Origin of the sequence: Quyinboa ferrireducens (genome assembly GCF_042436675.1) — a bacterium.
Classification (GTDB): Bacteria; Bacteroidota; Bacteroidia; order Bacteroidales; family UBA5342; genus JBHJHP01.
Genome location: NZ_JBHMVA010000001.1, coordinates 403,701 through 519,043, shown reverse-complemented (window position 1 = coordinate 519,043; position 115,343 = coordinate 403,701). Strand labels below are relative to the sequence as shown.

General features: G+C 38.5%; 74 protein-coding genes and 1 tRNA gene (2 of these 75 cut by a window edge). 50 read left to right on the top strand and 25 right to left on the bottom strand.

Going from position 1 to position 115,343, the window contains the following annotated elements; translation table 11 throughout:
* From ACE01N_RS01935 to ACE01N_RS01925, 3 genes are all read left to right on the top strand, one after another.
* Positions 1-2,517 carry the 3' portion of a family 43 glycosylhydrolase gene (locus tag ACE01N_RS01935; RefSeq protein WP_380584268.1) on the top strand. The gene continues 1,770 nt to the left of window position 1, outside the view, so only the last 2,517 of its 4,287 coding nucleotides appear in the window; its start codon lies beyond the left edge, outside the window; its stop codon occupies positions 2,515-2,517.
* Positions 2,518-2,600: 83 nt separating this feature from the next.
* On the top strand, positions 2,601-2,771 hold the full coding sequence (locus ACE01N_RS01930) for a Mut7-C RNAse domain-containing protein (RefSeq protein WP_380584266.1): 171 nt from the start codon (positions 2,601-2,603) through the stop codon (positions 2,769-2,771).
* 120 nt (positions 2,772-2,891) lie between these two features.
* Positions 2,892-3,605: a hypothetical protein gene (locus tag ACE01N_RS01925; RefSeq protein ID WP_380584264.1), complete on the top strand. Its 714-nt coding sequence runs from the start codon at positions 2,892-2,894 to the stop codon at positions 3,603-3,605.
* Between the two features lie 53 nt (positions 3,606-3,658).
* Here ACE01N_RS01925 and ACE01N_RS01920 read toward each other — a convergent pair whose 3' ends face one another.
* Genes ACE01N_RS01920 through ACE01N_RS01910 form a run of 3 tightly spaced genes read right to left on the bottom strand, consistent with a single transcriptional unit; the run spans position 3,659 to position 6,126 of the window.
* Positions 3,659-3,772 carry a hypothetical protein gene (locus tag ACE01N_RS01920; protein ID WP_380584851.1) on the bottom strand — a complete coding sequence of 38 codons (114 nt, stop codon included), beginning with the start codon at positions 3,770-3,772 and terminating at the stop codon, positions 3,659-3,661.
* Positions 3,773-3,804: 32 nt separating this feature from the next.
* Positions 3,805-5,892, bottom strand: a complete 2,088-nt coding sequence (gene feoB / locus ACE01N_RS01915) for a ferrous iron transport protein B (RefSeq protein WP_380584262.1) — start codon at positions 5,890-5,892, stop codon at positions 3,805-3,807.
* 3 nt (positions 5,893-5,895) lie between these two features.
* Positions 5,896-6,126 (bottom strand): FeoA family protein, encoded by a 231-nt coding sequence (locus ACE01N_RS01910; RefSeq protein ID WP_380584260.1) that lies wholly within the window; start codon positions 6,124-6,126, stop codon positions 5,896-5,898.
* A 181-nt stretch (positions 6,127-6,307) separates the two neighbouring features.
* Here ACE01N_RS01910 and ACE01N_RS01905 point away from each other — a divergent pair, with 181 nt between their 5' ends.
* The 4 genes from ACE01N_RS01905 to ACE01N_RS01890 all read left to right on the top strand — a co-directional run bounded on the left by ACE01N_RS01905 (position 6,308) and on the right by ACE01N_RS01890 (position 11,964).
* Positions 6,308-8,092 (top strand): tetratricopeptide repeat protein, encoded by a 1,785-nt coding sequence (locus ACE01N_RS01905; RefSeq protein ID WP_380584258.1) that lies wholly within the window; start codon positions 6,308-6,310, stop codon positions 8,090-8,092.
* A 96-nt stretch (positions 8,093-8,188) separates the two neighbouring features.
* Complete coding sequence (locus ACE01N_RS01900) at positions 8,189-9,403, top strand: serine hydrolase domain-containing protein (RefSeq protein ID WP_380584256.1); 1,215 nt, start codon at positions 8,189-8,191, stop codon at positions 9,401-9,403.
* Between the two features lie 848 nt (positions 9,404-10,251).
* Positions 10,252-11,244 (top strand): NAD(P)-dependent alcohol dehydrogenase, encoded by a 993-nt coding sequence (locus ACE01N_RS01895; RefSeq protein ID WP_380584254.1) that lies wholly within the window; start codon positions 10,252-10,254, stop codon positions 11,242-11,244.
* Positions 11,245-11,256: 12 nt separating this feature from the next.
* Complete coding sequence (locus ACE01N_RS01890) at positions 11,257-11,964, top strand: DUF4386 domain-containing protein (protein ID WP_380584252.1); 708 nt, start codon at positions 11,257-11,259, stop codon at positions 11,962-11,964.
* A 54-nt stretch (positions 11,965-12,018) separates the two neighbouring features.
* On the opposite strand, the gene ACE01N_RS01885 is transcribed toward ACE01N_RS01890, so the two are convergent.
* Complete coding sequence (locus ACE01N_RS01885) at positions 12,019-13,443, bottom strand: T9SS type A sorting domain-containing protein (RefSeq protein ID WP_380584250.1); 1,425 nt, start codon at positions 13,441-13,443, stop codon at positions 12,019-12,021.
* Between the two features lie 262 nt (positions 13,444-13,705).
* Between ACE01N_RS01885 and ACE01N_RS01880 the strand changes: the two genes are divergently transcribed.
* Positions 13,706-14,383 carry a DUF554 domain-containing protein gene (locus ACE01N_RS01880; RefSeq protein WP_375719990.1) on the top strand — a complete coding sequence of 226 codons (678 nt, stop codon included), beginning with the start codon at positions 13,706-13,708 and terminating at the stop codon, positions 14,381-14,383.
* An 86-nt stretch (positions 14,384-14,469) separates the two neighbouring features.
* Here ACE01N_RS01880 and ACE01N_RS01875 read toward each other — a convergent pair whose 3' ends face one another.
* Positions 14,470-15,918, bottom strand: a complete 1,449-nt coding sequence (locus ACE01N_RS01875; protein ID WP_380584247.1) for a tryptophanase — start codon at positions 15,916-15,918, stop codon at positions 14,470-14,472.
* A 323-nt stretch (positions 15,919-16,241) separates the two neighbouring features.
* On the opposite strand from ACE01N_RS01875, the gene ACE01N_RS01870 reads away from it, so the two are divergent.
* The 3 genes from ACE01N_RS01870 to ACE01N_RS01860 all read left to right on the top strand — a co-directional run bounded on the left by ACE01N_RS01870 (position 16,242) and on the right by ACE01N_RS01860 (position 19,393).
* Positions 16,242-17,366 (top strand): aminotransferase class V-fold PLP-dependent enzyme, encoded by a 1,125-nt coding sequence (locus tag ACE01N_RS01870; RefSeq protein WP_380584245.1) that lies wholly within the window; start codon positions 16,242-16,244, stop codon positions 17,364-17,366.
* Positions 17,367-17,534: 168 nt separating this feature from the next.
* Positions 17,535-18,662, top strand: a complete 1,128-nt coding sequence (tcmP, locus tag ACE01N_RS01865; protein ID WP_380584243.1) for a three-Cys-motif partner protein TcmP — start codon at positions 17,535-17,537, stop codon at positions 18,660-18,662.
* Between the two features lie 2 nt (positions 18,663-18,664).
* Complete coding sequence (locus ACE01N_RS01860) at positions 18,665-19,393, top strand: DUF5131 family protein (RefSeq protein ID WP_380584241.1); 729 nt, start codon at positions 18,665-18,667, stop codon at positions 19,391-19,393.
* A 153-nt stretch (positions 19,394-19,546) separates the two neighbouring features.
* Here ACE01N_RS01860 and ACE01N_RS01855 read toward each other — a convergent pair whose 3' ends face one another.
* The gene (locus tag ACE01N_RS01855; protein ID WP_380584239.1) at positions 19,547-20,275 is read right to left on the bottom strand and encodes a LytR/AlgR family response regulator transcription factor; all 729 of its coding nucleotides are present in this window, start codon (positions 20,273-20,275) and stop codon (positions 19,547-19,549) included.
* Entirely contained in the window at positions 20,272-21,357 is a 1,086-nt protein-coding gene (locus ACE01N_RS01850) for a sensor histidine kinase (RefSeq protein ID WP_380584237.1), read from the bottom strand. Before ACE01N_RS01850 ends, ACE01N_RS01855 begins: the two co-directional genes overlap by 4 nt.
* Before the next feature lie 376 nt (positions 21,358-21,733).
* Here ACE01N_RS01850 and ACE01N_RS01845 point away from each other — a divergent pair, with 376 nt between their 5' ends.
* From ACE01N_RS01845 to ACE01N_RS01800, 10 genes are all read left to right on the top strand, one after another.
* Positions 21,734-22,111, top strand: coding sequence for a MotA/TolQ/ExbB proton channel family protein (locus ACE01N_RS01845; RefSeq protein WP_380584235.1), 378 nt, complete (start codon positions 21,734-21,736; stop codon positions 22,109-22,111).
* The gene (locus ACE01N_RS01840) at positions 22,104-22,484 is read left to right on the top strand and encodes a hypothetical protein (RefSeq protein WP_380584233.1); all 381 of its coding nucleotides are present in this window, start codon (positions 22,104-22,106) and stop codon (positions 22,482-22,484) included. The genes ACE01N_RS01845 and ACE01N_RS01840 overlap by 8 nt, the downstream gene beginning before the upstream one ends.
* Before the next feature lie 296 nt (positions 22,485-22,780).
* Entirely contained in the window at positions 22,781-23,368 is a 588-nt protein-coding gene (locus ACE01N_RS01835; RefSeq protein WP_380584231.1) for a restriction endonuclease subunit S, read from the top strand.
* Complete coding sequence (locus ACE01N_RS01830) at positions 23,358-24,857, top strand: type I restriction-modification system subunit M (protein ID WP_380584229.1); 1,500 nt, start codon at positions 23,358-23,360, stop codon at positions 24,855-24,857. Before ACE01N_RS01835 ends, ACE01N_RS01830 begins: the two co-directional genes overlap by 11 nt.
* 12 nt (positions 24,858-24,869) lie before the next feature.
* Positions 24,870-26,282: a Fic family protein gene (locus ACE01N_RS01825; protein ID WP_380584227.1), complete on the top strand. Its 1,413-nt coding sequence runs from the start codon at positions 24,870-24,872 to the stop codon at positions 26,280-26,282.
* Positions 26,283-26,316: 34 nt separating this feature from the next.
* Positions 26,317-27,621 (top strand): restriction endonuclease subunit S, encoded by a 1,305-nt coding sequence (locus tag ACE01N_RS01820; protein ID WP_380584225.1) that lies wholly within the window; start codon positions 26,317-26,319, stop codon positions 27,619-27,621.
* A 6-nt stretch (positions 27,622-27,627) separates the two neighbouring features.
* Positions 27,628-29,370, top strand: a complete 1,743-nt coding sequence (locus ACE01N_RS01815) for an ATP-binding protein (protein ID WP_375727876.1) — start codon at positions 27,628-27,630, stop codon at positions 29,368-29,370.
* 377 nt (positions 29,371-29,747) lie between these two features.
* Positions 29,748-33,011: a type I restriction endonuclease subunit R gene (locus ACE01N_RS01810; protein WP_380584222.1), complete on the top strand. Its 3,264-nt coding sequence runs from the start codon at positions 29,748-29,750 to the stop codon at positions 33,009-33,011.
* 1 nt (position 33,012) lies between these two features.
* Entirely contained in the window at positions 33,013-33,720 is a 708-nt protein-coding gene (locus ACE01N_RS01805; RefSeq protein WP_380584220.1) for a M48 family metallopeptidase, read from the top strand.
* 406 nt (positions 33,721-34,126) lie between these two features.
* Positions 34,127-35,257 (top strand): hypothetical protein, encoded by a 1,131-nt coding sequence (locus tag ACE01N_RS01800; RefSeq protein WP_380584218.1) that lies wholly within the window; start codon positions 34,127-34,129, stop codon positions 35,255-35,257.
* Between the two features lie 95 nt (positions 35,258-35,352).
* Here the strand turns inward: ACE01N_RS01800 and ACE01N_RS01795 are convergent.
* The 3 genes from ACE01N_RS01795 to ACE01N_RS01785 form a co-directional block, all read right to left on the bottom strand.
* Positions 35,353-35,426 (bottom strand) — tRNA-Met (locus tag ACE01N_RS01795).
* A 123-nt stretch (positions 35,427-35,549) separates the two neighbouring features.
* On the bottom strand, positions 35,550-36,245 hold the full coding sequence (locus ACE01N_RS01790; protein WP_375727880.1) for a queuosine precursor transporter: 696 nt from the start codon (positions 36,243-36,245) through the stop codon (positions 35,550-35,552).
* Entirely contained in the window at positions 36,242-37,612 is a 1,371-nt protein-coding gene (locus ACE01N_RS01785) for a sodium-dependent transporter (protein WP_380584215.1), read from the bottom strand. Before ACE01N_RS01785 ends, ACE01N_RS01790 begins: the two co-directional genes overlap by 4 nt.
* A gap of 328 nt (positions 37,613-37,940) precedes the next feature.
* Between ACE01N_RS01785 and rseP the strand changes: the two genes are divergently transcribed.
* The 3 genes from rseP to dxs all read left to right on the top strand — a co-directional run bounded on the left by rseP (position 37,941) and on the right by dxs (position 41,495).
* Positions 37,941-39,263 carry an RIP metalloprotease RseP gene (rseP, locus tag ACE01N_RS01780; RefSeq protein ID WP_380584213.1) on the top strand — a complete coding sequence of 441 codons (1,323 nt, stop codon included), beginning with the start codon at positions 37,941-37,943 and terminating at the stop codon, positions 39,261-39,263.
* A gap of 36 nt (positions 39,264-39,299) precedes the next feature.
* Positions 39,300-39,512, top strand: a complete 213-nt coding sequence (locus tag ACE01N_RS01775) for a Sec-independent protein translocase subunit TatA/TatB (RefSeq protein ID WP_375727883.1) — start codon at positions 39,300-39,302, stop codon at positions 39,510-39,512.
* A 72-nt stretch (positions 39,513-39,584) separates the two neighbouring features.
* Positions 39,585-41,495: a 1-deoxy-D-xylulose-5-phosphate synthase gene (dxs, locus tag ACE01N_RS01770; protein WP_380584211.1), complete on the top strand. Its 1,911-nt coding sequence runs from the start codon at positions 39,585-39,587 to the stop codon at positions 41,493-41,495.
* Here dxs and ACE01N_RS01765 read toward each other — a convergent pair.
* From ACE01N_RS01765 to ACE01N_RS01730, 8 genes are all read right to left on the bottom strand, one after another.
* A complete protein-coding gene (locus ACE01N_RS01765; protein WP_380584209.1) occupies positions 41,467-42,693 on the bottom strand; it encodes a PorV/PorQ family protein in 1,227 nt (408 codons plus the stop codon). The genes dxs and ACE01N_RS01765 overlap by 29 nt on opposite strands.
* A 33-nt stretch (positions 42,694-42,726) precedes the next feature.
* Positions 42,727-43,167, bottom strand: coding sequence for a hypothetical protein (locus tag ACE01N_RS01760; protein ID WP_380584207.1), 441 nt, complete (start codon positions 43,165-43,167; stop codon positions 42,727-42,729).
* Positions 43,168-43,245: 78 nt separating this feature from the next.
* On the bottom strand, positions 43,246-46,425 hold the full coding sequence (locus ACE01N_RS01755; RefSeq protein ID WP_380584205.1) for a CHAT domain-containing protein: 3,180 nt from the start codon (positions 46,423-46,425) through the stop codon (positions 43,246-43,248).
* Positions 46,422-47,162, bottom strand: coding sequence for a tetratricopeptide repeat protein (locus ACE01N_RS01750; protein ID WP_380584203.1), 741 nt, complete (start codon positions 47,160-47,162; stop codon positions 46,422-46,424). Before ACE01N_RS01750 ends, ACE01N_RS01755 begins: the two co-directional genes overlap by 4 nt.
* The gene (locus ACE01N_RS01745; protein WP_380584201.1) at positions 47,155-47,694 is read right to left on the bottom strand and encodes an RNA polymerase sigma factor; all 540 of its coding nucleotides are present in this window, start codon (positions 47,692-47,694) and stop codon (positions 47,155-47,157) included. Before ACE01N_RS01745 ends, ACE01N_RS01750 begins: the two co-directional genes overlap by 8 nt.
* A gap of 103 nt (positions 47,695-47,797) precedes the next feature.
* Positions 47,798-48,565: a hypothetical protein gene (locus tag ACE01N_RS01740; RefSeq protein WP_380584199.1), complete on the bottom strand. Its 768-nt coding sequence runs from the start codon at positions 48,563-48,565 to the stop codon at positions 47,798-47,800.
* A gap of 63 nt (positions 48,566-48,628) precedes the next feature.
* On the bottom strand, positions 48,629-49,984 hold the full coding sequence (locus tag ACE01N_RS01735; protein WP_380584197.1) for a sensor histidine kinase: 1,356 nt from the start codon (positions 49,982-49,984) through the stop codon (positions 48,629-48,631).
* Positions 49,974-51,347, bottom strand: coding sequence for a sigma-54-dependent transcriptional regulator (locus ACE01N_RS01730; RefSeq protein ID WP_380584195.1), 1,374 nt, complete (start codon positions 51,345-51,347; stop codon positions 49,974-49,976). The genes ACE01N_RS01735 and ACE01N_RS01730 overlap by 11 nt, the downstream gene beginning before the upstream one ends.
* A 422-nt stretch (positions 51,348-51,769) precedes the next feature.
* Between ACE01N_RS01730 and ACE01N_RS01725 the strand changes: the two genes are divergently transcribed.
* Positions 51,770-52,468 (top strand): ABC transporter ATP-binding protein, encoded by a 699-nt coding sequence (locus ACE01N_RS01725; RefSeq protein WP_375727893.1) that lies wholly within the window; start codon positions 51,770-51,772, stop codon positions 52,466-52,468.
* 61 nt (positions 52,469-52,529) lie between these two features.
* Here the strand turns inward: ACE01N_RS01725 and ACE01N_RS01720 are convergent, their stop codons facing one another.
* Complete coding sequence (locus ACE01N_RS01720; RefSeq protein WP_380584192.1) at positions 52,530-53,693, bottom strand: ATP-binding protein; 1,164 nt, start codon at positions 53,691-53,693, stop codon at positions 52,530-52,532.
* A gap of 136 nt (positions 53,694-53,829) precedes the next feature.
* On the opposite strand from ACE01N_RS01720, the gene ACE01N_RS01715 reads away from it, so the two are divergent.
* The 23 genes from ACE01N_RS01715 to ACE01N_RS01605 all read left to right on the top strand — a co-directional run bounded on the left by ACE01N_RS01715 (position 53,830) and on the right by ACE01N_RS01605 (position 103,043).
* Positions 53,830-54,528, top strand: coding sequence for an ABC transporter ATP-binding protein (locus ACE01N_RS01715; protein WP_380584190.1), 699 nt, complete (start codon positions 53,830-53,832; stop codon positions 54,526-54,528).
* 23 nt (positions 54,529-54,551) lie between these two features.
* Positions 54,552-56,876, top strand: a complete 2,325-nt coding sequence (locus tag ACE01N_RS01710) for an ABC transporter permease (RefSeq protein WP_380584188.1) — start codon at positions 54,552-54,554, stop codon at positions 56,874-56,876.
* Between the two features lie 21 nt (positions 56,877-56,897).
* On the top strand, positions 56,898-59,252 hold the full coding sequence (locus ACE01N_RS01705; protein ID WP_380584186.1) for an ABC transporter permease: 2,355 nt from the start codon (positions 56,898-56,900) through the stop codon (positions 59,250-59,252).
* Positions 59,253-59,283: 31 nt separating this feature from the next.
* Complete coding sequence (locus ACE01N_RS01700) at positions 59,284-61,620, top strand: ABC transporter permease (RefSeq protein WP_380584184.1); 2,337 nt, start codon at positions 59,284-59,286, stop codon at positions 61,618-61,620.
* A gap of 124 nt (positions 61,621-61,744) precedes the next feature.
* Positions 61,745-64,096, top strand: coding sequence for an ABC transporter permease (locus ACE01N_RS01695; RefSeq protein WP_380584182.1), 2,352 nt, complete (start codon positions 61,745-61,747; stop codon positions 64,094-64,096).
* Between the two features lie 28 nt (positions 64,097-64,124).
* Positions 64,125-65,627: a DUF4933 domain-containing protein gene (locus ACE01N_RS01690; RefSeq protein ID WP_380584180.1), complete on the top strand. Its 1,503-nt coding sequence runs from the start codon at positions 64,125-64,127 to the stop codon at positions 65,625-65,627.
* A 2-nt stretch (positions 65,628-65,629) separates the two neighbouring features.
* Positions 65,630-67,165: a DUF4933 domain-containing protein gene (locus tag ACE01N_RS01685; protein ID WP_380584178.1), complete on the top strand. Its 1,536-nt coding sequence runs from the start codon at positions 65,630-65,632 to the stop codon at positions 67,163-67,165.
* Positions 67,166-67,192: 27 nt separating this feature from the next.
* A complete protein-coding gene (locus tag ACE01N_RS01680; protein WP_380584176.1) occupies positions 67,193-69,598 on the top strand; it encodes an ABC transporter permease in 2,406 nt (801 codons plus the stop codon).
* A 205-nt stretch (positions 69,599-69,803) separates the two neighbouring features.
* On the top strand, positions 69,804-72,269 hold the full coding sequence (locus ACE01N_RS01675; protein ID WP_380584174.1) for an ABC transporter permease: 2,466 nt from the start codon (positions 69,804-69,806) through the stop codon (positions 72,267-72,269).
* A gap of 76 nt (positions 72,270-72,345) precedes the next feature.
* On the top strand, positions 72,346-74,658 hold the full coding sequence (locus tag ACE01N_RS01670) for an ABC transporter permease (protein WP_380584172.1): 2,313 nt from the start codon (positions 72,346-72,348) through the stop codon (positions 74,656-74,658).
* Between the two features lie 111 nt (positions 74,659-74,769).
* Entirely contained in the window at positions 74,770-75,417 is a 648-nt protein-coding gene (locus tag ACE01N_RS01665; protein WP_380584170.1) for a hypothetical protein, read from the top strand.
* A 198-nt stretch (positions 75,418-75,615) separates the two neighbouring features.
* Positions 75,616-77,985, top strand: a complete 2,370-nt coding sequence (locus tag ACE01N_RS01660) for an ABC transporter permease (RefSeq protein ID WP_380584168.1) — start codon at positions 75,616-75,618, stop codon at positions 77,983-77,985.
* Positions 77,986-78,343: 358 nt separating this feature from the next.
* Positions 78,344-80,668 carry an ABC transporter permease gene (locus tag ACE01N_RS01655; protein WP_380584166.1) on the top strand — a complete coding sequence of 775 codons (2,325 nt, stop codon included), beginning with the start codon at positions 78,344-78,346 and terminating at the stop codon, positions 80,666-80,668.
* Positions 80,669-80,682: 14 nt separating this feature from the next.
* On the top strand, positions 80,683-83,079 hold the full coding sequence (locus ACE01N_RS01650; protein ID WP_380584164.1) for an ABC transporter permease: 2,397 nt from the start codon (positions 80,683-80,685) through the stop codon (positions 83,077-83,079).
* A 39-nt stretch (positions 83,080-83,118) separates the two neighbouring features.
* Positions 83,119-83,538, top strand: coding sequence for an endonuclease domain-containing protein (locus ACE01N_RS01645; protein WP_380584162.1), 420 nt, complete (start codon positions 83,119-83,121; stop codon positions 83,536-83,538).
* Positions 83,539-83,624: 86 nt separating this feature from the next.
* Positions 83,625-86,000, top strand: coding sequence for an ABC transporter permease (locus ACE01N_RS01640; protein WP_380584160.1), 2,376 nt, complete (start codon positions 83,625-83,627; stop codon positions 85,998-86,000).
* Positions 86,001-86,105: 105 nt separating this feature from the next.
* On the top strand, positions 86,106-88,478 hold the full coding sequence (locus ACE01N_RS01635; RefSeq protein ID WP_380584158.1) for an ABC transporter permease: 2,373 nt from the start codon (positions 86,106-86,108) through the stop codon (positions 88,476-88,478).
* Between the two features lie 28 nt (positions 88,479-88,506).
* Positions 88,507-90,861, top strand: a complete 2,355-nt coding sequence (locus tag ACE01N_RS01630) for an ABC transporter permease (protein ID WP_380584156.1) — start codon at positions 88,507-88,509, stop codon at positions 90,859-90,861.
* A gap of 74 nt (positions 90,862-90,935) precedes the next feature.
* Complete coding sequence (locus ACE01N_RS01625) at positions 90,936-93,293, top strand: ABC transporter permease (RefSeq protein ID WP_380584154.1); 2,358 nt, start codon at positions 90,936-90,938, stop codon at positions 93,291-93,293.
* Positions 93,294-93,311: 18 nt separating this feature from the next.
* Positions 93,312-95,714, top strand: a complete 2,403-nt coding sequence (locus ACE01N_RS01620; RefSeq protein ID WP_380584152.1) for an ABC transporter permease — start codon at positions 93,312-93,314, stop codon at positions 95,712-95,714.
* 127 nt (positions 95,715-95,841) lie between these two features.
* Entirely contained in the window at positions 95,842-98,208 is a 2,367-nt protein-coding gene (locus ACE01N_RS01615) for an ABC transporter permease (RefSeq protein ID WP_380584150.1), read from the top strand.
* A 59-nt stretch (positions 98,209-98,267) separates the two neighbouring features.
* Positions 98,268-100,604 (top strand): ABC transporter permease, encoded by a 2,337-nt coding sequence (locus tag ACE01N_RS01610; protein ID WP_380584148.1) that lies wholly within the window; start codon positions 98,268-98,270, stop codon positions 100,602-100,604.
* Between the two features lie 78 nt (positions 100,605-100,682).
* Positions 100,683-103,043: an ABC transporter permease gene (locus ACE01N_RS01605; RefSeq protein ID WP_380584146.1), complete on the top strand. Its 2,361-nt coding sequence runs from the start codon at positions 100,683-100,685 to the stop codon at positions 103,041-103,043.
* A 211-nt stretch (positions 103,044-103,254) separates the two neighbouring features.
* Here the strand turns inward: ACE01N_RS01605 and ACE01N_RS01600 are convergent, their stop codons facing one another.
* Positions 103,255-104,610, bottom strand: coding sequence for a serine hydrolase (locus tag ACE01N_RS01600; RefSeq protein WP_380584144.1), 1,356 nt, complete (start codon positions 104,608-104,610; stop codon positions 103,255-103,257).
* 215 nt (positions 104,611-104,825) lie between these two features.
* Between ACE01N_RS01600 and ACE01N_RS01595 the strand changes: the two genes are divergently transcribed.
* The gene (locus tag ACE01N_RS01595; RefSeq protein WP_380584142.1) at positions 104,826-105,866 is read left to right on the top strand and encodes a sensor histidine kinase; all 1,041 of its coding nucleotides are present in this window, start codon (positions 104,826-104,828) and stop codon (positions 105,864-105,866) included.
* The gene (locus ACE01N_RS01590; protein ID WP_380584140.1) at positions 105,866-106,576 is read left to right on the top strand and encodes a LytR/AlgR family response regulator transcription factor; all 711 of its coding nucleotides are present in this window, start codon (positions 105,866-105,868) and stop codon (positions 106,574-106,576) included. Before ACE01N_RS01595 ends, ACE01N_RS01590 begins: the two co-directional genes overlap by 1 nt.
* A 57-nt stretch (positions 106,577-106,633) precedes the next feature.
* Here ACE01N_RS01590 and dcp read toward each other — a convergent pair whose 3' ends face one another.
* The 5 genes from dcp to ACE01N_RS01565 all read right to left on the bottom strand — a co-directional run.
* Positions 106,634-108,760 carry a peptidyl-dipeptidase Dcp gene (gene dcp / locus ACE01N_RS01585; protein WP_380584138.1) on the bottom strand — a complete coding sequence of 709 codons (2,127 nt, stop codon included), beginning with the start codon at positions 108,758-108,760 and terminating at the stop codon, positions 106,634-106,636.
* Between the two features lie 280 nt (positions 108,761-109,040).
* Positions 109,041-109,784: a LytR/AlgR family response regulator transcription factor gene (locus tag ACE01N_RS01580; protein WP_375720055.1), complete on the bottom strand. Its 744-nt coding sequence runs from the start codon at positions 109,782-109,784 to the stop codon at positions 109,041-109,043.
* Between the two features lie 16 nt (positions 109,785-109,800).
* Positions 109,801-112,728: a sensor histidine kinase gene (locus ACE01N_RS01575; protein WP_380584136.1), complete on the bottom strand. Its 2,928-nt coding sequence runs from the start codon at positions 112,726-112,728 to the stop codon at positions 109,801-109,803.
* Between the two features lie 196 nt (positions 112,729-112,924).
* On the bottom strand, positions 112,925-114,160 hold the full coding sequence (locus ACE01N_RS01570) for a hypothetical protein (protein WP_380584134.1): 1,236 nt from the start codon (positions 114,158-114,160) through the stop codon (positions 112,925-112,927).
* 107 nt (positions 114,161-114,267) lie between these two features.
* On the bottom strand, positions 114,268-115,343 hold the 3' portion of the coding sequence (locus ACE01N_RS01565; RefSeq protein ID WP_380584132.1) for a TolC family protein. Its footprint extends 409 nt past the window's final position; the window shows 1,076 of its 1,485 coding nt (coding positions 410-1,485); the start codon falls outside the window, past its right edge — the gene reads right to left on this strand; it ends in the stop codon at positions 114,268-114,270.

Genomic DNA, 115,343 nt, shown 5'->3' with positions numbered 1-115,343 from the left:
CCTTATAGAACAGATGAAGGATCAAAAGTCAGCTGGAGTACAGACGCTCCTGATTTCATCAATACATCGGGTCGTGTACTTAAGCCGTCACCACTGGGACAAGGTAAAAAACAGGTTACAATGACTGCAACTGTGACGAAAGGCGATGTGACCAAAACAAAAGATTTTACCATTTATATAGCAGAAAAAGAGGACCGTTCGGCCTATTTGTTTACCTATTTTACCGGTAATGCCCAGTCGCAGGAACAGATCCATTTTGCCTTAAGCAACGATGGGTTTAATTATACGGCTTTAAACAATGGGAATCCGGTAATTAATTCAGCTGATATTGCACTGAAAAAAGCTGTTCGTGACCCGCATATCCTGCGTTGCGAAGATGGCAAAACATTCTATATGGTGGTTACCGATATGAAATCCAGCGAAGGATGGAGCAGCAACCGTGGTATTGTGTTACTTAAATCAACTGACCTGGTTAACTGGACCAGTGCGACAGTTAATTTTCCTACACGCTGGCCGGATCAGTGGGCTAATGTGTTGCGTGTATGGGCACCACAAACCGTTTACGATCCCGATGCCGGGAAATACATGGTTTATTTCTCATTGCTGACCAGTGACGGAAAAGTAACTTACGATAAGGTATTTTACTGCTACGCCAATGCAGACTTCACCGACCTGGAAGGTGAACCGCAGTATCTGTTTGACAGAGGTTCGGCTACCATAGACGGTGATATCATTTTCAGCGATGTGGATAAGCTTTACCATATGTTCTTCAAAAATGAAGGCATAGGAGGCATCAGCGAGGTCACTGCAGAAACGCTTACCCCACAGGATGGTGAAACGCCCGGATCGCAATGGAGTACACCTCTTGACAATGTGGATCAGACGGATGAAGCCGTTGAGGGAGCCGGTGTTTTCAGGTTAATTGATCGGGATAAATGGATTCTGATGTATGACTGCTATGGTGCGGGACATTATCAGTTCTGTGAGACACCCGATCTGAAAAACTTCAGTTATGTGATGGATAACTATTCCATGGATGCGCGGCACGGAACATCCATAGCCATTTCTGAAGCTGAAGTAAACAGACTGATAGAAGCTTTCCCATCTACTGCGCTGAATACAATTTCCGGCATTGGCGCACGGAACAAGAATATACGGGATGCAGGTATTGACATAAACAGCACAAGTAAGAACATTCATATTCCGGTATACTATGGTGTTGATCTTTCATCGTTTGATCCGGAATTATATGCCACCCCCGGAACAACGATAACACCTGCAGGCAATCAGGATTTTACAAACGGTAGTGTTGCATATACACTTACACTGAACGGAAATTCAGTTACCTATAATGTCACAACTGAGATATGGGCTAACCCGGTAATACCGGATTTTCATGCTGACCCGGAAGTGCTCTATTCTGAGCAGACCGGTCTCTTCTATATCTATCCTACCACAGATGGTTATCCCGGATGGGGCGGCTATTATTTTGATGTTTATTCATCGCCGGACCTTGTAAACTGGACTAACCAGGGAACCTTTCTTGATCTCAGCACCGACCAGGTCAGCTGGGCAACGGGAAATGCATGGGCACCTTGTATCATAGAAAAGAAGATTGCTGATAATCAGTACCGGTATTACTTTTACTTCAGCGGTGAAAGCGGAGGAAAGAAAACCGGTGTGGCTGTATCGGATTATCCAACCGGGCCGTTTGTGGATTCCGGTTCACCCATGATCAGCTCCAATCCTGATGGTGTAGGCGGGCAAATCATCGACAGTGACGTATTCGAAGATCCCGTATCAGGTAAAACTTATATTTACTGGGGAAACGGCTACATGGCTGTGGCCGAACTGAATGATGATATGACGTCCATTAAAGAGGAAACCATTAAGGTAATTACCCCTCAGGGAGGTACACTGGCTACATATGCTTTCAGGGAAGGAACTTACGTGTTTTACAGAAACGGGCTTTACTACTTCCTCTGGTCGGTTGATGATACCGGTTCACCCAATTACCATGTGGCTTATGGTACATCTGATTCGCCAACCGGACCGATCAATGTAGCCAGTCAGCCCATCGTGATGCAGCAGGATCCGGATAATGAGATCTACGGAACGGCTCACAATTCCATTATACAAATTCCCGGACGCGACGAATGGTACATTGTCTATCACCGGATCAACAAAAACTATCTGAACGACGGACCGGGTTATCACCGTGAGGTTTGCATTGACAGGCTCTATTTTAACGAAGACGGCACCATTAAGCCGGTCACACCCACACACAGGGGAATTGATCCGGTAGATGTAAACAGTAACTTTAATACCAGTACATCTCAGTTTTTTTTTAACCGGGAGTCAACAAAAGGTGCAGTAATTCAACAGGAATTATACACTGTATCGGGTCAGCATTTAAGGGCATATGACCTGAATTCATATACCGGAATAATAATTGCTGTAAACCGCTATGAAGATGGAAGTACAGATACAGAGAAGATGGTAGTACTGAAGCACTAAAAAAGAATCTATCATACAGCATACGAAGGCATCTCCTCCTATTCAATAAATCTTTAGAATTAATTTTATTATCTCTAAATTAGTTGAAACCGAACTGCGAATGTGTTGGTTTGATAAAGCCTGAAACATTTGATGAATTCTTTTATTGTCAGAACTGCCAACTGGTTTACTGGAAAGGTACACACAATGAACGAATAGTTCTTTATTCAAAGGTTCAGTATATGATCATGAAAAGCATGGGGTTGAGGTTATAGAGTTTAAACCATAAAAACCGACAATACTTATTTTGTATATGCCAAATAAATACCTAAATTGAAAAAATTATTTATCCTTCTATCAATGTAGTATTTTATTAATCTAATTAACAGACTATTATGAGGCATAACTCAATTCTATTTCTTGTCGTTGCAATTTTAATTGCAACATTTTCGTGTAAGAAAGCTGATGACAACAGTGGTTTTAGTGACGATATTAAAAATTTTGTGCCAGACAGTACCATTCAAGCCATTCGGGATATGGGTATGGAAATTAATGAAGGGAAAAATCCACCGGATATTGAAGGTTACTATTTTGCTCAGCCCCTTGTAATGTTGGAAAGCACAGTCCCAAATGAAACATATACCTCAGAATCTACATGGTTCGATTATCTGTACTACTTCTACAATCAGGATAATGAAAATCTGACCGTAGATATTGAAGAAAACGGTTATAACTCTAATTCTGAACAGGTAACCCATTCTGTAGGAGAAGGAACATTTTTATCCGGGAATGGAAATGTTTTCTCAAGTTTTACAATTCAAAATGGATATACCTTATTAAATGGAAATCAGGATACAGCGTTTAGTCAAACACTAATCGTAATTTCAGGAACAATGAGTGGGTCAGGTATTGAAAATTTCCAGGAAGTCATTCTGATGTTAGATGATTATGGTGATCCATATAACAAATACATTCCTGTAAATACAGGCAGGTTATTTATTGATGGTGACAGCCTTGCAGCAAGGACAACAGCTGATTTAAAAGCTATTAAAATGTCTTCAAAATCGGACTTTAAAGATTCAAATAACAAATCCTTAATTAGCAAATAATACCTTAGTAATATAAGCAGTGACTTCCCGTGAAGACACTGCTTTCATTTTATTTAATGGCAGTTACAATTCACTTCACCGCAGGAGGATTTTGAATGTTTCTTTTTCTTAAAGAAAACTCTTTTAATGATGAAGCCCACCGTGGCAGCTAATATGATATATACCATTATAGTCTGAAAATCAATCATATTCAAAATTTTTAAATTAATAACTGATAGGCCGACATGGATGCCAGGTATGCAAAACCTGTCATAAAAAACAGTTGTATAAGGGGCCACTTCCAGCTGTTTGTTTCTTTTTTCACAATTGCGAGCGTACTCATACATTGCAACGCAAACGCATAAAACAAAAGAAGTGAAATGCCTGTAGCAAAATTAAATACCTTTTTGCCGGTAACCGGATCAACCTCCATCGTCATTCTGTTCTTTATGGTCGATTCCTCCTCGCTGCCTACACTGTAAACCGTAGCCAGGGTGCCTACAAAAACCTCGCGTGCTGCAAATGAACTTAGCAGCGCAATGCCAATTTTCCAGTCGTAACCCAATGGACGAATAACAGGCTCAATGGCATGACCAAACTTACCAATGTAAGAGTGCTGCAATTTATAAGCGGCTACAGCGGTGACAATTTCCTTTTCACTTTGACCAGAATTGGCAAGATCAGAACGAACAATTTCATCTGCATTTTTAAAATCCTTTCCAGGTCCATTTGATGCCAGAAACCAAAGGACAATAGAGATGGCCAGAATAATTTTTCCTGCAACAAAGACAAAACTCCTGGTTTTTTCAAGTACCGTCAATGCCACATTCTTGGCCAACGGCATTTTATAAGCCGGCATTTCAGCAATAAAAAACGACCGGGATTTCATTTTTAATACTTTATTCAGAACCAATGCCGATAAAAAGGCCATAACAAAACCAAGCACATATAATCCCATAAGGGTCAAACCCTGCAAATTCAGTCCCATTACGGTCTGATCCGGAATAACCAGTGCAATAATGATCAGATAAACCGGCAACCGGGCAGAGCATGTGATAAATGGCGTGATCAGGATGGTGATCAGGCGCTCCTTCCAGTCGTCTATGCTTCGGGTCGCCATAATAGCCGGAATGGCACAGGCAGTTCCGGAAATCAATGGAACCACGCTTTTCCCGTTAAGCCCGAACCGTCGCATTATCCTATCCATTAAAAACACCACACGGCTCATATAGCCGCTTTCTTCCAGCAACGATATAAACAAAAATAAAAAAGCAATCTGAGGGACAAAGATCACTATACCACCAATTCCCGGTATAATTCCTTCAGAAAACAGGTTTGTAAGTGCACCTGGTGGCATGGTATTACTGACCCATTCGGCAAGGTTTGTAAACAGTTTGTCGATCAGGTCCATGGGATAACTGCTCCAGTTGTATATGCCCTGAAAGACCAGTAACAGGATCATAAAAAAAATGATGTATCCGAATACCTTATGTGTTAAAATTCTGTCCAGCCTGCTTCGCCAGTCCCTTGCTTTTGAAAGATCTTTCTGGTATGCAAGTTTAAGAACCTTATTGATAAAATGATACCGTAAAATGGTTTCTTTCTGCTGCAAGCGTTTCAGTTCTGAAATCCGCCTTCCATGAATTGTGTCTTCAGTATTTTCGCCCTGATATTCTGAAACTTCCCTGTTAATTTTTAACCAGTGTTTATAGCTGTCCGAAAATGTGCTGTTCTTTTCGAATGAAGTAAAATACTCCGGATCAATATCAGTAAATGTTACGCAGGATTGTAATGACAACTGATCATAATTCTGAATGTGTTGTTTCAGGTTCTCAATACCTGAGCCCCTTCTGGCACTGACCAATGCAATTTTAGTGCGTAATTCCCTTTCCAGTAAATCAATATCAATGCTGATTCCTTTTCTGTCCATGACATCAGCCATGTTAATGACAAAAATGGTTGGAATATTCAGATCCTTGATTTGCGTGTAAAGCAACAGGTTTCGTTTAAGATTTTCAATATCTGCAACTACAACCGCTACATCAGGATAATCTTCGCTTTTTTGATTCAGCAGAACATCAGTGGCAACCTTTTCGTCGGGAGAAGTTGAGTTGAGGCTGTAAGTCCCCGGAAGGTCTACAATGCGAGCCTTTGATCCATCCGGCAACCGGCATACGCCTTCCTTCTTTTCAACTGTAACACCCGGATAGTTACCGACTTTCTGATTCAGACCTGTAAGTTGATTAAATACCGATGTTTTACCGGTGTTTGGATTTCCGATTAATGCAACATTAAGCTGATTCCCCATTTGTTACTCCATTCTCCTTATCTCAATTAATGCAGCGGTCTCTTTACGAATGGCAAAATGGCTGTCGTTGATAATTAAATATACCAGATCGTTAAAAGGTGAAAACTGAAACAACTGTACTTCATTACCCGGAAGGCATCCCACTTCCTGAAATTTTACGGGAATATCTTCTGTAGAGAATTGTTCGATAATGCCTCTTTCTCCACGTTTTAATTGTGCTATTGTATGTTTCATTTTGCAGCCACTCCTTAAATTGAGTCGCAATATTAATACTTTACTTAATGTGTGTCAATCATTATTTGTTATGATTTTAAATAACAAAAGGAGCCTGTTTTATACAGCATGTATTTAATTTTATTCACCAATTAAGCAAAACAGGACTTTTTTGTGTTAGTATATTAAATCCGTTTATAGTATGAACACCAATACCATAGCTGTCCTGCCTTTTATGAATATGAGTTCAGATCCCGAGAACGAGTTCTTCAGCGATGGTATAACGGAAGAGATCATCAATGCCCTGGCAAAAATCAACACCCTTAAGGTTATCTCGAGGACTTCTTCGTTCTTTTTTAAAAACAAGAATATTCCGATAGGCGACATAGCATCACAATTGAATGTTGCTACAGTTCTGGAAGGAAGTGTGCGAAAGTCAGGCAATATGATCCGGATCACGGCACAGTTAATTGAGGCCGAAACGGATGTGCACTTCTGGTCCGAAACCTGGGACCGGAAATTTGAAAATATCTTTGAAATTCAGGATGAGATCAGCCTTATTATTGCGGAGAAACTCAGGGAACATACCGGGCATTTTGAGATTGGCGATCACCTGGTACAAAAACAAACTGATAATGCCGATGCCTATGTGCTTGCATTAAAAGCCAACTACTATTTTAACAAATGGAATCCTGCGGATGTAAAAACGGCCATCGGACTTTACGAAAAAGCTCTTGAGTTGGACCCGAACCATACCGAATCGCATGTTGGCCTGGCCGATGCCTATGGGTTTATGGCAACAACTGAATTTATGCCGGGAGCTGAGGCCTGGATGAAAGCAGCGGAACATACACAAACAGCATATAAGCTGGATCCTGAAAATGCCGGCGTGCATTACCAGTTGGCGAACCTGTCATTTTTTACCGATTGCAGCTATGCCGATGCATTCCGGCACGGATGTAAAGCAATTGCATTAAAACCAAATTACCCCGAAGCACAGCAGTATATGGCTTTTCTGTATATCCTGGCCGGTAATATGGAAAAAGCCCGGCAGCACCTTCAACTGGCATTATCGATTGACCCGTTAAACCAGGAAACACTATTTTATAAAGCCTACTACCTTTACAGAACCGGCGATTCAGGAGCTGCACTGGAGATTTATGATGATCTGCTGAGTCGGAACCCGAAAAATATTCCTGCCTTTACGGTTCGGATCTACATCCTGCTTATGCTGGACAGACCTGATGATGCGCGCAAAACACTTGACAACATGCCTGAAGAGATCATCATACCGGACGATTACCTTGGGATGTCGTGTCTGGTGGATATTATAGCCGGAAATCAGGAAAAAATGACCGAAAAGTTAGAGAAGCTACAAATCAGAGCTCAGGATCCGATGGCTTTTCAGGCACATTCATACTTGTTTCTGGCCTATGCTAATCTTGGGAAATTTGATGAAGCCTTTAAACTTCTTGAAGCATCGTTGAAGCTAAAATCCCCGATATTTTTGTTGAGTTTTTCCGATCCGCTGGTTAAAGGCTTAACAAATGAACCCGGATATAAGGTTTTTCACCAACAACTCTACCCGGAGGTTGAGCTTGAAGATCCGTTAACGGAAAAGAAAGCGCCCTTACTGAATAATGAAACAAGTGAGGCCTATTTAAAATTATTGCTTGAATATATTCAGGATCGTGAGCCATATCTTGATCCGGAACTTACATTGCGCTCGCTGGCTGAACAGATCAACATTCATCCGAATCATCTGTCATGGTTGCTGAATGAAAGATTGGGCAAAAATTTCAATGAATTCATCAACCATTACCGGGTGGATCATTTTAAAATACTGGCAAGCGATAAGGCCAATGCACATATCTCACTAATCGGACTGGCCTATGAAAGCGGGTTTAATTCAAAAACAGTTTTCAATACGTTTTTTAAAAAAGAGACAGGCCTCACACCAAGCGCCTTTTTAAAACAGAATTCTTGACCTTCTCTGATCAATATGTTCCATATTATAATGCAGAACTTCTGTCCGCAGGATTGATTTTACATTTGCTACATGAATAAATCTAAAATTATCTCCATGAAAAAGGCAATTAAAATAATTCTTCTGACTCCACTGGCACTCATATTACTTTTCCTCATCGTTTTGTCGGTTAAATATTCGCCGGTTTATGTTTACCGTTTAATCACACAGAATGTAGCCGATGTGTACGACTATAAACTATATGAAAACAGAGTTATTAAAGGTTCGGACAGTACGTTTCAGTTTTATAAAAATCCACAGGAGGAATATGTGGCGTCCTTATTCCAGGACAGGATAAAACAATCCGGGTTTACATCACTGGATGAGTGGGCTCAAAAATCACAAACAACGGCCTTGATTTTTATTCGAAAAGACACTATTCTGTATGAAAAATATTTCAACGGCTTTAGCAGGGATTCCTATTTCCATTCGCAATCCATGGCCAAGTCGTTTATTTCCTTTTTAATTGGTGCAGCCATCGATGATGGTTATATTAAGGACGTTAATGATCCGATGACAAACTATATTCCCGAACTGAAAGAGCGAAATAAGAATTTTGAAAAAATAACCATTGAAAATTTGCTGGAAATGCGGTCCGGACTGAAATACTTTGAAGGTTATTTCCCCGGCACTTATATTCATCTTCCCTGGCATGATGAAGCCATTGGATATTACCATCCAAACGTGCGCAAACTCTTGCTTGAAAAAGTGGATATCTCCTCAGAACCAGGTAAGAAATTTCAGTACTGTAACTACAACACAAGTTATTTGGGGCTGATTATTGAAAGGGCTACACATAAAACGGTATCCGAATATTTACAGGAAAAGCTCTGGTCCAACACAATGGCATACGATGCGCTTTTTTCGATAGACAGTAAAAAATCCGGCTTTGAATATATGCCCAGCAGACTCATAGCCCGTGCTATTGATTATGCCCGGTTTGGGCGACTTTACCTTAAGAACGGAAACTGGGAAGGGAAACAAATCATATCCGAAAATTGGGTTCGCAAATCCACACTTGAAAATAATTCCATTCCGCGTGATGTGTATCCTGACTGGTTCCGGGGAAGCGATTGTAAACACATGTACTATTCCCGGCAGTGGTGGGGAAACACCAATTGCGATTCCACATTTCAGTATTCAGCCAGCGGCAACCTAGGACAGAACATCTATGTTATTCCTGACAAGGATGTGATCATAGTACATTGCGGAAAATCATTTGAACACTACAACATGGATGACCTGTGGCATGTGGCAGAACTCATGAAATAAACCAGGTGTACATTAGCACGACTTCCCGGATCCATAAAAAACAAACAACTATAAAACTTACTTTGCGTGCTTTGTGCAATTCTTCGTGTCCTTTGTGGTTAAATAAAACCACGGAGAAACACAAAGGGAATCACTAAGATCATAAAGCTACATGCGAAAATGTGAAACTCCTGAATTACTTAATAAAAAAAGGACATCATGATTTTGCATTACAAAATATCAATTGAACACTACAACATGATGATCTGCGGCATGTTGCAGAACTGATAGCATAAACCAGGTGTACATTAGCACGACTTCTCGGATTCTAAAAAAACATCCAATCGTAAATCCTGCTTTGTGTCCTTGTGCAATTCTTAGTGCCCTTTGTGGTTAAATAAAACCACGGAGAAACACAAAGGGAATCACTAAGATCACAAAGCTACATGCGATAATGTGAAACTCCTGAATTATCTAATAAAAAACGGACATCATGATTTTGCATTACAAAATATCAATTGACACTACAACATGATGATCTGCGGCATGTTGCAGAACTGATAACATAAACCATGTGTACACTAGCACGACTTCCCCGATTCATGAATAACATCCAACTATAAAACTTACTTTGCGTGCTTTGTGCAATTCTTCGTGTCCTTTGTGGTTAAATAAACCACGGAGAAACAAAACGATAAATCACTAAGGTCGCTAACTTACCGGCTAAACCTTAAATTCTTAATCCAATTCCCAATTTTAAGTACAGCATTATAATTCCGAACTCCTTCAGTGTTTTTCAGAACGCAGGGAAGCTTACGTTGCCGTTAATTTGCATCATAATCATTCGTGATCAATTAAATACAAAAGATATGAAAACAACTAATATGAAAGCAATCGTGGCAACAGGATACGGATCTCCTGCAGTACTGCAACTGCAAAATGTGGCAAAACCGTTTGCAGGAAACAATGAGGTGTTGGTTAAAATTTATGCAACAACAGCTACAACCGCCGACGGGATGATGCGTACAGGGAAACCCTATTTTGGTCGCTTAATGACAGGATTATTAAAGCCCAAACATCCCATTCCGGGAACAGGATTTTCCGGTGTGATTGAAGCTACAGGAGATCAGGTGACTTCCTTTAAAACAGGTGACCGTGTGTTTGGTGAAACAACACTTGGGTTCAGTACAAACGCGGAATATGTTTCGGTTCCTGAAACAGGCGTTATTCTAACAATGCCGGATAACATGAGCTTTGCTGAAGCCGCTGCGTATTGCGACGGACATCTGACATCGCTCAATTTCCTTAAAGAAGTGGCAAAAATCAAACCAGGACAATCGGTGCTGATTAACGGAGCTTCGGGAAGTTTGGGAACTGCTGCGGTGCAACTGGCCAAATACCTCGGTGCCGAAGTGATTGGGGTGACCAGCACAAAAAATACCGGTCTTGTAAAATCCCTGGGAGCAGACATGGTGCTGGATTATACCAAAGTAGCCTTTACCGAAATTCGCCGGAAATTTGATGTGGTTTTTGACACCGTTGGTAAGAGCTCGTTTAAAAAGTCGCGTAAGGTTTTAAAAGAAAATGGCGTTTATGTATCTCCGGTATTAAAGTTCTCTCTGCTACTACAAATGCTTAAAACCAGCGTCAGTGGCAAACAAAAAGCCAAATTTTCTGCTTCAGGCATGAAAAAGGATCATGAGCTCAAAACAATGTTATCAGAACTTACAGAAATATTCAGGGACGGAAAATTAAAAACGGTTATCGATCGCCAGTTTCCGCTTGAGAAAGTGGCCATGGCTCACGAATATATTGCCAAAGGACACAAAAAAGGAAACGTCATCATAATGGTTCAATCTTAACATTATAAAATCATGAAAACAACAGACAGAAAGTACACATTAACAGCAGGAATTTCAATCATTATAATGGCTATAGCTGCAGCGATAGCATACGGATATATTTATTCTAATTTAGTCGTGAATGATCATCCGGATCTTACATTTCAGAATATATCGTTAGCCGTTTCCATGTTTAAACAGGGAATAGCCGGGTGGATCATTATTCTTATGACAGATGTGTTGGTGGCATGGTCTCTCTATCGCTATCTGAAGCAGGTAAATCAAAAACTTGCATTTACAACAGCGACAATCAGAATGGTTTATGCAGGAATTCTGGCTGTTGCCATTTATCACCTGATCGCCATATTACCACTCACGTCAACTACCGGAACAACAGACTCAATAGCACTAATGAACTCCCATCTCGAATCGTTTAAAGGTACCTGGTCATTCGGGTTGATCCTGTTCGGTCTGCATCTGATCGGTTTGGGAATGTTGGTTTATTTGTCGGATTTTATTCCACGGATATGGGCTGTCCTGCTGATCTTTTCAGGTCTTAGTTATTTTGGCATTCATGCCGCTAAATTTTTATTCCCTGAATACATCGGACAGGTTGAACAGATTGAAATGATCCTTAGCGCTCCAATGGCCATTGGGGAAGTTGGTTTTGCTGTCTGGCTGCTGATCCGTGGAGGCAAACCGCTTAGAACAAAAACTTCTGTAAAAGCTGTTGCGGTTTAGTCTGACACTAAAACAGAGGCTGTCCAAAAAGACAAATAAAAATATTTTGAACTATTACTGAACCTGGATTTTTCGGTAAACCTCAGTATTTTCAGTTTTAATATGAACCACATAGATTCCTGATGTTACACCTCTCAAATCTATCGATTTAATATTCTGTCCCGATAACATAACCCGTCCGCTAAGATCAAGGATATCGATCTGCCATCTCTGAGCCTTTACATCTACATTCACATAATTGGTAGCAGGATTAGGATATACTTTTATGTCCTCTGCCTTATGCTCCTGAAGTGCCGTAATTAACTCAAAGTGCGCCCGGAAATCCAAACTTAATGTGTCTGTTGTCAGAGAGATATTTTTTTCTGTGCTATAGACATCCGTTGAATTGACCAGCGTCCAGTTTACAAACCGGTATCCGTTAACCGGTGAGGCCGTTAACGCAACAGTTGTACCTTTTGAATATACACCGTAGCCTGTCACCCTCCCTTTCATATAGGGATCAGCCATGGCATTAATCCTGACAGCCGGAACAAGATTCGATGTGAGGCTCTGAATCTCACTGAAAGCAGTCACTTGTTTTAAATCAGCAACCAAAACCTTGCATAATTGAAAGGCTCCGTTCTGTTGCAGGTGTGTACCGTCTGAATTTCCATCGGGATAATTTTGCCAGACTCCGGATTTGAGGTTATTAAAAATGCTGTCTGTGGCATATGATTTCCCCTTAGAATTTAAAAAAACCATGGTGCTGGCTTCCATGTCAATAAACGGTGCCTCCAGTTCTGCTGCCACTTCTTTCATCGCCTGCGTGTATGCCGCATGAGCCTGCTTTATCTGGGAGCCACTCCAGTTATTTCTGGGAATAGAAGAGATGAAAACCGGATACGCCCCTTTTTCTTTCGCCCCGTTTCCAAAAATCTTCAGATAGTCCCTGAAAGTCGTCGCAGGATCTGTATATCGGGTCGGGTCCGTTGTCTTTTCATCGTTGTGTGCAAACTGAATCAGGACATAATCGCCGGCTTTCAGCATGTTATATACTGTGTTCCATTTCCCTTCGTCATAAAAACTTTTGGAACTTCTTCCGGATGCAGCCTGATCATTCACCACAACATTATCTGAATTAAAAAAGGGTTGTAATACCTGTGCCCATCCGGTTCGCGGATAAAGATCTGAACCATAAACGGATGCCGTACTGTCACCGATTACAAATACCGTTACTTTTCCGGTTGTGACATTCACACTATATGATTTTGTTTCAACAGTTCCATCATTCATGGATACCAGCACAGTATATATACCACTCTGTGCCGCAATAATTTGTTGCGAATCCTGCGATTCGACAAGCTGTCCGTTATAAAGCCACTGGTACGAATTTCCTTCCGGCGCTGTGAGATGAACCTGTTCCGAACAGGGACGGGCTGTCAATGTAAACGAAAAACAGATTATAAAAATAAAGATAGAGACGTAATGTAAATATTTCATCAGTTGAAAACTATAAACCGGGTTTAAATCAATGCCGCTAAATTAAAGAAATTACCCATTCTTCCCTGACCTTTTTAAAATTAACCTTTGAAATTAAACCCTTACTTCAATCCTTTCTTGTGTTACACATAGACGTAAATCCAACAAATATGATATTGGGATCCTTATAAATTACTACTTTTATGCACAATCACAGGTTTACTTTTGTCCAGCTCATGTTCCGGTTAGGATCAGGACATAAACAACAAAACAACTTATTATTATGCTGGGAACACTCATCAATGCCGGTGCGATTATTATTGGCAGTATCATCGGTCTTTTAATTCATTCCAGAATGCCGAAAAATATAACCCGGATTGTTTTTCAGGGCATCGGATTGTTTACCCTTTTCCTGGGAATTCACATGGCCGCCAAAACCGGCAACTTTCTGGTTCTGATTTTCAGCATTGTACTGGGCGCCATAGCAGGCGAGCTTTTGCGTTTAGACCTATTAATTAACCGGTTCAGTGAATGGTTAAAAAAGCGTGTAAAATCGAAAAATGAAAATTTCTCCAATGGGTTTGTCACTTCATTTCTGCTGTATTGCATGGGGTCGATGGCCATACTGGGTGCGTTTGAGGAAGGACTGGGTGGCGATCCAAACCTGTTGCTGGCGAAGTCTGTCCTCGACGGGTTTTCGTCCATTGCATTGGCGGCTTCACTGGGCATCGGCGTGATTTTTTCTGCTATTCCACTGATCATTTATCAGGGTAGTCTGACACTTTTTGCCGGTTCCTTACAGAACTTCTTTACGGACCCAATCATCAACGAACTGACTGCAGTGGGTGGTTTGCTGCTGATAGGCCTTGGTATCAATATTCTGGAGATTAAAAACCTTAAGATTATCAACATGATCCCCAGCCTTATTTTTGCCGTGATCCTGTCCTACTTTTTTCTGTAATCTCTTTTTATAATCCGCTTTATTGATAAAAAAAATCCGGAAATCGACGATTCCCGGATTCTATCCTAATTAAATTTATTCAGGTACTAAAGGCTGTCGCCAAAGTCTACTTTAAACTTGGCTACCAGTTTTTCCTGCCAGTCTGAGGTTGGTTTTAATTTACCAAAGAAGAAACGCAATACTTTTGGTTCTTCGTAAAATTCCAGACCACCGATGAGTTTTCTGTTCTCATACAACCATGCTAAGCGGTCAACAGTGTACTTAACCTGCGACAGGGTAAACACGCGGCGCGGCAGTGCCAGTCTCAAAAGTTCAACGGCTGCAAAATGATCACTGCCATCCTCTTCGCGTTCTTCGGAAATGGTTCCACGCTCCATACCTCTTACACCACTTACCAGGTACATGGCAGCTGCCAGCGAACCTGCACGGTATTCTTTCTGCGGCACGTGTGATAGAAATGCCATGGCATCGATGTGTGCTCCAAGTCCTCCTGAAGGCGTAATTACCGGAATTCCCAGCTTAACCAGTTCATCAACCATAAATTTGATGAATATCGGTCCCTGGTTGATCATCTCTTCATCCATGGTTTCATCCAGACCAATGGTCATGGCTTCCATTTCGCGGGTTGACATACCACCATACGTAGAGAATCCCTCATATAACGGCAGCATTTCAAGCAGTTTTTTATACACAGCTTCATCGTTTGTAATAATACCTCCACCACGTACATGTCCCAGTTTACGGGCTGAGAAATAAATGATATCTGCCGTATCCGACAAAATTTTTGTTATCTCACGGATCGAATGATTTTTGTACTTCTCTTCTCTGGTTTTAATGAAATGTAAGTTATCAGCAAGCAAACTGGCATCTATAACAAACGGAATGTTGTATTTCTTTGCAAGTTTACTGGTTGCAATAAAATTTTCCAGTGCAACCGGCTGACCGCCAATAAGGTTGGTTCCGGCTTCAATACGGATAAATGAAATTTTTTCAGCCCCTTCCTTGTCAATTAACTTCTGCAGATCATCCAGATTCAGGTTTCCCTTGAACTGTTCAGAACTCACCGGATTTAATGCTTCGGGCATGTGCAATTCCAGCACCTTACCGCCATTGACCATAATATGAGCTTTGGTTGTAGTAAAGTGATAGTTCATAGGAACATAAGTGTCTTTTCTTACAAAAGCCAGCGATAATAGGTTTTCGCATGCACGTCCCTGGTGAACCGGGAGAAAATACTTCTTACCGAAAATTTCATTCAGCTTATCCTTTAGGCGGGTGTAGGTTGCTGATCCTGCGTAACTGTCATCCACTACAAGCATGGATGCCGTTTGTTTATCGCTCATGGCGTTTACACCACTGTCGGTTAACATATCCAGATAAATATCTTTGTTGTACAGTAAGAAGGTGTTGTTGCCAGCCTCTTCAATTGCTTTCAGCCTGCGATCGATAGGAACCAGATCGAGGCGTTGCACCATTCTTACCTTGTGCATTTCCAATGGAATTTCTTCTCCTAAATAAAATTTAATATTAGCCATTTTTAAAAAGTTAGATATTGTAAATAATTGTTGAATTAATGTAGTTTCCCGGGTTAACCGGCTGTAGCAAATATAATTAATAATCTCACTTGAGCTATTTGCCTATACGTTTGAAGATAATAAATGATAAAAAAACCGGAACTTATTAAGATGCGCTAAATACTCAATCCTGATTTATTACATTAAAGGTCAACTGATTATGAAAGCACACAGAATTTCAGTTTATTTGCTTACAATATCATATTTTATAATGATTATAATTTATAAACTGCAGGTTTTTCCTCTAAAAATGTATTAATTGCATATTCTTAAAGAAAGAGACTATGGATATTTGGAAAGAAGTCAGAAAGGAATTCCCCGTTTGCAAAGAGTTTGTGTATCTGAATCCCGCTGGTGGCTCACCCCTTTCGGCAAGTGCTGCTCAACAGGCAAAGCAATTCTATGATGAGATGCTGGCCCAGGGCGATAATTTATATGAAGAATGGCTGGAACGAACCGAAGTAACCCGCCAGATGGTGGCCGAATACATTGGTGCCGATGCCAGCGAGATCGCCTTTACCACCAACACCTCTCATGGAATGAACCTGGTAGCCCAGATGAATAAGAACAAGGGCAAAGTACTCACCATGCATGACGAATTTCCTTCATCCACCTTTCCATGGCTTAATCAGGGTGTTGCCTTAAAAATGGTTGAACCGGAGGACGGATTCCGCTATCCAATTGAAAAAATTGAAGCAAGTCTCGATCCGGATGTAAAAATCCTGATGACCAGCTATGTGCAATACTGCACCGGGTTCCGGCAGGACCTGGAAGCCCTGGGAGAATTATGCAAGCGAAAAAACCTGATTTTTGTGGTTAACGCCACTCAGGCTATTCCGGTATTTCCTGTGGATGTTAAAAAATGGAACATCGATTTCCTGGTCTTTACCGGTCTGAAGTGGGCTACGGCAGGATATGGTATTGGCGGACTTTATATCAGTAAAAAATGGCTTACCGGAGGGAAACTTCCGTTTGCAGGCTGGCTCAGCATTGAAGATCCGGAACAAATGGATAACCTGAAATTTGAGCCGGAAGCGCGTGCCTCCGTGGTTGAATCCGGATGTCCGCATTTTGCGCCTGTATTTGCACTGAAAGGAGCCCTGGAATTGTTTAAACGCATCGGTAAAGAGCAAGTCACCTCTCATGTGCTTGGGCTTACCACTTACCTCCAAAAAAAACTGAAAGCACTTGGAGCTAAACTGTCCAGTCCGGAAGATGAAAAACATATGTCCGGGATTACCATTATAAAAACCACGCAGGCAACCGAGCTTGTTTCAGAACTCCGGGACAAAAACATCATCGTCAGTCCACGTGGACAAGGCGTACGGGTATCTGTTAATATTTTCAATAACAAAGAAGATATTGATGTGCTGATTGAGGCTTTGGAACAACTAAGAGATCTGTTTTGAAACCTCTATTTTTGCTTTTATTAAATTATAAATATTTATCTATTTGAAATTAATTCCTTGGTTCAACCACAACCTTCTGTTTGTTAAATACATACGTTATTTGTATCTTTACTCACATATAAAACCCTAGAATTTGCTAATCAAAAGTAACCTCAAAGAATTATACCTATGCGCCCTAAAGATGTTAAAAAAAATTTATTAAGTCATTCTGAAGCAAAAGTCAATTTATTAAGTGAATATTTAAACAGATATCTAAACATTATTTGTAATGATAAATATACATCTCAAATTAATATTTATGATCTCTTTTGCGGGGAAGGTATCTATGAAAATGGTGGAGAAGGAAGCCCAATTGTAATAATGAAAGCAGTAAAAAATGTATTCTATAAAAACGTAGCTCGTATCGACATAAAAACTAAAATTAACTGCAATTTTAATGATCTAAATGCTGCTAAAGTTGCAAAAACAGAGAAGTCAATATATCAGCGAAAACTTTATTATCCTGAATTCGGAACAATAAAGTTTACATCTGAAGATTACAAAGAATACTTAATAGAATTAACGAAGAAACTAAACAGCTTAAATGCTAAAAGTCAAGAAAAATATTTTGTCTTTATAGATCCATACGAATACAAACATATAAAAATAAGTCATATTGTTGAATTAATTTCAAATCAAAAAACAGAGGTGTTATTATGGCTTCCAACTCAGTTTATGTACCGATTTGAAAAAAACGGAACTCCAACAGCGCTTAAAGATTTCATAGAAGAATTAAGGCCTTTTGAACACTGGAACACTTCCAAAAATGTGTGGAACTTTATTAATGAGTTAAAAGATTCATTCCAGAAGATAATTGGTGATAATTTTTTTGTAGACAACTTCACAATTCAGAAAGACAACAATACTGTATTCTGTCTCTTTTTCTTTACTTCACATATAAAAGGTTTTGAAAAAATGCTGGAATCGAAATGGAAGATAGACTCAGAACAGGGTAAAGGTTGGCACTACACAATAAATGAACCAAGCCTTTTTGAGGATGAAAAAACAAATCCCTTGGCTGAAAAATTAGAATTATACTTAAAACAAAAAGAAAGAACTAACGGGGATATTTATGTGTTTACAGTAAGAAATGGATTTCTTCCTAAACACACAACAGAAGTGCTCACATATTTGCAAAAATATGATAAAATCGCAGTCTTTTTACAAGATGGTAAGATTGCAAGGATGAGATCATTTTACATTTCTTATAGAAATTATAAAAATGAATATTCCAAAGTAACTATAAAACCAAAATAGCAATGGCTAACTCAAGAATTGAATGGACTGGATCAACATGGAATCCAGCTACGGGCTGTACTAAAGTATCAGCAGGTTGTACAAATTGTTATGCAGAAAAGATGGCATTACGATTGAAAAGTATGAAAGTAGAAAAATACAGTAATGGTTTTAATTTCACAGTTCATGAAGAAGCATTGAAAGAACCTTACGGATGGAAGAAACCTAAAATGGTTTTTGTAAATTCCATGAGTGACCTATTTCATGAAAAAATGCCATTTAATTTTTTGAAAAAAGTCTTCAATGTTATGAATGAAAACCAAATACATACCTTTCAGTTACTTACAAAGAGAGCTAACTCCTTGGCCATTTATAGTGAGACATTAAAATGGACTAATAATATTTGGATGGGTGTAAGTATTGAGGATTTCACACAACTTGAGAGATTAAATTTATTAAAAAGTACACAAGCAAAAATAAAATTTCTTTCTATTGAACCTCTGTTAACAGAATTACCAGAAATTGATTTGTCCGGTATCGATTGGGTTATTGTAGGTGGTGAATCTGGGCCAAATGCTAGACCAATAAAGGAAGAGTGGGTATTAAAAATAAAAGATAACTGTAGAAAATATGATGTACCATTTTTTTTCAAACAATGGGGAGGCAAGAACAAGAAAAAGTCTGGACGTCTGTTAAATGGTAAAACATACGACGAAATGCCAGTTCCTAAAATTAAATCTAGCACTTATTAGTTATCATAAATATATTGGCCTATAATTATTTATATAATTACCCGATAACTATATTAATAACTCTAATTTTATTACCGTAATGCATTAATAAAGGTTTCGTTCTATACGAATACATATTATAAACATCTACTTATCAATAAAATAACCTTCTTACTACATCAATCCCATTTGCTCCAGCTGTTCCATCACCTCTTTTTTATAACTTCTGCTGATTGGGATGGAATTTCTACCGATCTCTAAGGATTCTTTGGTATAGGAATCAATATACTTTGGCGCCACAATATAGGATCTGTGAACTCTCAAAAAACGGCCCTGCGGTAGTACAGCTTCAATATTGGAAAGGGTTTCACGCGTAACAATTACGACTTCGGTTGTGTGAATTTTAAGGTAATCGCTCAGACTTTCAATAAAAACGATATCTGAAAAGTTAATTTTTATCATTTTACGGTCGGAACGCACGAACATAAAATCATTCTTCTCTTTACCTGCTTCATCCTTATGTGTTTCTGCAATAACATGCTGTTCATCAAAATACTTCTGCACGGATTGCAGGAGGCGTTCAAATGAAATTGGTTTGAGCAGGTAATCCACAGCTTTCAGGTCAAACCCATCCACAGCATATTCACGGTAAGCCGTCGTAAAAATTATTTTCACATCCCTGCTAACCGTTTTGGCCAGCGACAATCCTGATATCTCCGGCATATTGATGTCCAAAAACATCAGATCGACTGATTGATGCTGAAGAATATTAAATGCTTCCAGGGCATTTTTACAAATTCCGGTAATCTCTACCGAACTGATTTTGGAAAGGTGATTCTCCAGTACATCCCTGGCGATGGCTTCATCATCTACGATCAGGCACTTTATAGACTTTGGGCTCATTGTTGCATTTGGTTAATATTCTCTATGATTAAAATTGTGGTATACAGGTCACTTTCTGTAAACTGATCAAGGTGATAAGCTCCCTTATAGTTTAACTCCAGCCGCTTTTTAATGTTCTCTATCCCTATTCCGCCATTTACTGTTGTCTGATGATCCGGCTTAAAAGAATTGTCAACCCGAAAATACAAGGCGTTATCTTCCATTTTCACGGTTATACTAATCCGGAGTTTATTGCGTATCACCGATCCGTGTTTGAAGGCGTTTTCAACGAATGGGATGAGCATCATCGGTGCTATTTCAGTGTCTTCTGATATCTTACTGGTTTCAAAGCTGACCTCCAATACATCAGAAAACCTGATTTCCTCCAGTTCGATATATTCTCTTATATGTTCTATTTCGTCTTTTAATCTGACAGCCGGCTTATTTACCTGGTATAAGATATAATCCAAAAGGTTGGACAACTTTAAAATGATATCCGGTGTTTGCGTGGATTGTTTAATAGCAAACCCATAAATCGTGTTCAGCGTATTAAATAAGAAATGGGGTTGAATTTGTTGTTTCAGATAGCTCAGCTCCTGCTCCTTCAGCTGCAGCTGTGTATTCAGAATCTTATTCTCCAGTTCTTTATTAAGAGCCGCCATTTTGCTGTTTCTGCTGACAATATTGGCAGATGCTACCAGGCCTGTAACAAGATAAACCAGGATGAGCACAAAGGTAAAATTCTTGCTCATCGGAGGCATGTTGGTCACATTAAACTTCAGGATTAGGATCAGACAGGCATAAATAATCAGCACGATTGCGTAGGACGTAAAAATAAGCAGGTAAAAAGAATAAAGTGCAAATTTGCCATATCTCTTCTTCAGTAAATACTCCGGTATCAACTTAAAAATGGTTAGGTAAGTGGTGATCATAGTAACCGGAAGCAAGCCACTGGAGAACCAGGTAACATACACTTCATCGGTAGAGTTGTAGCTGAAAAAATATGCGTAAAAGAACCATATTACCACCCAGAAAAGCAGATGAAAAGGTAATGTCTTACCACTTTTTAATTCACTTAAATCAAAGAGGTCTATCCTACTCATAACTAATATTCCTGAACAATATTAACGAAAAAGTATCAGAATTGAAGGAATTATCGGTGTTCAACCGTTTTACGCCCTTTTTCTGTTTGCTGTTTAGTTTAAAGTCCTTATTGTGCTAAACAAACCCGTAAATCCGTCACTGGTCGCATTTTGTAAAATTGAATATTTTTAATTCATACATTTGAATCGTTATTGTTCGGAGAACATAACATCTTGTCCCTACAGGACAATTTTATTAACGGTATATTACTTTTACCGATGTCTTGTCCCTCCGGGACTTTATATAGGTAAAATTAATAGTCTGAAAAATTGAAGTCCCTTAAGGGACGCAATAAAAAAGGATAAAAATACATTTGAATCGTAAAACCTCATTATCATGACACTATTTGAAAAACTACAGGATGCAGGACTATTCATCAGCTATCCGATTTTAATCATATTGATTATAGAAATTGTTCTCTTTGTGCGGGCTATGCCCCAACAAAACAAATACGACCGCACCATAAAACTGTTGATTTCGTTGGGATGGTTCGCCATAGCCTGGGGCTATCTTGGACGTACATTAGGATTAATTGAAGCCTTTGATAACGTAGCTGCCTCAGGTGAAATTACACCCAGCATGCTGTCGGGCGGACTCAAAAAAGCCTTACTTGGTCCTTTAATGGGTATTATAACGTTTATTATCGCACGCGCAGGAATTCTGGTACTACATTTCATAAGTACGAAATCCGAAAACATAAAGACTGTTGATTAAGAAAATTATAACTATATCAGGTATTGCAGGCGCTTTGCTTTTAGTAATCCGCCTGCTTGGAATATTTATCACGCTACCTTATGAGGACATCTTCCTTATTGCCGGCCTGGTGCTGCTGTTTGTGGTTTGCTTACCCTTGGTTATGGTTGAGAAAAATACACCTTACAGATCTAAACAGAGCGTAAATCAATCTTCATCATCGCCTGATCATAAGAATGAAGACAGCAAAACAGATGACAGGGACACCTATACAGGCTGGGGAATGAATGACTCCCCATTCAGATCCCGTAAATCCGGTTTAAGTTGGGGCGGTGGCAATATTAAAGCCTCCAATGCCCAAAGAGAAACACGACGACGATTTCTGAAAAAATAAAGGTACATTTTGATCAAAATAAAGGTACATTTTTGTTGAAAAGAAGGTATGTTTTAAGCTAGCCCGGTAATATTTTGAATAAAAGCTTATTACAGTCGTGCAAAAACAAGCCTTTAGCGAATTAAAAAATTACTTTAAAACCTCTGAAAATATTCAAATACTCCTCTTTTATTATCAACTCCATTTTACATCTTTTCTAATTTTCGAAATACGCTACTAAGAAATAAATTTGTTTCTTAACATTTATATTTTGATATTTGTATACGCAATTAGAAATAGCGTACTAAAATAAAAATATGAGATGTCAGTTAAATGATATTGCACAAATATATTACGGCCCTTATGAAAAGGCCAAAATAAAAGGAAACATAAAATATCTCGTTTCCAGCCACTTTGACGAACTTCTGGAGCCTTCACTATTCAAAGAATCATTTGTGGATACCATAAAAGATGCTGAAAAATACATTTTGCAGACAAATGATGTCATTGTTACAGGTAAAGGACAGCGGCTGTTTGCCTGGGCATATAAAGAAGAATTTGGTAAGACAATTCCATCTTCGCTCTTTTATATTATCCGGCTAAAGAATTCCACAGGGATCATCAGTGAGTTTCTGTCCATTACCTTGAATTCTGAAAGAATAATACACAAATTGAAGGCATTAAGTGGAGGCACTTCCATCCCATCCATACAAAAAAAGGAACTGGAACAATTGATCATCAATATCCCAACTTTAGAAAAACAAAAACAGGTCATTGAATTATCAAAACTCCTTGGAAAAGACGTGGATCTGGCAAATCAATTATTAGAAAAAAAGAAAGCCATAAAGACAGGTTTGCTTAATATTGCAATTAACCAGGAAATAAATGAATTAAATGAGCAATAAATTATCACAATCAACCATTAATGCTACAGTATGGAGAGCATGCGATACCTTTAGAGGGACCCTTGATCCGGCTCAATACAAAGACTATATTTTAACCATGCTCTTTGTAAAATACATTTCCGATGTACACAAAGAGAAAAAGGAAGATTACGAAAAGAAATACAACGGCGATGAAATTCGTATTGAACGCGCATTAAAATATGAACGGTTTAAAATGCATGAAGAAAGTTCATTCGATTATCTGTACGAACAACGAAATGCCGACAACTTAGGGGAACTCATTAATGTAGCACTGGAAAACATTGAGGATGCTAACAGGGAAAAACTTGAAAAGGTATTCCGGAACATCGACTTTAATTCGGAACCTAACCTGGGACAATCCAAAGATCGTAACCGCCGTTTAAAAAACCTGCTAATGGATTTTGCAGTTTTGGACCTGCGCCCGTCCAATCTGGAAGACAACGATGTGATTGGTGATGCCTACGAATTTTTAATATCCCGCTTTGCCTCCGACGCCGGTAAAAAAGCCGGTGAGTTTTACACTCCTCCCGGGGTTTCCACTCTGTTGGCTAAGCTGGTTGAACCTAAAGAAGAAGATCGCATTTATGATCCGACGTGCGGATCAGGTTCGCTACTTTTAAAAGCAGCAAGAGAAGTTGGCAGCCCTAATTTCTCGTTGAGCGGACAGGAAGTAAATGGAAGTACCTGGGCACTTGCCCGCATGAACATGTTCCTGCATGGAAGGGACAATGCTACCATCGAATGGGGTGATACTTTAAATAATCCCTTGCATAAAGAAAATGATACAATAAAGAAATTTGACATCGTTGTTGCGAATCCTCCGTTCTCACTGGATAAGTGGGGAGCCGATATGGCTGCTAGTGACCAGTACGGACGTTTCTGGCGTGGCGTGCCACCCAAAAGCAAAGGCGACTATGCCTTTATTTCCCACATGGTGGAATCTTTAAACGAACATGGACGTGCTGGCGTGGTATTACCGCATGGTGTATTGTTTCGTGGAAGTTCCGAAGGGAAAATCCGTAAAGCGTTAATTGAAGAAAATAAATTGAAGGCAGTGATAGGCCTGCCGGCCAACCTGTTTTTTGGAACCGGTATTCCGGCCTGTATTCTCATTTTTGACAAAAGCCGATCAACAGATAAGGGACAGGATAAAAATGTGTTATTTATTGATGCCAGCAGAGAATTTGAAAACGGAAAAAACCAAAACTTCTTACGAGAAGAAGATATTGACAAAATATACCAAACATATAAAAACAGGAAAAGTATTGACAAATACAGCTATGTAGCAACGTTGGACGAAATTCGGGAAAACGACTACAATCTCAACATTCCACGGTATGTGGATACATTTGAAGAGGAAGAACCGATTGACATTGCAGCCACCCAAAAGGAAATTGAGTCAATAAAAAACGAGATGACAGCCGTGGAGGAGCAAATGGCTGCTTACTTAAAAGAATTAGGGTACTAAAACATTTGAAAAATGCCGTATAAAGAAAACTTGTTGCGAGCCGTTGAATTAAAAAAAGAACTGGATGCCTTTCGGCCCTTAACAAAAGAAGTGGAACTGCGCATCATACAAAAATTCAGGCTCGACTGGAATTATCATTCTTCCAATATTGAGGGCAATAAACTAAACTATGGAGAAACCAAAGCCCTTTTGTTATTTGGCGTAACGGCTCAGGCGAAACCTTTGCATGACCATCTTGAAATGCAGGGTCACGACGAGGCCATAAAATGGCTGGAAGAACTGATTGCAGAAAAAAGACCTTTAAACGAAACTTTTATCTGCCAGTTGCATGAATTGATCCTGAAAGAGCCGTATGAAATGCCTGCTCAGACTCCTGATGGAAAGCCAACAAAAAGAATGATCACCCTGGGTAAATACAAAATAGTACCCAACCACGTATTGACCCAAACAGGTGAAATGTTCTATTTTGCAACGCCGGAGGAAACACCGTCCAAAATGGCGGACCTGATGGAATGGTACAAAAACGAATCTGCAAAATCAGATATGAATCCGGTTCTCCTGGCTATTGAATTTCATTACCGGTTCATTCGCATCCATCCTTTTGACGATGGTAACGGACGTCTGGCCAGACTGCTGATGAATTTTATTTTAATGAAACATGGTTATCCGCCGGCTATTGTAAAAACGGAAGACAAGGAGAACTACTTTGCAGCGCTTCAACAAGCTGATGCCGGTAACCTGGGTTTCTTTTTCGATTATGTCACCGCTCTGGTGAATCATTCCCTTGAACTGATGTTAAAAGGAGCCAGAGGAGAGAATATTGACGAAGACGATGATCTGGATAAACAACTGGCCTTGTTAAAACAGGAAGTTGATGCCGAAGATGAGGATAACGAAATAAAACTGGAATTAACCGAAACCGTGTTTGGACAGTGCATGGAAAGCTGGTGTTTTACTTTGTTTGAAAAACTGGCAGCCGTAACGGTAAAGTTTAATGATTTCTATAGTAAACCCAGCCATTCCGTAAGTTTTATGCTGGAAGGGAAGGGACCATTTCGTACTTTTTCAGAGTCACTCCGCTTAAATGCTTTACAACAAATATATACCGTGCATAAAAACGATAAGGTTCTTTCAGAAGCTGAAGCCAGCTTTGAAGCAGCTTTTGGAGCCTATAAAAAAGGAGGATTAAACCCGTTTGGATGTCTGTACCGGTTAACCGTTGATTTCGATAAATACAATTACAAACTATCCTATCCGGTTTTCAGCCCGGACATGAAGCTACAAAAAAACATAGAAATACAGCGGTTGCTGCATAAACCGGTAAGCGACGAAGAAATTAACATGATTGTTAAGGCCTGGGGACAAACCTTATATGAGCATCTGCAATACAACAGAAAAAACCTGAACAAAAAAACGGACCAGTAAACAAAATCCCTTGGGTTTGAAACGAATGCCATCTATGGAAAAAAGCACAGAAAATAAGAGCCAACCGATAAATGAGCCTATCAAAGACAGGGAAGGAATGTCTGTCAAAAAAGTTGTGAAGGAGGGATATAAAAAGACCAAGATAGGTTGGATTCCAGAGGATTGGAGATACTGTCCTATAAAAAGCTTCGCAAAGGTAAGTACAGGAAGTACTCCAAAAACAAGCGAGAATGAGAATTATGGAGATGAATATTTATTTGCAAGTCCTGCGGATTTAGGTATCACTAAAGACATAATCGATACAAATAAAAAGCTTTCTAAGATTGGTTTTTCGAAATCACGAAATTTCCCCAAAGGAAGTGTACTGTTTACTTGCATTGGTTCTACAATTGGAAAAACAGGTATTGCAACAGTTGATTTAACTTCAAACCAACAAATTAATGCAATACAACCAAGTAATAAACATGATAATGAATATCTGTATTATATTTTATCACATATCTCATCAAAAATAAAGATATTAGCAGGGGAACAAGCTGTTCCAATCATTAATAAATCTGAATTTGAATCACAATTTGTTACTCTCCCTCCACTCCCTGAGCAACGCAAAATAGCAGAAATACTATCCACCTGGGATAAAGCCATCGAACACACCCAAAAGCTGATTGCGCAACTTAAACTGCGTAGAAAAGGTTTAATGCAACAGTTGCTTTCAGGCAAAACAAGGTTAAAGGAATTTAGTGGAGAATGGAAGGAAGTTCAATTGAAAGATATTGCAAATAGGCTAACAACAAAGAATGGAGAACTCAATGACAATGTCGTAACCATTTCAGCACAAAGAGGATTTGTAAAGCAGGAAGACTTCTTTAAAAAACGTGTAGCCAGCGATACTCTTTCAGGTTATTACCTGATTAAGAGAGGACAATTTGCCTATAATAAAAGCTACTCAAATGGTTATCCAATGGGTGCATTTAAAAGGCTTGATAATCTTGACAAAGCAGTTGTAACAACATTATATATTTGCTTTAATTTAAAAAACAACGTTGACTCAGATTTCTTAGTAAATTTTTTCGAGGCAGGTTTAATGGTCCGTAACTTAATGAAAATTGCACAGGAAGGAGGAAGGGCTCATGGTTTATTAAATATAGCCCTTAATGATTTCTTTTCACTGAAGATGACAATACCTGAAATTGAAGAACAACAGGCCATTGCCAAAGTATTAACTACTGCCGATAATGAAATAAAAAAACAGGAAGCTTACCTGGCACAATTGCAGGCACAAAAAAAAGGTTTAATGCAAAAGCTGTTAACCGGAGAAGTCAGAGTGAAAGTAAATTGATTAACCATGAATATAACCGAAATCATTCATTTAAAAGAGTCAGAAGACAGGGTGGAATTTAAAGAAGCCAAAGGCGGAAATTTTTCATACAACGGCGGCAGCAAACCCGAACCTAAAAAACGCAGAAGATGTATATTAGGTTACGTTACTGCCCTGGCAAATGAAGGTGGCGGATGCCTTGTGTTTGGGATAAAAGAAAATACTCCACACGAAGTTGTTGGAACACAACAAAGTCTGGATTCACTGGGTAATCTGGAAAGCAGTATCTACAATGATACTGCTATTCGCGTTTCAACTGAAGAATTATTTGATGAAGACGGAAAACGTGTTGTGGTGCTAAAGGTACCTTCACGACCTGCAGGAAAAGTTTTTAAGTTCGAAGATGTTGCCTTAATGCGTGTCGGTGAAGAATTAAAACCGATGTCGGACCAACAATATCTTAAAATACTACAGGAACAAGAACCAGACTTTTCACAAAAAATTTGCGATGGAATAACCATTAATGATCTGGACAATGAGGCAATAAATCGATTACGGGAGGCATATGCAAAAAAGCAAAATAATCCGCAGTTTCTGACATTAAGCAAAGAGCAAATGCTTAACGATCTTGATTTAGTGGCAGACGGGAAAGTCACAAATGCTGCAGTCATTCTGGTTGGGAAGAAAGAAATTATTAAAAATAAGATTCCCCAGTCTGCCATCCGTTTAGAATACAGAAAAGATGAATCGAAAATTGTTTTTGACCAACGGCATATATTTTCCGGCCCGTATTTCTTAGAAACAGATCAGCTCTGGGATACAATTAATTTACGTAACGGTTCAATCCCTATTCAGGATGGCCCCTTTATTTTCGATATCCCCTATTTTAACAAAGAAGTAATTAGAGAGGCAATTAACAATGCGGTTGCACACCGTAACTATGGGTTATCGAGTGAAACGATAATTAAACAATATCCCTCACGATTAGATATTGTAAGCCCGGGTGGATTCCCATTAGGCGTTTCACTTCAAAACTTACTTACAATTTCCAGCACCCCAAGAAACAGATTATTAACAGATGTATTGCAAAAAACAGGTATTGTTGAACGTTCAGGACAAGGAGTAGATAAAATATTTTACCAAACACTAAAGGAAGGCAAGGGCGATCCGGACTATTCTAAATCTGATGATTTTCAGGTTGAACTTCATCTTTTCTCAACAATAGAAGACAAAGCATTTGCACTGTTTATTGAGTCTATACAGGCTGAGCTGAATGACGATAAAAAGCTATCTGTTCAGGAAGTTATTCATCTGAGTCAAATAAAAAAAGGTAACAAGAACTTCCCATTTGACAAGAATGTGATCACCAAATTACTTGAAAGAGATTTAATAGAAAAAAGAGGTCGAACAAGTGGTACATATTATGTTTTGTCGAAAACTTATTACGAATTCGCTGATGAAAAAGGTAAATACAGCAAAACAGACTGGGATAATAATCAGGCTTTTATGTTGATCCTACAGCATCTTAGAAAATTTGAAGACGCAAAAATGCAGGATTTTGTGGATTTATTCCAGGGTCGCTTATCACGAAAACAAGTGCGGATTCTGGTAAAAAAACTGGTAGAAAACAATCAGTTAAGTCAACATGGACAAGGTAAAGGAACCTACTATAAAATTGGTGAAAACTACCTGAAAGGAATGGAGTTATTATCAAAAGCACTTGATATTGGGATGAAACAATTACATGACAATGGGGAATTTGAAGATTAAAGGGCCAAAAAAGGGCCAGAAAAAGGGCCAGAAAACGATGTTTTTTATAAAAATCAAACGAAAAACTGTTAATAACCCTTTGCAAATTGTTGATAACTACTGTTTTGAGAAAGTAATGAAAAGGACCAAAAATATTTTTAAAAGTTGTGTAAAAATTTTTACACGCCCTGGTGATTATTTAATCACAATAAATTTTGAGTTCTAATTAAAACGCAAAGCCCGGTACATATCGTGATGCATCGAGCCTCGAAACTCTGTTCTCCTAATATGGAAGAATGAGCGTGACAAATATACAACATTTGCAATGCAAAGGAAAGAAATTTAAAGAAATTTACACCTATCGGTATTCTGAACAACCAATAAAACAGTGAATTACTATGACAACCCCATCGTTTCTCGAAGATCATATTTCTCAGATTCCGGCACTTCAGTTGCTCATCAATATGGGTTATGAATATGTCACTCCACATCAGGCCATGAAATGGCGTAAGGGCAAAAACTCGGTGGTGATATTTGAAGAAGTACTGTTTACTCAACTGCAAAAAATAAACAGTTTTACCCGCAAAGGGAAGGAATACGAATTCTCTGAAGCCAATATCAACTCAGCGATACTTGCCGTAAAAGAGTTACCGGTTCATGAGGGCATCATGACGGCCAATGCAGCTTTTTATGATTTAATCACACTGGGAAAGGCATTTGAGCAAACGGTAGATGGAGACAAGAAAAGTCATTCCTTGCAATACATCGACTGGCAAAACCCTGAGAACAATGCCTTTCATGTTACCGAAGAATTCAGTGTGGTTCGTGACGGCAGAACCGATACCTATCGTCCCGATCTGGTGCTGTTTGTGAACGGGATCCCCATGTGTATTGTTGAATGCAAAAGCCCTTCTTTAACCGGTACCAAAACCCCGGTAGAACTGGCCATTGAACAACACACACGAAATTTTAGTAAAAACGGCATACGTTCACTTTATGTTTACTCCGGTCTGGTATTAAGCCTGGCAACCAATGATGCCAGCTATGCAACTACCGGAACAAGTAAGGAGTTCTGGTCAAAATGGAAAGAATTGTTTTCTTCAAAAACCGCCGAAGCAAACTATTGGAATACACTGAACAGACTAAAAAACACACCACTTACCGAAGAAAATAAAAACAAATTGTTTTCAGACAGATTCAGGTATGTCCGTCAATATTTTGACCGTATTGATGAGCAATCGATCGACGAACCCCGTAAATGTACCAAACAGGACGAATTGCTTTACAGCCTGTGTACACCTGTAAGAATGCTCGATCTGATCCGCAACTTTACCGTGTACGATGATGGAGTAAAAAAAATAGCCCGGTATCAGCAGTATTTTGTGGTGAATGAAACCATTAAAAGAGTTTCCCGGTTTAATAACGCAGGAAAACGTACAGGTGGTGTCATCTGGCATACCCAGGGTAGCGGGAAATCCTTAACCATGGTAATGCTGGCACAGTTACTTGCATCCAACAAGCACATTTTAAACCCCAAAATATTATTGGTGACTGACCGTATTGATTTGGACGACCAGCTTTCTGATACATTTAAAAAATGTCAGAAAGAAGTTCGCCAGGCCAAAACAGGAACACATCTGTCAGGGTTAATCAGCGAAAATGATGATGCCATTATAACTACCATTATAAACAAGTTTGAGGCAGCCGTAAAACAATGTAAAGAACCTTTTGCGTCACCAGATATATTTATTCTGATCGACGAAGGCCACCGCACACAATATGGCAGCTTTAGTGTGAGTATGCAAAGGGTATTCCCAAATGCCTGTTTTATAGCATTTACCGGCACGCCTTTAATGAAAAAAGAAAAAAACACTGCCAGAAAATTCGGCGGATATATTGGTAAACCCTACACCGTAACTGATGCTATTGAAGACAGTGCGGTTGTTCCCCTGTTGTACGAAGGCCGGCACAACCTGATGTCCATCAATGAAAAACCGTTGAACACATTTTTCGATAAAGTATCTGAACCCTTGAGCGATTACGGTAAAGCTGCGCTAAAACGCAAATTCAATACTATAAACGAGCTTAACAAGGCTGATCAGATCATTTATGCACGAGCCTGGGATATCAGCGAGCATTATACCGGTTTCTTCCAGTCAAGCGATACAGCATACAAACCCAAAGGACAATTGGTGGCACCTTCCATAAAAACAGCCTTGTTGTATAAGCACTATCTCGACGAAATCGGGAAGATTTCTTCCGAAGTGGTAGTGACACGCTCTGATCAGCGGGAGGGAATGGAAGATTCATACTATGACGACAACGAAGAAAAACAGAGAGAAGATACCTATTTCAAAGCCATGGAAGATAAATATGGCGATCTGAAAACCTTTGAAAAAAGTATTATTAATCAGTTTAAAAAACGTGACCATCCTGAAATATTAATTGTGGTTGCGAAACTTCTAACCGGTTTTGATGCACCTAACAATACGGTTTTATATCTGTGCCGCAGCCTTAAAGAACATACCCTTTTGCAGGCAATTGCCAGGGTAAACCGTGTATATCCGGGGAAAGATTATGGCTACATCATAGACTATTACGGCAATCTGGAAAATCTTGATAACGCATTAGATACATATTCCGGTCTTGAAGGATTTGACAAAGAAGATCTGGCGGGAACCTTAACCAGTATTGATGATGAAATTAAAAAGTTACCCCAGGCGCATGCCGAGATTTGGGATATCTTCAAAAGCCTGAAAGGGAAAAATCTGGAAGCCACGGCATACGAAGAACTACTTTCTGCGGAGGATATTAGAAATAAGTTTTATGATAAACTTTCTGTTTTTGCACGAATGCTTAAACTGGCACTTTCATCCGTTCATTTTGTTAATAGTACAGAAGAAGTTAAAATTAAAAACTACAAGCAGGATGCAAAGTTCTTTTTAAAGCTTCGGGTTGATGTTAAACGAAGGTACAACGATGATATATCCTACAGGGAATATGAGCCACAGGTGCAAAAGTTAATCAACAAACATCTTTCAACGGATGGGGAAATTTTAAAAATAACCGATCTTGTTGATATCTTTAATAAGGAAGAACGGGAAGCTGAAGTAGAAAAGATAATTGGTAAAGCAGCACAGGCTGATCATATTGCCAGCCGGACAATTAAAGCCATCAACGTTAAAATGCAGGATGATCCGATTTTTTATACCCGGTTCGCAGACCTCATCAAACAGACCATTGAAGCATACCATCAAAAAAGAATTAGTGAAGCCGAATATTTAAAAAGAGCACAAAAATTTGAAGATGATTTTTTAAAAGGACGTCGGGAAGATGCACCGGAACAACTAGAAAAAAATGAGGTGGCTTTAGCTTTTTACAATTACAGTAAATCTGTTTACAACAATTTGGAACTTTTAAAAACACCTTTTCATATTGAAATGGGGTTAGCCATTGACCGGGTCGTTAAAAACAATATTTACCTCAATAACAAAAAGATTGTTGACTTTCACAGAAATGTTGATATAAGAGGAAAGATCAATATTGAGCTAAGTGACGTGATTTACGATCTCCTTCAAAAATATGATATTGGCCCCAATTGGGATGAAATCGATCATCTGATTGAAGAGTGTATGAAAATTGCCATACATAAATACAAGTAGTATGTTTAAGGAACAGATTAAATACGGTAATTCTACTATCGAATACTATTTAGACTTTGCTAATCGTAAAACTTTAGGCATAAAAGTATATCCTGATAAATCTGTTCATGTAATTGCACCAAATGGCACAAGTAAAAACAAAGTTTCCGGGAAAGTTTACAACAAGGCTGCCTGGATATTAAAACAGCAGGACTTTTTTTTATCATTTCACCCAATAACACCTCCCAGAAAATTCGTAAGTGGCGAAACACATTTGTATCTAGGCAAGCAATACCGTTTGAAACTCATAAGTGAAAACAAAGAGTCTGTTAAACTTCATGGCGGTAGCATAATTGTTTATACAAAGGATAAAGAAAATAAAGTGCATGTTGAAACTATATTAAAGGCATGGTTTAAATCTAAAGCGGAACAGCATTTTAATAAATTATTTGATGAACTTGTGCCACTTTCAAAATCTTTTTTTAAAGGAACACCGACTTTAAGACACAGATGGATGGATAAACGCTGGGGAAGTTGCAGCCCCAAAGGTGAAATTCTTTTAAATACTGAGTTGATCAAAGCTCCAAAAAAATGTATTGAATATGTGATTATTCATGAATTATGCCATTTAGCACATCTCAATCACAGTGCAGCATTTTATGAGCTCCTGAATAAACTATCTCCCAATTGGAGAAAAACGAAAGATGAGCTGGAAAAACTGATGGTGTAATCTAAACCAAACTTTGTATTGATACTGTAATTCTATATTTTTGTAATCAGTCATAACGATGATTTCTACATATCTTTGTTCTTTTAGTGAGTCTGAAAATTCTTCCACCCTGGGCGGAATTAATTTCATTATTAATTTCTATTATATGTGCTTTTAGAAGCATTGGGAAACTATATATTAACCTTAAAATAAATTGGAAAACTATGAAGACAATTATAAAAATAATTATAACTAAGGCTAAGCCGGTGTGGAACGTGGGTGGGCTAAAACAGACAAACAGGATTGAGCAAAGAAAACCTTTATAGGAGAATACGTTCCACCCGCCAAAAAACATTTTACTAACATAAATTATGAGGCTGTCCAAAAAGGCGGCCTCTTTTATTTTACCATAACTTTAAACTAAAAAATGAAACAAATTGAATTTACTCGAGAAGAACTTTACACAAAAGTCTGGGAGGAGCCCATTAATAAGTTTGCTAATAGGTTAAATATTTCGGATTACATAATTCGTAAACGTTGCAAAGAATTTGATATCCCTTTACCTCCCGTTGGTTATTGGTCAAAAATAAAACATGGCTATTGTGTAACAAAGACAAAATTATCAACAAGAACTTTTGATAAACCTATTATACTGGGTCTGAAAGAAGGGAATAAAGTATATTCCAATGAAACATCCATGATCAAAAAGAAGATAAAACAAGAATTAATTGATAAGTTATCAAGTTATATTAAGGTGTCATCAAAACTAACTAATCCTCACCCCCGGATTTTAAGCTCTAAAGCTTCTTTGGGTCAATGTTATTTATATAAAGGCATGTATGAATCAGGTAATAATGAATTTAATGTACGCGTCTCTAAGAAAAATATAAACAGAGCTTATGTACTATTTAATGCTCTACTTAAAATTCTTTTAAAAAGAAATCATGAGATCATTAGTCAGTACAACAATGTATTTATCCGTATGTATGGAGAAGACATTAAGTTATCCATAAAAGAAAAAATGAAAATAGTATACAATGATCCAAATGATTATCCGAGTAGAGAATTTATCCCTGCAGGAAAATTAGCTGTCATTTTAGGCAATTACTATACTCAAAAAGAATGGATTGACGGAAAAATTCTCCTGGAAGATAGAATCTTAGATATTGTTACATATCTTGAATATAAAACCTTAAAAGAAAAAGAGGAACGTATCCAAAGAGAGATTCAACGAAAGAAATATGAAGAAATCAGGAAACAAGAAGAGGAATTAAAACAATCAAGGACCCTGGAAATTTTGCGTTTCAAAGGTTTTATTAATCAGGTAATTTGCTGGAAAATTTCAATAACTATGCGGGAATATAGCAAAATGCACAAGTTGAATGTAAGCCCTCCAAATGAGGAAAATGATTTTTCGATTTGGGTAGAAAATAAGATAAACTGGTTTGATCCATTAATCAAAGCACCTGATGATTTACTTCGCGATGAAGAAAGAAATGAACTTTATAAAACATTAACTGAACACGAACAAAAGAGTGTAAATAAGGTCTTTTGGTAAAAATTCAAAACAAATAAATAATATGAATTGTATGTATCCTGTATGTATAAATAAAAAGCAGTTACAACTTATTATTGTAACTGCATCCTTTTCAGTAGCGAGACCGAGGGTTGAACTCGGGACCTCATGATTATGAATCATGCGCTCTAACCAACTGAGCTATCTCGCCATTACATTTTGCGCTCTAACCTCCCGATGGTTCGGGAGAGCTATCTCGCCATAATTTTGCGGGGCAAAAATAGTATAAATGTTTTTAATACAAAACCCTTTTAATTAAAAATAACGCCTGCGTTTAATTCCTTGTTGGTTTTAACCTGTAACTAAAGTAAAGAAAAGGTGTATCAAGCGCTGCCACAATCAGTTTGATGATATAGGTGAACAGCACATTCTGCCAGAAAATATCGGGAGTTATCACACCACCGAACGGTAAAAATGAGAATGCTGTTAGGCCAACTGAAGTAAAGATCAGAGTGTCGATAAGCTGTGACAACATGGTTGAACCGTTGTTACGGATAAACAGGTATTTCCCTTTGGTCAGTTCCTTTAGTTTCTTGTAAAAAAAGATATCCAGACGCTGTGCAATAAAATAGGCCAGCAGCGATCCGGCTAAAATACGCGGTGTAACAGCAAAAAGCGTTCTGACACTTTCATCGGCGTAGTCAAAACTGTTCGGTTCAAACAATATTAAAACCTGTGTAAACAGTACAAACAGCAGCATCACGCCAAACCCGATTTTCACCGATTTTACCGCCTGCTTTTCCCCATGATGTTCTGATAGCAGGTCTGTCAGTAAAAAGATGGCACCGTATAACGCATTCCCCCCGGTAACAGCCAGACCAAACAGGTTAAACTGTTTCACCACAAAAATATTCATCATAAGGGTGTAAACCGCAATCAGAATATACATGTAAGTAATACCCTTGCGAAACGCATACAGGTTCACGCCCATTAAAATAAGGACAAAACCGAAAAACAGCAGTTCGTTCATGCATTCAACTTTAACAATCCAATCTCATGCAGAAATACCATGGCGATGGCGATTGGGGCTATAAATTTAATGATCACGAGGAAAACCCGGAACAGTCGTAGTTTAATGGTTCCTCCGTTGGAAAGCTCTTCGTAGGTATCGTTACGCTTAATCTGCCAACCCAGAAAAAGGGCAATCAGCATACCACCAAGAGGCAATAACACATTTGATGCGGTAAAATTAAGCAAACCAAAAAAGTTTTGACCAAAGATGTGTATATCACTTCCGGCACCCAGAGATAACGAACACAATGCACCCAGGAATGAAACAATAATGGTTCCGGTTATCGTGGCAGTTTTACGTTTTATCTTAAATTCCTCTGACAAATAAGCTACAATAACCTCCAGCAACGAAATGGTTGAGGTCAACGCCGCAACAGCCAGCAGGACAAAGAACAGAATGCCCCAGAAGTAGCCGCCACTCATCTGTTCAAAAATGCTGGGAAGCGCCACAAAAACAAGTCCCTCTCCGAATGATGGCTCAATGCCGAATGCAAATACGGCAGGAAAAATAGCCACACCGGCAAGAACCGCAATCAGAGTATCTACAAAGGTCACCTGAAGTGCCGTACGGGTCAGATTTGATCGCCCGTCAACGTATGAACCGTAAGTGATGATAGCGCCCATTCCCAGACTTAGTGAGAAAAAGGCCTGTCCCAAAGCTTCAATCAGCACAGATGAGTTTATCTTATCAAACTGAAATGAGAACAGAAACTTCAGCCCATCTCCACCGCCCGGCAGCGATAAGGATTTGATGCCCATCACAATAATGATGATCAACAGTAAAGGCATCAGTATTTTAGTATATTTTTCTATCCCGTTTTTAACACCTCCCAAAATGATGCCACCCGTCAGCAACATAAAAATCACCTGCCATATTATAGGGCGTACCGGATTAGTCATAAAGGCATTAAAGTTGTCTGTGAGTTGTTGCGTTGACTGCCCGTCAAACGAATTGGTTATGGCCTCCTTAATATACTCCAGAGTCCAGCCGGCTACCACACCATAAAACGCCAGAATCATAAATGCAGCTGCCACGCCCATCCATCCTACCACAAACCATGGTTTCCCGGGAGCCAGCTTCTTAAATGCACCAGCAGCGTTGGCCCTGGATTTCCGGCCGATCACAAATTCCGAAATCATAATCGGTAATCCTATGGCCAGTATAAATCCGATATAGACCAGTAAAAATGCGCCACCTCCGTTTTGTCCGGCTTCGTACGGAAATTTCCAGATGTTACCTAAACCGACAGCAGAACCTGCTGCCGCAGCAATCACACCCAGTTTACTTCCGAATAAATCACGTGGGGACTTCCCTTTGTCAGACATGTTATATGAAATTTATTTTACCTTACGTTCCGGTTGCAAAATTGCATAATTATCTTAAAACATCATATTTATCGCTCAATTTTAAGGGTATTCTTTATATTTTGACCCTGTTTTATTGAACGAACCCCATAAAAACCAAATAATGTTGCACTCAATACACTTATTTTCTTAAAAAAATACCACATATTAAATCTCAAAAACTGAAACAAATATGAACGGTTTTCAATCAGGTAATGAACATGTTAATAATTGTTTGGTTTTATTGGGTAAAAACTGATATTAAATAAAATGTCTTACATTTGTCTGATTTTTAAAATTTGAACACTAAATGACGATATTAATTCAAGCTCTCCAACTCATTGCCAGTCTTTCTATTTTGGTTATGATTCACGAATTTGGCCATTTCCTGTTCGCACGGATTTTTAAAACCCGTGTGGAAAAATTCCGTTTGTTTTTTGATCCATGGTTCGCCATCTGGAAAAAGAAAATAGGGGAAACTGAATATGGTATTGGATGGCTTCCTTTGGGTGGTTATGTGAAAATAGCAGGGATGATAGATGAATCCATGGATAAGGAACAGATGAAACAACCACCACAACCCTATGAATTCAGGAGCAAACCTTCGTGGCAGAGACTTCTGATCATGATTGGCGGTGTACTTTTTAATGTACTGCTGGCATTCTTTATTTACACCATGGTGCTCTGGACCTGGGGCGAGCAATACCTGCCTACACAGAATATGAAGTATGGTGTTGCAGTGAACCAGACTGCCTATGATATGGGCTTTCGTGATGGTGATAAAATCGTTAATGTTGATGGTGAAGAAGTACCAAGCTTCAGCAAAATTGTTCCGACTATAATTTTGGATCATGCCAAATATGTAACGGTGGACCGTGACGGTAAAACCGTTAAAGTTCCTATCAGCGATGAGAATTTCGCCAAACTTATCGGTGAAGATAAAACACCACTGTTCGACCTGCGCACACCATTCGTAATCGCAAAATTTGTGGATGATGCACCGGCAGAAAAGGCCGGACTGAAAGAAGAGGACAAACTGGTGGCTTTTAACGGACACCCACTGGAATTCTACGATATGTTCACAGATTCCCTGTCGAAATATGCCGGAAAGACCGTTGGCATTACTGTTGACAGGGATGGAGTTCAAAAAACATTTAATGTAACACTGACTGATGAAGGGAAACTGGGCATTTATGCGCATCATCCAAGTGAATTTTATGATTTTTCCACCGAAAAATTTACATTTCTGGAATCAATTCCGGCAGGTATTAATAAAGGTGTGCAGTCCATAACTGATTATCTGAAACAGTTTAAACTGATCTTTGCGCCGGAAACAAAAGCCTACAAGCAACTTGGCGGATTTATTAAAATAGGATCCATATTCCCCCCTGTATGGGACTGGTATTCATTCTGGACTTTGACAGCTTTTCTGTCTATCATATTGGCCATAATGAATTTATTGCCGATCCCTGCACTTGACGGCGGACATGTAGTGATTTTGCTTTACGAAATGGTTACAGGAAGAACGCCAAGTGAGAAGTTCCTGGAGTATGCTCAGATTGCCGGAATGGTGATTATATTCTCCCTGCTTATTTATGCAAATATGAACGATGTCATAGGGCTGTTTAAATAAATTGGTTAAATTTGTTTGATTAAACTCATAATTCATATGAATACTTCTATGTTTCTTATATCCACACCCGGAATACCTGAAATCCTGCTGATCGCAGTTGTTTTGTTACTGCTTTTCGGAGGACGAAAAATTCCGGAACTTATGCGTGGACTGGGCAAAGGAATGAACGAATTCAAAAAGGCTAAATCCGAAATGGATTCAGAAATGAATAAAGAGGATGGAAAGCCCGAAGAAAAAGAAAAAAAGTAATCTATTAACCAAATAATACTCCCTTTTGGGAAACCTTTTCCTGATTCTTAACCGGTCAGGAAATTTTTTTAATTGAAACGTATAATGACCGGAGGCTACAGGCATTTGAAGAAGATCAACTTTCCATCCGATTTAAGGAAGATGGATAAGGCAGATTTACCTGAGGTGTGTGATGAACTCCGTCAGTACATCATTGATGTTGTTTCGTGTAACCCCGGCCACTTCGGTGCCAGCCTTGGGACTGTAGAACTTACCGTTGCCCTTCATTATGTGTTTAATACGCCTGACGACCGTATTGTCTGGGACGTGGGACATCAGGCTTACGGACATAAAATATTAACCGGCAGAAGAGAACAATTTCATACCAACCGCAAGCTTGGCGGCATTAGTGGCTTCCCTAATATTTTTGAGAGTGAATACGATACCTTTGGTGTTGGCCACTCCTCCACGTCCATTTCTGCTGCCCTGGGAATGGCTATTGCATCGGGGAAGAAAGGCGATAAACGACAGGTAATTGCTGTAATTGGTGATGGTGCGCTTACCGGTGGCATGGCTTACGAAGCACTCAATAATGCTACCGTGAACCCCAACAACCTGCTCATTATTCTTAACGATAATGAGATGGCTATTTCGCCTAACGTTGGCGGAATAACCGAATATCTACTGGATATCTCCACCTCAAAAACCTACAATAAAATGCGTTCAGAAATGCTGAAGGCGCTTTCAAAAATGAACGTTGTAGGTGATGAAGGACGCAAAATTATTGTCAGAGTCAATAATACCATAAAAGCCCTTCTGGCACGCCAGGGAAACATATTCGAAGGGTTTAACATCCGATATTTTGGACCGGTAGATGGTCACGATGTGCTGCACCTGGAAGAAGTACTCAGAGACCTGAAAAATATTAGAGGTCCTAAAGTTCTTCATATCAAAACGAAAAAAGGCAAGGGATTTGAACCGGCTGAAAATTCTCAGACTGAATGGCATGCACCGGGAATGTTCGATAAAAATACCGGCCTGCGCATTGTAGATTCAAATGAAGGTCTGCCTCCGAAGTTTCAGGATGTATTCGGGAAAACCATCCTTGAACTTGCACGGGAGGATAAACGAATTGTGGGAATAACACCTGCCATGACCACCGGATCATCGCTGGACATTATGATGAAAGAAATGCCCAACCGGGTTTTTGATGTGGGCATAGCAGAACAACATGCTGTAACCTTTTCTGCCGGAATGGCAAAAGAAGGCTTTGTGCCGTTTTGCAATATATACTCCACCTTTATGCAGCGTGCTTACGACCAGCTGATTCACGATGTAGCGTTGCAAAAACTGCATGTGGTCTTTTGTTTGGATCGCGGAGGTTTGGTTGGCGAAGACGGCGCAACACACCACGGAGTGTTTGATCTGGCTTATTTGAGGTGTGTCCCGAATCTCATCGTTTCATCTCCACTGGATGAGATGGAACTGCGTAATCTGATGTTTACAGCCTTGAATCATGAAGGTCCCTTTGCCATACGTTATCCACGTGGTAAAGGTATAAATGCGGACTGGGAAAAACCCATGAAGGCTATTAAGATTGGTACAGGTGAATGCATCAAAAAAGGACATGATGTTGCCATACTATCCATGGGCCCGCTTGGCATAAAGGCCAAATTCCTGGCTGAAAAACTTGAAAAAGAAGGTATTTCAGTTGCCGTGTATAACATGAGATTTGTAAAACCACTGGACGAGAAACTGCTGCATGAAATTATGCAGAACTTCAATAAAGTTATCACACTCGAAGATGGTACGATAACAGGTGGTTTCGGTTCAGCCATACTGGAGTTTAATGCCAGAAACGGCTATGCCCCCAGGATCAAACTGCTTGGGGTTCCCGATAAATTTATTGAACATGGTTCTGTTGCCGAGCTTCATCATATTTGTGGCTACGATACAAAAGGTATTAAGAAAGCCATTAAGGAGTTGACAGCAAATCCGCTGTAGGCTTATTCACCCACGTTAGTTTGACGCCAAAGGAAAACAGAAAGTTATTCTTTGAAAATATTGCCGGTACGGTAGTGGTTGTACCCAATTCATTTAAAACCCTGAACGTTACAAAATCTATATCTGCATTTACCGGAACTTTTTGTTTTGTTAATTCACACACCGGAACTTTAAATCCATATCCTAAGGTCAGGCCTCTTTTGTCATCTGTCATCCAGTAGCCGCCTCCTTCTGCAGGCCCCTGATCGGGACGTGTTTCGTAAAAGTATCCAAGCCTGAACGCAAAGAAATCCATAAACAAAGCTTCTGCTCCCAGACCAATGGATGTATTGCTTTCATAATTTCCGTTGACCACTGTTTTTTTGGGTCCACGTAGTGTTTCCCTGAACTGCACATGAAAACTGAGATCGACTGTTTCGGGCATGTCGTTAAAGAAGTCGGTAAATCCCTTCAGAAATGAATAATCAAAAGGCAGAGTTCCATTATACGATGAACCCAAAGTCAAGTGAATGGGCATGTCCCTGTAATGCAGGTAATCCTGATACCGTTCTTCGATACGGTTTTTCATAAGCAAATTGACAAAACTCAGTGCAAAGCGAATGCGTTGATTGCTAAGCTGTTCATGCCTGATCCAATCCGTCTCCATATCGTATATTGAACCAACGGATATAATAAACACCTTGTTCGTGGTGACATCTGTAACCGACTTTCCGATCAGCCAGTTGCCTGAAGCACCCACCTGAAGGTTTTCATACGGTGAATAAGAACCACTAAGTGTATACATGGCCTGGGTTCTTTTTTCCTGAGAATCCTCATACCAACCTATAATGGTGGTCCAGGGAGAATTTTTTTCCACGTACCTCATCCGGCTGAAACCCGCTACGATTTTGTCATTGATTCTGTAAGCAAGCCCTTCAAAACGGTTGCTTGAACCAATTCTTACCTGGTTTCCTTTTGCATAACTGTAGTATAATTCTATGCGTTTTTGGATCACCCCAAGGGATGCCGGATTATATACCACATTTTCTACACCACCCTGAGTTATGGTAGTCAATCCCATTGCTGTTGCCCTGGTACTGGTGGGTTGACCGTAAAAGATACCGTTGTAGTCGGTGGGTATATAATATTTGTACTGCGCCACGGATTCCGGTAAAACGCATAACATGAACAGTATTCCCGTAAGTAACCTGTTAACCATAAATGTTTATTTTAAATGATTACACCTTGTGACTTATTCATAAATCACTTTTATACTCAGTGCTTTGTAGTTAACTTTTGCTTTATCCAGAAGCTTCTGGAAGTCAGCAACCATCTCATCTTTTTTTGCTTCATTAACACCTAAACCAATGGTTATGCTTCCAATAAGTACAGCGTAGTATAGGTCTCCATCTTTTTTCACAAGTTGATCAGCTGTTCTGTAAAACGGATCGCCGGAAGTTCCATCCTGCCTTATAATACGCAGCTCATATTTTAAGGCGTCATCCTGCGCTTCAAATCCCGCCTGAAAGCTGGGATTGGAAACATTATATGTGCCATCTCCATTATCAATAACCGGAATCACTTCTTCAAAAGGAACTGTAAATTCATTGCTTTCTTTGGGATCTACTTTTGTACAAGCAATCATTGTGGCAAATACAGATAACATTGTAAGAATTTTCACTGCTCTTTTCATCTCTCCTGGGTTTTATTTATATATCCATCGGATGAGATTCAAAATGTCATCAGAAAAAAGTGTGGTTCACTATTAATTTTATTTATGCCGGTACCAGATAAGAAGAATAAGTAAAATAGCAAATGCACTGCCAAATACTCCCCAAAGCAACTGATGATACGATTTTAATCCGGCAACAGGTTCAGAATTACCTATAATTACCATACCTGCCCAGTATTGCGGTGAAAGTGTTCTGTTATTCGTTTTTTCAAGGTATTTTAGTTTGGCTTCTCTCAAAGCCCTGTCTTTCGGTAATCCTTTTGCCAGGCTTTTAACAAAGTAATCCGTTATATCCATACCTGTTTTTTCATCCTGGTTCCAGAGACTGATCAACAGACTCTCCGACCCGGCATAGAGAAAAGCATGTGCCAAAGAGACCATCCCTTCTCCGGGTTTGTATTGTGGTTTGCCTGTTTCACAGGCAGTAAGAAGCGTTAGGTTGGAATTCATGTCGGTACCGTAAATCTCATATGCAAACAGGGAATTTTCCTGTAGACCCGGATCTTTATCCTTTGCAAAGATCAGGCGCGAATAAACAGGGCTGACATTATTTGATTCAGCATGTGTACCGATATGAATAATCTTGTTACCGGAGGCTTTCTCCCTGAATTCCCTAACGGTGGACTGTTCATAGGGAAAACTGTTCCCGTCGAACAATTTACTGATCTTGCCGGATAATGCCACCGTAAAAGGTTGTGGTAACAGATGCAGGTAAGCCCTATCAATCTTTGTGGAATCGGTCACAGACGTCATATAATCTTCTTTCATCTGATCCGAAAATCCGGGCACAAAACCGGCATAGCTGGATTTAAACTTTTTGGAACCGTGATAATTTGAAAACCACAGACTATAGTGATAAGACAAATAATAGTTTGACAACAGGCTCATCGTCCGGTACTGAGTGAAATCGGTTATTGGTTGTCGTGTCAGCAAATCAAAACTGAGATTATATAAAATACCGTCAGGAATTATTATCACACTACCGTGATTCAGCAGACTGTCGAAAGGTTGCCATAGCTGTTGATATAACGTATATGAAATTCTACCGCTCTCAAACCGATCATTCCAGACCTGAGCAAGTTCAGTAACAAGTCCCGGTTCGAAATTCAACTCAAAAACCGACTTTTCCCCATCATGAAAAACGATGGCCAGCAATGTGGAATCAACAAACATATACCTGACCACCTGACCTGATACAGCAGGTTGCAATTCATCTTCAGTGATTCCTGCATACCGCAATCTGTAATACTCAGGATACCTTTTTTTAAGCATATTCCGGAATGCATCCCATTTATCCATTGCTGTGAGGTATTCCGTCAGGTTGCCATCATTGTTAACCAGATCATTAATCGCTGTTTTTAGTTTACGCTCCTGTTCCAAAACAGAATCAGGCACACCATAGAACGCGATACCTGCAAGCTGATTTAAATGTGCCCTGATTTTGGTGTAAACGGTTTCCTCCTGCAACTTCAGCAGTTGATTAATATAGTTTTCATCTCCCGTTTTTTCATATAACTCCAGCAGGATTTTTTTGATGAATTCTATGGTTTCCTCGTTCTGAGAAAGCATGACCTGAACATTATCCGGATCAGAATACACTGTTTTTCGCTTTTCAAGAATTAAAAGTGCACGATTCAGTTCCTGCAGCATACTGTCCAGAAATGCGACTGTCCTGTTCTGTGCCAGCTGATACACCGATTTTTCTTTAAGTACTATTGCTCCGGGTTTATCCAGATCAATCTTTACCGAATCTAAACCTGATTCAGCATTCACCCTTAATTTATCAAGGATAGCAAGACTCTGTTCTGCTGTTTCTTTAGCTTTACTGTATTCATTGATATTGAAATATACAGTCCCTAAATTCAACATTTGCCGGAAACCAATCAGCGAAGTTTTACCATAGGCTTTCGAAACATAATTCAGTCCTTTTTGAGACAATTCCACTGCCAGCTCCTGATCATCATGAAGCGCGTAAAACTCGGTAGCATTTTTCAAAAAGTTCAGATAAACAAAATCAAACTTTTCGCCGTAAGTTTCATTATAATATCCTTCGGCCAGCCTGTAATACTTTTTCGCATCAGGAAAGTTTTTTTCTGCCTCGTGAATCAGTGCCAGTGTGCTGTACGCATCAGCCAGATTTTTATGATAGGTATCGCCGTATTTTTTATACCCGTTTATCCCATTCATCAGCCACGTTCCCGCCTCCGAAAAACGGTGTAACGCGTAATACGAAATGCCAATCTGTATGGCCGTAAAAAATATTTCGGGGTGATCCGGCGGATAATATCCGATCTTTTCATTGTAAATAAATTCATGCAATTTCAGCGATCCCGCATAATTCCCGACACCGTAGTACACCGTTGCCAGATTATTGGCAGAGTAGAGCAGCGATAAGAGTGCGCGGTTCCATCTCGGATCATCTTTTGCGTGAACTGTAAAATACTGAATATCATCAATGGAACGTTTTGCAATGTTGATGCTTTCCTGCGTTTTTCCCATCACATCGTATAACGCCGACAGGTTCCCCTCCAACATCGACTTGTAGTAATACTGGTTGGTAAGAGACGGCGACATGCTGTCGATAAATGCCAAAGCCCTTAACCAGTAATACGCCACGGAATCGTATTGCGCTTCGTACCAGTATGTGGCCCCCAGACTGTTCAGTATATTCAGTTGGTCGGACTCATCTGTTTTCGGATCCTTTTCAAAATCATTTGCGGCCTTTAATATATGAGACTTAGCCAGCGAAAGCTGGTTCATTTCAGAGGCAATAACACCAAGATTCTGTTCAATCATAGCCAACTCCCGGGGTTCAATATCCTCTATCCGTCTGCTAATCTCAAGTGCTTTTGCATTCGCATCATAAGCTTCCTGTAGCTTCCCTTTATTTCTGTAGTATGTATGTATTTCGAGCCACGCCTGTCTTTTATCGCGCTGGTTTTCGGAATGATCCAGGATAAAATCCCGCATGTTTTCTACGGTTTTTCGCCCGTCTTCCTTAAAATAATCGGCTATATATCCGGCATAGGAAATAAAATAACTCAGATCAAGAAAATTTTGCTCTGCAATTAACGCACTTGTATCTTCCTGAAACAACTGACGGGCGGTGTGGTAATCCTTGTCCGATACCGCTTTTTGCAATCCAGACAACTGTCCATCAACATTGCAAAAAACCGCTGTTGAGATCAGTAAAAAGGATATTACCGCAAGGTATTTCATTCATTCCCGATTTTTCGTAACAATTCATCTTTTCGGGGGTGACTGGTCTGTTTGAGTATTTCTTTTGCTTTATTATTCTCATCATTCAACAGGTAAGCCAGGGCCAGGTACCAGTTGGCATCATTTCTGAAATCACTTTTCGGGTTTTGTGCAACTTTCTTAAACTTTGGAATTGCAGAAGCAGCATCGTTTTCTGCCAGATATGCCGAACCTATAAAATAATTCAGCGTATCGCTTTCGGGTCTGCTCTCTAAAAGTGGTTGCCATCGCTTAATGGCAGCCTTATAATTGCCAATTTTAAAATCAACCATCGCACGGTCGAATTCATAATCAGAACTGCTGCTCATTGCTGTTACCAAACCCGGATCAGGCTGATAAAAACCGGCATACAAGCGTTGGTTCCTGTCAGGCCTCATGAACAGATAAACCGAAATGACCAGCACAATTATAACTGAAGCTGCTACCGCAAATGCCCTGCTGAACAAAAATAATTTTTTCGTCCTGCCGTTCTTTTGATTCCTTTCAATTTCCTGATGAAACTGATCCATTTTTTCCCGGAGTTCTGCCTCTTCAATGCCTTCCATCAACTGCATGATTTCTGTATATTTCTCCATTAAAACCGGGTCATGCTGTAATTCTGCTTCCAGTTTTGTTTTTTCATCCTGCTCCATCCGGTTCAGGATATAACTTTCCAGTCTTTCAAATTCTGCTTGTGATATGTTATGGGGCTTATTCATCTTCTATTCCATTCAAATTTTCTCTCAGCTGCTGAATGCAGCGGTACTTATTATTCCGGGCAGAGGCTTCTGTCCATCCAAAAGCATCGGCTATATCAGCCATACTCTGCTTTCTGAAATAAAACCGGCTTAAAATGTCCCTGCATTTTTCCCCCAGTTTTTTTAATCCCTGCTCCACCATCCTGAACTTATGTTCATTATCGGCTGCTGTCTCCTCTGTCACATCGTGCTGGTTTTCAAGGATCGTTCTCTTCTTATATTCTGCTGACCGCAAATAATCCAGCCATTTATTTTTCGCTATGCGGTACAGATATCCGTTTATCTCAGAGATGTTTTGCGGGACAAACGTATCTTCCCTGATATTTCTCCACAACACTACAAACGCTTCCTGAAATACGTCCTTCGCCTGATCCCTGTTCCCGTTATTTGACAGAACAAACCGTTCCAGTTTTACATACTGACTCCTGTAAATTCTGTTTAACGTGTGGGTCTCATTATTTTTAAATCCTTCTATTAATTCCCGGGAAGACATTGCAGATAACTTTCTGTTTATAAACCATTAAACAGATATGTCATCGCAATTGTTTTTCCCAATCTTAAATCATTCTAAATTATTCCTTGTCTATAACCTCCAACTACTGCCGTTTAGGATCGAACGGAAAATTATCATTCTGGTCAACAACACCGTCCCCGTCAGAATCAACAAATTCCTTATCTGTCACAAATAACTGCCAGTGTATCGGCAGGAATGTTGACATAACCACCGTCTCATATTCCCCTATTGGCGCAAAACTCACCTGTGCATGATAGAACGATGTATTGAGATCAGATGCATAGGTAACATTTGCTGTAAACTGAGCTGTCATATCGCCAACCTGAATCAGCCTGCTCTCGAAACCTGTAAACATACTTGATGTGATTGGCTGTGTTTTTGGACCGTTGGTGCAGTCAATCTGTATCTGATCAGCGCTGAAACCGAAACCATTTAAAAAGTTATTGATCTCTGCCCTTAATACATCAGTTGTCGTTAGCTGACCCGAAAATATATCGTTGTAATACCGCCATACCACAAGGTTATCGTTTCGGATCACATCTACACCTATCAGATTTGGATTTCCGTCCCCGAGCTTTTCAGCCCTGTAGCCAACCGGAAATTCAACGCTCAGTAAGGGCCATTCGGTATACGTAAATCTGTTTGGATCGGGATTCTCAATGACCGGCACACCACCGGGAATATCACCGCGAGCTACGCCATTGGATAAGTCCCAGTATAACCCTTTCACACCGGTAATATCTTCGCATGTGGACTTAACACTTTTAAAAGCATCCAGCTCACTCTGCTGTTTTTTGCAGGAGAACAACATGCCGATCAAAATAAACAAACCAATGTGTTTCAATCTCATATTCGTGTTCTTTACCCGTACATCGAACAGATATCAAAATGTCATCAGGTAAAAAGGAATATTTTAGCGTTCCGGAATAACCATCGTAAACCTGGTGCCGGTTTCGGGTGAGGAACTTACTTTTAATGTTCCGCCATGTAATCGCATAATTTGGCGCGAAAGGCTTAAGCCAATACCGGATCCGTTTTCTTTGGTCGTAAAAAACGGAATGAATATTTCGTCCAGAATATCTTCTGGAATACCGACTCCGTTGTCCGAAACGGAAATTTCTATGGCATTATTTGTTTTTTCACAAGCTATTTCTATCACAGGATCGGGAATGGATCCAAGGGCTTCTATGGCGTTTTTTACAAGGTTGATAACTACCTGTACAACCATCTGCTCATCGGCAATAAAGGTAAACTCTTCATGTTGGGTGTTATATCTGATCTCACCTTTAAAATCCTCCTTCAAAGGAGAGATCAGTATCTTGATGCGGTCAGAAAAGCTGTTTATTTCTACCTGTGCAAGTTTGGGTTGGGGAGCTTTTGTAAGGATCCGGTACGATTGGACAAAACGGATCAGTGCCTCGCCCCTTTCACCTATCACATCTAATCCGCCAATGGTGCTCTCAATATCGTCGTCCTTTGAAAACGATGCATCAGTTTTTATCTTTTCCTTCCAGATACCTTTCAGGGTTTGTGCAATGGATGTAACCGGTGCCAGCGTATTCATAATTTCGTGACTCAATACGCGTATCAGCTTCACCCAGGAATCAATTTCCTTCCGTTCCAGTTCACCGCGAATATCCTGAATCGTGATCAGCTTAATATTCTCATGTTTTAAATTAATCACCGAACAACGTGCAATGACCTGAGTCTTATCATTTTTCCCGTTTAATGTCAGCACCTGTTTCTGATGGTTATCAAGCTGATCAATTTCGGATTTGAACTTCGGATCAACCCGGCTTAACTGAGACATATGAGTCAGGGTTTGGAGCCCCAGTAGTTCGAGTATGGCTGTGTTGACCTCGGTAATAAAACCTCTTTCGTTAATCACCATCACCCCTGTGGCTATATTTTGCAGGATTTCGCTGAAATAGCGCTCTTTGATCCGACTCTCCTGTTTCGTTTGCTGAAGAATTATGTTGAGTTCATTCAGTGTTTCGTGTAATTCATTAATAATTTTATTCCCTGTTTCGGGAGGAAACCTTAGCGTGGTATCATCATTTTTTACGGCCTGAATAAAATAACTGATTTGCTTATTGGTTGTGTTGAGAAACCGGATCAAAGCCAAAACACTAATTATGTCCAGCAATAACAGCGCAGTAGTGGTCATCCATGACAATCCCGCTCCAATAGTATATCCGGTTGCAGCCGTTAAAAGGATCAAAATTAATATTCGTAAGTTCAGAATCAGGTTGAACCGCTTATAAGCCATACCGTTTAATTTTGTTATACAGCGTTTGCCGTGTTATTCCCAACTGACCGGCCACGGCAGTCATATTACCGTTCTGTGTATCTATGGCACGTTGAATGAGGGTCCTTTCCATCTCTTCCAGTGTTCCTTCATAATCCACACTCCGGTTCAGTTCCTCTGATTTAAACATGAAATCGCCGGGTTCAATTTCTGGTTTTTCACACAGAATGACGGCCCGTTCAACAGCATGCTGCAATTCCCTTACATTCCCCGGCCATGAATACCTTATCAGTTTGTCTGTAGCCGCCAATGTCAGGCGAAGTTCCGGCTTATTGTATTTGCGGACATATTTTGACAAAAAGAATTCTGCAAGCAGCGGAATATCTGTTAAACGTTCCCGGAGTGGTGGTAATTCTATTTGTATGGTATTGATCCGATACAAAAGATCTTCCCTGAACATTCCATCAATAACCATCTGGCTCGGGTTGCAGTTGGTGGCACAAATCAAGCGGATATCTATTTCAACCGGTTTATTGTCACCTATTTTTGTCACCTTTCTGTTCTGTAGCACAGACAATAATTTGGCCTGCATGGCAACCGGGAGATTGCCAATTTCATCAAGGAACAGCGTTCCTTCATTTGCCGTTTCAATTTTACCTGTCCTGTCTGCATGGGCATCTGTAAACGATCCTTTTTTGTGTCCGAAAAGCTCGCTCTCAAAGAGTGTCTCGGGTACCGATCCCATGTCTACCGTAACCATAATCTTATCCCTGCGGCTGGATAACCGATGAATTTCCCGGGCTATTAATTCTTTTCCCGTACCGTTTTCTCCTGTGATCAGCACATTGGCGCTTGTTCCGGCTACCTTTTCAACCAGGGTGAGGATTTTTTGCCAGGCCGTAGAACTGCCAATAAGCTCCTTGCGACTTTTATTCAGTTCCTCCACCAACTGATCCTGTCTCCTGGTCAGCTTGCTGATCTCATTTTTTGACTGGTTTAGCTTATACGCAGACTCAACCGTAGCCAGCATTTTTTCATTTTCCCAGGGTTTAAGGACAAAATCAGTTGCCCCCATCCGGATGGCTTTTACAGCAAGTTCTACATCTCCATAAGCCGTAATCATAACTACACTGATGGCCGGATTGATTTCCAAAACCCGTTGTAACCAGTAAATGCCTTCGTTACCGGTGTTAATCCCTGCTGTAAAATTCATATCCAGCAGCAAAACATCATAGGATTGCCGTTGCAGTTCACTCAGTAGAAGGTTTGGCGATGTAAGTGAAGTTACCTGGTTACACTGCCCTTTGAGTAACAGTTCAATTGCACGCAGAATACTTTTGTTATCGTCAACAATTAATATGTTTGCTTTTTTTAAAGTGGTCATAATTCTTAAGCGGTTAATACTGCTGCAAATGCTAAAATCACTCCAAAACTAAACGGCTTCATAAAACTCATTATATCAGGATCTTAAAATTACATTTTATTTTTCATGTGTAAAAATAATTTACACGCATGTCTAAATATTATACATAAATTATTGCCTGCTTATCGTCTTCAGATGATGTTTTCGGATGTTCAGATGTAAAAATTATTGGCACAACCTGTAAATTATTTTGACAGAACTTTTAAAATTATTTTTATAATACGCTATTTATGTGCAACTTAGTACAATGGCATAGCTTTGGCAAAGGAATATGCAATTCACAATACCTGCGTTGCATTAATGCCGGCATTAAAATGAAATTATTAAACAATACAGGAACAAATAAACAACATCATATTTATAAAAGCCCAAACAAAAAAGACATGATCAAAACGAAAAACCTTTCAAAAATATTCAGGACCGAAGATATTGAAACCCTGGCACTGAATGAAGTAAATTTTCACGTGGACAAGGGAGAATTTGTTGCCGTGATGGGTCCGTCCGGATGTGGAAAATCAACCTTATTGAACATCATCGGTCTGCTGGATAACCCAAGCGAAGGAGAATATTTTTTCGATGGAGAAGAAGTTGGTAAGCTGAAAGAACGTAACCGGACACAGTTGCGAAAGGGGAATATCGGGTTTGTATTTCAGAGTTTTAACCTGATTGACGAACTTAATGTGTATGAAAATGTGGAACTACCCCTTATTTACCTGAAACTTAAGGTTCGGGAACGCAAAGAAATGGTGGAGAAAGTGCTGGAACGGATGAAAATCTCGCACCGGGCCAAACATTTTCCGCAACAGTTATCCGGTGGTCAGCAACAACGTGTGGCCATTGCCCGTGCAGTGGTCGCAAACCCAAAATTAATCCTTGCTGATGAGCCTACCGGTAACCTCGACTCTAAAAACGGACTGGAAGTAATGAACCTGCTCACTGAACTTAACAGGGAAGGTACAACCATAGTCATGGTTACGCACTCGCTGCACGATTCTGAATTTGCCCACCGCGTAGTAAACCTGTTCGACGGACAAATCATTACCGAAGAAGTTAAAAAACAACTGGGCGATGTGTTGCTGTAGTACAGACTACAATACAAGCACTCAGGGCCTCACTTTAAGTGAGACACTGAATAACAAATGGTTAAAATTTTGATAAATAATTATAAATAAAATCATTAAGGGAACATACCCTGATACGTTCTTTGATAAGATAATCATCAGAAGATGGTGTAATAACAAAATTCATTGGAGATTTCAGGTCCTCAAAGGCCTGAAAATTGCCTTTAGTCAGTTTCGGTGAATTTGAATACTTGATTTCTGCTGTTGCTATTACAGCAAGCCCACGTGTAAAAACCAAATCAACTTCTGTGCCCTGATGAGTACGATAAAAATAAATACTTGAACCATCTGGTCTAACAGCATATACCTGATTAAATACAAAGGCTTCCCAGGAATTACCTATTACAGGATTTCCTGATAATGAAAAGAAATCTTTTATTCCCAATAAATGGTGCAGTATTCCTGTATCGGTTAAATAAACCTTGGGGGTTTTTACCAGACGCTTAGAAATATTCCAATGAAAGGGTTGGAGACTTTTTAGTAAAAAAGCATCTTCCAGAAAGTCTATATATCGCTTTACTGTTGGCGTTGTTATCCCAAGCGATTTTCCGATTGTTGTCGCATTTAGTAACTGACCATTGAGATGAGCCATCATTGTCCACAAATCGCGGATTACCCTTGGGGAAGCACTAAGTCCAAGTTGCAGCAAATCCCGATTAAGGTAGGTTTCAATAAAGTTTTCCATCCATCGCTGACTCAGTTCTGGTTTTGAAGGGAAAAGCGCATTTGGAAATCCTCCTTTAATCCACAGATCGTTTTGACTGACGGATTCTGCAACTTCGGTTAAATCAAAAGGGAACAGGCGATGATAAGCAATGCGACCGGCCAGAGACTCGGATGAATGCCGAATCAGTTCAGGCGAAGCAGACCCAAGTAAAAGAAAACGTGCCGGTTTGCGTTCCTGATCTACCAGGCCTCTAATCAACGGATAAAGCTCCTTTTTATGCTGGACTTCATCTATGACGACAAGATGGGTGGAATGATTGGATAAGAATAACTCCGGATCATTCAGTTTAAACAAATCAGACTGAATTTCCAGATCAAGATAGATAACTGGTTTTTCAATTTGATCCATAAGCTGCTTTGCCAGAGTAGTTTTTCCAACCTGCCGCGGACCAATAATTGAAACAACCGGGAAATAACTCAACGAATCCAGTATTTCATCCAGTATTCTTCTGTTTATCATATCCTTAAAAGTGTAATATTGATAAAATCGCAATAGTAATTTTTAAATTTTCATGGTAAATATACTAATTTTTTCCATGAAATTCTAAAATTTAATTTTAAATTTTCATGGACACATAGAAATTAACTTTAATAAAATGATACAACTTAACAAGCTTTACAAGTACTACGACAACAAGTTTCAACGCACGTTTGTGTTGAAAGACGTCTCATTGACCATTAACGAAGGTGAATTTTTAACCATTATGGGCCCCAGTGGAGCAGGTAAATCGACACTGTTAAATATAATCGGCATGCTGGATGAACCCAACGAGGGCGAGTATTTCTTTCTGGATCAACCGGCACATACCCTGAAAGAAAAAAAGAAAGTGGAATTTCACCGGAATTATGTGGGCTTCATTTTTCAGGCCTTTCACCTGATTGACGAGATGACCGTTTACGAAAACATTGAAACACCCCTTATCTATAAGGGTGTGAAGGCCAAAGAGCGGAAGGCCATGGTAGCCGATATGCTGGACCGGTTCAACATGGTGGCTAAAAAAGATCTGTTTCCACAACAACTTTCAGGTGGACAGCAACAACTGGTAGGCATTGCACGTGCCATTGTTGGAAAGCCCAAACTGCTTCTTGCCGATGAACCGACAGGAAATCTGCATTCCGAACAGGGAAGACAGATTATGGAATTGCTGAAAAAACTGAACGAAGAAGATGGCATAACCATCATCCAGGTTACCCATAACGAAGACTTTGCTAACTATGGGAAACGCATTATCAGAATTGCTGACGGGATGGTACAAAGCGATGAGGAAGTGTCTGCCGATGTTATGCAGAATTAAAAAGTCACGCAAACCTATCAGGAATGAACAACCTAATAAAACTGGTCATACGATCCCTTTTAAGGCAAAAACGCTTTATGGTATTTTCTGTCGTCAGCCTGTCGCTATGTCTGGCCCTGGTGATTCTGACATCGGCATATTATGCCTATGAACAAAGTTCTGATAAATATCAGACAAACTATGACCGAATTTACCGGCTGGTCAATACACCTAAAAAGCAGGTCAGGCTCGATGATCAGTATTATAACACCCTTGGTACAACAGTAAGCGGCGTTGATAAAGCCTGCCGGGTTAACATTTTTGGGTCTATGCTATCAACAGAAGATGGTGTTGTTCAACGTATTCGTCACCTGGTTATCGCGGATTCAACTTTTTTTGATCTGTTCGATTATAATATCGTGGCGGGGACAACTCAAAATTTGATTGATGCTCCCAATAAAATTGTCTTATCCGAATCACTGGCTGAAAAACTGTTTGGAGAGGAAAATCCACTGGGGAAGCCGGTCAGGCTAAATATGGTTACAACGGCTTATGTTTCCGGAGTTTTTGAGGATATTAAAGCAAAATCGCATTTTAAATCAGATGCCATAGTATCACTTTATACAGATAAATTGCCCTGGAGCGGAGGAAATTTTGGCAACCAGAACGGAAGCTGGAAGGTTAAACTCTTCAGTTATTATGTTTTACTGAACAAAAATGCAGATCCTTCCAGTGTGACCGCTCAGATAAAATCAACTTACCGGTTTCCATGGTACAGTTTTACGCCCAATATTGAGATGCAACCCCTCGCCGATATTTTTTCCAACACTGATTTCAGGGATGAACACTTCAACCATTTTAATCACCCTCTTTTTAGCCTGTTGTTATCCATTACGTTAATCGTAATACTTATCGCTGGTATAAACTATGTCAATCTGAGCTTGTCGAATCTGAATGCTGAATCGAAAATGGTGAGCATTCTTAAAGTAAACGGAGCACACCGAAAAAACATGTTCAGATATTACACTGTTTCTGGTAGTTTGGTGATCAGCTTATCTTTTGGCATTGCCATTGTTTTATCGCTTATACTGCTGCCATTTTTTAACCAGCTCGTTGGTTCTGAAATACAACTGAACATCCTGACGCACGTATCGTATATGCTTCCTTTTATGGGTGTATTATTGGTTCTGTTTTTTACGATTGGGTTATACCCGGCCTGGTTATTTTCAGGTATTAATCCTGTCAGCCTGTTACAGAAAAAGCTGTCCGGCAGAATGCGCTTAAGCTCGTTTTCAAGAATTTTGTTAGTGTTTCAGTTTGCAGCAGCAATTGCCCTCATTGCTTCTGTCTCGATGATTTTCAAACAAATAAATTTCATGAAAAATAAAAATCCGGGGTTCGAGACCAGCTATCTTATCAAACAGAATTTGCACTATTCCATAGATAATCCACAAACGATAAAAACGTACGCGGCTGAATTGCAACGCATCCCGGGAGTTGAGAATCTGACATTATCGGATGGCGTTCCAATGGGAATTCATTCTTACAGCGACCAGGAAATTAATGGCCATGATGTAAAATACAATGACATTGATTGCGATACATCCTTTTTTACAGTATTAGATCTGAAACTGATTGCCGGCAGAAATTTTTTACATGGTGACAAAAAGGTTTGTATTGTAACCGAAAAACTTGCCAGAGAATGCGGTTACGAGAACCCAATTCATAAAAAGATTCACGATTATGAAATCGTAGGGCTCATTGCTGATTTCAACAGTCAGTCGATGCATCAGGAGATTGACGGTGTAAAATTCAGTCCGTTGGGTAATTATATTTCAAATGCTTCCCTTAGGATTGACGGTACAAATATTCCACAAACCATTGCTTCAATTGAAAAAACATGGAAGAAATTTTTCCCGGCATACCCTTTTAATTACCAGTTTTATGACGATATAATTGCGCAGCAGTACAACAAAGAACAAAAGCTGGCAGATTCCATCAGTATCATAGCCGGTCTGGCCCTGTTTTTATGTTGCCTTGGTTTGCTGGGACTGGTTTTAAATATGGTAGAAAACCGGATAAAGGAAATTGGTATCCGTAAAGTAAACGGTGCTAAAATTTCAGAGATACTGGCTATGCTTAACAAAGACTTTGTAAAATGGGTGGTTATTGCCTTTGTCATTGCCACACCCATTGCATGGTACGTCATGAATAAGTGGCTCGAGAATTTTGCTTATAAAACCACTTTAAGCTGGTGGATATTTGCCCTGGCCGGATTACTGGCACTGGGAATTGCATTGATCACGGTAAGCTGGCAAAGTTGGAAAGCAGCGACAAGAAATCCGGTCGAAGCACTCAGGTATGAATAACAAATTTTAAAACCAAATAATATGTTTTGGACCCAATTTAAACTAATGTTTCGCAACTTATGGAATAATAAGCTCCAATCCTTAATTAATATATTTGGCCTGGCAATTGCAGTTACAGTTGTACTTATACTATCCTCATACGTTTCAAACGAAACTTCTGTTGACTCTTTTCACAGAAACAAAGACAGGATATACAGGGTACATGGCGACAATATTGAAACTTTTGGTCCGCCATTTGGACAATACATTTTAAATAATGTACCCGAAGCAGAAGCATATACCAGGGTATATTCGGTAAACGGAATAATTAATTATGACGGTCGAAAACTTGAAAGTGGCAATTGCCTGTTAGTTGACTCTGCATTTTTTACTATGTTTTCATTCCCGGTTTTGGCAGGTGAACCAGACAGACTATTAGCTGCAAATGAAAACGTTGTACTTTCCAAAAGCTTTGCAAAAAAAGTTTTTGGAGATAAAAACCCCATTGGAGAAAACCTTGAATTTAGTGGAAACAGCTTTATTGTATCCGGGATCTTCGAAGATTTCAAAGACAATACTCATTTTGTAAAACCTAATATGTTAATGAATTTTTCGATGCTGCCCAGAATATGGGGCCGCAGAGATGAAAAAGGGATACAGCAATTTTTGCAGAGTTATGGCAACAGTTCTTTTGGGCTTTACGTAATGGCTCATAAAAATAGTGATATTAAAGCACGTGAAGCAGAGCTACTGTCCAAAATACAAAAGTTCTACTGGGTTTATCAGAATAACAGGAATAATGAAATCTCCTTCATGCCACTTGAAGATGTTTACTTTGAGCGGTCGGCTCTCAGCTATATCGGGACAAGGCAAGGAAATAAGAAATTCCTTAGTGTGCTTTCTATAATTGCCCTGGCTATCGTTTTTATCGCAGCTGTAAATTACATAAACCTGAGTATTACTCAATCTGTCAAAAGGGCACGAGAAGTCGGAATTAAAAAGATTATAGGGTCATTTCGCTGGAGTATCATTAACCAGTTCTTAATGGAATCGACCATTATCAGCTTTATTTCAACCTTAATAGCTGTTGTTTTAACCGCTATTATACTGCCGGTATTTAATCAATTGGTAAATACAGACTTTAGATTTTCGGATGTATTCAACCAGGGATTTTTACTGCGCAGTATCATTGTGGTTTTTGCAATAGGGTTTATTGCGGGGCTTATTCCATCGCTTATTCTCTCTGGTTACAAATCAGTAGAAATAGTTAAAGGGGTACCATCGCGCCTTAAAAGCAATTTCAGCCAAAAGGCAATGGTTGTCTTTCAATATGCCATATCTATAGTTTTAATTATTGTTGTTATACTCATAATCAAGCAGAACAACTTTATGAAAAACTATAACCTTGGTTTTGATAAAGATCATACTTTTTATGTGAAAATGAATACTGAAATCAATAAACAAATCGCTACATTCCGAAACGAATTGATGAAAATACCCGGAGTAGAAGCTGTATCGTTTTGCAGTGATTTTCCGGGAGGCCCTATTAATAACTATTCATTCGTTTACAACGACAAACCGTTTAGTTTTGACCAGTTCAGAGTGGATACTGCATTTTTTTCTGCATTGGGAATCCCATTAGAAAAAAGAATTTCATTAACAAATAATACAGGAAACCAGAATTATGCCGTTTTGCTAAACAGAACAGCAGTTAGCGAATTAGAACTCGAACCTCCTTATAACGAGTTCGAATTTCAAAATAATAAAATAACTATAAACCAAATAGTTAACGACATGAACTTCAGGTCATTGTACCAGGAGCCTCGTCCTACTGTTTTTATGGTATCAGATATTAATTGGGCATCCTATGCCCTGATAAGAGGAAATGGCAATAATTTAGGTTCAATTGTAAACCAAACAAAAAAGATTTTTAAAGATATTGCCCCCACTGAGCCATTGATCCTTAATTTTATCAACGATGCTTTAAATACAGCTTATCAAAAAGAAGAACGAACAGCAAAAATAGTTGGCTACTTTGCCATTTTTGCCATATTGATATCATCACTAGGAATATTTGCTTTGGCAAGCTACACCACGCAATATCGTAAAAAGGAAGTTGGATTGCGTAAAGTTAATGGTGCTAATATCACAGAGATACTAAAGTTGCTCAATAAAGATTTTATTAAATGGGTAGTTTTTGCTTTTATAATTGCTATTCCAATAGCATGGTATTCTTCACAAAAATGGCTGGAAAACTTTGCATACAAAACCGCATTGAGTTGGTGGATATTTGCCCTGGCCGGAATACTGGCCTTTGGAATTGCGCTGATCACGGTAAGCTGGCAAAGTTGGAAAGCTGCAACTAGGAATCCGGTAGAGGCACTACGGTATGAATAACTAATAATTTATCAAGTCCAAACTAAAAGTTATGATCATAAAAACCAATTTCAACCTTATTATTCGTAACTGGAAAAGAAATAAGATTTATTCAACTATTTCTATTATTAGCCTTACAATCGGACTTGCCTGTATTAATTTATTTATAGCTTTCATAATTAATGAATGGCAAATTTCTCTTGGAAGTACTGATAACGATCGTATTTTCTTAATCAAAAGTGATAACCCTGTAAATATTAATAGCGATGAAAAAACGCTATTTACAAGGTCTGAACTTCCCCAAACTTTTAAAGAGCGTTTTCCGGAAATTGAAAATTATTGCCGTTTTCAAACTATATATGGAACCAATGTTTTTAAAGCCGGAGAGATCCAGTTGACAGACATGCAATTTGTTGGTGCAGATACAAGCATTGCTGACTTTTTCCCGATTCCATTGATTGCCGGAAATATTCATCGCACTCTATCTTCGCCAAATGAAGCGGCAATTTCAGTTCAAACTGCAATAAAAGTATTTGGCAGAACGGATGTATTAGGCCAGTCATTTTCAGTTTCCAATTCACAAGGGGAGTCGAATAATTATATAATTACCTCAGTAATTGACAATTCAACAACTGCATCATTCCTTAAATATGACATTTTACTCCCAATCAATACTAAAACCTACCGGGGTGGCGTAACCTTCGTTAAGCTCGACGATGAAAACTCATTAGTAACACTCCTTTCAAAAATGAAAGCAGATAGAGATTTATTACCCCGCTTGTCTGAAGAATCTCAATATTACCTGCAACCAATCTCTAAGGTTTACTACGATAAATCAGAGATAATGCAAGCATGGAAATTCATTGTCCATCGCGATAAATCATTTATAAACATAGGTATTCTTGCAGCCATATGTATTCTTCTCATATCATGCTTTAATTACGTCAATATGTACCTGGCTAAGTTATTAAAAAATGAAAAAAATATAGGCATCCAATCTCTGTTAGGTGCAGACAAAACACAGTTACGTTTTCATTTATTTTTTGAAACCTGCATAACCATCCTGATTGGATTTTTATTCTCCTTTGGCCTTGTAATACTAATGATTCCAACATTTAATTCAATATTTGGAGCACACATTACGGCAACCTTTTTATTTAGCAAATGGGTTCTCTTATACTATTTTATTTTATTGGTTCTACTTACAATTGTTCCATCTGCATATTTATTCTTTAGGTTAGGTAATCGACCACTAACCCTTTTAAGTAAACGTTCTATTCCATCTCGAAAAATACAATTCACAAATGGGATGGTAGTTATCCAATCTATCATATCCATTATTTTAATTATAGGAACAATTGTTTATTCCAAGCAACTAAGCTATATCACCAAAACTGCAAACATAAATAAAAACCTTATTGAAATTAATGCGTCTTACCTTCCATTTCATAAACTAAAAGCTTTTAAAGATGAAATCGTCTCGCAGCCAGATATCGCTGATGGAACAATTTCTTGTGGAAGCTATCTATATGCCATTGAAAGAGAACATGAAGATCACATGACAGAAACATTTTATACCGTCGATAGGGACTTCATTAAAACTCATAACTTATCTTTAATAAATGGAGAAAATTTCACCTCTGATTTTAACTTGAATAAAAATAAAGCAATCGTCAACGAAACATTCGTTAAAAGTAATGGGATTGCTGATCCAATTGGCAAACCTCTATCAAAGTATGAGCCCTATATAACTATTTCAGGTGTGGTTGCTGACTTCTATACAAGACCATTTAACCACAAGGTTAAACCAATAATTATTTATCAGAACAACCAATATTCATACTACGACGGTGCTCAAGTACTACAGATAAAGCTTGAACCCAATAACATTTCACAAACAGTTAATCAGATTCAAAATAAATGGCATACCTTTTTCCCGAATAAGCCGTTTGATTATGATTTTATTATAGACAAGTTCAGTTTGCTTCACGTTAAATATGCAAAAACTGCAATAATGATTCGATTCTTTTCATTCATCAGTATTTTCCTTACTGCTTTTGGATTACTGGGATTAACAATATATTCAACAAGAAACCGAACCAAGGAAATAGGTATCCGTAAAGTAAACGGTGCTAAAATTTCAGAGATACTGGCTATGCTTAACAAAGATTACGTCAAATGGGTAGCCGTTGCTTTTATTGTCGCTGTGCCAATCGCGTACTATGCCATGCATAAATGGCTGGAAAACTTTGCATACAAAACCACATTGAGTTGGTGGATTTTTGCCCTGGCCGGAATACTGGCCTTTGGAATTGCGCTGATCACGGTAAGCTGGCAGAGCTGGCGGGCAGCTACAAGGAACCCGGTGGAAGCGTTGAGGTATGAATAAACAGTCTTTATTTACCCGGCTGACTCTCCACCGACTGGCGGAAGAAACAGAATAAAGGATCAAAGAGAATGAAAATTATATAGAATAATTAAAATATAATAACGCCGTAAATTGCATCATAGTCATGAAAAGCATTAAACTGGCACTGCGCACATTACTTCACAATAAAACGCTTGCAATTATTAACATTGCCGGATTATCTGTTGCGTTTACGGTTTCCGTTTTAATCCTTCTGTTTGTGAATCACCACTATTCTTTTGATAAAAATGTGAAGCACAGTGACCGGAGTTACAGAATTATTACGGGCCTCAACGAGGGTTCAATTTGGGCATGTACTTTTGCGACATTCGATAAGGTATTACACGAAAATCCTGCAGTTGAGAGGTCAACTGTATTTTATAAAAATGATGAGGAATTTGATGTCGTTGCAGAGAAAAAAACTTTCAGAATATCCAATCCGGTTTATGCGGATACAGGTTTCATTTCTTATTTTCAGATTCCGGTAAAAGAGGGTAACACTGCGGATCTGGCACTTCCCAATACTGTTTTAATTAATGAATTAACCGCAGAGGCTCTGTTTGGCAGCGCAGATGCTATAGGCAAAACAATAGACATCACCTATCTTAATGGTAGAACAACTGAGAACAGAACAGCCACCATCGTTGGCATTCTGGATAAAAACAGTCAAAACTCACATTTACAGTATGATCTGATCCACTCTAAAAAAGGATTTTACGAACAGGCCATTTCCCGCCTTGAACAATCGAAAGTATATGGTGCATATGCCTATCTGACACTGGTTCCTGGTGTATCTGCCACTGAGTTTGAACGTCAATTACCTGAAATGGTAACTCCCCTCCTGAAAGATGCCCACGGACCACCTGTTGAGGCATTTTCGATGCAGCTTCAGCCGCTTGGTGACATTCATTTTAATCCTGAACTGATACGGGACATATCACCTGCTGTAAAACAATCTCAGCTTAACACACTTCTGATTGTCGGAATACTTTTATTCATAACAGTGGTCCTTAATTTTCTTATCACGAATATTGCCCGCTCTCAATTCAGGGAAAAGCGAACTCAAATTTTACATTTTCTGGGTAGCGGCAGATTATCGCAAATAAAGAGCCTGCTGTCGGAAGTTCTGCTACTGGTCACTCCTGCTGTTGTGATCACTTTATCAGTTATTCAACTCTTCAAATCAGAAATCGGTCATCACTACTTCGATGGCTGGGTACCTCATACCTTTACAGCGACATTCTGGATATTTTTACTTCTGCTGGCACTTCTGGTCATTTTGGTTTCAATATTTACGACTTCAGGCAGACCTGTGCGACAACGTAAAAACGGAGCCAATAAAAAGGTAATCCCACTTATTGTATTTCAGTTTATTGTGGTCATCGGAATAGCCGGATTTGGAATGCTCCTGAACAAACAGATCAATTTCATTCATACAAAAGATCTGGGTTATTCTCCTGAAAATGTCATGATTTTCAGGGCTCCGGTTGGAACGACTACCAATATTCGTGTATTTAAAGAAAAGGCAAAGTCAGTATCCGGTATTCTGGCTGTTGGAAGTGCCATGCATTATCCGGGTTTTCGGCTGCAGGATACCAATCTCGGAACATCTGAAGATAATTATTCTGTGAAATTTGCAATGATAAATCCGGATGCACTACCTGTCCTTGGCATCAAAACAATTGATACATTTAATGTAAGTACCGGTACAAATTTCTTTATTAACAGAACACTGTATAATAAACTGGCAAAAAGTTATACCCAAGATGAGATCGAGGCAGGGAGTTTTAAAAAAGACGAAGAACCTAATGAATCAAAAGTTCCCTTTCATATTAATGGGATCATTAACGATATTAACTATGAGTCGCTTTACAACCCGGTTGGTAATTTTGCATTTTTTGTGAATTCGGATGAAGCGACCAATTACCGGTTTTTACTGGTCAGGTATAATCAGAAGAACACCGCAACTGTCGCATCGCAACTAAAGAGCATTTCAAAATCTGTTTACCATACCAGTATTGATCCGGTATTCCTGGACAAAGAATTAAATGCCGCCTATCAGTCAGAAGAACAGCTTCTCTCGGTTTCCAAACTGTTTATTGTGCTAACCATCATTATTGCAATTATGGGACTGTTTGCATTTTCGCTCTATTCCATTCAACAACGCACCAAAGAAATTGGCATCCGCAAAGTTAATGGAGCAAAAATTACTGAAGTGATGATTCTGCTCAATAAAAAGTACATCAAATGGATTTCGATTGCATTTATCATCGCCATTCCAATTCTATGGTTTATCATGCATAAATGGCTAGAGAGTTTTGCATACAAAACAGACCTCAGCTGGTGGATTTTTGCTCTGTCCGGTTTACTGGCCCTGGGTATTGCATTACTGACGGTATCATTTCAATCATGGAAGGCAGCAACCAGAAATCCGGTTGATAGTTTGAGATATGAGTAAAAAAGAAGCCAAATAAAATATCCTGATTATGAAAAGATATTGGTATACGGTTATGCAGAATTTATCAAGCCTTTTGCTGATTATAATGGTTCTGAGTATAACGGTCTCCTGTAACCGGAATAAACTAAAAACAGATGAAAAATCACTGGTACAAACTATCCGTACCGAAGAGGAACAACTGGCTTACGAACAGCAACAAAGAGAAGAACAAGAAAAACAATTGGCTGATTCTTTAGCTAAACTTCCCAAAGGGTTTCGGTTTAAAGAAGACCGAAATGTTGAACAGGGGAACATGCCCAAAATAATCAATATAGCAAAAAAACCAACCGACACTGTAAGTCTTGTCCTTTCAGATGTGGTAAAAAGCGTCGAATACATCCGGCTGGATCCTATCCCTGATTCTACAAATCTTAGAAATGGGACCTTTTCAGCCAAATTAACATCTAAATATATTATTGTTTATGGTGTTTCGGGCATTTATCTGTACAACAGGGACGGGAAATTTTTAAAACCCATCATTCAAAATGAAATTAAAAATATGGGAATTGAAAATATGTACAGAGGCGTACGAACCTCCTGGTCATCCGGAAATCTTTTTTATCGCGGCCAGGTTGGAGAAGTTTGGGTTTTGGGAGACAATTTGTATTATACAACGGTTGATTTCGAAAAACAGAAATACAGTTACAGACAATACAATTTAGAAACTCCGGGCTCAACTATAACTCTCCCAACATCAGTTGAGAGAATTCCTCCCGAATTACCGGGTAAAGAAATTGCCCGGCTCACGAAAGGACAGGCCGGAAGTTTTCAAAATCGGTTTACTTCAGTTGCTACAACCATTCCTTTAGGAGAGCATATATTTATTAACGTTCCTTCGGCGTGGAGCACGGCATCCAAAGGAACGAATCTTGTGATGTACGGCCCCGGAAATGATACAATCTGTAAATTTAGTAATAACAATACCGTTCAAAATTATCCACACACCCTTATAAGCCGGGGAGACACGCGAAACAGGAGATATTTCTTCAACGGACAATTGTTTATTTACCCAATGTTTTCGGATACTGTTTTTAAGGTTATACTTCCCAATAAACTGATACCTGAATATGTTTTCGATTTTGGGGAATATAAGCCTACACCAAATGAATACTTCTCCCCGGGGGAACTGTCCGGTAAAATTTATCTCAGTAGTGATATTGTTGAAACTTCCAACAAAATATTTTTTGAGTATTTTGATATTGATGGTATAGAAAAATTCGGGATTTATCGAAAACAGACCGGAGAGTTTATTACTGTAAGCAACTGCAAACACGGATTACCTGATGATAGTGATGGCTTTCTTTCTTACTGGCCAAAAACGTTAAACAGCCAAAACGAGGAGTGTAAGATTCTTCTTGCATCATCATTGAAATATCTGATACAAAATCCACTATTAGAACATCCTGAGGCATCCCGTAAACAGGAAACTAAACGATTCATAGAACAACTGGACGAAAATGATCATGTAGCAATCATATATAAATTGAAATAGTTATGCAGGTCAAGTCAATCATCATAATATTTTGTTTAGGAATTCTATTCTATGGTTGCAATCGCAACAAACTAAAAACCGATGAAAAATCACTGGTGCAAACTATCCGTACCGAAGAAGAACAACTGGCTTACGAGCAGCAACAAAGAGAAGAAAAAGAAAAACAATTGGCCGATTCTTTAGCTAAACTTCCCAAAGGATTTCGGTTAAAAGAAGACCGAAGTGTTGATCCTGAACATCCCCCCGTAATTATTGATTTTACAAAACAGATTCCGGTTAAAACCTTTAAATTAAGTGAATTTGCAAAAGACATAAAATACATTCGGCTTAGCGTACCTGACGATTCACTGTATTTTTCACCGCACATGGGAGGAAATGTTGGTTTCACCAAAGATGATATTATTCTTTATAACAATTTTGGGGTGCATCGTTTTTCAAAGACCGGAGCATACATCGAACCCATTGCCAATAGTAATATAGGATCACGCGAATTAAGCGGTCAAAAACTTTTCGGATATTTCAACAAAGAAAGCTATCGTGGCATATGGGGAAATCATGTGTCTGTTGCAGGTAACAGGGTGTTTTACAAATTCACTGATTACCCGAATGAAAAAGTCACCCTTTTTAGTTATGAGTTAAGGAATGCAAGCCCAACACTTCAATTTCCTAAAGATGAAGAGAGTACAGATGACGGTTCATTCACTAAAGGCGAGACCATTGCTATGGGCAAAGAAGGTTATCGAAGTGGTACTCCAGGATTATCTTCCACTCAGATTTTGGGAATTTCATCTAATTTTTATGCCGGGGTAAATTCCCATCTTAGTGCATCCGAGAATGGTTGTATGCTGGCAACCTTTAATTTGCAGGGAGATACCTTGTGCAAATTTACTCAGTTCAACAAGCTGGAACGCCCGATAACAAATTCCGTAATCCGATCGGTTTCGTCAATCATAAACTGGAAGTATAATGGAATGTTTTCGTTCAAGAAGAGTTTTAGTGACACCATTTTCCGGCTTATTCCACTTAACCGCCTGGTACCGGTTTATGTATTTAATTTGGGTGAATATAAAATTACCGATGAAGACTGGTATCAAACCAATCTTGGATTAAAGAATAAAATTATGATTAAATCTATTATAGAGACTGAAAAATATTTATTCCTAAGTTATACATATTATGATCAGAATGGTGAGCACGAAAACTATAAAGCTATTTATAATAAAAAAACTAAAGAATTAACACAATTGGCACTCACCGAAGAAACTGTTACTAAAAAAAATCAGGGAGCCGCCCCGCCCAATCAGGCAAATAAGACAACCCTTCTGCTGCAAAATGATATTGATAGAGGTCTTCCGTTTTGGCCCTCTTTTACAACTCCGCAGAGTGACATGGGAATGCTTGTATATCCTGAGTATTTTAAAAGTTATCTGGAAAAAACTGAAATAGATGAAACAAATGAAAAAGTTGTAAAACTAAAACAGTTTGTAAAAACTTTAAGGTCAGATACGAATGAACGAATAATAATGCTTGTGAGGTGAAAAATTTTAAAAGTAAGTACTAATCCTATGAAACAACTAAAAATAGCATTCCGCAATTTTAAAAAGAAACCAGCTTTTACCATCATTACGTTTAGTGGTTTTATGGTGGGAATTATGGCCAGTCTGCTTATTTATCTCTGGGTTCATAACGAACTGAGCTACGATAAATTTCATGACGATTACAGCCGCATCTATCGGGTATTGACCCTGACCAAAAAGGCAGACAAAATTGTAAAAACTCCGGGAAGCTATCGTGCATTAGCCCAAACTTTTAAAAAAGATTATCCTCAAATTGAGTATGCCACTTATATCTCTTACAGTTCTGAAACATCACCTTTGCAATTAGAAGGAAGTGATCATAAAATTGAAGCAGAAATGAGCTGGTCGGGTGGCGATTTCTTTAAAATATTTACCGGTTTCAGTTTTATAGAAGGAAATGCCGAAACGGCTTTTTCCGATCCGGCGAACATTGTTATTTCAGAAACCATTGCTCATAAATTGTTCGGGAGAGAAACGGCTTTGGGTAAGACGATCGTTTCCGATAAATATGGAAAAAGAATCTATAAAATCGGTGGAGTTGTAAACATTCCATCCAACAGTACATTAAGCTTTGATTATATGCTCTCCGATAAAAATTCTAACGTATCATATACTGCTAATATGTGGAACTTCTGGAGCGATAAACCTTATAACCGAACATATATTAAGTTAGCTGAGAATGCTGTTATTGATGAGCCTTTTTTAACGCGAATATCCAATCAGGTGAGCAGGTATTCACGGCTAACAGATAAACTCATGTTCCAACCGCTGGCCGATATCCACCTGTATTCTGATTATGACAGGAATAGATTAGACCAAAATATGAGCAGCATTAAATATGTATGGCTATTTTCAGGACTGTCATTATTAATACTGTTTATGGCCATATTTAATTTTTCCGTGCTGTCTGTTGCAAGAGCTTCTGAACGTACCACTGAAATCGGCATTAAAAAAGTAAATGGAGCCGGAAAAGCTCATTTTATACAACAGTTCATAGGCGAATCAGTATTACAGACCTTTGCGGCTACAGTTTTGGGGTTTATATTACTTTGGTTATTGCTCCCTGCGTTTAACCAGTTTACAGGGAAAAACATTCACCTTATTTTTTCTTACCAACTGGTTTTTAACTTATTATTGCTCATTCTGGGAACGGGCATTCTTGCAGGTCTCTATCCTTCATTTGTCCTTTCGTCTTTAAACCCAAACCGTATTTTACAAAAAGGGAGTGTAACAGGATCACCTAAACGGATCCTGAAAATATTGGTAACCACACAGTTTGTTCTTGCTATTGCTTTTGTCTCTGCCACTACCGTTTTCATCAAGCAAATTAATTTCATTCAGAAACGTGATACAGGGATAAATCACGATAACATTGTTGTGGTTCCAACAGGATTGTGGTACGGTAACGGAGCATTTAAAGATGAGTTGATGCGTAACCCAAATATTCTTGGTGTGAGTGCAAGTGTATATGCACCAATTGATTTCAAGTGGCTGTCTTCCTTTCCGTTGAACCAGATGGGCAGAACCGACAGTCTTCATGCTTCCCTGTTCTGGGTGGATGAAGATTTTGCCAAAACTTACAACCTGCAGATTGTAAAAGGACATTTTCTGGATATGGACTTTAGTGCTTACTGGAAAGAATGGCAAAAATCCAATTCAAACAAAAATAACAATGATGCACCAACTGTATCTTTTCCTGTTGTTATTAACGAGAAGGCTGAAGAAGCTTTAGGTATTGATGATCCTATCGGGCAACGCCTTGGGAATTACGTCATTGTAGGAGTAGTGAAAGATTTCAACTTCCGAACAGCTTATCATTCCATCGAGCCCATCATCCTCACTAATGATCCTCAAAATATTATGACGATGAACATTAAAATATCGCCGTATAATAAAGCTGAAACCTTAAAATATATTCGGGACACTTACCGGAAATATAAAGGAAACAGGGAGTTCAGCTATCAGTTTTTCGATGATATGCTTACCGAAGAATATCAACAGGAAATTTTCATGAAAAATATAAGCATGTTGTTTACGATTCTGGCTATCGTAATCTCAGCACTTGGAATTTTGGGCATTTCGATGTTTTCTATAGAACGCAGAACCAAAGAAATCGGTATCAGGAAGGTTAATGGTGCCACAATATCGGAAGTACTTATCTTGCTGAATACGGGTTTTATAAAATGGATAGCCGTAGCCTTTCTGGTCGCCACTCCAATCGCCTGGTATGCTATGCATAAATGGCTTGTAAACTTTGCTTATCAAACACCTGTAAGCTGGTGGATTTTTGCTCTGGCCGGTTTACTGGCCCTGGGTATTGCATTACTGACGGTATCATTTCAATCATGGAAAGCAGCAACGAAAAATCCTATCGAAAGTCTGAGATATGAATAAAGGCAACAATAATCTATTAGCGTTAAAGTTCCCTTTCCGCGTGTCGCCGAAGCTATAGCGGAGGCACAAGGGGATTTAGGGGTGAAGATAGCTGAAGTTTAAACATCGGGGATTTAGGGTAACATAACACGGAACAAGACAATAATCCGGGCCACACTAAAAGTGAGACTCGGAATAAAATAAAGTCAAATATATTATTACAGATATGAAGCTTTACTTTTTAGCAGTTTTACGCCGTTTTAAACAGAACAAACTAACACCGGGAATTTCAATCCTTGGTCTGACCATCGGATTTACGGTGTTTCTGTTTATTTTTTCCTGGATAGAATCAGAAAAAAGCTATGACCGCTTCTGGGAAGACGCCGGTAATATGTATCATGTGGAACTGATACAAAAGTCAAACGGAGATATTATTCAAAATACTGCTCGAAACTACAATGGTGTGGGTCCGGTATTAATGAATGCCCTCCCTGAAATTGCGGCAGCAACACATCTTGATAAGGATATCATCACGGTTTTTACACCGGAAGCCAACGTGCAAAATATCAACATGTTTTTTACGGACTCCATGTTTTTTAAAGTCTTTCCGCGCCATTTAACAGGGGAGAATACCGATCAGCTTTTTAACGATATTCATTATGCAGCCATTAGCCGATCGCTGGCGAGCCGTTTGTTTGGCAATCAGGATCCGGTTAATAAAACATTCAAACTGAATGAAGGCTGGGAGTTTATTGTTAATTCTGTTTTTGATGATGTGCCGGAAAACAGCCATATAAAATTCGACCTGATCCTTCAAAGAAAAGCGCTGCTGTATTACATGCGAAACTTCGATTACGCAACCGGTCAGCTCGATAACGGCAATATCGCTTCATTTGCCGACCGTGATCCGTATTCAAGGGGCCAGTGGAACGGACGAAGAGGCTATACCTATATTCGTTTGAAAAACGGCAGTATGATACAATCTGTGGAAGATAAATATGCTAAAGCCATCTCTCCCTGCATCAGTCATTTCGCAGAAAATAATGAGGAAGTAACGTTTGAGTTCAAACCGGTAAAAAGCATTCATCTGGACTCAAAAAAAGAAAACGAAATGTTTGCCAACGGAAGCCATATCAAAGTCATTGCCTTTCTTTTAATTGCAATTTTGCTCATCGTTACATCTGTACTGAATTACATCAACCTGTCAGTGGCTTCGTCCATAAATATGAGAAGCTCCCAAAATATCCATTCCATATTGGGTGCAAAAAAGCTTCACTTTTTTTACGGGTCAGCCATTGAATCCTTTATGATTTTTGTGTTGGCCGGAATCGTAAGTTTTACATTCAGCTTTTTGATCCTGAGAAACGGGAACAATATTTTCGGTTTTGACATTCTTCCGACCAACTGGTTGATATTGCTAAAATGGTGTACGTTGCTAACTGTTTCCGGCACATTGCTGTCATCCGTCTATCCGCTTATCTTTTCAGGAAAAAGGACCGCCACTATAATCAGGGGCACAAAGCAATCCAACAACAAAAAGTCCCCACTCTCCATAACAACGCTGGTGGTATTCCAGTTTATCGTTTCCATATTCCTGATTATCGGAACCCTTACCATTTACCGCCAACTTCTGTTTATGCAGCAAAGCGAAACCGGGATGAAAATGGAACAAACACTGGTATCATTCAGCCCCATGACAATGATCAAGAAACCTAATGAGCGCATCAACCTTGAAACCTTCCGAAACGAAGTGCAGAAGATACAGGGTGTTACGGATTTTACAACGGCTGAGATCAAGGCGGGCGAAGACTACAAACGATCCAGTAATAATATTTACCTGAGCGGACAGGATCAACATAAAAAACAATTTGCGGTTGCGCACATCGATTATGATTATCTTGATTTCTTCGCTGTCCCACTTCTGGAGGGCAAAATGTACAGTACCACTTTTCAGGTAGATGGTGATGAGGTGATTCTGAATGAAACGGCATGTAAACAGCTTGGTCTGAAACCATCTGAAGCCATCAATAAAATATTGTTTGCTGAAAACCGTAACAACCGGATTATCGGCGTGGTAAAAGATCATCATCACCTGTCTTTAAAAGATGCCATTCAACCGGTGGTTTTCTTTAACAGCATTCGGTGGAGCCGGACAGTTGGTTATTATTTCATTAAGATTTCACCGCAGGATATGCCCGAAACCATTGCCGGCATTACTGCATTGTGGGAGCAATTATACCCTGAAGAAAAATTCCATTATGCGTTTCTTAATGATACCTTCAATGCAGCCTACACCGCAGACAACAATTTTGGAAAAGTGTATTTGTTTCTTTCGCTGCTCACTATTGCCGTTGCAGCCATGGGTTTATTTGCTCTGGCTTTGTTTGCGTCAAAACAACGGATTAAGGAGATTGGAATCCGCAAAGTAAACGGTGCTAAAGTGTACGAAATATTAGCCATGCTAAATAAAGACTTTGTGAAATGGGTCATCGTTGCCTTTATCGTGGCTTCGCCAATTGCATGGTATACCATGCATTCGTGGCTCGAAAACTTTGCCTACAAAACAGAGCTTAGCTGGTGGATTTTTGCACTGGCAGGTATCCTGGCGCTCGGAATTGCAATACTGACTGTGTCGTTTCAGTCGTGGAGAGCTGCTACCAAAAATCCTGTTGAGGCACTCAGGTATGAATAAAAATAAAGGCGCAGAATAACAAATACAATGCATTTTTATACAAAAACAGCATATTCGAATCTAAATATTTAAAACAATGCTAAACTTAAAATTTACCTTACGAAGGTTACGATACAATAAGACATTCTCCTTACTGAATATCCTTGGTCTGGGCATTGGTTTATCTTTTACCATAATAGTATTTTTATACGTTGATTACGAAATAAGTTTTGACAGATTCTATGTAGATGCAGACCAGATCTACATAGGAGTCAAAGAATCAAAAGATTTGGGTTCAGTTTTTCCTTTGCCTTTTTCTGAGTCAATTCAAAATGAAATTCCTGAAGTAGAAACTGCAGCCAATATTCTTCCCTGGCAAGTTGATAAAATTCTTACAACACCTAATGGTGAGTTTAAAGAAAATTGCAGCTTTATGGATGAAGAAATTTTCAGCATTTTTAGTTTTAAAATCATACTCAGAATTCAGGAGAAAATCTTTCCTGACGCAAACTCTTTGGCAATATCAAAGCAATTGGCAACTAAAATTTTTGGCTCTGCCGATATGGCCTTAGGTAAGACAATTCTTTTGGATAAAAAATATAACGGAACCGTTTCGGCTATATTCAGTGATATTCCGAACAATTCATCCATTCGCTTTGATTTAGCCGCTCCAATACAAAAAGCTGTTCAGGATTACGGGATTACGGAATCCTGGAATGACAGCTATGTACGTTCATTTATTAAATTGAATGGGACATTGGGACAGGCAGAACCCAGTATAGAAGCCTATGCAGGAAAACAAAGTTATTCATTTATGCTTTTCCCGCTTAAAGAATTGCACCTTAACCAAAAAGATAGCGAACAGAAGAAGATGCTTACCGTAGCTATCATTGCAGCTTTGTTTATTATGCTTTTAGCATGCATCAATTTTATCAATTTGTCTACCGCGAATACATTTAAGCGGGCAAAGGAAGCGGGCATTCATAAACTATTAGGTTCATCGGGATCAGGGATACTCAGTAATTTTCTTTTGGAGACGCTTCTACTAACCTTTATGGCTTTTATTATTGCACTTATAATATCACTAGTTATTTTACCATATATTAATCAGCTGATTGGATCAGAATTATCATTTTCACAGCTAAATATATTTAAACTTATTCTTTTGTTTGTATTTGTATGTGGTGTTTCACTAATTACAGCCCTGATTCCGTCCTCCTTATTTACAAAAACACAACCAATCCAAATATTGAATAAACAAATCGACAAAAAGAATTCTATTATCTATTTACGAAAAGGTCTTCTGATATTACAATTAACATTAACAATAATCATCCTTACCTCCACTTTATTTATTTCAAAGCAAATAAGGTTTATTGATAAAAGCAATCTTGGCTTTGATAAAGAGAGTATGTTGTTTATTGAGCCAGGTGAAATGATGGAAATGGCCCGGAAGAGTGCGTTGCTGAAAGAAAAACTTTTACAAAGCCCCTACATAAATTCCGTTTGTATGGTGGATTCTAAACCTGGTATTATCGGTTCTTCAACAACAGGTTTAAGCTGGCCCGGGAAAAACGCTGAAAATCTTGTTAATTGTTTTATATATCGTGTTGGCGATGACTTTATTAACACATTTAAAATCAAATTGATTGACGGAAAAGGATTCAGTAAAGAACAGACAAACAGTAATAAAGCTATCATTAATAAAACATTTGCTCAACTTATAGCTGAAGATGATATTTCAAAAATCCAAACAATATATTTTGGAAAACATCCTGTTGAGGTGGTAGGTATTATTGATGATTTTCTTTTTAATTCAATAAAAGAAAAACAGAAGCCAAGTGTCATATTATATGATTCGTCACGAGGATTTTACCCCAGTATAAGATATTCCGGGAACCAACACTTGCCGGATATATTGACTCAAATTAATAAAAGTATGAACGAGTTATTCCCTGAAATGTCATATAATACCAATTTTACAAATGATTTTATTTTAAAAGAATTTATGGCTCGGGACATCAGATTATCTAAATTTTTTACCCTGTTTACAATTTTAGGACTTCTTGTTTGCAGTATAGGATTGTTGGGACTCGCTCTGTATGAAAGTCAAAAGTACACAAAGGAGATCGGCATCCGCAAAGTAAACGGTGCTAAAGTGTACGAAATATTAGCCATGCTAAATAAAGACTTTGTGAAATGGGTCATCGTTGCCTTTATCGTGGCTTCGCCAATTGCATGGTATACCATGCATTCGTGGCTCGAAAACTTTGCCTACAAAACAGAGCTTAGCTGGTGGATTTTTACACTGGCAGGTATCCTGGCGCTCGGAATTGCAATACTGACTGTGTCGTTTCAATCGTGGAGAGCTGCTACCAAAAATCCTGTTGAGGCACTCAGGTATGAGTGATCCCCCAAAAATCGGGCCGATAGCGAAGCACATCGGGACACAAAACAAACAATCGGGATGGAAACAGTAAAATGTAAATTAAGAAACTAAAAAGAACTAAAACATAGTACCATGAAAACTAAAACGTATTTTCTTCTATTTGCTGCTCATCTTACATTGTCAATTTCAATGTACGCTCAGGATGTTTTAAAACCTGATTTATCAAAACTATCAGACTCGAAGAGTTGGACCATATTTAACCTTGAAGCAACGTTTGATACGGATGTTTATCTTAACGCGAATGCAGGTGATGGTCTGCTATACCTGAAGGATGTTGAATTTAAGAACGGAAAAATTGAGGTTGACATTAAGGGGAAGAATAATCCGGGCAGAAGCTTTGTTGGCGTGGCTTTTCACGGGTTGAATAATAAAACCTTTGATGCCGTTTATTTTCGTCCGTTTAATTTTGAGAATCCGCAACGTAACAGTCATTCCGTGCAGTACATTTCCATGCCGGGAAATGACTGGAGTAAATTGCGACAGGAACATCCGGGAAAATATGAAAACATCATCTCTCCGGTTCCTGATCCGGATGCATGGTTCCATGCAACAATTCTTATCCGTTTTCCCCTGGTAAAGGTTTTTGTTAACAATGCTAACGAACCTTCGCTTGTAGTAAATCAAATATCCGACAGGGAAACAGGATGGGTTGGTTTTTGGGTTGGAAACGGATCGGATGGAAATTTCAGAAATCTGACAATAACTTTTGAACCTGAATAAGGTCATAATAATTGTGGTAATGTGTCACTTCCTTTTCATGGATCACTGACAAATATTTGGACAATCCACGTCAAATTACTTGACGGTTTTAAAAAAACAAAACAGACTAACATCCTATAATTATGACAATTACATAAAGGGCATTCTTTTTGGTTTACAAAACATATCAATACTAACCAATAATAAAACCCTGATCAGATGTTTAAAAATGAATTCATCATTACGATACGCAGTTTATGGAAATACAAGCGTTATTCCCTGATCAATATTCTGGGGCTTGCTATTGGCCTGGCCTGCTTTCTGATCATCAGCATGTGGGTGCAGGATGAACTTTCTTTCGACACATTTCACAAAAATGCGGATCAGATTTATATTGTATTCCGGAAAGATAATAAAGGCCTGAGTGGCGCCACATCACAGCGTTTGGCTACCGGCACAAAAAGTGAGTTTCCGGAAGTGATCAATGCTACTTCTTATTCTCCGCTTCCTGAGTCGTTAAAACCCTTGTTAAAGTATCAGAATAATGGATATTCGGAGCACATTGCGTTAACCGATCCTGAGTTTTTTAAAATTTTCTCATTCCCGTTTATCGAAGGTGACCCGGAACATGTTTTTGATGATCCGAATTCAATTATTCTGACTCAACGCATGTGTCAGAAATATTTTGGAGATCAGGACCCATTGGGGAAAAGCATTGAATTAACGTTTTTGGGTCAGAAGAGCTTGATGCGTGTAAGCGGGATTTTAAAGAATATTCCTGCAAACACCAGTTTTAAGAGAGAATTCTTTATCCCAATCGATTTTATAAAAACGTATGGCGTAAATTGGGATAACTGGAAAAACCAGTCTCCTGAAACGTATATTCAGGTGCAGGGAAAGATAGATGAGACCGAACTGGCCTCCAAAATTACTGCATACAAGCAGGCTAATTACAAGGAGGAGGGAGTGAGCTATTCTCTGCTTCCGTTAAAGAAAATTCACCTCCGCACCTCACATGTTAGTTTCTTTAATTCTACAGGCGATATAAAATACGTGTACATTTTCAGTATCATAGCAGCAATCATTTTATTAATGGCCTGCATGAATTATATCAACCTTTCCAACGCACTTTCGTTAAAGCGGGCGAAAGAGATCGGGATAAAGAAAGTAGCAGGCGCCGGACGCAAACGCCTGGTAATTAAATACTTTGGCGAAACACTGATTCTTACATTCGTTGCATTGGGCATCGCTTTGATTCTGGTAAAACTGATGTTGCCGACACTCAACAGTGTTGCAGCCAAATCACTGATCATAAGTGTAACAAACTCCGGTTTTTTGCTCACAATAGTCTCTGCAGTTTTAATTACCGGTATCATCTCTGGTTTGTACCCTGCGGTGTTCATGTCTTCTTTTCAGCCGGTAAAAATATTAAAGGGCAAGTTTGATGGAGGAACCAAAAGTCTGAGTTTGCGAAAAGCTTTGATCATTTTTCAGTTCACTTTATCCATCATCATTATTATCAGCACTATTACTGTGCTAAGCCAGTTAAAATTTATACAAAATGCAAAACTTGGTTTCGATAAAGAAAATATAGCATGTATAAAAATTAAGGGTGATATCCAGAAGAACTATGAGGCTTTTAAAAACACATTGCTTCAGAATACCGAAATTCAAAGCATATGCAGATCCGAACCACTCAATGCAGCCGCATTAGGAAAAACAGAAGGAATAGACTGGCCTGGGAAGGAGGGAAAATTCAGTGTTTGGGTTCTGAACGTAGATAATGATTTTCAGTCGACCTACAAGATTGACATGGCAGCCGGTCGCTTTTTTTCTGACCAGCATCCGTCGGATCAAACTGCAGCTTATGTATTAAATGAAACTGCAGTACATCAAATGGGATTGGAAAATCCCTTGGGAACTGAAATAACATTCTGGGGTCGTAAGGGAAAAATTATTGGAATCGCACATGATTTTAACTTTAATTCATTGCACCATGCCATTGAACCAACCGTAATGCGCATTCCTTCAGGCAAAGAAGCAGGCATATATTTCAGATCTGTTTCCATAAGACTGAAACCTAATTCATTACCTCAAAGTATGACCTTTGTAAAAGAGACCTGGAGGAGGTTTTATCCCAATGAACCCATGGAGTATTATTTCTTTGATCAGGACCTAAACTCCAGCTATATCAGTGAATTTCGTATGGGTTCGCTCTTTAAATACTTCTCCTTTCTGGCCATATTCATTGCCTGCCTTGGATTGTATGGACTTACGGCCTTCTCCATTGAACAGCACTTTAAAGAAATAGGCGTCCATAAAGTTTTGGGAGCCACCATGTCAAATATCGTTTTAGTTTTTTCCAGAAACTATCTAAAATGGATTCTTGTGGCTAATATCATTGCATGGCCACTGGCATATTATGCCATGAAGCAATGGTTACAGAATTTTGCATACCGCATTTCCCCCGGCATATGGCCTTTTATATTTTCGGGAGCCATCGTTTTTACGGTTGCACTCATTACCATTGGCTGGCTGGCTATGCGGGCAGCAACAAAAAATCCTGTTGAGGCGTTGCGATACGAATAGTGAGATTTTACCCCAAACCCCTAAAGGGGCTTATGGCATTGAGTATTGAACAGGATTTGTGAAGAACGTGATTGTTAATTACAAATAGGCAGTAAGCGAACCATAGATAAGATAAATCCCCTTCAGGGCCACCAAGCTTAGGGGTAGGGGTCGAAAACTGACAAAAGTTTAGAAATTGGAAAAATAGTCAGGGCCTCTCTTAAAGGGAGACCCTGACTTGACAAATAATCATACACCTTTTGTTAATAATTTTGACATTCCGGATTATTATTAAATTTGTATACACCTGGTATAATGCCACTTAAGCAAAAGGCACGTTGTTTGAGTTTTAAAAAACAACATTTTAAAAGAAGAGCTTATGTTACGCTTTAAAATAAAACTGGCCTTCAGAAATCTCCTGAAAAACAAATTATACTCCATATTGATCATTGGTGGGTTTTCCATTGGATTTACCGTCTGTATCCTTATCGGTTTATACTACAATGCCGAACACAATGTGAACGCAAATTTTCCAGGCTATAAAAACATCTACCGCGTATACGACGTAAATCGTAATAGGTTTAATCTGGACTATAAGCTTTACCCTACTCTGGCACAACATTATTCCCAGGTGGAGGCCGTATGTCCAATGGAATATTCATCCGGCTTTCCTATTACCATTCAGGATGCTGAAAGCAATGCATATACACGTGTGGATCAAATTATTAGTACTTCGAACAGCTTTTTCAGTATATTCTCCATCGATATATTGCAGCGCTCATCCGATCTGCCCTTTAATACAATCAATTCGTTGGCAATCTCAGAATCTGTGGCTAAAAGAATGTATGGAGACCAGAACCCACTCGGAAGAACCATAAAACATGAAAGGTTCACCGGTGTGATTTCTGCTGTTATAAAAGATTTACCTGAGAATTCAAGTTTTAAGGCCGAACTGCTTCTGAACTGTGAAAATAAGGCTTTTCAAATTTCACAGGAATGTGCAGATGGGAAATGTATCTATCCGACCAACCTGATTGTTAAGTTAAATCCAACAGCTGATGCGGATGAATTTACTCAAACCTTAAATAGTACTATTGATGACTATAATGCCAATACGGACAGCCTGTCTCTTCAGAATTTATCTGACATCTATTTGTCTCCTCTGAGCGCTAAAGATGCACACAGCAAAGGAAATTCCAGGATGCTGATCGTATTTCTTTCCATTGCTATACTGATACTGATCCTGTCAAGCATTAATTATCTGAATTATACCATCTCCGTGCAGTATGCTAAGTTCAGGGAGATTGGAATTAATAAAACAAGCGGAGCAGGCCGGAAAGAACTTTTGCTGGACTCTCTGATTGAAGTTTCTATGGGAATAATTATTTCATTGGCATTGGCCTTATTGTTTACCATTCTTTTAATGCCTTATACAAAAGTAATTTTTGGCCGGGAAATACTTCCTTCAGATATTAACTTCTCCCAGATAATTCCTGTTTTTATGGGCTTGCTGGCAGGCATTGTGGTCATAAACAGTCTTGCCCCAATTTACGTCATTTCCCGTTTCAGTATAACCGAATTCTTATCCGGATCACGCAAAAGAACCGGAAAAATGTTTGGGAAACAGGTTATGCTGACCTTCCAGTTAGCTGTATCAATAGCATTGATAACAGGCGTGATAATGATCTTTAAGCAGCTCAACTATGTAAAAAATTACGACCTGGGATTCAATGAAAAACATCTCGTCAGGCTTGAATTACCCTACCAATACGAACATCAGGATTTGATTCGGGAATCAATGATAAAGCTCCCGTTTGTTACCGATGCCACCCTGAGTGACGGGCATCCGGGCTGGATAAAACTCAGAATGGGAAGTGGGGATGACCAAAAACCTTTTATAATGAATTGCGTCCACGTTTCCAACGACTTTCTTAAAACGATGGATATCCATTTAAAGGAAGGCAGAAACTTCCTTCCCGGGGATAAAAAGAAGGCGTGCATAATGAATGAAGCCGCTATAAAAGCATACGGTTGGGAAAACATAGAGAATAAAAAATACAACAATGGAGATGGGTATGATGTCGTCGGTGTGGTTGATAATTTTAATGTGGCATCGCTTTACGCTGCAGTTCAACCCCTAATGTTAATTTACGCCCCGGATTACAGATTCGGTTCGCTCTCGTTAAGACTGGTTCCGGGAAATACAGGCCAGCAAATGGCGCAGATAAAACAGGTTTGGAACACGCTTTTAAAGGACGTTCCAATGGAATTTTCATTTTACGATCTACAGTTTGAAGCGATGTATAAAAAAGATGATAAACTGGCTCAATCTGTAACGTTTTTTTCTCTGGTGGCCATTATCCTAACCTGCATGGGAATCTTGGGCCAGATTTTCCTAATCAGCCTGAACCGGACCAAAGAAATCGGGGTGAGAAAAGTAAACGGCGCCAAAATTTCTGAAATAATGATCCTCCTGAATAAAGACCTATTACTATGGGTAACACTGGCATTTGTTATTGCAAGTCCAATAGCGTGGTATTTTATCCACAAATGGCTTGAAAACTTTGCATACAAAACCACATTGAGTTGGTGGATTTTTGCACTCTCCGGAATTTTGGCATTGGGAATTGCTTTGCTGACTGTGAGCTGGCAAAGCTGGAAAGCAGCTACGCGAAACCCGGTGGAAGCGCTGAGATACGAATAGCTGAAATAACATAAATGATGATTCATCTTTTCGATATAAAACAGGTAGTCAGGTCGCTTTTCAGGAAAAAGCTACTAACGACGATCAACGTACTTGGCTTAGGAATTGGGTTGGGAAGTGTCATCCTGCTTACAACTTTTTTGATCCACGAATTTTCATACGATCGTTTTAATTCGAAATCAGACCGGATTTACAGGGTGGTTGTTGATAAAAGTTGCGGTACCTATTATGCCATGGGAGAAGCATTAGCCCAAGAAGTTCCCGGGATTGACAAAGTTTGCCGCATTACCAATCTTTCCAATGTCTACACGGTAATTCTAAAACAAAACAATGAAACGTTACCAATCAATTCTTTCATGTCAGTGGATCCAACGCTGTTCGATATGCTTGACATTGATTTTGTACAGGGAAAATCAAACATTGACACATTTGAACCCGGTACCGTTCTGATATCGGACCGGGCGGCGAAAAAATTCTTTGGAAATGATAACGTAGTCGGGAAAAACCTTGAATTTTACATTGCCAACGAAAAGCAGTTTTTACAAGTCGCGGGAGTCTTCAAACACTTGCCGGACTATTCTTCGTTTCAAGCTGATTTTATATGCGACAGTAAGATTGCCATGACTCAGTTTCGTGACCTAGCATACTCACTAGGACTGCGTAAGGAAAAACAAGCATACGATTTTTATAATGACTGGAGTCGTCATTCCGACTTTACAACATTTCTTCTTTTACACAAGAATGCCGATGTGGCTTCCATCGAAAGGAAATGTTCAGAAATCTACAGTAAACACCGGGATGACTTAAAGAATGGGGGGATTTACCTTCAGCCTTATCAGAATATGTATCTTCACTCAGCAGGACTTGAGAATATAAAAACTTTGGAAGTTAGCAAGTTTGCTTCACTGAGAATATTTCTGTCGATAGGAATCCTGATCCTCTTGGTCGCTTGCCTGAACTACATCCTTATTTCAAGTGTCGATCAAGAGCAATCACTTAAACAGATCGCTTGCCGAAAAGTAAACGGAGCCTCCGCCAGGCAGGTAGTAACCACTGTTATGTTGAAGTCGTTCATTGTATCTTTTGTGAGTCTGGTTCCTGCATTTTTATTTGCCAGGTTATCATTGCCTTTATTCAATACCTATTTTGGAAAAGAACTCAGTTTTTTACTCTTTTTTAGAGGTCAATATCTGATTTCGTTGGTCACAATTACTACTATAACAGCACTTTTGTCAGGTGCTTATTTAAGCTTAATGGCTGTCAAAACAAATCCTTCCAACTTGCTACAGAAGAATCTGTTTTCGTTAAAACATTCAAAATATTTGAACCAGGCTTTAATTGTTGCTCAATTCTTTGTTTTTATCGTGTTGTTGAGTTGTATGCTGGTCATGAAAAAGCAGATGAACTTCTCATTGAAAGAGGACATGGGGTTTAATCCCAAAAACACAATGGTCATCAATCTGGGGACGCAGAAAGTGAAGAATCAGTATAGCACCATCATGAGCGAGGTGAAGAATTTGCCCCACGTTTTGGAATGTCAACCAGCAACGTATTTTCTTCCACCAAACGATAATGTTTTGATGGTATCATTTGAAGATGAGACCACAGGGAAAGCCGTTGAACAAGAGGCTATTTTTGTTGCTCCGGGAAATATTGATTTGCTGGGCGTCAAGGTTGTAGATGGAACTGCCTTTACTGAATCGAACGCAAAAAATAAAAAAAATATCCTGATTAACGAGACGGCCGCAAAAAAGTATAATGTGAAGGCCGGTGACGAGCTTTATCAATTACAGGTACTGGGTATTCTGAAAGATTTTCATGATAAATCAATACACGAAGCCATACGGCCACTTTTCATTTTTCCTCAAACCAAAGGGTTTACCAATTTGGTAATTAAAACGGATGGATATAATAGCTCGGTTGCAAGCCATATACAAAATATCATTCAACAAATAGAGCCGGGTTACTATTTTGAAAATGAGTTGCTTTCTGATCGGATTAATGATTTTTATAAAGATGATATACAGCAAACCCGTATCATCAGTTTCTTTTCGATAGTCGCACTTGCGTTGGCGTTTATGGGGTTGTTTGGGTTTGTAATGCTTAGCCTGGCGAAAAGGATCAAGGAAATCGGTGTTCGAAAAGTGAACGGTGCTAAAATATCCGAGATATTAGCAATGCTCAATAAGGACTTTTTAAAATGGGTAGCAATTGCCTTTGTCATGGCAGCACCTATTGCGTATTACGCAATGACTAAATGGCTCGAAAACTTTGCCTACAAAACCACACTCAGCTGGTGGATATTTGCTCTGGCTGGTTTACTGGCTCTGGGCATTGCTTTGCTGACGGTAAGCTGGCAAAGTTGGAGAGCGGCAACACGGAATCCTGTTGAGGCTTTAAGGTATGAATAATTTACCCCAAACCCCTGAAGGGGCTTAAAATAAAAGAAGATGAGCATAAGCGATAACGTTTCAATGTTTTATGATGCAAAGCCTAATATTTTTGAAAAAGCAAAAATGCTAAGAAAGAATATGACAGGTGCAGAAGAATTACTATGGGAGCAACTAAAAGGAAAGAATATATTGGAATTACGGTTTCGACCGCAACACCCGATTGATATTTTTATCGCTGATTTTTATTGTCATCCTCTAAGGCTTGTGATAGAAGTTGATGGAGGAATACATAAATCGAAAGAACAAAAGGAATATGATATTGAGAGAACCGGTGAATTAAATAATTGGGGAATTGAGGTAGTTCGATTCACAAATGAAGAGATTGAAAATGATATTCTTAAAGTAGTTGATATGATTAAACAGATATGTCTAACTCGCCAATTGGAGATACAAAAAAGTCCCCTTCAGGGGATTTAGGGGTGAAGATAAGCTGTCAATCCTGGAAAGCAGCTACGAGAAATCCTGTCGAAGCACTTCGATATGAATAGATAAACTAACTGAAAATGCAAAACTTAAAAATTATCATCCGACGTTTATTAAGACAGAGATTATATACAATACTCAATCTCTTAGGGCTAACAATTGGCTTAGTGTCTGTTTTTATTATACTTATCTGGATATTCAACGAAACAGGCTACGACAAGTTTAATGCAAACTATGCCGATATCTACCAGATTAATTTCAAAAATCAGGCAGGTGAGATGTCGATGGCAGGAACACCCAATCCACTTGCGCCGGTAATTGAAGACAAGATTTCAAACATTAAACTGGCTACCCGGCTAAGGAACTCCCCTGAATTTGCGTTCAAGTACAAAGAAAATATGTATTTCGAGGGTAAAGGGATTACTGCAGATCCTCAGCTATTTAAAATGTTTAGCTTCCAGACATTATATGGCGACGCCGTTAAAGCATTGGATCAGATCAATGGAATCGTTATCACCGAGTCGTTTGCCAGGCGCTATTTTGGAAATGAAGACCCATTGGAAAAAGAGATTCAGGTTGAAGGAAAAGAGTTTGTAATCGTAAAGGCAGTTATTAAAGACTTACCGGCACAGTCTCATATTCAATTCGATTTTGTACTATCACAAAAACTGGTGGAGCAGGAACGTTTCTGCGGATTAGGATGGGGAGATCCTAACTTTCGCACTTATATTTTGTTAACTCAGGGTAGCGATCCGGCAATTGCTGAACAAGAAATTACAAGTGTCGCAAAGTCAAATGGAATGCCTCAACTGCAATCGGGTGAAATTTCTGCTAAACTTCGACCATTAGGAAGTATCTATCTCGACTATACAGTTAATAACCGTTTGGGAGAAACCGGAGACTATCGCTATTTATATATTTTTGGTTCAGTTGCTTTACTAATCTTGGTACTTGCCTGCATAAACTTCGTGAATCTTACCGTTTCATTATATGCAAAAAGACAGAAAGATACTTCGGTTGCAAAAATCTGTGGAGCGAGTCGTAAAACAGTTTTTCTAAGTCATATTTTTGAAAATGCCGTGCTGATAATTGTTTCGTTTATATTAGCATTAGCAGTTTTGAAATTCATTAGCCAGCCCTTTCAGGCAATGATTGGAAAGACTTTTGGAGAACACATATTTAATGCTGAATTAGAAGGAACTATAGCGATCATTCTGCTTTTTACACTGATACTTTGCACCGTTTATCCTGCAGTTCTGTTTTCAGGCGTAAAAGCCGTCGAATTGATGAACCGTTACAATAAGCAAAAATCCGGTATTTTGAAAAGTATGGTGGTGTTCCAGAATGTTATCGCTGTTTTGCTAATTATAGCAGCCATTGTTGTAAACAAACAGATGCAGTATATCAACCATAAGAAACTGGGATTCGAAACCGACCAAATTGCATACACTTATTTAAGGGGTAAAATAAATGAAAAGATTCCGGTGTTCAAACAGTTGTTGGCTGAGAATTCACATATTTCCGAAATCAGTTTAAAAGATTGTCCTCCTTTCGAGCAGGTGAACGGAACTGTTGGTATTTCCTGGAAACAAAACGGAGAATGGCAAAACCAAAATACCCCGCATCCGGTGGGCATGGAAACAACCCAAATTGATGACAACTATATGGAGATGATGGATATTAAATTTGCTGCCGGGCGTAATTTTTCAGAAGAAATCTCCAGTGACAAACAAAATTATATAGTAAACGAAGAGGCTGTTCGGTTAATGGGATTGGAAAATCCTATAGGCACTGAATTTTCACTTTACGGAAATGCAGGAATAATTGTAGGTGTGATTAAGGATACTTATTTTAAGTCGCTTCATCAAAAAGTAAATCCTCAGGTGTTTCATTTGTTTAACAATGATGCATCAGAATATTATTTCAGCGCACTGTTTTTCAAAATTAGCAGTAATATTCCGGCAACAATTGAATATGTTAAAAACATCTGGATCGAAAACAATCCCGGGATACCATTTGAGTATCATTTTCTTAATCAAGACTATGAAGTATTATACAAAAAGGATAATCAGATTGCCGGAATTCTGAATTTCTTTACGATGCTGGCCGTGTTTATCGCCTGTTTAGGACTTTTCGGACAAGCTGCAATTTCAATTGAAAATAAAATCAAAGAAATCGGCATCCGCAAAATTAACGGCGCCAAAATCTCCGAGATATTGACTATGCTCAACAAAGACTTTGTAAAGTGGGTAATCATTGCTTTTGTTATCGCCACACCAGTTGCATACTACGCCATGAACAAATGGCTCGAAAACTTCGCCTACAAAACCAGTTTGAGCTGGTGGATATTTGCACTGGCCGGTTTACTGGCGTTGGGAATTGCATTGCTGACTGTTAGCTGGCAAAGCTGGCGGGCTGCAACCAGGAATCCTGTTGAGGCGCTGAGGTATGAGTGACCTCTGAATAATAGGGGCCGATAGCGAAGCGTATCGGGATCAAAGCACTGAGGTACGAATTAAATGATTATCATGTAGCAATTGAAAACAGAAAAACGAACAATTATGCTTAAATATTTTTTTAAACTCACATTTCGAAATATCCGTAACAACAAAATCTATACGGTGATAAATGTATTGGGATTAAGCCTTGGATTGATTACTGCTCTTCTCATCGGGTTGTGGGTGCAAAATGAATTAAGTTATGATACGTTCCATTATAATGCTTCTGATTTGTATAAGGCAGCATCGTGTTACGAACCTCAGGATCAACATAGTTATTATTTACCCACCCCGGTTGGCAAATATTTGAAAGAGAATTACCCGGATGTTGAAAATGCAACTGTATTTTTAAAACAGTCGAAAAACAAGATCATCTATAACAAAAATAGGTTTTTAACAAAAGGGGCTTTTGTTAACTCTTCCTTTTTTTCGATGTTCAGTTTTCCTTTTATTATTGGTTCTCCATCCGATGCATTTCCTACGCCTAATTCAATAGTTATTACCAAGTCGTTGGCTACAAATTTATTCGGGAATAAAAATCCTGTCGGCAAAACGATAGAATTAGATATGGATGGGTTAGAAGAATTTACTGTTTCAGGGGTATTAGAGGACTGCCCGACTAATTCAGATTTGAAATTTGAGTATCTGGTTCCGTTTGAATTGATTTCAGAATATATGAATAGCTGGGATTATAAGGTATTGGAGACTTATGTGCAACTTAAAAAAGGAACCGATTATCAATCATTCAACACCAAAATTAAAGGTGTTATAAGTAAGTTTAAACCCGACTGGAACAATCGTTTGTATATCACTCCATTAACCCGGTGTCATTTATATAACCTTGAAGGAAGCGGACGGATACAAAGCGTATACATCTTTTCATTTGTTGCAATTCTGATTTTGGTAATTGCAATCTTTAACTTTATTAACCTTGCCATGGCAAGGTCCGATAAACGACTAAAAGAAATCGGGGTTAATAAAATTCTGGGATCCCGTAAAAAACATCTCATTCTTCAGTATCTGCTTGAAACTCAAATGCTGGCTTTGGTATCCTTAGTCTTATCCCTTGTTCTTCTGGAATTAATCCTGCCTGCCGTTAATCTGCTTCTGAATCTTAACCTCAACTTTAACTATAATTTTTATACTATTGCCGTTTTACTGGGAATCACTGTAAGTATTGGACTATCATCAGGTTTATATCCGGCTTTTTCCCTTTCATCGGCTAAACCGATCAACGTTCTCAGAAATAAAACCGGCATATTAATACGCTCTCAAAAGCATAATAATAATTCCGGTTCATCACAAAAAATTCAATTCAGAAGTGCCTTGGTTGTTTTTCAATTTGCTTTAACCATTATTTTAATAACCGGTATTATAGTTATTCGCCATCAACTTCAGTATGTACAGGAAAAAGATCTGGGTTTTGATAAAGAAAATATTCTGGTGGTCAACATGGAAGCTGATTTGAAAAGCGATTATGCAACCGCAAAACAGCAGTTATTACAAATGTCTGAGGTCTCCAGCGTAGCCATCTCTCAAAACCCTATAACCACCTGGATTGCTTCATGCAGCCCGGATTGGGAAGGTAAAAGCTCAGACAATATTTTTGACATGGGGGTAAATTATGTTGATTATGATTTTGCTAAAACACTGGGCATTAAATTACTTGAAGGAAGGTTCTTTTCGAAAGAGTTCTCCAGTGATGCCACCAACGGGTTTGTAATTAATGAAGCAGCGGTTAAAGCTATGGGCCTGAATAATCCGGTTGGAACAAATATGTCTGTATTTCAGGATACACCCTACGAACGAAAGGGAAAAATAATCGGCGTAATTAAAAATATACATACTGAATCTTTATATTCCAGCATAAAACCGTTTGTATATACCTATGCGCCTTCAGGTTCTTACATGTACATCAAAACAAATGCATCTTCCGGTTCTGCTACTGTGAAAACTATTAGCAAAAAAATAAAATCCATTGTACCTGACGACCTGTCAACCATAAGCTTTCTCGATAATGATTTAAATCAATTGTATATATCGGAACAAACTACTGAAAAATTAATGGAGGGCAGTTCATTAATTGCAATCGTTATTTCCTGTCTGGGCTTGTTTGGCTTAAGTTTTTATGGTACAAAACTCAGGATAAAAGAAATTGGCATACGAAAAGTAAATGGAGCTAAGGTTTCAGAGGTTTTAACCATGCTTAATAAAGACTTTGTAAAGTGGGTATTTATAGCATTTATAATTGCAACTCCTGTGGCTTGGTATGCCATGCATAAATGGCTTGATAGTTTCGCCTATAAAACCACATTGAGTTGGTGGATCTTTGCACTCTCCGGAATTTTGGCATTGGGAATTGCTTTGCTGACTGTGAGCTGGCAAAGCTGGCGGGCTGCAACCAGGAATCCGGTAGAGGCACTGAGATACGAATGAAATTTGTTTTTATTGAAAACCCACTATCATGAAAAATAATATTAATAAACTTTGGCGTAGTTTTTTTAATAAAAAAAACTATAATATCATAAATATCCTCGGATTGTCTTTGGGAATATTGAGTATGTTGGTCGCCATGCTTTGGGTTCAAGATGAATTGTCATTTGATACGTTTAACAAAAATGCAGACCAAATATACAGGATACTTGCCGAAGAATCGCACATGGATGGTTTTTCTAATTCGGCAACCACTATGCCCCCGCTTGCCGAAGCTTTAAAAAACAAACTCCCCGAAGTAGAAAAAGCAGCAAATTTTGAAATGGACTGGCGCGTAGTTGTTAAAGCCGGTGATAATTATTTGAATGAAGAGGGAATGGCTATGGTTAGCAGCGACTTTTTTGACATGTTTTCTTTTCCGTTTATCGAAGGTTCTCCCCGGAGTTTCAAATCGAAGAAAGATGTGGCGATAGTCTCTGAAAAAGCTGCAAAAAAATATTTTGGAGAAGAAGACCCGCTTGAAAAATACATTGAGATAAACAGGCACGCGGTAAAAATAGTAGCTGTAATAAAAGACATCGATTATAATTCTCATATCAGTTTCGACCTTGCGATTCCCGAAGAACTCGGGAACGATATATTTCACAGGCAAAAGGGAAACTGGAATAACCAGTGTTTGTATACTTATATTGAGGTTGCAAAAAATGTAAACCCCAAGCAGCTTGCTTCAAAGATACACACCTTTATCCCCGACAACATTGACAAAGAGAGCCAGTACCGGTTACTAATTCAGCCACTGAGAGAAATCCATTTTCAGAAAAACATTGCCGACGAAGATTATACAAGGCTTGGCGATAAACGTTACGTGTATATATTCACTTTTATCGGCTTATTTATTTTACTGCTGGCTTGTATCAACTTTATAAATCTTTCAACTGCCGTTTCGGAAAATGATTTAAAGATTTATAGCCTCAAAAAAATATTAGGAGCAGAAAAATCGGGACTGATTTTTACCATTATAAAAAAATCTTTATTTGTTTCTTCTCTCGCGACGTTTATTGCGTTACTGGTTCTGTATCTTATTCTTCCGGCCATCAATAGTTTCTCAGGAAAGAGCCTTTCCTTTGATTTTCTAAATCTTGCTCACATTGCTGTTTTGGGTTCAATTATAATTCTCACAACCATTCTTTCAGGCATTTATCCCGCATTTTATCTTGCTTCTTTCACGCCTGTAAATGTCCTCAAAAAGAATGTTTTGCTCTTTCGTCGTAGTTTTTTACGAAATGGATTGGTCGTTGCCCAGTTCTCAATATCTATTATTTTAATAGCTGCAACCATTATCAGTTCAAAACAATTAAATTTTATCCAGAATGTTAACCTCGGATTCGACAAACAAAAAATTGTTTACCTGCCGCTGAAAACAGGAGGCAGTACAAAATACCAGGCGTTGAAAGAAAAGCTTTTACAGTTGCCTGGAATTACGTCGGTTGCTGGGAAAAATTATTTTTCATCAACTGTATTGTTCACAGCGGAGGTTGATTGGCAGGGTAGAGACAAAAATAACCCTGCAATTTTTTCGCTAAATCAAGTTGACAATGATTTTATCCCGCTCCTGAAGTTAAAGATGCTGGAGGGACGAAATTTTTCAGATGAAATTGAAAGTGATAAGGAAATGGCTGTTATTATTAACAAACAAGCAGAAGGGCTAATCGGGAGGAACCCTATAGGAATGACACTAAAAACCATGGACCGCGAACTTAAAATAATAGGCGTAACCGACAATGCCCATTTTAAATCTGTCAACGAAAAAATACAACCTGAATTTTATATTTACTCAGGAAAACCCAGCTATGTCTTTCTAAAATACGACGATACGAAAATTGGAGTTAGCCAGTTAATCGGAGAGGTTAGAAACACCATTAAATCGTTCTATCCCGAAGCTCCATTTGAATATTACTTTTTGGACTCGACGTATGCAAAGCTTTATGAAAACGATAGACGTGTTAAAACAATATTTGCTTTTCTGGCTGCTATTGCAATTGTTATTTCGTGTATGGGGCTTTGGGGCTTAATTTCTTTTAGTTGTGAAAAGCGAACTAAGGAAATCGGCATCCGAAAAGTAAACGGTGCTAAAATTTTGGAGGTGATGAATATGCTAAATACTGATTTTTTAAAATGGGTGGCTATTGCTTTTATTATAGCCATACCCGTCGCCTGGTACGCCATGCACAAATGGCTCGAAAGTTTTGCTTATAAAACCAACCTGAGTTGGTGGATTTTTGCCTTGGCCGGAATATTAGCATTGGGAATTGCTTTGCTGACTGTGAGCTGGCAAAGCTGGCGGGCTGCAACCAGAAATCCTGTCGAAGCACTTCGATATGAGTAACGAAATCCCGACAGCATCGTCGGGGTGGAAGCATTAAGATACGAATAATTATAATGCCTTTATAAACACAAACGATGAATATAGTACAATTAAAATTATTGCTCAGAAACCTTAAACGGAACAAATTACATTCTCTAATAAACGTTATTGGGTTTGCTTTGGGAATCGCCGCTTTTATTGTGATCGTACTATTTGCTAATTCTCAGTTTAGTTTCGATGGATTTCATTCTAACCAAAACAAAATCTATAAGCTTTACCTGGGAAATTCGGGCGGAATTCCTGCCCCGGTTATAAATCAACTTAAGGACAAGTTTCCTGACATTGAAGACGGGCTTCGCTATACCGATTGGTATGGTGGTGGTGAAGACGGGTACATTACTACAAACAACACTTTGTTTAAATGTACCGACCTTCTTTTTGCCGATGAAAGTTTTTTCGACTTTTTCGATTTCAAATCCCTGGAGGGAGATGTAAAAACGGCTTTGCAACACCCTAATTCTATTTTGCTCTCAGAAAGTATGGCAAAAAAACTATTTGGAGATAATAATCCAGTTGGCCAACCAATAGCCTACAAAAGTAAAGGACAAAATATTGAGTATTCGTTAACTGTTACCGGTGTCATCAAGGACGCTCCGTTCAATTCATCCATTCAGTATAACGGGATTGTTTCAATGAATACCATAGTTGCAAACAATATTCGAAGAGGCAGGCTTGAATCAGACTGGGGAAACTGGGGTTTTAACACTTTCATAAAAGCTACGAATTTAGAATCAATAAAAAGTGATATTGAAGACTTTTGGGCACAATCGGTTAAAGAAAGGTTGGACATTGATATTAATTCGGAAGTAGGAAAAGAATATCAGTTAAGTTTTGTCCCATTAAAGCAAATCCATTTTCACAACACCAACAAACGCTCATTGTTATATGTGCTGCTTTTTATTGGATTTGTGATTCTTGCCATTGCTATTGTTAATTATGTGAACCTGTCAATTACTCTGTTTAATTCAAGAGTTAAAGAAGTAGGAGTAAAAAAAATAGTTGGTTCTGGTCGTTCAGGTTTATTTTGGCTCTTCATCAATGAATCTGTATTAATCACCCTGATTTCCTCACTGTTGGCCGTGCTACTGATTTTTGTACTTCACCCTGTTTTCTCCCATATTTCCGGCATGGAAAACATTCTGGATCATAAAGTGACCATTCCCATCATTATGTTTTTCCTTTTGGGAATAATATTCATTGGAACTATTTCGGGTATCTATCCTGCCGTTTATCTTACCTCGTTAAAGCCAATGAGCGCTTTCAGGAATGAGGTATGGAAGAGCAAAAGAAGAGTTGGCGTGAAGTATTCTTTGGTCGTTTTTCAGTTTGCTGTATCTATTGCTTTGATTGTCAGTGTACTTGTTATTTCAGGCCAGCTCAAATTTATGCAATCCCAAAAGCTTGGCTTCTCTCCTGAACAAATTATCTATTTTACTCAAAGCAACGAAATAAACAAACATTACGATTCTTTTAAGCAAGCCCTAACCAGCAACCCCGGAATTGAAAGTGTTTGCAGAACAAATCACCACATGGGAATGGAGTTAAATATGACTACCAGATACAAAATAAACGGTAAGTACAAAACGTATTACGCAACCACTATCGATCCTGATTTTATCAAAACAATGGGAATAGAGTTATTGAGCGGCAGAAATATTTCATGGAAAAATCAGGCCGACAGGGAGCGAATTCTGATTAACGAAAAATTTGCAAAGGACTTTGAATTGGATAACCCCATTGGAACTAAAATTGACTTTTTCGATCATGATATGGAAATTGTTGGAGTAATAAAAAATTTTCATAACAACTCATTGCAGCACGAAATTAAACCATGCATTTATTGCAATTTAGACTGGAATTCGTGTATTAATGTTAGAGTAAGTACACAAAATATCGAAGGATCAATTACCGCCATTAAAAAAACATGGCAGCAGTTCTCCCCCGGAATTCCTTTCGAGTATAGCTTTTTGAATAAAACTTTCGATAAACTATATCGATCGGAAAAAGAATTTGGAATCTTGATGAAAGCTTTCTCCATTCTGGCCATTTGTATTGCCTGTTTGGGTTTGTTTGGTTTGATTTCATATTCAACGCTTCAACGGAGTAAAGAAATCGGTATCCGCAAAGTTAACGGAGCAAAAATCACTGAAGTAATGACTATGCTCAACAAAGATGTTGTAAAATGGGTAGCATTGGCCTTTCTTATTGCCACACCAGTTGCATATTACGCCATGAATAAATGGCTTGAAAACTTTGCCTACAAAACAAACCTGAGTTGGTGGATTTTTGCCCTGTCCGGTTTTCTGGCATTGGGCATAGCGTTACTGACAGTTTCCTTTCAATCCTGGAAAGCTGCTACGAGAAACCCTGTCGAAGCATTGAGATATGAATAACTTAAAACTAAATGAATTATGTTTAAATTTATCCTAAAATACTCCTTTCGAAGCTTACTTAAAAATAGAGTAATATCAGTATTCAATATCATTGGACTGACACTGGCTTTGTCATCCCTGTTATTCATTTTTTCTCATATAAGGCATGAATTATCTTTTGACCGGTTTCACGATAATTATCAACGAATCTATAACGTGTATATTGATGAAACCGATGAAGGTGTAAGGGATCAATATATTCAAACTCCATATGGACTAGGTACATATATGGCTGAAGATTATCCTGACGTGGAGACCATGGCCAGAACATGTAAATATGAGGAGAGTATTGTAAAAAAAGTTGATGGAGAAGAATTTAAAGATAATCTTTTGCTTGTCGATCCTGATTTTTTCAGTTTGTTTAAGGTTGACTTTCTAAATGGATTTAAACAATCCATACTCCAATCTCCTAATCAGGTTTGTATTAGTCAGAAATGTGCATTCAAGTATTTTGCAAATGAAGATCCGTTAGGTAAGACACTTAAAATAAACAGTAAGGAATATGAAGTAAAAGCCGTTTTTAAAGATTATCCTGAAAATTCACATTTACAGTTTGATTTGATAGGATCGCTTTCGACCATTTCCGGTAATCGTGATAAATATGATCTGGATGGATACATGTTTACCACGTATATAAAGCTGAGAAAGGGGGCAGACTCACAAAATTTCGAGCACAAAATGCAATCTTTTATCACCAACAGGCTCACTCCATTTGTTGAAAAAGCTTACCAGTTGGATGTTCAGGAATGGTTTAGCAGGGGTAATTCAATCAACCTGAAACTAATGCCTGTTTCAAAAATTCATTTGTATGCAAGCCATATTGCCGGTTTTGAAGAACAGGCCAATATTAGTAATGTAATCTTGATTTCACTGATTTCAGCTTTATTGGTGTTTATTGCATGCTTCAATTTTATCAATTTCAATGTTAGTGCGTTTCGAAGAAGAAGTGTTTCTGTTGGGATTAAGAAAATTTGCGGATCAAATAAATTCGTAATTTCTTTTCAGTCTTTTATCGAGTCGTTTTTAGTTTATTCTGTTTCAGCTATAATAGCATTAATAATTTATAAAGTTTTTTCAACTGGTATTAATGAAACATTTAAGTATGGTAATAGCAACATAGGCTTGGTGTTGTATCTTTTATTGCTGGTTGGCGGAATGTTAATTGCATTCATATGCGGATTCCTACCGACCTATTTAAATATAAAGAGAATACCATATTCAATATTAAAAAGTACTGTAAACATTAAGGAGCATAAGATATTAGGAAACAGACTGTTCGTTGGGCTTCAGTTTATGGTCGCGATAATCATATTAATATTTTTTATCGTAATTAATAATCAGGTTGATTTAATCACAACACATTATTTAGGATTTGATAAAGAAAATGTGATGATTATTCACCGAACAAACAGAGACAGGGCAAAAGCTTTCGTATTGGCAGATCAATTAAGAAAACTTCCCGGAATTAAAGCAGTCTCGGTAGCGAATGCATATCCGGGAACTGCCCTACCCACAAAAGATTTACAGCTTAAAGACTCACCGGATGGTTTTTCATATTCCCCACAATACTATAACTGCGATTCAGAAATGAATCATGTTCTTAACTTAAAATTGGTTGAAGGTGAGTTTTTTTCCGAAAAGACTCCTGCAAATTCTATTTTATTAAATGAAAAAGCATTAAAAGTATATGGTATTGAAGATCATCCAATTGGTTCGGTTTTTACCCGTTCATCAGGTGAAACCTATAAAGTAATTGGAGTAATAAAAGATTTTAACTTCAGATCGCTCCACAGGTCAATCGAGCCATTATGTATATATACAGGCATCGACAGATCCAATTCCCTTGGTGCAAGTACTATTCTGGTTAAGATGAATCATACCAATAAACACACAATTGAAACTATTCAGCAAAAATGGAACGAAGTTTATGGCGACACCTATTTTGATTATTCCTTCTTAAATGATAAAATCTCTGCCCTTTACAAAAAAGAATTAATGCTAAGAAGAACAGTACCAGTATCTGCCTTTATAGCTTTATTTATATCTGTAATAGGATTACTTGGAATCACCTATTTAAAAATGGATGAGAAAAAGAAAGAAATAGGTGTTCGAAAAGTCAATGGCGCCAAAATAGCGGAAATATTGACCATGCTCAACAAGGACTTTGTAAAATGGGTGCTGATTGCTTTTGTGATTGCAACGCCAATTGCATACTATGCCATGAACAAATGGCTCGAAAACTTTGCTTACAGAACCAACCTGAGTTGGTGGATTTTTGCCCTGGCCGGTTTGCTGGCGTTGGGAATTGCATTATTGACTGTAAGCTGGCAGAGCTGGAGAGCAGCTACAAGAAATCCTGTTGAGGCACTCAGGTATGAGTGACCCCCGAATAATCGGGGCCGATAGCGAAGCGTATCGGGATCGAAGCACTTCGATATGAATAAAAAGATGATCAGATGAATGTAAATATTAATTCAAATTCACATCAGAAATAATAAAACACACTAAAATGGTTTCGAATCATATTAAAACATCATTAAGGAGTATCGCCAAGAACCCCGTGTTTTCCATCATTAATCTTTTAGGATTAGCCGTTGGGATCATTTGTGTCATACTCACTTCGATATGGGTAAGTTACGAACTGGGTTATGACGGATTTAATAAAAATAATGACAGAATTTACAAAGTAAGCCAGGGAGAAAACTTTTCAATAGTACCGCCACTGTTTAATTCTGTAAAAAATGAATTTCCTGAAATAGAAAAAATAGTGCGTACGTCAACCGATGCCGAAGGATATATGAACAACATCGACGACAATGATGCCATCAAAGTGAAAAATGTATTATACACCAACAGCGATTTTGGCGATATTTTTACATGCAACACGATATGTGGTAACCTAAAAACGGCACTGGATGCGCCCAATAGCATAGTTCTTACAAAGGAGCTGGCATTAAAGATTTTTGGAAAAACTGATGTTGAAGGAAAAACAATTCATTATGTAGCAACTTTTCCTTCAAAAGAACTGACGTTATCGGTTAAGTCAGTTGTGGCTGATTTTCCTTCAAATTCAAACCTGAAGTTTGATGCCATAATTCCATTTGCCACTTTAAATACTATCAAACCCAATGGAATGATGCCTGATGAAAATTGGCGTGACGGTTATTGCAACATGTATCTCCTTTTAAAAAAAGGTACAAATGAAAATGCTTTTGTAAGCAAACTTGCAGAATTCGGAACCAATGTAGAGCAATATGTTTACGGACTTGATCCCAAAAGTCCGGAGGCAGCTAAACGAAAACTGGGATTGGTAAAAATAACCGATCTACATTTCTATAATAACAGCAGGAAGCAATTGGTAGGCTATATTTCAATCATTGGCCTGTTAATAATACTTATTGCCATAGTCAACTACATCAATCTGTCTATCGCAAAACTGTTTTCTGTATATCAAGGGTTGTTCATCAGAAAGATTAATGGAGCCAGCCGATACAAGCTTGTATCATATATTCTGATAGAGTCAGTTTTGTATTCATTTGCTGCATTATTAGTTGCCTTGCTTTTAATTATGGCCGGCAAACCATTAATTAGCGGAATGTTGCATATCAATTTCGCACTGAATTACATCAAACACCCTGGTGCTATTTTCTTTCTCATACTCTCGTCTGTAATTGTTGGGATTATTGCAGGGCTATATCCGGCTTTAAAACTTACCTCAAATATTTCAGCGAATACAACAAAGGTTTCTCTCCCAAAAAAGGACAGGAACTTTACCCGGCAATCACTGGTTATTTTTCAATTTACTATTTCCATTGCTCTAATAATCAGCGTATTTGTCATTGCAAAACAAATTAACTTCCTGAATAATAAAGATCTGGGATTTGATAATCATCAAATCATTTACGCCCAACTGAATAAAAATCTGTATCGACCTTACAATGAATTCAAACAGAAATTATTGAAGAACCCCAATATTAAAAGTGTAAGCGGGTCGCAATGCGAGCTTGGTCAGTACTGTGTAACACTCACGCGCGATATAAACGGTACGAGCAGATATTTTCAGGAATTGCCTGCTGATCCGGATTTTATTGAAACAATGGGGCTGGAACTTGTTCAGGGCAGAAATTTTTCGTGGGACATGAGTACAGACAGATATCAAACAGTAATACTGAGTGAGTCTGCTGTAAAGGCTTTTGGATTGGATAGCAGTAACGTTATTGGCACGGAAGTTTTTATGTATGACCGGGTCGCCAAAGTGGTCGGCGTAATTAAGGATTTCTATTTCCAGTCGTTCCACCACAAGCTGGATCCGTTTATGCTCTATTATCATCCCGGATCAATAGGTACAGCAAATATAAAAATCAGTGGAAACAATGTTCCCGAAACCATGAAATACATAAGCAAGGTGTGGAACGAATTTTCACCAGATGTTCCTTTTGAATATCATTTTTTAGACAAGAAATACGAAGAACTCTATGAGCAAGACCGGCAATTCAGCCAAATTATCACTTCGTTTTTATTTGTGGCTATTGTCATCGCATGTTTAGGATTGTTTGGCCTGGTATCATTTACAACGATTCAACGAACTAAAGAAATAGGCATAAGAAAAGTCAACGGAGCCAAAGTTTCAGAAGTACTGGTCATGCTCAACAAAGATTTTGTGACATGGGTCACCATTGCTTTTGTGATTGCCACACCAATTGCCTTGTACGCCATGAATAAATGGCTTGAAAGCTTTGCCTACAAAACCACGCTCAGTTGGTGGATATTTGCCCTGTCTGGTTTGCTGGCGTTAGGAATTGCATTACTGACCGTTTCATTTCAGTCCTGGAAAGCTGCAACCAGAAATCCGGTCGAAGCACTTCGATATGAATAAAAGATTTATTAAAAGAATAGATATTATAACAAGATCACACAGCTAAAATATAATATAAAATGATTAAACAATATTTTATCAGAGAACTTCGCAACCTGATGAAGAACAAATATATTTCAGTTCTTAAAATAGCAGGGCTGACAATTGGACTTTGGGTTTTTATGGTAACAGGTTACTATGTGCTGCATGAAACAAGTTTCGATCATTTTCAGGATTCTGCCGAAAACAAGTTTAGTCTGGAAAGCAGAGACCAGTTTGGCGAAGCCTATTTTCAATCTCCTTTACCCTATGTACTATTCAACTCTCTGGCTGATCATTATCCTGAAGTAGTTAAGAGCACAAGCTTCGATATCAAAAAAACACCTGTATATATAAAACAGGAAGACAATCTTATCAAGTCAGACTATTCGGAAATTGGATTTGTTGAACAGGATTTTTTCAACTTCTTCCGCTTCGATTTTATCGCGGGAAATGCAGGGGAGAGCTTTAATTATCCAAATCCGTTAATAATATCGAGAGACATTGCAAAGAAATACTTTGGCAGGATCGACATTATTGGTACCCCTGTTTCTCTTATTGTAAATGACCGACCAATTGAGTATACAATTTCCGGAGTCATTGAAAATCCGCCAAGCAATTCTAATGTTTGCTTGCATTGGATCGGAAGCCTGCCGCACTTTATGCAAACACAGGGAAAAAACGATTATAAATCAGACTGGAACTACCAATGTAAAAACTATGTAGAACTCCTTCCCGGAACTGAACCTTCAGCGTTTGCCAATAAGTTATCACAGGAATATGCCGGACTTGCCAAGCTAAAACGTACACCAAAGATTCTATTAACGGTGCTTAGCAAATTACACGTCAACAAACGTCTTCGAATCTTTACAACATTGGGTATATTAATCCTCCTGATTTCAATTATCAATTATGTTCTTTTATCAACGATTGAAAAAACACGGCAGCTGCGTTACTGGGGAATTGAAAAAATTTCTGGTGCTAAAGCATTCCATTTATTGCTTAAAAACTCAACTTCTGCTTTAATCTACTCTTTTATAGCCGGGATCATTACACTCGGATTGTTTAAACTTACACAGCCCTACTTTCTCAATTTCGTCGGCAATGATGTGGCTTTTAATGCCAGTTTGGATTCAAATAAATTCATTCCCGCGGTAATACTATGCTTATTATCTGTCATTTTACTGTCAACATTTATTAATCAATTCGTTAGTGGAAAAATTAAATCAATTGAAATTCTACAAAATAAATACAGTAAAGGAAGGACCGGAAAAATTGTTTTTAATTCACTGTTAACCTTCCAGTTAATAGCATTTATTGCCTTGATTTCGGCTTCAATGTTTATTCAAAAACAACTTACCTTTATGCGTGAAAGCGATATTGGCTTCAACAAAGAATCTCTCATTTCAATGAATATTGCACCCGGCGATATTCATGCTTACAAGCTTTTTAAATCCGAGATATTAAGGCACTCAAACATCAAAAATGTGGCAGCGACAAACTCTCTTCCTCTGTCTGAATTTAGTACAATATATGGTGAAGTATTTACCGATAGTATGGGTAACCAGCAAATAAAAACAACAGAGTTTATCAATGTTGATAATGATTTTTTCAAAACGTTGGAAATATCCTTCATTAAGGGTCATGATTTTAAAGAAAATGCCTCAAACCAATGCATTGTAAACCAAACTCTTATCGACCAACGTGGCATAACAGATCCACTGAAGGAAACAATTAAACTTGGAGGCAAAAATTATCAGATTTGTGGTGTAGTTAATGACTTTCACAACAAATCAATGCAAATGTCAATAACGCCCTTTGTGGCACACTACGCCCCTGATAAAATCTCGCATGCAATTATACGATTTACCGGTAATCCTTCTGAAACGGTTGAATTGATGAAAAAAATGACTAAAAAATACCTCCCCGAAACCATCTTCGAATACGAATTTTTTGACCAGCGTATTAAATCGGTCTATCGCGACGAGGTAAGGTTTAGTAATATTATTAATTTGCTCACCCTGCTTTCAATATTGATAGCTGTTCTTGGTTTGCTGGGTGTATCCTATTTCTCTTCTTTATTAAAAATCAAAGAAATAGGTATACGTAAAGTAAACGGGGCCAAAATTTCAGAAGTGATGACCATGCTCAATAAAGACTTTGTAAAATGGGTAGTCATAGCCTTTGTTATTGCCGCCCCTATCGCCCGGTACACCATGAATAAATGGCTGGAGAACTTTGCTTACAAAACGAACCTAAGCTGGTGGATATTTGCTTTGGCTGGTATGCTGGCTTTGGGCATAGCGTTACTGACAGTTTCGTTTCAATCCTGGAAGGCTGCAAGTAAAAATCCGGTCGAAGCATTGCGATATGAATAATTAGAGCTTAAATAATTCCTTCTTTTGAGGAATAATGAAATTGAGTAATCAAACCAGAGACACATTAAAATTTACATCATGGCATTACATAATATTAGAACGGCATACAGAAGTTTAATGAAAAACAAATTGATTTCTTTGATAAATATCATAGGCTTCGGATTTGGTATTTCTGTATGCCTTGCTTTGACTATTTATGTATTGAATGAGTTTTCCTATGACAGGTTTCACCAAAATTATAATAATATATACAGATTGGTGGATGATAAAAACTCAAGCAGGATAGATTACCGGGTAAAAGATATTTTGTCTTCAAATTTTGCAGAAGTAGAGGACGCCTGTATCAGTCAGAGACTGGATATGCAATTACCGGTCAGGGTGAATGATCAGGGATTTTACCTGAATGATATCATGTCGGTTGACAATAATTTTTTTAAAACGTTTTCCTTCGTCTTTAAAGAAGGTGACCCAAAACATGCTTTTACAAATATCAATTCAGCAGTCATAACAGAAAGTACTGCTGAAAGGATTTTTGGAAATGAAGATCCAATGGGCAAAGAGATCATAATTAATGCAAAAAATGAACCTGTCACCATATCAGGTATTTTATACGACTTCCCTGAAAATTCAAGTATCTACGCCGATCTGCTTGTAAATGCCCAAAATAGTAAATTCAAATTTGCATTTGGAGCAAGAAGTTTAGAAGACCAAAGTTCGTATCGATGGCCATTTACCATTTACGTTCAACTAAGTAGAAATACAGATGTCGCAGCTTTTGCACAAAAGCTTCAGAATAACGATATATATAAACGTTATGTTGAATCGCTAACTTTGCTACCATTAAAAGATATCTACCTCAGAGACCACACTACCGGCAAAGGGAGTGCAACAAAAAAAGGAAATCTGGCTTTGATAAAACTATTATCAGGCATTGCCCTTATTATACTGGTACTTTCATTAATTAATTATATGAATCTGACGGTTTCCCGATATTCGATGCAATTTCGGCAAATATCTGTCAGGAAAATACTTGGTGCAACCCTGAAAAACTTGAAATTCCAATTTGTTGCTGAATCACTATTATTGACTTCTATTGCACTGGCAATTGGTGTATTTATATTATTCCTGATGAGCCCTTTGTATTACATGCTTTTTAACGGAGATTTCAGTTTGAGAATACTCTGGTCCTTCCCAACAGGTTTGATCATTATTTCAGCATTCTTTATTTTGGGTTTACTAAGTGGTATCGGGTGCTTTATGATGGTGAAATATTTGAAGAATACCCCGTCGGTTAATTCCAATATGTTGCCATTAAAAGGGGACAGTCACGTTAAACAGGCCCTTGCCATTTTTCAATTTGCTGCTTCTATTGTATTGATAATTTGTATCTCTGTGATTACAAGACAAATCGATTATGTAAAACATAAAGACCCGGGATTTAAATCAGATCAGCTTTTAAACATTACCTTGCCAAACATAAATTCCCAGGATTATTCAAAAGCACTTGTATTTTTTGACCGATTAAAGTCTTCCCCTTATATAAATAGTATTACAGCCTCTGAAGGTACCCCGTGGGATGTTGGCTCTCATGCATCTCCAAACATCGCTGATAAACCCGATAAGAATATGGCTGTTTCTTATATTAGAGCAGATACATCCTTCTTAAAAACTTTTGACTTAAAAATAATAAAAGGAAGGGATTTAATGCCTGGCGATTATGGCAATGTTTGTATGATAAACAAATCAGCCTACGAATATTTTGAATGGAATGATCTGGATAATAAGAAATTTAACAATTGGAGGCCGGAAGGATTTAAAATTATAGCTGTTGTAAATGATTTTAATTTTAGCTCGTTACATGAAGCGATTGCACCTCTTTGCATCGTTTTTACCAACACCAGACCAACCAATTTGAGTGTTCAGTTGGGAGGAGGGTCCATAAATCCAGCTATGGAATATATAAAAAGCGAATGGAAAAGTTTGCTACCCCAGTATCCTTTAACATATGAATTTTATGATGATTGGTTCCAAAAGCAATATATACAGGAAGAACAACTTGCAAAATCCATTGGCATTTTTGCCATCATGGCAATTGTAATATCCTGTTCCGGGATTTTAGGTCTGGTTATTTTTTCTTCCCAGCGGCGGATCAAAGAAATTGGCATTCGCAAAGTAAATGGTGCTAAAATCTCAGAAGTGATGATTATGCTTAACAAAGATTTTATCAAATGGGTAGCAATTGCTTTTATTCTTGCTACGCCAATAGCATGGTATACCATGAATAAATGGTTGGATAACTTTGCTTACAAAACGAACCTAAGCTGGTGGATTTTTGCTTTGGCTGGTATGTTGGCTTTGGGAATTGCTTTATTGACTGTATCATTTCAATCCTGGAAGGCTGCAACTAAAAATCCGGTCGAAGCATTGCGATATGAATAAGGCTAAGCCAATAGAACAAATTGCATCCGAACCAAAATTTTGAATACCCTATAAAAGAGGCCATATTTTTTTAGTAACAGCCACATCAGGTTTTGCATTTTAGCAACTACCGGATGTGGCTGAATATATTTTGTATCACTAAAGATATGTGTCAATAAAATCCATGATAAAGCACGTTTAAAGATTCAGATATTTATTGTCTTCAACAGCTTTAGTTTATTTTAAATGCGGCAACTTCCCTACCTCCTTGTTTGAGAATTAATTTTTCAGTTTTTGAAGAATCTTTCTTTGTAAAATGGATGATAGCATCAGCTTCCGGAATAAAAAACTCATTCTCTGCTATGGCGAATAATTCCAGTTTTGACTGGCCGGTTGGCTGACAAAAACAGCGCTTATCTTCAACTATGATATTAAAGTTGAATCCCGGACTAACTTCATAAGCTCCTTCGTAAGACTGCATAATTTCATGGGGTAAAGCAATCGTTTTTTGAATCTCCGGAATTGCATATTTTTCACCAAAAACCATGGCAATCAAATCTCTGTTAATTCGATTTAAAGGCGTATGTTCAAAATTGGAAAGTACAATAATACATAAATCATCATCAGGAAAACGGCTGATATTTGCCCTGAAACCATCTGTTTCTCCTGCCAATGCTATCATTTTGTGCTTGTAAACATTTACAATCCCCCAGCCATATGTAAAGTTGTTCTTATATTCGTTGAACAATAAATACCGCGATTTTTCACCAATTATTTTATCAGAATACAATGCTCTGTCCCAAAGGTACAAATCGCCTACAGTAGAATACAAAGCACCTGATGCCTGGGCATTTGACATATCCCGGTAATGCGATTTGTGCAATTCATTATTTTGCAAAATATACCCGCCGGAAAAATTTTTAATGATATTATCCGGATGTTCAAAACCCGAATTAAGCATTTTCAGTGGTTGAAAAATATTTTCATTAATATATTTTTCGTACGACATAGTGCTCACCTTCTCAATGATATAGCCCAGCAAAATATAATTTGAATTGCTGTAAGCCGATTTTTCACCCGGGTTAAAATCCAGTTTCTTATTCTTAAATGTGCTTATTGTTTCCGTCACATCATAATGATAAACCCTTCTGTCACGGTTATAATCCGAAAACTCTGTATGATTTGGGATCCCCGAAGTATGTGTCAGAAGATTTTTTATGGTAATTTCATCACCACGTGGATAATCCGGAATAAACCTGTTGAGTTTATCTTCCAAAGACAATTTATGATCTTCTGATAACTGCATAATTGCAACAGCAGTAAATCCCTTGGTTAATGAGCCTATTCTGAATTTTGTTTCTGCAACATTGGGAATGCAGAATTCGTAACTGGCCAATCCATAAGCGTTACTGGCTAAGATTTCACTCCCCTTTGCAATTAGAACAGAACCATTAAAAAGATTCATTTCTACATAGGCATTTATGTATTCATCGGTTTGTTGCTGCAGGTTTTCTTGGGCATAAAGGTTATTTATATACCCAACAAAAATGAGTGTCAGCAAAGGAAAAAAGATTTTAGATCGTTTCATGGTTATTCATTTTTGACTTTAAATTGAGTTCAAATCAACGATTCTTTGCAGCTGTAAACAAATTATTTATTCCAATGATACCGGGTCCTGTTTGAACTGCATTTACAAACATATATGCGTGTTATATTGAATATTTGACCGTTCACATAGAATGATTTATATTTTGAATAAATAATTCTTATTAATCACAGCTATTATTTACCTTTAAAACCTGCATGAAAAATAGTAGCATCAAATACGTTGAACTAACAGTGCATTCCTTATGCTGGATAGGAGCTACATTTTTATTTATCCATTTTAATGCGCTGACGTTTCATTATCTGAATGGTAATTTGATGGATGTTCCCATCATTTTGGGAACTTTCATCAATATTGTTTTATTCTATTTGAACCTGCTGTATTTATTTCCAAAATTCAAATCGGGAAAACTATCCCTTATAGGATATGTTTCACTAATTTCTGTTACCCTGATAATACTTAGTGTCCTCGAAAATGCCTTTGACTTTTTATTTGCAAAACAAATTTTGCCGGACATACGCGTTGTGCCTCAAACCGGAGAAATAATTGTCACATCTCTTATCAATTTATCTTTCATGGTGCTATCCATTTTATACGCCATAATAAAAGACTGGATTAACAATGAAATTGTAAAACGAAAACTTGCTGAAGAAAACCTGAGATTGGAACTTAACTATCTTAAGTCACAAATAAGTCCGCATTTTTTATTCAATTCACTTAATAACTTGTTTTCTGTCGCTTTAAAAAATAATGATTCCGAAACGGCTTCGGGCCTGGCAAAACTTTCAACTTTAATGCGGTTTATGCTGGACAAATCTGATAAGTCGATCGTTAAACTTACCGAAGAAATTGAATATCTCAAAAGTTATATCGAGCTTCAGAAATTACGCTTTATGGAAGACGATAATATTGAAGTATCCTTCAAAACAACCGGTGATCCCCGGCAGTTTAACATCCCTCCTTTTTTGCTGATCAATTTTGTTGAAAATGCGTTCAAACACGGGATTGACTATAAAAAATCTTCTAAAATAAATATTCTCATTAGTATAGTAAACGATGTGCTGAACTTTACCGTAGAAAATACAAATCATACCTCAAAAAAAGGAGAAGCTAAAAAGAAGATTGGATTGATCAACGTTAAAAAAAGGCTGGATTTAATATATCGGAATAATTATGATTTAATTATAGAATCTGATAAGCAAACGTACAGTGTTAAACTAAAAATAAAAAGTCTGTAATGATTTGTATCGCAGTTGACGATGAACCGAGGGCGCTGGACATAATTGAAAACTATGCTGGTAAAATAGACTTCCTTCAATTAGTTAATAAATTCAGAAATCCGCTGGAAGCCATCAGCTTTTTGTCTGAAAATGACTGCGACCTTGTTTTTCTGGATATTAACATGCCGGATATTACCGGGACTGAATTATTGAAAGTATTAAAGAACAGCCCAATGGTAATTTTCACAACCGCTTATTCAGAATATGCTGTTGAAAGTTATGAACTGGACGCCATAGATTATTTGCTGAAACCTTTTGAATTTGACCGTTTTTTAAAATCTGTCCTGAAAGCAAAGGAGAAATTAAACGTATCAGATCATAATCAATCATCTACTATGCAACGATCCAATGTTCCGGAAGATATCATTCAAATAAAAAGCGGCAAGGAAATTTATCAGGTAAAAATACGTGAAATAGAATACATTGAAGGATTGGGAAATTATATTAACGTGATGGTGAATAAAACCAAATTAATCGTTTATACCAGCCTGAAAGAATTTTTGGCAAAGCTGCCTGAACAAGAATTTATACGAATCCATAAGTCATATATCGTTCCTGTCAGAAAAATAAAATCATTTGAAAATCATCGGGTAAAACTGGATAATAAAACCCTTCCAATTGGTAAAAATTATCGTGAAAGTTTTAGCAGGCGGATGAAAAAATATTAGACAAAAAAAAGTCAGGGCCTCACCTGAAGTGAGACCCTGACTAAACTGATTAAAGTTTTATAATAAACCCCTTGATTTTAACAAAGGCTCAATTTCCGGATCTTTACCTCTGAAATCCTTATACATCTTTTCAAGGTCCTCTGAGTTGCCACGTGACAGGATCATATCACGGAAACGTTGTCCGTTTTCACGGGTCAATCCACCGTTTTCCTTGAACCATTCAAAGGCATCATTATCCAGCATGGCAGCCCAGGTATAGGCATAATAACCTGCCGAATAGCCATTCCCCCAAATGTGCAGAAAGTAGCTTGAACGGTAACGTGGCGGTACTTCTTTCATATAAGCACCTGCTTCCTTTAAGGCGTTCAATTCAAATGCATCGGCATCTTCAATTTTTTGTCCTGCACTGATCGTGTGCCAGGCCATATCCAGTTTTGATGCCTCCAGTAACTCGGTAAAGGCATAGCCCTGGTTAAATGTTACAGATTTTTTAATCTTATTAACGAGCGATTCCGGCATCGGTTCACCGGTTTTATAATGTTTGGCATAATGTGCAAACACGCTCGGATATAATGCCCAGTGCTCATTAAACTGTGATGGAAGTTCTACAAAATCACGGGAAACGTTGGTTCCTGAAATACTTGGATATTCTTCGTCAGCAAAAAATCCGTGCAGGGCATGCCCAAACTCATGGAACATCGTGGTTACATCATCGTAGCTAATTAGTGCAGGCTGACCCGGAGCCGGTTTGGTGAAGTTACAAACGTTGTAAATCACCGGTTTGTCGCCCAACAACTTAGACTGCTCAGTAATGTTTCCCATCCATGCACCGCCAGATTTATTGTCGCGTTTGTAATAATCGCAGTAGAACAGTCCAATGGATGAACCATCTTCGTTAAACAATTCAAACGTGCGAACATCATCCTGGTAAACAGGAATATCTTTACGCTCTTTAAATGTAATTCCGTACAATTGAGTCGCCGCATAGAAAACACCGTTCTCCAGAACATTATTCAACTCAAAATAGGGCTTTATCTGGCTTTCATCCAGATCGTATTTTTCTTTGCGAACCTGCTCCGAATAGAAATTCCAGTCCCATGGTTCCAGTTTAAATCCACCTTTCTGCTTGTCGATCAAAGCCTGTATGTCTGCCGCTTCTACCTTGGCCTTTGCCATGGCATCGGGTGTTAATCTGTTCAGCAACTTGTTGACAGCTTCCGGTGTTTTTGCCATTTGATCTTTAAGCGCCCATTCGGCATAATTTTTAAATCCAAGTATTTTTGCCTGTTGAGCCCGAATTTCAGCCAGACGTATGATGATAGCTCTTGTATCGTTGCTATCGTTCTTTTCTGCCCTGTTCCACGAGGCTTCAAATAACTTATGTCTGGTATCACGGTTCTTTAAGTATTGCAGATCCGGTTGCTGCGTTGTATTCTGAAGCGGAATTAAATATTTTCCGTCTTTTTCGGCATCCTTTGCTCGATTTGCTGCAGCCTCCAGTTCTGCATCCGATAATCCAGCCAACTGAGTTTTATCATCCACAACCAATGCTCCTGCTTTTGCTGCGGCGATTAATTTATTGCTGAACTTCGCGCTTAATGTTGCCTCCTCGCCATTCAGTTTTTTAAGTTCTGCCTTTTGCTCATCTGAAAGATTAGCTCCCGCCAGTTCAAACCTCTGATAGTAGTATTCTACAAGCCTTTTTGATTCAGGGTCCAGATTAAGACTTTCGCGTTCATTATAGATTTTTTTAACCCGCTTAAAAAGTTTATCATTCAAAAATATTGCATCCGAATGGGCTGCCAGCTTCGGTGCCTCCTCCTCTTCAATACGCTGTATATCCGGATTGGTATTGGCTCCTGCCAACAAACTAAAAACACCATACGCACGATGCAGTGTTTGTCCGCTTTTTTCAAGAGCTACAAATGTATTATCAAATGTTGGCTCTTCTTTGCTGTTGGCGATTGCATTAATCTCCTCCATCTGTTCTTTCATTCCCTGTTCAATGGCGGGCTGAAAGTCTTCATTTTTAATCTTTGTAAAATCCGGTGCACCATACGGAAGGTCACTCGAACTGAGTAAAGGATTATCCTTCATTTCATCATTTTTTGTTGATTTAGTACCTGTACAGGACGCTGTAAATACCAAGAGCGAAACTGCCAGCAAATAGAATATGTGTTTCATGATAATATATTGAAATTATACATAATTAATTCGTGCGAAAGTTACGGGACTTCTGTGTAGCATTTCAATTCTGAGATTGTCAAACTAATTATTTGATCCTTAAAAAACACAAAATTAGTCAAATTTGTCATCAAAAAGCTGATAAATATCGTTATGACTCATTTTGAAAAAACAATTGCAATAACAAGTATTATGCCTGTTCTGTTTATACGAACCGCTTATTTTATTACAATTTAAGCTTCAAATTCTTATGTATATTCTGAAAGTGGTGTTTGGTATTTCAAAGTATTCTTTTCAGCACTTCTTCTCTTTTTTGGCGCGAGATGGGAACATTATCCCCACCTTCCATTAAAATATAGCCTCCATCGGATTTTACGTAGGCTGATATCTTTTGGCAGTTGATAAGGTGAGACTGGTGGGTTCGCAAAAAGCCGTAGGCCTCAAGTATTTCATGGTATTCTTTCAGCGTTTTGCATACCATATATTCTTTGTTGCCTTCAATAAAAATACGCGTATAATTGCCATCGGCCTCCATGCGGATAATGTGTTTGATCACAACAAATTCAATTTTCTCGGATAAGGGAAGGGCCAGGCGTTTTTCTTCGTCAGCGCGGTCAATGTTGGCTACAAGTTCTGCCAGGCGCTGGTTTTCTTTTTTTCGGTTAATCTGAGTTGAAGCCTTTTCAACTGCCTTCGAAAGTTCAAATATATCAATGGGCTTAAGTATGTAGTCGATGGCACAAAACTTTACAGCCTGAATGCCGTATTTGTCGAATGCTGTAACAAAAATCACTTCGAAAAACTGGTCATTTAGTGATTTTAGCAGGTCGAAACCCGAACCGCCCGGCATTTCAATGTCGAGGAACAATAAATCAGGCTGTGTTTGTTGCAGCAATTTCAACGCTTCGGGAGCCGATGCTGCTTCGCCAATAATTTCTACCTGTTTGCAATATTCAGTAAGCAGGTCGCGCAGGTTTCTCCTGCTTTTTGGTTCATCGTCAACTATAATGCTTTTAATGCTCATTTGTATGTCTTTAAATTTAATCAACCGGTATTATTAGAGTAGCAGTTGTTCCGGCTTTTTCACTGTTATTTTCCACCGTCAGTCGGGCCTGTTTGTTTGTGTGGTTTAAAATAGCCAGGCGTTCCTGTACAAGTTTTAATCCAAAGCCTTTTTGGCTCAGTTTGTCCTCCTTTTGTTGCGACAGGCCGGTTCCGTTGTCTGTTACATAAACGCAGATTTTGTACTTGCACCGATCTACTTTAATGCTAAGCTTTCCCTTTCCACCGAGTGACGATAACCCATGTACGACTGCGTTTTCTGCCAGAGGCTGGATGATCATCCCGGGTATTTCAATCAGGTCACTGTTGATATCGGATGAGACCTCAATGCTCAGCTCAAATTCGAAGCGCAATTGTTCCAGTTCGCAATACAGTTTCACGGCTTCCAACTCTTCGGACAGGCTTACCATGCTACGTTCCGAGTTATTGAGGACACTACGCATTAATACCGAAAATTTAGCCAGGTAAATGTTGGTTTCTTTATATTGGGAACTGTTTACGAGTGATTGGATGGAATTGAGCGCATTGAAAACAAAATGCGGGTTCATTTGCGAGCGAATAGCCTTAATTTCCAACTCCTTAATTTGTCGTTTCAGGGCTTCCTGACGCCGTATTTTGCGTATGCGCATCCGGTACACCAAGAAACCGATGAAAAGTGTGAAAAGGATGGAGCCTAAGCTCCACCCTGCGGTTTTATAAAATGAGGCCTTTTCTGTCTTTGTGTATCGGTTGGCGTCGATGGCCTTTCGTATGGCTTCTTCCAAAGCCTTGTTTCCAATATAGTTTAGCGGACTTTTTACATCGTCATCCACAATTCGTAGCCATTTATCAAGTACAAATATTTTATCCTGATTTGTTTTTAAAAGTTTGCTTCCTAAATCCTGCTCCATCACGTCTATAACCTTTACGTTGGGCATAGCCTTTATGGAGTCAGCAGCAGGACTTTTATCTGAATATGTATTTGGAAGTGAAACAAATATGAATTCCACCTCGTCAGGCATAAACTTATCCATTTCTTTTTTATAGTAGCTGATCATTCTTTTCTCAGAGCGCATAACAACCAAACAAACGGGTTTTCCTTTGTACTGTGCAAGGTTAAAGACAGTACTGTCTTTCAGTATGAATGATTGTACCGGGAATGCTTTGCCCGGAGCCAGTTCCGAAACTGTTTTATGTACTTGTTCCAGTGGCTCGGTCAGCAAAGGGTCCTTGCAATTATTGATAAAATCCTGGTAAAAAGGTTCAATTCCTGAAGCTGATGCAAAGCCACCTCTTAATTCCTTATCAAAAGCTTTATAAAGGGCAGTATAAAGCGGGTAACCTTTTAGGGATGCCCTGGCAAAATAGTAGTTCCCATAAAAGTCATTGTTTTGTCCTCCAACCGACATTTCCAGGCGTTGTTTCTTAAAATCAAATGCGTAGTGAAGGAAGCTTTGGTAGTATTTACACCATTTATAGGGATACATCAAAGTGGGCAATGTATCTACTTCTAAAAAGAAACCGGCGGGAAAGTCAAAAACTTCTTTCTCTGAAGCTTTATGGGATGAAAACATATCTTCATAGAGTATCGTCTCGTTTTCTTCTCTAAAATATAATTTATCTGCTGCCAGATAATAATTCCACTTTGACCTGAAATAATCGACACATTCTTTGGTCGCCTTTTTACTGTACAGGTTTAGAAGGTATCTAATGTTTTTTGTGATCGTTTCATGGTAGGTTGAATAAGCCCGGACATTTTTAGGCAGGGGCATGTATGTCATCCACTCATCCATTTCCACCGATAAATTAGCATTATAAGCCGCTTTGCCCCTAAAGTTGATTGCATTAAACAAATGGCCAGGTTCTGTGGGCTGGTCGTAAAGCGTACCTCTGATTGAAACCCTTTCCACCTTTGATGGTATATCCAGAATTTCCAGTGTGTCGCCGGGCACGAAGAAGGAACTTATCGTTTTGCTTCCAATGTCTATCTTCAAATAAAGCGGTTCGTTTAAAAATACAGGGCAACTAAAAGAGCCATCTTCACCGGTGTCAAAATGCCTTTTTTTGAAATATGCCTCATCTCTGTCTCCTTCAAGGCTAATTGTTATTTTCCGGTTAGCCAGATCCGCAAGTTTCCCTTTGATGATGCTGTTGGCTGGGATTGGGAAAGATGCATTTACCAATCTGCCTATCTGATCCGAAATAAGAATCTCTTCTTTTTTTAAATATTTGACTTCTGTAGTAACGGTATCGTTTGATGTTACCTTATATACGCTATAGAATTCTGTTTCGCGATAGTCATTGGTTTCAATTTTTTGCTCACTGTTAAGTATTGTCATTGTTTTAAGGCCTGATTTTGGAGGTAAAAATGTAGTGAAACCTGAAAACAATTCGATCAACTGCGTTGGAAGCTTAAAGTTAAATGAGATTCCAATCTTGTTTTTTACTTTGGGACTGATTTCCGTAAGTTTAAATTTAGGAGCATATCCGGAAATTGAATCAAAGCGGATAATATTGCCGTCGGGAGTTACCTCCAGTTCAGACTGAATGAATGGTATTACCGACTTAACATTATCCCGGTAAGGAGGATAGTAAGAATCGTAGCCCAACCAGGTGTTAAAACTGGAAGCATATACTTTGCTTTGAATTCTTTGAATGGATACGTTGTAAATCTGGTTGCCGTTTGAACGCTGCTTTTGCAATTGGTAATGCAGTAATACGGATAACTCTGTTTTTCCGGCTTCTTTAAAAAAGTTGAGAGGTGACCCGCTTTTATCCGAATAATTCAGCGGAAGATCAACCTGCATTTCGAACCAATCGCCTTCGTTGATGTGAAACCGTCCTTCCGGGTTTTCTGCCAACAGTTTAGCAGAAAAAAAGATTAGTTTGAAGAGCAAAATGCTGAGTAAAATGTTTTGTCGTTTCATGGTGTTCAAAATTTATGAATTATATGTTCATAAGCAAAGCACGGCAAAACATTTTGGATCTACCTGGTTCATTTAGCAAACAACATGTTTGATTACATATTCGGGACTCAATCCCTTCCCTGGCAGCAAAACTAAGCAATATTTGAGTATTACAGGGGTTAGCGAAGATGTTAACTTCATCTTTATGGCAATCTGATTATTGCCCTCTTAACTCGGTGAGAAATTTATTGAAACGTTTCAGATCTGCATTGTTTGGTTCAGCCAACCGATACACCATTAAAATCTGTTCAAGGTCCGCAATATTCTTTTGAACAACAAAACGGCTGGCATAGGAATAACACGCAATGCCCAGAAAGCTTTTCAAGCGTGCGTAAGCCATTTGTTTCATTTCATCCGGTTCACGATCCACATGATTGTTTAAATCATCAATCTCCTTTTTCCACCATGTCGAATCCTTTTCCAACAAAGCCTGACTATATTCCTGACGCTTTCCTACTTCGAAACGCAATACATCAGAAAGCTTACTCAATTGATTGCTGTAATCTTTGGAGTAAGTTATTTCCCGTGTCTTCTCACGAAAGGAAAATATTTTTTCAAATGCTTCAACAAATCCCATATTCCGGCTTATACAGGCTGCCTGCAAATACTGCCCCCCATCCGTTAATGAATCAATGCGTGCTTTTTGTTCATCCACATATAACTTAACCTTTGTGGCTTCATCAATGTTTTGATCCTGTAACCAAAACCAACCCCAGCTATTGGTTAACTTACTACTATCAGGCCATTCATGCGATCCGTTGATCAACTCAACGTGTGCATTGTCAGGCAATTTTGCCGGGTCAAAAATGTACTGAACTGTTTCCAGAAAATTAAAATCGGTCATTCCCAGCAGCCCCATAACCGAACATTTAATAGCTGAAAGCTGATCAGTTCCGGAGAATGCACCACAAGCCAAAACACCATTCACCGGATGGTTCATGGCATATCCAAGCACCATTCGTGCGCCTCCTGAGAATCCGGTTAGATAAACCTGATCATTTACAGGATAGCGTTTTTTTACATCAGCAATAAGTTCATCTAGTTCCTTAATAAAGTTTGGATCGCTATTCTGTATAAGGTTGGATGCCACCAAAACAGCAGGAAAACTTGTAACAGCTTCTTTCAAATGCGTTACCGCAGTTTGACCCGATCCATGTGCATCAACAGCTACCAGTAATGGCAATTTCTGATCCGGATTTTTGTGCTCAGGAATAAATATTTCATAGCTGTGAGCCGGATGTTGTACGCATGAATCCGTTTTTTGAAGCGGATAATTCTGATCTTCGTTTTTACCTTTAAAATGGCATGAGGTTATCAAACATGAAAACATGAAAACGCTGAAAATCTGAATAAGATGGCCGGCACGCATTTCTGGAAATTTAAATGAATGCACAAAGTTGGGAATTTTTATGCATTCAATCCACTTATTTAACAGCAATTAGCTTATTAAGCCAATCCGGGATGAACGTAAACGATAACCGTAGGACAAATTAAAATTCTCTATTGCAAGCCAAATCTATTGTCAAAATCATTGGAAAGGCTTTGTTTCATCTGAAAATCAAATAAGGTTATGCTGCGCATATAGTAATAATAACTCCAGTACTGCCTTATCCTGTTGTATACACTCCTTAAGGCATTGTCTCTTTCGTTACGTGCTGCGTAAAGGGTTTCCAAATTAACTTTCCCTGACAAAAAACGTTCTTCCACGGTCTTGTAGGTCTTTTCTGAAATAGCATTGGCTTTTCTTGCATTAACCAGGAGTGCTTCCTGCATATTAAACTCCATGGCACTCATCAGAACATCATGTTCAAAATTTATCTGCTCTATTTCAACCCGGGCAGCAGTAACTTTTTTATTGGATTCTGCTATTTCTCTCCGTCCACGGCTCATGCCCCAATCCACAATCGGGATATACAGACTTAATTCTACTCCTCTGTCAGAATCAAAATCATGATTCACCTCGTTGAGATTCTGCCCTGATTTACTCCAGCCAAAATTAACATTCAGGTTAGACTGAATGCCATTGGTTCCCTTTGCCCGGGCTATTTCCCTGTTGGCTTCTATCAACCGCTTTTTGAAGTCCAGAACATCCGGATTGTTCTCTGTGGCTTTAGCTAAAGCAGCATCGGGATTGATATTCAGATCAGGAACGCTATCCGGTACCAGAAGCCTCAGATCCATATTTTCAGAGATCCTTAAATAAGATTTCAGATCAAACTTATATCTCTCAAGTTGCAGTTTTGACCGTTCAAATTCATTTTCCGTATTGAGTTTATTCAGCTCCAGCCTTTTTAGGTCCATGCTGGCAATGGCTCCTCGCTCAAACAGGCCCATGCTTTTAAAGTAAAGGGTATCGGCTGACTGTTTATTCAACTCCGCAATTTTATATGACATCTGCGCATCCAGAAAATTAAAAAAAACCGTGATGGCCTTCATGGCGATGTCTTCAGCCGATTTAATATATTCCTTTTTTGCGATCTCAAATTTCAGCGGTTCAATCTTTTTTTGCCATTTAAACGTATTAAACTGAAACAATGGTTGTGATATTCCAACCGAAAAAGGGGTATATCCATATC

What these genes read in the sequence shown, in the direction of transcription:
- ACE01N_RS01925 (WP_380584264.1), top strand. Translation starts at nt 2,892, where the DNA reads ATGAGGCATAACTCAATTCTATTTCTTGTCGTTGCAATTTTAATTGCA.
- ACE01N_RS01920 (WP_380584851.1), bottom strand. Translation starts at nt 3,772, where the DNA reads ATGGTATATATCATATTAGCTGCCACGGTGGGCTTCATCATTAAAAGA.
- feoB (WP_380584262.1), bottom strand. Translation starts at nt 5,892, where the DNA reads ATGGGGAATCAGCTTAATGTTGCATTAATCGGAAATCCAAACACCGGT.
- ACE01N_RS01910 (WP_380584260.1), bottom strand. Translation starts at nt 6,126, where the DNA reads ATGAAACATACAATAGCACAATTAAAACGTGGAGAAAGAGGCATTATC.
- ACE01N_RS01905 (WP_380584258.1), top strand. Translation starts at nt 6,308, where the DNA reads ATGAACACCAATACCATAGCTGTCCTGCCTTTTATGAATATGAGTTCA.
- ACE01N_RS01900 (WP_380584256.1), top strand. Translation starts at nt 8,189, where the DNA reads ATGAAAAAGGCAATTAAAATAATTCTTCTGACTCCACTGGCACTCATA.
- ACE01N_RS01895 (WP_380584254.1), top strand. Translation starts at nt 10,252, where the DNA reads ATGAAAACAACTAATATGAAAGCAATCGTGGCAACAGGATACGGATCT.
- ACE01N_RS01890 (WP_380584252.1), top strand. Translation starts at nt 11,257, where the DNA reads ATGAAAACAACAGACAGAAAGTACACATTAACAGCAGGAATTTCAATC.
- ACE01N_RS01885 (WP_380584250.1), bottom strand. Translation starts at nt 13,443, where the DNA reads ATGAAATATTTACATTACGTCTCTATCTTTATTTTTATAATCTGTTTT.
- ACE01N_RS01880 (WP_375719990.1), top strand. Translation starts at nt 13,706, where the DNA reads ATGCTGGGAACACTCATCAATGCCGGTGCGATTATTATTGGCAGTATC.
- ACE01N_RS01875 (WP_380584247.1), bottom strand. Translation starts at nt 15,918, where the DNA reads ATGGCTAATATTAAATTTTATTTAGGAGAAGAAATTCCATTGGAAATG.
- ACE01N_RS01870 (WP_380584245.1), top strand. Translation starts at nt 16,242, where the DNA reads ATGGATATTTGGAAAGAAGTCAGAAAGGAATTCCCCGTTTGCAAAGAG.
- tcmP (WP_380584243.1), top strand. Translation starts at nt 17,535, where the DNA reads ATGCGCCCTAAAGATGTTAAAAAAAATTTATTAAGTCATTCTGAAGCA.
- ACE01N_RS01860 (WP_380584241.1), top strand. Translation starts at nt 18,665, where the DNA reads ATGGCTAACTCAAGAATTGAATGGACTGGATCAACATGGAATCCAGCT.
- ACE01N_RS01855 (WP_380584239.1), bottom strand. Translation starts at nt 20,275, where the DNA reads ATGAGCCCAAAGTCTATAAAGTGCCTGATCGTAGATGATGAAGCCATC.
- ACE01N_RS01850 (WP_380584237.1), bottom strand. Translation starts at nt 21,357, where the DNA reads ATGAGTAGGATAGACCTCTTTGATTTAAGTGAATTAAAAAGTGGTAAG.
- ACE01N_RS01845 (WP_380584235.1), top strand. Translation starts at nt 21,734, where the DNA reads ATGACACTATTTGAAAAACTACAGGATGCAGGACTATTCATCAGCTAT.
- ACE01N_RS01835 (WP_380584231.1), top strand. Translation starts at nt 22,781, where the DNA reads ATGAGATGTCAGTTAAATGATATTGCACAAATATATTACGGCCCTTAT.
- ACE01N_RS01830 (WP_380584229.1), top strand. Translation starts at nt 23,358, where the DNA reads ATGAGCAATAAATTATCACAATCAACCATTAATGCTACAGTATGGAGA.
- ACE01N_RS01825 (WP_380584227.1), top strand. Translation starts at nt 24,870, where the DNA reads ATGCCGTATAAAGAAAACTTGTTGCGAGCCGTTGAATTAAAAAAAGAA.
- ACE01N_RS01820 (WP_380584225.1), top strand. Translation starts at nt 26,317, where the DNA reads ATGGAAAAAAGCACAGAAAATAAGAGCCAACCGATAAATGAGCCTATC.
- ACE01N_RS01815 (WP_375727876.1), top strand. Translation starts at nt 27,628, where the DNA reads ATGAATATAACCGAAATCATTCATTTAAAAGAGTCAGAAGACAGGGTG.
- ACE01N_RS01810 (WP_380584222.1), top strand. Translation starts at nt 29,748, where the DNA reads ATGACAACCCCATCGTTTCTCGAAGATCATATTTCTCAGATTCCGGCA.
- ACE01N_RS01805 (WP_380584220.1), top strand. Translation starts at nt 33,013, where the DNA reads ATGTTTAAGGAACAGATTAAATACGGTAATTCTACTATCGAATACTAT.
- ACE01N_RS01800 (WP_380584218.1), top strand. Translation starts at nt 34,127, where the DNA reads ATGAAACAAATTGAATTTACTCGAGAAGAACTTTACACAAAAGTCTGG.
- ACE01N_RS01790 (WP_375727880.1), bottom strand. Translation starts at nt 36,245, where the DNA reads ATGAACGAACTGCTGTTTTTCGGTTTTGTCCTTATTTTAATGGGCGTG.
- ACE01N_RS01785 (WP_380584215.1), bottom strand. Translation starts at nt 37,612, where the DNA reads ATGTCTGACAAAGGGAAGTCCCCACGTGATTTATTCGGAAGTAAACTG.
- rseP (WP_380584213.1), top strand. Translation starts at nt 37,941, where the DNA reads ATGACGATATTAATTCAAGCTCTCCAACTCATTGCCAGTCTTTCTATT.
- ACE01N_RS01775 (WP_375727883.1), top strand. Translation starts at nt 39,300, where the DNA reads ATGAATACTTCTATGTTTCTTATATCCACACCCGGAATACCTGAAATC.
- ACE01N_RS01765 (WP_380584209.1), bottom strand. Translation starts at nt 42,693, where the DNA reads ATGGTTAACAGGTTACTTACGGGAATACTGTTCATGTTATGCGTTTTA.
- ACE01N_RS01760 (WP_380584207.1), bottom strand. Translation starts at nt 43,167, where the DNA reads ATGAAAAGAGCAGTGAAAATTCTTACAATGTTATCTGTATTTGCCACA.
- ACE01N_RS01755 (WP_380584205.1), bottom strand. Translation starts at nt 46,425, where the DNA reads ATGAAATACCTTGCGGTAATATCCTTTTTACTGATCTCAACAGCGGTT.
- ACE01N_RS01750 (WP_380584203.1), bottom strand. Translation starts at nt 47,162, where the DNA reads ATGAATAAGCCCCATAACATATCACAAGCAGAATTTGAAAGACTGGAA.
- ACE01N_RS01745 (WP_380584201.1), bottom strand. Translation starts at nt 47,694, where the DNA reads ATGTCTTCCCGGGAATTAATAGAAGGATTTAAAAATAATGAGACCCAC.
- ACE01N_RS01740 (WP_380584199.1), bottom strand. Translation starts at nt 48,565, where the DNA reads ATGAGATTGAAACACATTGGTTTGTTTATTTTGATCGGCATGTTGTTC.
- ACE01N_RS01735 (WP_380584197.1), bottom strand. Translation starts at nt 49,984, where the DNA reads ATGGCTTATAAGCGGTTCAACCTGATTCTGAACTTACGAATATTAATT.
- ACE01N_RS01730 (WP_380584195.1), bottom strand. Translation starts at nt 51,347, where the DNA reads ATGACCACTTTAAAAAAAGCAAACATATTAATTGTTGACGATAACAAA.
- ACE01N_RS01725 (WP_375727893.1), top strand. Translation starts at nt 51,770, where the DNA reads ATGATCAAAACGAAAAACCTTTCAAAAATATTCAGGACCGAAGATATT.
- ACE01N_RS01720 (WP_380584192.1), bottom strand. Translation starts at nt 53,693, where the DNA reads ATGATAAACAGAAGAATACTGGATGAAATACTGGATTCGTTGAGTTAT.
- ACE01N_RS01715 (WP_380584190.1), top strand. Translation starts at nt 53,830, where the DNA reads ATGATACAACTTAACAAGCTTTACAAGTACTACGACAACAAGTTTCAA.
- ACE01N_RS01710 (WP_380584188.1), top strand. Translation starts at nt 54,552, where the DNA reads ATGAACAACCTAATAAAACTGGTCATACGATCCCTTTTAAGGCAAAAA.
- ACE01N_RS01705 (WP_380584186.1), top strand. Translation starts at nt 56,898, where the DNA reads ATGTTTTGGACCCAATTTAAACTAATGTTTCGCAACTTATGGAATAAT.
- ACE01N_RS01700 (WP_380584184.1), top strand. Translation starts at nt 59,284, where the DNA reads ATGATCATAAAAACCAATTTCAACCTTATTATTCGTAACTGGAAAAGA.
- ACE01N_RS01695 (WP_380584182.1), top strand. Translation starts at nt 61,745, where the DNA reads ATGAAAAGCATTAAACTGGCACTGCGCACATTACTTCACAATAAAACG.
- ACE01N_RS01690 (WP_380584180.1), top strand. Translation starts at nt 64,125, where the DNA reads ATGAAAAGATATTGGTATACGGTTATGCAGAATTTATCAAGCCTTTTG.
- ACE01N_RS01685 (WP_380584178.1), top strand. Translation starts at nt 65,630, where the DNA reads ATGCAGGTCAAGTCAATCATCATAATATTTTGTTTAGGAATTCTATTC.
- ACE01N_RS01680 (WP_380584176.1), top strand. Translation starts at nt 67,193, where the DNA reads ATGAAACAACTAAAAATAGCATTCCGCAATTTTAAAAAGAAACCAGCT.
- ACE01N_RS01675 (WP_380584174.1), top strand. Translation starts at nt 69,804, where the DNA reads ATGAAGCTTTACTTTTTAGCAGTTTTACGCCGTTTTAAACAGAACAAA.
- ACE01N_RS01670 (WP_380584172.1), top strand. Translation starts at nt 72,346, where the DNA reads ATGCTAAACTTAAAATTTACCTTACGAAGGTTACGATACAATAAGACA.
- ACE01N_RS01665 (WP_380584170.1), top strand. Translation starts at nt 74,770, where the DNA reads ATGAAAACTAAAACGTATTTTCTTCTATTTGCTGCTCATCTTACATTG.
- ACE01N_RS01660 (WP_380584168.1), top strand. Translation starts at nt 75,616, where the DNA reads ATGTTTAAAAATGAATTCATCATTACGATACGCAGTTTATGGAAATAC.
- ACE01N_RS01655 (WP_380584166.1), top strand. Translation starts at nt 78,344, where the DNA reads ATGTTACGCTTTAAAATAAAACTGGCCTTCAGAAATCTCCTGAAAAAC.
- ACE01N_RS01650 (WP_380584164.1), top strand. Translation starts at nt 80,683, where the DNA reads ATGATGATTCATCTTTTCGATATAAAACAGGTAGTCAGGTCGCTTTTC.
- ACE01N_RS01645 (WP_380584162.1), top strand. Translation starts at nt 83,119, where the DNA reads ATGAGCATAAGCGATAACGTTTCAATGTTTTATGATGCAAAGCCTAAT.
- ACE01N_RS01640 (WP_380584160.1), top strand. Translation starts at nt 83,625, where the DNA reads ATGCAAAACTTAAAAATTATCATCCGACGTTTATTAAGACAGAGATTA.
- ACE01N_RS01635 (WP_380584158.1), top strand. Translation starts at nt 86,106, where the DNA reads ATGCTTAAATATTTTTTTAAACTCACATTTCGAAATATCCGTAACAAC.
- ACE01N_RS01630 (WP_380584156.1), top strand. Translation starts at nt 88,507, where the DNA reads ATGAAAAATAATATTAATAAACTTTGGCGTAGTTTTTTTAATAAAAAA.
- ACE01N_RS01625 (WP_380584154.1), top strand. Translation starts at nt 90,936, where the DNA reads ATGAATATAGTACAATTAAAATTATTGCTCAGAAACCTTAAACGGAAC.
- ACE01N_RS01620 (WP_380584152.1), top strand. Translation starts at nt 93,312, where the DNA reads ATGTTTAAATTTATCCTAAAATACTCCTTTCGAAGCTTACTTAAAAAT.
- ACE01N_RS01615 (WP_380584150.1), top strand. Translation starts at nt 95,842, where the DNA reads ATGGTTTCGAATCATATTAAAACATCATTAAGGAGTATCGCCAAGAAC.
- ACE01N_RS01610 (WP_380584148.1), top strand. Translation starts at nt 98,268, where the DNA reads ATGATTAAACAATATTTTATCAGAGAACTTCGCAACCTGATGAAGAAC.
- ACE01N_RS01605 (WP_380584146.1), top strand. Translation starts at nt 100,683, where the DNA reads ATGGCATTACATAATATTAGAACGGCATACAGAAGTTTAATGAAAAAC.
- ACE01N_RS01600 (WP_380584144.1), bottom strand. Translation starts at nt 104,610, where the DNA reads ATGAAACGATCTAAAATCTTTTTTCCTTTGCTGACACTCATTTTTGTT.
- ACE01N_RS01595 (WP_380584142.1), top strand. Translation starts at nt 104,826, where the DNA reads ATGAAAAATAGTAGCATCAAATACGTTGAACTAACAGTGCATTCCTTA.
- ACE01N_RS01590 (WP_380584140.1), top strand. Translation starts at nt 105,866, where the DNA reads ATGATTTGTATCGCAGTTGACGATGAACCGAGGGCGCTGGACATAATT.
- dcp (WP_380584138.1), bottom strand. Translation starts at nt 108,760, where the DNA reads ATGAAACACATATTCTATTTGCTGGCAGTTTCGCTCTTGGTATTTACA.
- ACE01N_RS01580 (WP_375720055.1), bottom strand. Translation starts at nt 109,784, where the DNA reads ATGAGCATTAAAAGCATTATAGTTGACGATGAACCAAAAAGCAGGAGA.
- ACE01N_RS01575 (WP_380584136.1), bottom strand. Translation starts at nt 112,728, where the DNA reads ATGAAACGACAAAACATTTTACTCAGCATTTTGCTCTTCAAACTAATC.